The sequence below is a fragment of the Chitinophaga sp. CF418 genome (assembly GCF_900142925.1).
Lineage (GTDB): Bacteria > Bacteroidota > Bacteroidia > Chitinophagales > Chitinophagaceae > Chitinophaga.
Genome location: NZ_FRCN01000001.1, coordinates 865,070 through 980,412 on the forward strand (window position 1 = coordinate 865,070; position 115,343 = coordinate 980,412).

Below are 115,343 nucleotides of genomic sequence, written 5' to 3' on the forward strand. Positions count from 1 at the left end.
ATCTTGTAAAATCTATCAGCCCGCTCTGATAACTAAGTGTAAGGCCATCATAGGCATACCTCGCCGCCTGGGACTGTACAGTACTCTGATGGGCTATCAGAAGGCTCTGACGATAGCTAAACTGAGCGATCTCCTGTTGTTTCTGCAGGTTCAATGTTACCTGTCCTATTTCTGCTGTTGCCACTTTTACCATTGCCTGGTACTGTTTCTTTTGCAGGCTTACCAGTGTAAACTGCAGTATCGGAAAACTCACCTGTATACCGGCGCCATAATTCTTGCGGGTAAGGCTCCAGCCGTTTGCCTTGTCGACCGTTCCATCTGCACCTACACCGGAACCTCTGGCATAAGCATTGGCCCATATATCGAGCCGGGGACGCCATAAGCGTTGTATTTCTCTTAAGGAAGCCTCACTCACGGCTTTCTTTGCCTCGTAGTAACGGAACAAGGGATGATCCGTTATTTTCACGGTATCCGTTTTTACCGCGGGCAACTGCGTTGCCAGCAACGTATCTGATAACCTGATATTGTCGGGAGAACCGGAGATGGCAGCAATACGGGACAGCTCCGTCAGCTCCATATAATACTGACGCTGTGTGTTTAGCAGTTCAGTTTCCGCCTGCGCAAGAGCCGCCTGAAACTGGATAGTATCAATACCGGGACGTAATCCCTCCGCGGCGTATACCAGTGATTGCTCCAACCCGGTGCGGGTACGGGCAATATTGACCTTATAGCTTTCCATCAACTGTTGCAGATACACAGCATTCAGATAGGTGGCAATGGCCATGTATTGTTGGCGGAACAGGGCATCATTATAAAAACTATTCGCCAGCTTATATTCAGCCGCCGCCTTTTCAACAGCCGCCTGTCGCTGGCCGAATGTCAGTGGATTCCACTTTACCATCGCTCCTAAAGCTGTTCCCGGAACAGGATCGTAGACATTGCCGGAGGAAGGAGGGCCACTGATGGGTAATATCAATCCGGGATAACTCATTCCGGTGATGTTATTGTAGGTGGCATAGCCTGCCTGATAACCGGCAGTCACTTCGGGCATTATAGTGTTCTTAGCGATCTTCACATTAAAACCGGCTGCGTTGGCCTGTTCCTTATAGCCAGCCAGTTGTGGTTGCTGCGACTGAACAAGTGATAAGACCTCCCTCACCGAAATAACCTGCTGCTGCCCCATGGCATGCTGCAACACAGTGATGGCCCACAGACTAACAGTTAACGTTATGAACCGGTAATAAGAACAAAAGAGACTTTTCATCATGAACCGCAATACGATTTACGCCGGTGGGAAATAATTAACAACGCATAAAATTAGAGAACGGGCTTACCGATGTATGGTATTTTTTGACGATAGTTTGGTATCTACTTCATTGAACGGAAGGCCTGCGGAGTAGATCCTGCTAAACGTTTGAAATACTTCACGAAATGAGACGGATCATTGAAATTTAACAGAAAGGAAATTTCAGATACCGTTTTATCTGTGTACAACAGTAAGCGCCTGGCCTCTTTTATAATAAAGCCGGCCAGGACCTCGGCTGCCCCCGTACCGGTGGTATTACGGCAGGCAATGTTCAGATGCTGCGGGGTGGTATTCAGCAGCGCTGCATAGTAATTTACGGTATTTCTGACAGGAATACCAGTACTCAGTAATTCCAGGAATGACTGATAAAGATCTCCTCTTCTGGAAGGCCTGACCAGTTCCAGACCCGCCACTTCCTGTATTTTAGTCAGCAGGACCTTCAGCAGGCCCTCCATAATGCGGAAGGTATGCTCGGTTTCAGATTGTCCTTCTTTCACCAGCAGCTCAAACAGCTGGCTGATGGTAGTTGTATCTTCTATCCTTAAACAAGGGATATTCCCTATTTTTGCCAGTAACATCCCCAGCTGGGGATCAAGGCTTTTCTCTACAAATTCTTTCTTCAGGATAACCACATACCCATCGGGGACGTCCCGCAGGTCCCAGTTATGCACCTGATCTTCTTTAATAAAGAACAATATGGGAGGGCTTATTTCATAACACACGTCATCGATCCAGTGGGCGCCGCTACCCTGGGCAAGGTAAATGATCTCAAAATATTGCTTGTGCTTATGCGGCTCCGTTTTCCGGATATCATTCCTGAAAACAGCTGCCTTTATGTGCTTCTCCTGACTGATCTTATTTTTTACCGGAATATGCTGTTTCACTCCGAGGCCTTTTAATAAAGATTTGCATCCAAGGTCATAGTTACAGAACAAATCTAAAGGAATTCTGCCAACCTGTACTTACTTCCATTCCCCCCATCATACCACTTATACCCTCAAAAACCCATCTTATGCCATTTCCCTCCGCCGGGCAGCGTGCAGCGGTTACCTTCACAATATAATTACCGTTTAAAAAGAGAGGCTATGGTAAAGTCTATGCAGACGGCAGCATTGAAATATGCTTATTTCATTCATGCCGCTTACCAGGTCAGTGAGCAGAGCCCATTACAGGAAGAGTATCCGGTTTTTCCGGCGGGCTATACACTGGTGTATAATATTCATATGAAGGATCCTGGTAAGGGAAAAGGAGGATTAACATATTGCGGATTTCTGGCAAAAAGCAATTTCTCGCCGGATACGTCAGTGACATATGTATTGGCGCTGAAAGGTACAAACAACTACCTGGACTGGGTAGATACGCTGGATATCCTGCCCTCACCCGGACCATTTGGGAATAATAGCGGGAATGTTGTGTCCGGCTTCCTGGATATATACAATCATATGACCTTTTCCGATCCGGGGCAGTTTAAGCCCAAAGGATTGCTGAAATATATCAGATACAGCATTCGCTATACCGACATGCAGTCGGATGATGATGTACAACCGATGGTCTGTACAGGTCATGGTCTTGGGGGGGCAATGGCTACATTATTTGCGGCGGGGGATGCTTATACCCTGCACCCCTGCCGCTCCTATACCTATGGTTCTCCCTGTGTGGGCGATCCGGCCTTTGTTTCCTTTTATAATGCCCTGATCACAACCAGCGAGCGTTATTACAATCTGCCGGATCTCGTACCCACCATCCTGGATGCCTTTGGTTACGACCATGTGCACAGCGGTATTCCGCTGGATTCACTGGGAGATCCTGCGCTCAACTGGTTACCCGATTGCACGCATTCGCTCAATACATATATGTACCTGTTAGGAGCCAGTCCTTCGGTGATAAACAGTAATTGCCTTATCTCTGATATAGACGATGATGTAATGATAAAAAAATTGAGTTTTCGTAGACGATATTAGTACACTATGGTTATGTTAATCAGGAAGGAAAGCCGCTTCGTTTATACGAGGGGGCCTATCTTTTTTATAGGGGTCAATAAAACAATCCCGTGTATTATCCGGATTGGAACCATTCCGTCCCCGGGGGTGCACCCCGGGCTACAAATACAAAGACCCCTAAAAGGGGTCTAATGCAGCGAATTAAAACCCGCGTATTATCCAGGGATGACCGCATCCTCTATGAAGATGATGCGGATAGCCACTGTCCTATGTGATTAGCTCCGTAGGAGCTACGTGTTTGTAGCCCGAGGTGCAACTCCGGGACAAGAATATTAAAGCGCCGGAGCAGCCGGGAAATCAACCGGTACATGTGTAATACCGTGCAGGTAGTTAGTGATCATTTTGTCGCCGATCAGTACTACAGTATCCACCAGGTTTTCATTGGTATAACCAACAGCGAAGAACTGGTCTACCGCTGCAGCATCAGGTTTACTTCTGTTTTCAACAGCACTTTTTACGAGACGGGCCAGTGCATCCAGTTTAGGATCGAAAGAGGCGCCACCTTTGCGGATCTCTATGATCTGCTCGTCTGTAAAACCATTCAGTTTAGCGATATATGTATGCGCAGCCAGACAGTAGTCACATGCATTCACCTGACTTACCACCAGATTCACCACTTCTTTTTCTTTTGCTTTCAGAGAGGTTTTACTGCTCTGTAATGCGAGGTAAGCACCCAATGCGTTCTCAGAGTGTGCCATTGTAGCGTAGAGATTCGGAACTTTACCGATACCTTTTTTCAGATTGTCGAACAACACCTGGTTAGCGGGACTTACTTCTTCTCTTGCTGGAACGTTAAATGTTTTCATTTTTATAAGGTTTGATCAGTTTTATTCGTCGTTATTGACGATGTAAAATTGCGACAAACCGAGCCCCTGAAAAATGGCTATACTTCCCAAAGAATTGTATTTTTTTCCCTAAAATGGCCGGGGGGTATTCTGGTAGGTGATGGAACCATATTTCCCATCAAAAAAGTCCCTGTAGGCGTCGGCTATTTCTCCTCTGTTATTCATTACAAAAGGACCTACTGCAATGAAAGGCTCGTTCTGGGAGGCTCCTCCAAACAGCAGGATGTCAGCTATGTGGGTTTCTTCATTACGAAAAGCGATCTCATCTCCCCCGAAATCAAATACGGAAAGGCGGGAAGATCCCTGTTTCTGCCCATTTACTACAGCTTCGCCGGCAGGCACAAATACAGCATATTCATACCGTTTTTCCACAGGCATTGTGTATTTAGCTCCGGGGGTCAGGCGCAGGTGGCAGATAAAGTGATTATTATATACCGGAACCGGAGAGCTATCATTGCCTATATGCCCGATCAGGACTTTCGCTGTTCCGGCATCATCCGGCAGCATAATGTTGGGGAAGTCTGATTGATCCAGGAACATATATACAGGCGTCTCTCCTTTGATGGCGGCTGGTACGTTGATCCACCACTGAATGGCATGTAAGGAGTGCCCCTGGAGTGTATTGCGGGGTATTTCTTCATGCATGATGCCTTTGCCGGACATCAGCCAGTGGGCACCACCCGCTTTGGCGGTGGCACGGTTGCCATAGCTGTCTGCATACTCCATTTCCCCATCCAGGATGTAACTGAAGGTAGCTACTCCCCTGTGGGGATGAGCATGTTTTCCGGCTTCTGAGGGCTTATCACCGGGCACACTACTGGCGGGGCAAATCTGATCTATCAATACAAAAGGGCCTATTGCGTGAACATACCGGTTAGGGACCAGGTGATTGATCAACAGCGCGCCCACTTTTGCATTTCTACCTTCCAGGGTAGCCAACAATGCTTTTTCCATTTACGTTACTTTTTAGCTTCACTCAGGACTCAATATACCCGACAAAAGGGCTGGCTACCAAGGGGCTGCCAACGGATAGTTTTCACAATTCGATTCTGTGGGTCTGGGCTGTTTAAACAAAGATAACCATATACTTATCCATCCTGAATGACATTTGCCGAAAAATAGGATTGACATTTATCAACCGTGACAAGATAAGTTTTCAAAGATTCTTAAAAGAAATTTTATCCTGCGCAAAAAGAGTGCGCATGTGCGTTTCAACTTTGTATCATCAAACAAACAAAAACGGTCATGAGATTCAATTTTATCAAAACTAAGACACCGGTTACCAACCACGAAGGAGCAAAGGCCTACACGCTGACGCCGGAAATGGAACTGTACAGTGCCGTAGTTACAGCTTCTCTGCAGGACCAGTTTTATGAGAAAACCACAGACAAGCTGGAACGTCTCCGCTCCCTGATTGCTAAGAACGATCCGGCGTTTGTAGCCAGACTGGCTGTGTATACCCGTGAAAAGATGTACCTGCGTTCTGTACCATTAGTACTGGCAGTAGAACTGGCGCGGACACATAAAGGTGACAACCTGGTAAGCCGTATGGCGGGCCGTGTTGTACAGCGTGCGGATGAGATCACAGAATTGCTGGCATATTATGCGCTGGCTAACAACAGAAAGGAAGTAAAACAACTGAATAACCTGAGCAAGCAGTTACAGAAAGGACTGGGTATTGCCTTCAATAAATTTGATGAATACCAGTTTGCTAAATATAACCGTAAAGCAGCGGTGACATTGAAAGATGCACTGTTTGTCGTACACCCGAAAGCGAAAGATGAATCGCAGCAAGTGCTATTCAATAAAATAGTCAATGACGAACTGCAAACACCTTATACCTGGGAGACAGAACTGTCTGCAGCAGGACAGGTAGGGTACGACTCAGAAAACAAGAAAGCAAAAGCTTTCAGGAAAGTATGGGAAGATCTGATCGACAGCGGTCAGCTGGGTTATATGGCCACCTTACGTAACCTGCGTAATATGCTGGATTATGATGTGAGCACAGCACACCTGCAAAAAGTGTGTGCTAAATTGTCTGACAAAGAGGCGGTACTGAAATCAAAACAATTACCTTTCCGTTTCCTGTCTGCCTATCGTGAGCTGAAGGACATCGATCATGGTATGATCGTCAGCATTAAGCGTGCACTGGAAAAGGCGCTGCAGATATCTGTACAACACCTGAAAGGGTTCGATGCGAAGACCCGTGTGGTGATAGCTTGCGACGTATCTGGTTCTATGCAGAAGCCGATCTCTCCAAAGAGTAAGGTCATGCTCTATGATATAGGACTGTTGCTTGGAATGCTGTTACAGCATAAATGTGAGTATGTTACTGCCGGTATGTTTGGTGATACCTGGAAAAGAGTGAGTATGTCGCCAGATAACATCCTTGCTAATGTAGACGAGTTCTATCGCCGGGAAGGAGAAGTGGGTTATGCGACGAATGGTTACCTGGTGCTGGACAACCTTATCAAAAGAAAAGGTGTAGTGGAAAAGATCATGCTCTTCACAGACGGACAGCTGTGGGATAGCAATACCAACAATACAGCCACGGGCAACAGAATGTCAGCAAAGTGGATGGAGTATAAAAAGATAGCTCCTGATGCGAAGCTGTACCTCTTTGACCTGGCAGGATATAACGCTGTACCGCTGGATGTACGTCAGAATGATGTATTCCTGATAGCGGGATGGAGTGAAAAAGTATTCGAGATAATGGATGCCATTGAAAAGGGTAGCGATGCTATCACAGAGATTGCCGGCCTTGCTTTATAGCAGTTCATTTTTTGTTACCTCATAAAAACATCCCTCTGAAAGGGAGGGATGTTTAAAGAAAAAGCAGGTGTCGTTGAGTAAGCATTACTTCGTAAGGGTTCCGGGGGTCGGGGGTTCAAGTCCCTCTCTGTCGCAAGACAGGTAGCGCAGTTGGTTAGCGCACCGGGTTAGAATCATATGTTTACCGTTTATTACCCTGCTTTCTTTTACATTCTTCAGAATGGGTGTCGTCAGGAAAGTGTTACTTCGCCACTCCAAATGCCGTTTGATAGTTCAGTGCTGCCGATGCAGTTACGGGACCGTCTTTCACTTCCGCCAGTCACCCCATTCTGTTCTTTGTTTTAAACTTCTTGTAAAACGGGTGTCGTTTGGAAAGCGTTCCTTCGATCCAAAAAGTAGACGGGGGTTCGAGTCCCTCTTCGCTGCAAGCGAATAGTTTAGTTGGAAGAACGACTGAAAGCCGCTTCCAGGTTGTTACCCCGTTTTATTTATCGTCATGAACAAGTGTCGTAAGGAAAGCGTTACTTCGTATTAAGGAAAACAGTCGCTTCCGGTTGTTACCTTGTTCTTTTTAATATCTTCTTAACAGGTGTCGTAGGAAAGCGTTACTTCGAGTTAAACTATGTGTCGGGGGTTCGAGTCCCTCTCTGCCGCAAGGCAGGTAGCTCAGTTGGTAGAGCAATAGTGTAAGCCGCTTCCGGTTTGTTACCCTGTTTATTTTTTAACACCTTCCTGAACAGGTGTCGTAGGAAAGCGTTACTTCGTTCGAATCTGCATACGGGGGTTCGATTCCCTCTCCGCCGCAAGGCGGATGGCTGAGATGGTTGCAGAATGCAATCCTGGCCATTTATGGTAATCCAACACAGTACAATCTTGACCTGGTGTCTCTTTAATTTTAGCGGTAAGATGGAGGTTGTTAACGTTCTATGAACAATAATAACTTCAAGCTCAATCTATATCAAAATAAAACAGAGCTGACCAATACATTTTGGTCAGCTCTGTTTTATTTCTAATATGCTTATTTAAACAGTAATTGTCGTTGTCATTATGCCACGGCTATGCCTGGCCTCCGGGCGAAAAAATGCGCCTGTCATTACCCCATATTCTCACTTTTTTTCTCTATTATCCGGTATTTCATATCCACATTTTTCACTACGCAAGACCAGTGCGTAACGCGTAACTATCTTTGATTTATCAAACGATGATACAGAAAAACCTGTCATTGTTTGTTAAAACAAACCCCAAAAACTCATGATTATACCCCAGACCATTTAACCATTAGTTTGAACCCCAATCCTGCACTACTGCAATTACAGTCATCTATGCTTTAAGATGGTGGTCAATGCGGCCGGGAGTCCTTCCTGTCCTCATTGGCCACGGTGTAGGTTGCTTATCGGAAATCATTCAATAAATCAATTTTTATATACTATGTTAAAATCGAAGATCGACCAACCATTCAGCACTGTTCTTAATCTTGGCACCCCAGGGTATTTGTCAAGAAGCGGCCAGGTGTCGTCTGGAGGGTTTATCACCACAGTTGCCACACTTGACAACAGAGAATTAAAAAAATCAGACGGAATTGTTCACTTGTCAGCATTTGGACAGATCTATGGCGTTGATCCGCAATCATCACTTCCCAACGACCTGGTCATTGTATTTGGAGATGAAAGAGACCTGCATGAGGAATTTGTTTTATTCAACCAACCACTTCCCCCAAGCGATCTTACTTACAAGGTAGATATTCAATTCAGTCTCTGGGGAGATGCATATTATGGCACCTGTTCCGTCAGCTTTGACACAGGTATCTCCTTCATGAAACCATTCTCCATCCCTAACTGCGGTGGAAATAACTTTACTGCGATCCGGCTGAAAACCACAAAGCTCTCAAACAGCGATGTTCAGACCACCCTGGACGGGTTTAATTACCTACTCCTCAATTAGAACACCCCGTCTCAGGACCGGAGCGTAAAAACGGCCTCACTTCTATCAATGCAAGTGGCAGGAAATCTGCTGCGATGCACTGGTAGAAGTGAGGCCGCGTTGTATGTAGCTTTGTCAGTATCTGCGTTTATCAGCGCAAATGTCTTACACGCATCACATGTAACCATCTCAACCAATGAGTGATGCCTCTCTGATGTAACATAAATACCAGGACGATCAGTATTCCCAGCATTCCTTCCACGAACACTACTACTCCCACACCAAAGAAATGCGCCAGGTATCCTATCAGTAAACTACCGATCGGCAACATGCCCTGGTAAGACATGATATAATAACTCAGCGTTCTCGCCCTCATTTCTGAAGAAGCATGTGTTTGCAGGTAAGTATTGATGGCAGAGTTCTGGATCATCAATCCGGCGCCGGTAGCAGCTGTAGCTACCAGGGCCAGGAACATGGAGGAAGAGACGGCCAGCCCGAGCAGGGCTACCGCAAATACAGTGCTGGAAAGAATGGTAAGGCGTATCAGGTCGTGAGCCGGCTTTAATGTGGCCATAAATACCGCTCCAAATAAAGCACCCAATCCCGCTGCGCTCTCAAACCAGCTAAAGGTCGTTGCATCGCCGTGGAAAACATCCTTGGCAAAAACAGGTAATAAGGTAGTATATGGAATAACCAGCAAGCTGGAAGCCGCCAGCAGTAATATCAGGGAAGACAGGTCGGGAGATTCCTTCAGATATTCATATCCCTTACGCAGGTCGCCCCAGATATTCACTTCTGAACGGGAGGCAGGGATCAGTTTCAGTTTCATCATCAGCAAACAGCAGATCACCGCTATAAAGCTTAGGAAATTGATCAGGAAACAGACATCTTCTCCCAGGGAGCTGAGTATGATACCCGCCAGGGCAGGTCCTACCAGCCGGGCCGCGTTAAAGGCGGAAGAGTTCAGGGCAATGGCGTTGGGCAGGTCCTCCTTATCATCTACCAGGTCTACCATCAATGCCTGACGCGCAGTGGTATCAAATGAGTTGATCAGCCCCTGCATCAGGCTCAATGCAGAGATCCAGGCAATACTGTAATAATTCAACCAGACCATGGTCGCCAGGGCGCCTGCCTGTAACATCAGGGCGATCTGGGTGACCATCACCACCTTGAATTTATTATGCCTGTCTATAAAACTGCCGGCAAAAGGAGCCAGCACAAGTGAGGGTATCAGACTGAGGAAAGTGACCAGCCCCAGTAAAAGAGCGGAACCTGTAAGGCGGTATACCAACCAGCTGATGGCTACCCGCTGCATCCAGGTGCCGACGAGTGATATGGCTTGCCCTGTGAAGTGTAGTCTGAAGTTATGGTGTTTAAGTGAACGAAATACTGACATCTTAATAAAGTAAATTAATAAAGCTACTTTACAAAAGTAGTATTTTTTAGGCAAATGAGTGGAAGCAAAGTAAGTATTCGCTGTTAAGGAAATGTAAAGTAACTTTGTAAATTGATTTTATTATATGCCTACTAAAACTTATGAAGTAGCAGCCTCCTTACGTAGTACGGTCACCCGCCTGGTAAGGCAGCTGCGCAAACAAAATATCTCATCCGATTTCTCCAATGCAGAGTTATTAACGATGGGACTGCTTGACCAGCATGGCAGGCTACTGCCTTCTGAACTGGCAGAAATGGAACGGATCTCAGCACAGGCCATTTCCCAGATACTCAACCGGCTGGAGGAAGTGGGTTGTGTGAACAGGGTCATGGACGAAACCGACAAGCGGAAATCTGTCGTGTCTCTGACAGAAAAAGGCATCCAGCACCTGTATGAAAACAGGCGTATCAAAGAAGAATGGCTGGTAAAAGCAATGGAAAAGCTATTTTCGGCGGAAGAGCTTTCGCTGATAGAGGCCTTCCTCCCCCTCCTCCAAAGATTAGCAGAATACAACGGATAACCATTTATATATGAAAGGTACACATCACTATGCAATGACAACCCGCTGGACGGGCAATACCGGCAATGGCACCGCCAGCTATCAGGCCTATGAGCGCAGCCACGTTCTACAGGCAACTGGTAAACCCGAAATTCCCGGCTCCTCAGATCCTTCCTTCAGAGGTGACAAAACCCGCTATAACCCGGAGGAAATGCTGGTAGCGTCCCTATCCTCCTGCCATATGCTCTGGTACCTGCATCTTTGCTCTGCCGCCGGCATCGTGGTGGTAGATTATGTAGACAATGCCACCGGCACTATGACGGAAACCGCAGACGGAGGTGGCTATTTTTCAGAAGTTACCCTGCATCCTGAGGTCACCATCACCGATGCCGCCCACATCGAAAAGGCCAATGAGCTACATCACAAGGCGAATGAGCTATGCTTTATTGCCAATTCTGTAAAATTTCCTGTACATCATCAGCCCCTTTGTAAGGTGCAGGCATAACAGGATGTGAATATCATCCCCGAAGGTCAGGAGTACTAAGTATTGGAACTCATTACGTGCTTTCACCTTTCAGGTGAAAAAAGTCAATTTTTGCGCAAAAAGGGAGAAAAAAGCATGAAAACCGGGATAGAAATGGCCGAAACGGACTATTACCCTCCTACCGCACACGTATTTTAACATTGGCTTAGGGATAAAATTATCTAATTTTATATATGTTATAACGCCCAGCGCTTATACTAAACTAACCATTGTATGAAAAGGGTACTTACTGCCTTACTGGTAATTTTCGTTTTTGGATTGGCGATAGTGCTATCCGCCTTCAAAGATGATAGCCCCCGGCTACGCTCCGGAGACGTCATCTTCCAGACGTCTATGTCTCCCCAGTGCCATGCCGTGAGGCTGGCTACCCACTCCGTGTTCAGCCACTGCGGTATGATATGGAAGAAAGGCGATAAGGACTATGTGCTGGAGGCTGTACAACCCGTGAAAATAACGCCGCTGGACGAGTGGATCTCTCACGGAGATGGAAAGAAATATGTGGTGAGACGCCTGAAAAATGCAGACAACATCCTGACGCCTGCCGTATTGCAAAAGATGGATGCGGAAGGCAGGAAAATGCTGGGGAAATCCTATGATGGTTATTTTGAATGGTCGGACAACCAGATATACTGTTCAGAGCTGGTATGGAAGATCTATAAAAGGGCAGCAGGCATAGAAGTGGGTAAACTACAGAGAATCAAGGACTTTGACCTGAGTAGCGAGCCGGTAAAACAGATTATCCGGGAACGTTATGGCGACAAACTTCCTGAAAATGAAATCGTTATCTCTCCACAGAGTATTTATGAGAGTAGTTTATTTGTAACCGTTATGTCGAAATATGGCAAAAAATAATATTATCTTCAGTAACTTTGCAGTACAGGTCTGGTTTAACCAGTGAGAACAAGGTTCGATTTTTTATATCAGCGGCGTAGTTCCGTTTATTCCAATCCTATGAATATGAAAAGAATTTCTACATCCCTATTGCTATCCGCAGTACTCTCTCTCTCGGCTGCCGGACAAAACTACAAACAGGATTTTGAGAAATTGTGCGTCAGTGGAGACACTGCCAAACAACGTACCCTTTTAGTGAAATGGGAGAAGGCCAAGCCCAATGATGCCGAGTTATACATCGCCTATTTTAACTACTACGTAACAAAGAGTAAAACTGAGGTGGTGACCATCAATCACACCGCCAATGGCTCTAATGCGTTGAAAGCCGGCAAAAACGGTGACCCTGCCGGATATACCAGCGAGGTAGGTTATAAAAAAGAACCGCTGAACAAAGGCTTCAAATATATCAATACCGGTATCTCCAAGTTTCCCAACAGACTGGATATGCGCTTTGGCAAGATCTACATGCTGGGAGAGAACTATAATTATACCTACCTGACCAAAGAGCTGGTAAGCGCCATCAACTATGGTCATACCATTGATAATAAATGGAAATGGGCCGACAACAAAACCCTGGACAAACCGGAACAGTTCATGCTGAACGCTGTACAGGAATATGTGGCACAGATCTATAATGTGGGTAAGAGCCAGGCTGACAATATGAAGCTGATCTCTGAAACGGTATTGAAATACTATCCCAAACATGTAGAAAGCCTCTCTGACCTCGGTCTGGCCTATACACTGAAGGAAGACCTGGACAATGCACTGAAAACTTTACTGAAGGCTAATGCTATCGCTCCTAAAGATTTCATCGTATTGAACAATATCGCGAATATCTATTCAAAGAAAGGAGATGATGAAAACGCGATCAAATACTATGAACAGGCGCAGAAATATGGCGATCAGGAAGCTAAAGACCTGGCCAGCAACGAAATCAAGCGCATAAACGCCAAGAAGCCGGTTCCTAAAGCAACTATGCCTAAAGCTGCTACCGCAAAGGCATCTACGGAAAAAGCAAGCGCTACCAAACCATCCGCTGCGAAAACAACCGCGAAGGCCAAAACAACAGCTGATAAATCAACAACTTCGAAATCGACAACATCCAAGTCAACCGCTGCTAAAAGCACCGGAAAGACTACAAGTAAAAAGCCTTCCAAGAACTAGGCTCAGAAGGCTTTTACCGGCAAAAAGAAGATTGCATTTATTTAATAGACTGCAGCAAATTACAGAACTCCAGTTTTTCATCTGAAGTCAAAAATGAATTGGCAATCGTTTCATTAATTAAGTCGCTGGTCAGGGAAAATTCATCGTAAAGGTCATTTTGTTCCACTCCGTACTTTTTGGCCGTTGAATAGCGCACTGCTACCAGGATTTCTTTAGAGGGGACTTTCTTTTCCACCAGTAAAGGTCTGATAGAATACAGCATTTCATTGTTGGCAATTTCTATCTTTTTCTGATAGTCAGATTTACCATGCCTGGCGAAGTACTGCCTGGTAATCAGGTAAACAATCAGGGAAAGTAGTACACCGAAGATTGCGGTAAAGACAGTGTTTTCAGGTAAGTGTATCATAAATGGTTATGAGAGCTTAAAATGTGTATAATACATTATCAACATACACAATATATGTGATGCAGATTCTAATAAAGCACTGATTTATTGTGTGTTTCAACAAGGTTATATACCGCTCTCCGGTCAAGTGACTGTTAATCAGTATACATTATAAAATATACTCACAGAAACAAAAATGAGTAATACCACTCCATATTGATGGAAAAATATTGGGTATTTAAAACAAATGCCCCTGACACACAAGCAATCAGGAGCATTTGACATTATAAAGTTTGCCGACCTATTTCAGAGAAACAACAACCATCACCGGGAAGTGATCGGAAGGCTCACGGGCCACATATTTGTTGATAGACACTTCTTTCGGGAAATTAGCTGCATTCACTTTTTCTTCACCTTCATCTGATACCACAGGGCCACGGTAAGTATCCGTCAGGATACCATACTTTTCCACACGGAATTGTTTGGTCAGGAAGATATGATCTATTCTGCTATCAGTCTTTCCATTGGGATCAAATGCGTTGAAAGTACCATTCTCTGCGTAACGGATAGCGGTTGTTTCATAGGCGTCTTTCAGCAGTCCGGAAGTATTGATGAGCGTATACGATTCACTATGCTGATCTACGTTAAAGTCGCCGGTCAGGATAGTAGGAATATTACCAGCCATCTTTTTCACCTTGTCCATCACCAGTTTGGCGCTTTCTGCACGGGCCTTTACGCCCACATGATCCATGTGCAGGTTGAAGAGATAAAAGGTTAACCCTGTCTTTATTTCTTTGAATTTACCCCAGGAACAGATCCTTGGCAATACGGCATCCCAACCTTTATTGGGCCTGTCAGTCACTTCAGACATCCAGAAGTCGCCATTTTCCAGCAGTTTGAATTTCCTTGTATTATAAAAGATCGCGGAGTGTTCTCCTGCCTGCTTGCCATCATCCCTGCCTATTCCCACATAAGCGTATCCCGGAAGGCTGTCTTTAAGATTTTCCAGCTGGTGGTGCATACATTCCTGGGTACCAAAGATATCAAAGCCGTGAAAACGTATCATGGAAGCAACTACAGGCAAACGCTGCTTCCAGCCATTACCTTCGGCGGCATCTTCCTTGTTGTTGTCATTACGCATGTTGTAAGTCGCCACCGTGATCGTTTGTGCCATCACGGCATAGGAAAGCACGGTAAAAACTGCTATGAGGAGCATCCTTCTTTTCATCTGCATCTCGATTTTTTATAATAAGCATTAAAATTTCACTAACCATTCCCAACCAGGATTTCCGCCCCAATTTCGTCTAAACTGCAGGTCTGTATATGGGATTGGGTAACAATATCACTGAAGAACATCAGCCTCATGGAGCTCATATTTGTATACCCGCTGTAAGTATAATAAAATACAGGCTGAGCTGCAATGATTTTTCCATTACTGGTCAGGAGCAGGCATTTACGGAAAGATCTTTGAGGAAGAAATACCAGAAAATATAGTGGATGAAAAAAATCGCATTCCTGACATTCCTACTGACATAGGGTTGTCACAAGGCGGTGGTTACTTTGTTTCAGAAACAACAAAAACACACAATCATGGAACTCATTCAATCTCTCCTTAAAGAAATGGAACAGGAAGCACAGACAACCCGTAAGATGCTTTCCATCATCCCCAATGATAAGTTCAACTGGCAGCCCCATCCCAAAAGTATGTCTATTATCAGGTTGGCCACCCATATTGCAGAGCTGCCTACCTGGGTAAGCATGGTACTGACCACAGAAGAGCTGGATTTCGCAGCCAACCCATACACTCCAAAGGTTATCAACAATGTGGATGAACTGCTGGCCTATTTCGAAGAATCACTGGCAGATGGTAAGGCTCATCTTGAAAAAGCTAACCTCTCCCAGTTCGACGAAAAATGGACATTAAGGAACGGTGATGATATTTATGATGTGTCGCTAAAAGGAGAAGTGATCCGTATGGCATACTGCCAGATCGTGCACCACAGAGCACAATTAGGTGTATTCCTGCGCCTGCTGGATATTCCAATTCCAGGCAGTTATGGTCCAAGCGCAGATGAACAGTTTACAGTAGCAGTAGTGGATACTCCGGCCTTATAAACGAACGTTACAACGGAAATCAACAATTATCAATCAGGAACTGAGAGCAGCCGCCATTCGCCTCAGTTCCTGATTCACATAGCTCCACGAGGAGCTATGTGTGTTTGTTACAACCGGCTTGTACCACTTTAATATTTCTTTGGCGATCTTTGTACTGTTGCGGCTATCATGGAAGAGGAAACACATAGAAAACAACGGAAGATCATTCATATAGATATGGATGCATTTTATGCATCCGTTGAGCAACGGGACAATCCTGATTACCGGGGTAAGGCAATTGCCGTGGGAGGCTCTCCCGAAGGCCGTGGCGGTGTAGTGGCTACCGCCAGTTATGAAGCAAGGAAGTTCGGTGTCCGTTCCGCTATGCCTTCCAAAAGAGCCTTGCAGTTATGTCCGGATATTATTTTCGTCAGGCCAAGATTTGATGTATACAAGGAAGTCTCCCGTAAGATACGTGAGATCTTCAGCCGTCATACCGATATTATAGAACCCCTCTCCCTCGATGAAGCCTATCTCGATGTAACGGAAGACAAACAACAGATTGGCTCTGCCATAGAAATTGCGAAACTGATCAAGCTGGCGATCAGAGAAGAACTGCAACTCACAGCTTCAGCAGGTGTATCCGTAAATAAATTCGTAGCCAAGATAGCTTCTGACCTGAACAAACCGGACGGACTTACCTTTATCGGTCCTTCCTCTATTGAGACATTCATGGAAAAACTACCCGTAGAGAAGTTCCATGGCGTAGGCAGGGTCACGGCGGACAAGATGAAAAGAATGGGGCTACATACCGGGGCGGATCTGAAGCGGCTGTCAGAAAACGATCTGAAACAGCATTTTGGTAAACCCGGCGCGTTTTACTACCGCATCGTGCGCGGCATAGACGACCGCGAGGTACAACCTCACCGGGAGACCAAATCCCTGGGCGCAGAAGACACCTTTCCCTTCGATCTTACCAAAACGGAGGAGATGTATGCAGAACTGGAAAAGATCGCTATAACGGTCTATGAACGGCTAAAACGATATGGTCTGAAGGGCCGCACCATTACCCTCAAGATAAAATACAGCGATTTCCGCCAGATCACCCGCAACCAGTCATTCCCATTTCCCGTGGGAGACTTTGATAAAATACTGGAAACAGCTAAACAGCTGTTGTTATCCACAGAACCGGAAGATAAACCAGTCAGACTGCTGGGCATCTCTTTGTCCAATTTCGGAGAGGTGATCCCGGTAACGGGGCGTTCGGGGAACCCGGCGCAGTTGTCCTTGTTTGATGAGGAATAAGCATAAATCACGAATGCCGCCTCACCCCTCAGGACAAGACGGCATTCGCTATCGTTTATGGAACCGCATTGAGATCAATGCGAGCTTAAGTACGTTTAGTTTGGATAACCAGGATTCTGTGCCAGGTTTACATTGTTAGCGCGCTGGTTCTGAGGTATCGCGAATAATGTTCTGAAGCCTTCTGTCGCCTTGTGATCCCACCAGGTAGCAGTAGTGAATTTGTCCCAACGGATCAACACCTGACGGCGATACCCCTCGAAGATGAATTCACGGCCAATTTCTGCCAGCAGTTCGTCCATGGTCAGTGTAGTGGTGGTATATTTGTGTGCGTCCCATACTTTCTTATCAAAAGCACGCTGCCGAACAACATTTATCAGGTCTACAGCTTCCTGAGTAGCTACCCCGCCATTCTTGCGCATCAACGCCTCTGCTTTCGCATAGTATACCCATGATAAGCGATATACTGCCCAATCAGTACTTCTGTAGTGAGGATCTTTCATTGAGCCCAGTTTGTATTTATTAAAACGTACACCACTGTTTTCTTCACCCTCTGTCATATTGGAGACAGTGCTATTTGCTTTATTTCTCTGGATGTTGTCTACAAATACCAGTTGCTCGCCATCGTATTCGTTACCGGTAGTGATAACAGGTATTGTGTCCGCACTGTCATATTCCCATTGCGGACCTTCCAGTATCCATTCCTTTTTGCGTTTATCTGCAGCATCAAATGTGGTGTATACACCAGGAATAACCACTACGCCATCATTACCATTACGATCGTTTCCATTGATCTTACCCTGTACGAAGTGATAGAAATCACCGGTCCATGATGGAGTGAAGTCAGAGATCTGAAAATCGTAGGCAATCGAAAAAATGTTCTCTTTGGCGATATTGCTGTTATCGGGAGCATAGGTATCAATCAGGTTCGTATCAAGTGCCAGTCCACCATTTACCCCACCGGCTCCACCATGAATCAGATTATCGGCTGCAGCAATACAATCATCCCAACGCGCGGTACCTGACCATTTTTCTGCATTCAGGTACAGTTCCACCAGCATCGCATAAGCACCCTCTTTAGACATACGGCCCAATAACGCTTTAGACAAATGAGGCGCTTTATCTATGTTATCTTTGATCTCCTTTTCAACAAATTCGAATACTTCCTTCCGAGTAGCAGTAGCAGGGCTGGTTGGCTCACCTACTTTAGTGATGATAGGTACATTACCCCAGAGGTCCATGATGCGGAGATAATGGAAAGCACGCAATAATCTCAGTTCGGAAGTATATCCGTCCTTTTCTGTCTGTGTTAGTCCCATAGCACTTGCATCACGCTTCTCTAGATTTTCAATTGCGGTGGTACAAAAACCAGTTCCCACCCACACTAACCTCCAACAATCTCTTATTGGACCATCATCAACAGTCCAGGTATGATAGTGCAGGCGGATCCAGTTACCACCATCATAACCATGACGTCCTTTCTGAGGCCAGGCCAGCTGGTCAGCTGACAGTTCACTTAATCTCCACCAACCATTCTGCCCCGAGGGTGTGATCCATGCATTGGCATGCGTGTATGGTCTCAATACGGCAGATATTACTTCATTCTTATTATTATAGAATTCATCTGTCGCGATCTGATCGTATAAATTTTCCGACAGATCTGTACAGCTGTTTGCTAAAACAGGCAGTAAGGCCAGCGCTACATATGTAGCTATTTTTCTAAATTGTTTCATTCCCTAATCTTTTAATTTTTTAGAAGCCTACATTAAGACCAAACATGAATGATCTTGTGCTCATGTAAGGAGTACGGTTATCACTGTTGTTCAAAGCATCGATACCTGGGTTCAGGCCGGTGTCTTTAATGAAGTCAGGATCATTACCGGAATATCCTGTAATAGTAGCCAGGTTACCGCCGGTGAAGTAGATTCTCATGTTGTGGATGTACTTGTTGCCTTTGAAAGGAACATTGTAGCCCAGTGTTACCTCATCCAGTTTCATATAACCGCCATTCTCGATATAGTAGCTGGAATACTGATAACCATCTTTCAGTGCAGCATGTTTGGTAAATGCTGAGTGCAATACGTTGTTGGGCAGCTGTTTTTTAGTACCATAGAACATCTCCATAGTGTTCAGCACCTGATATCCCATGCGGCCACGCATGAACACACGGAAGTCCCAGTTTTTATATTTAAAGCTATTGGTCACTGACAGGTAATACTTAGGAATAGCGTTTCCGATCACAGCGAAATCTGTTTCACTGTTTAGCTGATCAGCAGATGCTTTTGTCCCATCTTTTTTGTAGAACTGCCACAGGCCATCTTGTGTTAAACCAGCGAAACGTTTGCCATAGAAGTTGCCAAGCTTACCACCTTCATAGGTGCGGATAGCGTAACCCAATGCTCCAAATCCACCGATGCCAGCATACTCTTTGAAAGTGGCTTTGTATAGACTGCTGGAAAATTTCTCAAGCTTCGTTGTGGCAGTGCTGAAAGCCACATCGGTACTCCAGCGGAAATCTTTCATGTCAACATTTATGGAATTGATGGTAATCTCAAACCCATTTGATTTTAGCGTACCTACGTTTGCATAAACGTTATCTGTTACAAAGGGAGGCAACTGAGCTGTAAATGATTCAAGCACGTCTGAAGTCTTACGGGTAAAGACATCAACCGAACCAGTTAAACGACCTCTGAGGAAACCATAATCCACACCCACGTTCAACTCAGCCTTTTTCTCCCATTTAAGATCAGGATTAGGGTTCTTGTTAGGACCATATGTCTGGCGCCATACACCATCCGGGTTGATATAGTTACCACCGGTTCCCATTGTCACCAGAGAGCTATAGTTATTAATACCAGAGTTACCTGTCACACCATAACCAGCCCTTAATTTCAACTGATCGATGAATGTTACATCACTCATGAAAGACTCTTCTTTCATATTCCAACCAGCGGAGATTGCCGGGAAGTTACCCCATTTGTTATTGGCACCAAAGCGGGAAGAACCTTCACGACGCAGAATTGCGGACAACATGTATTTTGTGCCGAATGCATAGTTTACTCTTCCGAAGAATGCTACAAGGGTATTATCATTTTTGTAGCTACCCATGCCCGCTTTACCAAGTTTCAACTGGTTACCAGCATTCAGGTTATTTTCCTCGAACCTATCATTCACAAAACCGTAGTTATTAGCATTGAAACCCTGATTTACTTCATAACGATAGCTGTAACCACCAATTGCGGTAATGTTATGCTTGTTATTGAGGCTGATGTTATATTCTATAGTTGGTTCCAAGGCATATTTATTAGACATCTCATTGTTCTGGGAAGCATACCCGGACCCCTGATAGCTTTCTTTAGACAGTTCTGAAGCAAGATCAGCGTATGCACCGTCAGTCCAGCTATCACGTTGCAGGGAACCAAACAGCGACGCTTTTAGACCTTTGATGAGGTCCAGTGTTACTTTAGCATCACCGGAAGTAGTCTGTTGCTGACGCATGTTGGTTTGCTGATACAGACGGGCCAGTTCATTGGTGCTGGTTGTTTCGAAGTACCAGGAACCATCTGCATTATATGGAGAATAAGTAGGCTGGAATGCATAATATCCCGCCAGGTTACCACCATCTGTCAAACGGTTAGCTTTATTAAAGTTAGTGGCTAAGTTGATCTGAGTAGTCAAACGGTCATTCAGTCCCTTTGAGACAATACTCAGACGGCCACCATACTGACGACGTGCATTCTCTTTCAGTATACCTTCCAGATTCTGGTAGTACATACTTGCGCGGTAAGTGGAATTTTCATTACCACCAGACACTGCCAGGTTGTGATATTGGGAAAGATTTGCATGGTCTACCAGCAGATCTACGAAATCGGTTCTGTGTCCTTTATCTTCTGCAACAATTTCACCACTTGCAATTTTAGCAGCAAATTCATCAGCAGTTAGAAAATCAGGCCTGCGTTGTACATATTCCTTACGGAAATAAGTATTGTAATCTACGCGGGCAGGACCTTTTCTACCTCGTTTAGTGGTTACCAGGATTACACCACCATTTGCCTGTGTACCATATATCGCAGCAGCAGAGCCATCTTTCAGTACAGAGATAGATTCGATATCATCCTGTTGCAACAGATCAAGGTTACCATTTGGAATACCATCAATTACGACTAACGGCGACAGAGAACCTGTTAAAGATGTAACGCCACGTAACTGAATAGCCACGCCGGTATTAGGGTTGGTACCACCCAGACGGGAGATCTGCAGACCAGCTACTTTACCCTGTACCAGGTCGAGCGCATTACGTGCACCACTCTGTCTGAAATCTTCAGCAGTAATGGAAGTAACAGCGGAAGTTACTTCTGATTTTTTCTGCGTGCCATATCCTACTACCACTACATCTTTTAGTGCAGTAACATCTGCAGATAAACTAACATTCGTTGTTCCGGAAGCAGTGATAGGCAGTTCCTCTCTTTTGTAACCAACAAATGTAAAAATCAATGTAGTAGCACCTTGTGGCGCTTCCAGCTTATAACTTCCGTCGGGACCTGTTTGTGTTCCCTTAGTGGAACCTTTGACCTGTACTGTAACACCAGGTAAGGGAGTATTTCCCGGAGTCTCTGTGACTTTACCGGTGATAATTCGGGATTGGGAAAATGCAACCAGCGACAGGAGTAGCATCCATAGGCTGTGTAGAGATACCCGAGAAAGAAATGAGAATCCTCTCTTCATATACTTAAATTTTGGTATTAGGCTAACTGTTGCGACAATAACATCCTGTTACGCTCCCTGCCCTTTGCAGCGGAGGTTTAAATGTTATGACAATAAGTTTCCGTTACACTCCCTGCATCTGCAGTGGAGGTTCAAATGTTACGACAATAAAGTCCTGTTACGCTCTCTGCATCTGCAGCGAGGTTTAAATGTTACGGCAATAAAGTCTTGTTACGCTCGCTGCACTGCAGCGAAGGTGTAAATAGAGATCCCAAAACGAAAGCAGGAGGTTGCGCCTGTTTTCGTTCCTGGCGATTCTGGTTTTAGTAAGTAAAAAGGCTTTTGTAAATGAATTAATAAGTTCAATAGTTCTATAACGTCAGCTCTGGACAAACAACGCCCGCATTTAGCGTATCTGTCCCCTTTTTCATTACGTTTAAATTCCTGATTACGTCAGAATAATTCCCTGGATAGCTACATACAGATTAAGTAAAATCGATTTAGCAATCTGAGGTAAAAATAGAGAACTTTTTAACAAAGTGAAATGGAAACAGGGGGTTTTGATTTACGTTAACAATGTTTAATGTTCATTAACAATTAATGCATTATAAGAATCATGCCAGTGAGCAAACATAGATCTGTCAACAATTTTATCTTGTGACCAGGTGCTTTATTTTTTAGTAGTTAAGCTCAATAATTATTGGCCGACAGATGAAAGCTTCCATCAGTTTTTGGCAGTATCTTATGAAGTAACAAACAATAAAAACCAATTACAGACCTTTAAACTTCCTATCAGTTTTGAGAGTATGCTACCTGATGGCCAGAACGATAAAAAGCAGTCAGTGGCCATTAAACTTTATATCAGTTTTTGTGAACATTAATCAGACAACAAACAATAAAAAGTAATTATGGATTAACAAGTGTTTTTGCAGTTACTAACAACTGGCCAGTGTGCCGCATGGTATGTTCCGCTGCATGAAATAACAGCCCCATTACTGTAGAGGGCAATTGCTTTCTGCCTACTCCGCGGAAATCAGTCAGACTATTTTCATCTGTAACTTTTAAAGTGGTAATAGCTGCTGCTATCTGTACATCCAGTGCATTCAACAGGCCGCTGATTGTCACAACCGCTGCCTGCTTACCTTCTTCTGCCAGATAGCCCAGCTGTGCAACCGACAATGGCTGTCCTGCTGCATACGTGAACAACCTATCCAGCACTCCGGTGATATGCTGCAGATGAAATCCTACTGATGCCACTCCTGCAGGTTGCTGCCATAGTAAGGTCTCAGGAAAATTTTCCATCAGCGCATGTATCTCTTCCTGCGCCTGTAACAGTGTGTGTGCCACAGGTTGCAGCAAGGCGGGAATTCCTTCTACCGGTCCACGCATCCATACTTCGGGTTGTTTCATGATGATATCAGGTTTAAAAGATCAATACTCATTTCTTTCCCAGCTTCAACACCACATGTTTAATATTCTCACGATTGTACGTATAAGTAATATGTAACAGTCCGTCTTTAGTCTGGATAACAGCCGGGTAGCTAAACTCCCCTTTGGGCTGTTTCACCAGTTCATACACATCGTTCCAGTGTTCCCCATCTTTTGATACCGCCACCCGCAGTTCATTTCTTCCCAGCCACCAGTCTTTACCGGCTATGGCTGGATTATATACCAGCACCTGAAGGCCCTTCCGCGTGGTCACAGCATCAATACCGGAATTGGGGTTCTTGATACGCTGCCTGGTCAGGGGCGACCAGGTCTGCCCATTATCATCCGACCAGGTCTGGACAATCACATTCTGACGGCTCCTGCATACCATTTGCAGGCGATTTCCGGCATGGAACAGTATCGAGGGCTGTATTACCCCAAATGTATCGCAATCTATCGCTATACGCTTCCAATTATGCCCTGTACTGTCTGAAACCTCCATATGTATAAGCCATTGTTTCTCGTCCAGACTTTCTGTACTGGAAGGATGAAGAATACTGCCATCTGCCAGTTGCACCGGTTTATTTTTGATCGGTCCCAGGATATCGTCCGGCAACCGTTCAGCGGGAGACCAGGTATGGCCGTTGTCAGTGCTGGATTGCATGAGCCCCCACCATTCACGGGGATTAGGCCCTACTTTATAGAACAAAAGTATCCTGCCGGCGTGGGTGGTGAGCAATACCGGGTTCCAGGCGGCATACCGGGTGGAATCATTCACAATGCCGGTGGCGACAATAACCGGTGCAGACCACGTCCCCTTCTGAAAACGGGAAGTATAAATACAAACATCAGGTGCGCTTTCCCTGCTGCCTCCAAACCAGGCTGCCAGGAGTTCCCCTCCCGGCAGTTCCGTAATGGTGGACGCATGGGCCGCCGGTACGGGCGGGTGCTGCATGATAAATTCGTCCGTTACCAGTACCGCTTTCTGCTGCGCTGATGCCCGCAATAATAAGGCGATGACCAGCCCGGCTGTGAGAAGATATCTTTTCATTGTACGCTGCTATAAAATTGACAAGGCCACAAAGATAACAATGTCTGCCATTGTTAGCTTTGTGGCCTTGCCCCCCATCTAAATTATAATTCTTAAAGCCTGTCTGTTATTCTTTCATCCAGAAGATTTTTGCGTCACGTTTATCTTTTGCTCTCACTACATCATCATAGCTGCTGTTATAAGCTACCTCACTTGCAGGATAAAGGAACCTGGTAGGAGGCATTTCATAACCAGCCCGTGGTGCAGGAACTGTATATACCTGCGGATAACCGGTGCGGCGCCATTCAGCCCACGCTTGTCTTGCCTGCAGCACGTTAAAATGCAGCCATTTCTGTGTCCAGATTTTTGCAAGCTTCGTATTGGAATCACCCGAATAAGCAATAGAAGGCTGCGTCAGGAACTGGCTGATTGTGATCGATGATGGCATTGTCAACCCTTCGCGGTTATTAGGGTTCTGGTTATACAGGAAATTTATGAATGCGATCGCCTGACGAATACCCAGTTCATAGCTGGCCTGCGCGGTACCGCCTGTCAGTCCCCAACGTTCGAACGCCTCTGCTTTCAGGAAGTTCACCTCAGAAGCAGACATATAAATACCCGGCAGCTTACCATTGGTCAGGAAAGTAGTGGAGTCATATATTGCAAAATAAGTGAGACTGTCACCCTGGAGAATTGCGGTGTTGTTCATCGCAACGTACTCCTTGTTAGGTTTCCCTTCCTTAGTGGTATTCTTGTCAAACATAAACGGAATACGGGGATCATTTGATGGTTTCATTACCGTATTCAGCATATAATCGGGTGCAATCTGCCCTCTGATCTCTGTGAATGAAGCCATTGGTGTATTCGTATAGTTTGTCAGCTGATACAATAATATATCAGTACTTGCAGGGCTATAGTTCTCACCCACTCCATCTCCGTCCACCAGCGGATAGAGGATCGGATTTGCCAGGATCTCCTGTATTTCTGTTCTTGCTCTTGCTTCATCCACATCGGAAATACGCATCAGATAGCGCAGACGGATCGAATTCACATAACGGCGCCATTTATCGATACTTCCTTTCATCAGGTAATCCTGCGCACTGAAAGACGCAGTTGCAATTGCATTTGGTGTAGTACCGGTAAACCAGTCAGCAACATCCTTCAGACCGATCAGTACTGTATCGTACAGTTCCTTCTGATCCTGAAATTTTGCATTTGAAATGGTATTATTTATATCCAGTGATCCAGCCTCTGTGTAAGGAATATCTCCAAACATATCGATCATCTGTGCGGTCTGGTCCAGCAGCAATGCCTTTCCTGCCATCATGAAGATCTGGAAGTTCGGGCGCTCATCAAGTGGCAGGTTACTGTACAACCGCTGCATGGTACGATACTGAGCCACAACTCCATTACCTGTATTATAGTTCAGGTCAGTACCCTGATTACTTGGAGTGTAATAGTCATTCCACAGATCCTGCACAGGACCGGCAGGCTGAAGATATCTATCCTCCTTGGTGTCCAGTGTAGCTGTCTGGCAAAATGCAGCAATCATTGGAAGAGCAATCGTACGCATTTCCGTATAGTTAGGTCTTGCGCGGTTATTATCCTCTATGGATGAAAATAATTTCTCAATAGTAGGATTAGTTGTCTTGTCAGGATCAACGTAGTAATCATCAAGCTGGCTTTTGCAACCTACCATACCAATGGCAAGGGCGGCGAAATAACCTATGTTTATTAATGTTTTCTTCATAATCATAACTGTTTGTAGCAAGTCACAATAAATTAATTAGAAACTGGCGTTTAAGCTGAAACCATAGCTGCGGGTAGCACCGGAAGAACCTTCATCTATACCTTGTTTTAACCAGCTACCACCCATTGGCGCTTCAGGATCAAGATTCTTCATAGTTCTGTAAACGTACATGAGGTTTCTTCCTATCAGCGACAGACGCAGGCTCTGTAAATGCAATTTAGCTGCGGCTCCTTTTGAAATGGTGTAGGACAGTACCAGCTCACGCAATTTTGCGTAGTTATTCTTTTGTACGGCCGGATCATTCCAGGCTTGAGAATCATCATCAAACATATTCACGTAGTAATATCCTGCCTGAATGAGTTTAGTGTTTGGCTGACCATCATCAGTTACACCTTTCAGTATCATACCGTCATGATAAATCGGTCCATTTGGAGGAACAGTTGTATGGCTTGGCAGCTGAACCATCTGACCGGCTGTATTAATATAATATGGGATACCGCCATGTTCCTCATCACGTCCCTGCAGTGTGCTCTTATACATACCAGCGCCGGTCTGATATTTCAGCGGCGTAGATACGATCTTTCCGCCAAAACGGTAATCGATCATGAAGTCGAGTGACAGGTTATGGTAGTTAATAGTGTTCGCGAAACCACCTACAATTTTAGGAAGCAGGTTACCTACTTTCTCATATTTCGTCTCGTCAATAGCATATACACCCTGAGCGTTGATCACGAAATTACCTTTGCCATCCGTTTTGCGGGGGTACATATAAATGTTACCAATCGGCTGACCTTTCTCGGCTACCACTTTCAGGGCGTTCCTTGCTACGTACAGCATAACGATCTGGTTTACACCTGGTGTCAGCGCTTCAACACTGGATGTATTTGTTGCAAAGTTCAGACGGCTGGTCCATTTGATCTTCCTTGACACAGGAGTGGCAGTCAACGCTACCTCCAGACCTTTACTGTGCAACTCACCTACGTTGGTGATCCTTGTGTTCGCACCATTACTTACAGCAACGTTCAAACGCATCAACAGGTCGGTCACACGGCTGTCATAGTAAGAGATGTCCACACCCAGGCGGTTATTGAGCATTTTTACTTCTGTACCGAGTTCCAGTTCTTTTTTCTTCTCTGACTTCAGTGACTCGTTACCGTAATTGCTCTGCGCTATCAACAGCGGCACAGAACCTTTAACTGAAGAAACCGGTTTCTGCGTATAAGTAACATTCGATTCAAACGGAGGAGGAGCATTACCTACGAGACCGTAAGAAGCACGTACCTTACCATAAGAGAAGATTGTTGGCAGATGGAAAGCTTCAGTAAAGACGAAGCTCGTGTTCATAGACGGATAGAAGTAACTGTTATTGCCGGCAGGAAGTGTTGAGGAATACTCCTGACGGGCAGTACCTTCCAGGAATAAGTAGTTCATATAACTCAGGTTCATGATACCCAGGTAAGCGTATTTAAACGCGCCACTACGCTGTTCTGAAGTATTCTGAATATTGTAGGAGTTATTGATACTGAACCAGTTTGCGGTAACCAGACCACCATTGGTAGATGAATTCTGGTCGCTGTATTGCTCTTTACGTGTCTGCAGACCAGCGCTGACTGAATAACCAAATTTCCTTGATTCCTCATCTCTTGCAAAGGTTAACAACTGGTCACTATAAAAAATAGAATAGCGTCCTTTGGCTACTGCATACTGACCAGTGCTGGATCCTGCATTGAACGCAATAGGATACTCGTTGTATTTCTTGGTTTCAATATTGATGCTTGTGAAGTCATTACCTACCCTGGTACGGAATTTCAGGCCTTTTGCCAGATCAATGTTCAATGTTACGCTGGACAATAAACGGTCCTGCTTTTCAATCTCCTGGTTACGCAGCTGATACCAAAGGAGATTCAGCACTTCTGACGGACGTATGTTATATTTTAACGCCTCATCAGGGTTGTACTGTGGCTTATCATATGGCACCCATTTATATCCTTTGGAAGTCTTAAACTTATCAAAGATGATCCCCATATCTTCCGCACGGGAGAAGAACCCGTTGTAATCGTTGAAGATACGAGCCATCTGCATCGGACGGTTGGTGATCTTTGTATTTACATAACCACCCACAACATCCAGGCTGATTTTGTTATGCAGCTTAATGGTACTGTTCAGGTTAAAGGTGTTACGCTGCTGATCACCGCCTATCTGAATACCTTTGTAGTCATTACGGGTATAAGAAAAACGGTAATTTGCTTTTTCTGTCATGTTCGAAAGGGATACATTCAAATTTGAATTGTATCCCTTCTGAAAGAGTTGTTTATAGTTGTCGGGTTGGGGTGAATAAGGATGCATACTACCATCCCACCAGGGGACCATCTGTCCGTCCATCTTCGGACCAAACTGGCCCCAGGCTCTAAAGTAAGGCCTTACCGTTCCATCAGTTCCTATGGGCACCCAACCTGCAGCGTTTGTATTTGAGCCGGCTGAAGTTCTGTCATACCCCGGGCCATAAACATTTTGATACTGAGGAGCAAACGCGATTCTCTCTGCGGTATGCGAATAGTTCAGATCAACTCCCAAACCTCTTCCTTTCATACCTTTCTTGGTAGTAATTACCACAACACCACTCGCCGCATCAGAACCATACAGAGCGGTAGCACTTGCACCTTTCAATACGGTCAGACTTTCAATGTCTGCAGGGTTGATATCCAGGATACCGTTACCACGGATACGGTTATCAGCCCAGTAGTCAGCATTGTTTGTACCTGCCGCACCTTTTTCGTTGTTGTTCCTGATCTGCACACCATCAACTACATACAGCGGTTGCGTATTGTAGTTGAGGGAGTTCACACCACGTATCTGTAAGTTCACCGCACTGGTAGCACCACCGGGAGCAGTAGTGATCTTCACACCAGCAGCCTTACCATATAAGGCAGAGGCAAAGTTGGTGGCGCCAGCGGCAGTGATCTGTTCAGAAGTGATAGTACTTACTGCGTATCCGAGAGCCTTTTGCTCTCTTTTGATACCCAGTGCAGTTACTACCACTTCATTCATCATTTTTTCATTTGGCTGCAGCGTGATAGTGATAGCGGTTTTACCATTTACAGGAATTTCCTGTGTTTTAAAACCTACATATGACACTAACAATACTGCATCATCCGGAACGCTAATGGTAAATGCACCATTTTCATCCGTTGCTACCCCATCAGAAGTCCCTTTGATCTTTACAGAAGCCCCGATCAAAGCCTCACCAGTCTGGTCCAATACCTTACCGGTAACTTTAATTGCTTTTAGCTGAGCGCCTTTCGGCATAATAACAATCAGATTGTTGGACAGTTCCTGGTAAGTATAACCGGAATTGTTCAATATCAGATCCATTACTGTAGTGATCTGTGCGTCTTTTACGTTAATATCTACTTTGCTGTCACTCGGAATGTTCCTGTTGCTGAACATGAAACGGTAGTCGCTTTGACTTTCAATTACAGTCAGCACCTTCTTAAATTCAACATCACGGAGGTTAAGAGTGATCTTCGTTGCGCGGGAACCCGCCAGTACGTTCAGACTCATGGTAAGCATTAGTCCTAGTACCAAATTCATAAGTAGCATTGGCTTTAAAAGCCCGTAAGGGATCTTTACGCCCCTGGGGCGTAGGATAAACGTCATAACTTAGATGTTAAGGGTGATTAAAGTCTTTCAAATGTCAGGATTCGTTCAAAAAACCATTCATTCAAGGATATAAGTTTCTTTGCCGGGCAGGTACCATTTAAAAACGGTGCCTGCTTTATCTAGTAGTAGTCGATCTCTTTTCCCATAGACAAAATTTTAGGCGTTAATACTTTGTTTCTGGTGAAATGAACGAGCGAATACATACGGTGTAATCATAGACATAGGTATCGGCTTTATAGGGTCCTCATCTCACCTTTCAATGTTTGAAAGGATACTTTAAAATCGTTTTTCTTTTTCCGTACTTTCCTGATTAATATATAACTATCGTCGAATCTTCTATTCTGTAACTGAAGTCTTCCGTCAGGTGCAGTGCGTTAAATGCTTCCACTACTGTTTCACCCTCCAGGATACCGGTAAATCTCAGCTGTTTCATACCACTCCGGTTAAAACGGATGCTGACATTATACCAGCGTTCCATCCGCCTTGCAAGTGATTCAAAATCTTCATCCTGGAAAACCAGTTTGTTCTGCAGCCAGGATGTTTCCATGATCACAGTATCCTTTTGCTGGAAGTAAGTCAGTGTAGTTAAAGCCGGTGCAGCATCTTTCAGGCTTACTGACTTCTTTTTCCTGGGGTCATCATTGTTTACGACCAGTTTCTGAGATGGTTTCAGTACAATCTTCTCAGAAGGATTGTCTGCCACCGTTACTTCTATTGCCCCTTTCAACAGGGTTGCTTCTGTTGACGTTTCGTTAGGATAGGATTTTACGTTGAAAGCTGTACCCAGCACTTTAATATCCATATTATTGGCATGGATGATGAAAGGCTTCTGCGCGTCGCTGTGCACATCAAAGAAAGCTTCCCCTGTCAGGTACACTTCACGGCTTTCCTGCGGGAAATTAGCAGCATATTCCAGCTTACTGTCCGCATTCAGCGTAACCCGCGTGCCATCCTCCATCATAAAGGTGGATTTCTCCCCTTTAGAGGTATACTTGGCTACAAGCGGCTCATGCAGTGAGTTGTAATAGTACACGCCGGCAGAGATCAGGAGCGCTACCGCAGCAGCAACACCAGACATCCATACCAGGCGGCCTTTACCGCGTACTGGAGTCATCAGTGGCTCAATGACCAGCTTACCGGCTTCTTTCTCCAATTCACTGATACGCGTTTGCACATTAGAAAAAAGTCCTCTGCTGTCAATATGATCATGATGATTCTGGGCCCAGTACATGCGGAACAGCTCATACTGTCTGGCGAAGACAGCATCCTCACTCATGATATGTTTCAGTTCCTGGCCTTCTTCTGGTGTTGAATCACCAGCCAGGTCCTTTATAACAATTTCAAAAAAACGTTCACTCATTGTCCGATGGAATAACCCTTTGTATATAAGACAACATTTAGTACCTAATATGCTTACAAGGTTTAAAATTTTTTTTAACATATATATTAAAGGGTTAATTACCCATAAATATTGATATTATCAGCAATGTCGTTATAATACTATCGGTAATATTATCCGAAGCCTGCTTGCCCGCCTTTTTCAGATAAGGCTCCATGGCGACTGTCATCTTTTTCATAGCGCGCAGCATCTGCGTATGCACTGTACGGGGCGATATATTCAGGATCTCTGCTACTTCCTTGTATTTCATCCCGCTTTCCTTCACCAGCCGGAATATAATGCTACACTGGCGGGGAAGGGATGAAATGGCCTGATCCATCCTGAAGAACAACTCTTTCTTTTCTAATTCCATCTCGGGAGATGCTGCATTTATCAACTGCGCACCACCCTCATGATCATCTATATTCACCAGTTGAAGACTGGAAAAACGCTTATTGTAGTTTAATGCATGGTTCTTTACAGCAATAAAAAGGTACGTCTCAGGTTTGAGAACGTCCCTCATTTTCGCTCTGTCCATCCAGCATTTTACAAATACATCGGAAACTATCTCTTCCGCAACTTGTTGATAATGAACGTACATTGTGCAAAACTTCACGAGCCTTGGGTTTAATTCATGGAAAAAAACCTCAAATGATTTTGGATCGCTATCAACAGTGATGCGCTTCCATAGATCATTTATATTAACCTCCTTTTGCATTCTAACTTTTCATTATATTTCAGACAGCAATGTAGTAAAAGTATATGTCAAATAAAAATAATAAAACTTTCTGAATTAATTATTTATAATATATATTATCTGCCATACATTAGAAAAACAGGGGCTACTGCCGGGTAATAAAAAACCCGCTCTGTTTGTGCAGAGCGGGCATATAAATCATTGTAAGTCAGCCTATTGCTGTTCCATTGTCATAATATCACGGTCAAAAAGGTACAAACCACTCTTGTCATCCCCGACCAATTCCAGTTTATCATTACACTCCCTGGCTACCCGTTCCTCTTCAATCTGCTCATTTACATACCATTGCAGAAAATTATGGGTAGCATAGTCCTTTTCCTGCAAGGAGATATCCACCAGCTCATTAATGCTTTCACTCACCTTTACCTCATGGGCAAACAGCTCCTCAAACGCTTTTTTCAGGGAGACAAACGTCAGGACAGGTTGCGCCAATACCGGTATAATCGCAAAACCACCTCTTTCGTTGATATAATGGATCAGCTTCAGCATATGGAAACGCTCCTCGTCGCTGTGCTTGAAGAAAAATTTTGTTACACCTTTCAGACCAGGCTGTATTTCTGCCCAACTACCCATTGCCAGATAAGCCTGGGAAGATTGTGCCTCCATCGCCACCTGCTGGTTCAGGGCTTCCTGTATTCTTTGAGATAACATGTTATTCGCTTTTAGGGTGAAAAATTGAACAGAATAAATGTACTGAATTTCCAGAGGCTGCTGAAATATAACACGCCCTCAGAATTGAAAATCATTACATTACTTAACAAAATCCTCCCTGTGAGGACTAAACACATCTATCAGCACGCCCGGCTCCAGGCACAAGGCGCCATGCACCACATGCGGCGGGATATAATAGACATCACCTGCCTTCAGAACTTTTTTCTCCCCATCAATAGTGATCTCAAACACCCCACTTTCCACATGGGAGATCTGTGAGTGGTAATGCTCATGTAATGCCCCGACGGCTCCTTTCTGAAATTCCACCTTTACCAGCATCAGCTGCTCATTATAGGCCATTACTTTTCTGCGGATGCCCGGGTCAGGCGTTTCCCATTGAATATCTTTGTCTTCTATAAAAAGGTTCATAACCGGTTTATTTTCCGTATTTAAAGCCTCCGGGGGCCTTCCTGCACGAACTATCTGAAAATAAATAGCCCATAGCGTACCGCCCTTGTTGCGGGTTACTTAGCTTACCAATTTAATCATTGATCGGCTAATTACTGCACAACAATTTCGATCTGCTATGGACTATTTTTATAACTACCTGTGGATTATTTCAGTATTTCACTCAGACGTTTATCCAGCTCCTCCCCTCTCAGGTTCTTAGCCACGATCTTTCCCTCAGGGTCCAGCAGGAAATTCTGCGGTACTGATCTTACGCCATACATCTTTGCAACAGCATTATCCCAGTACTTCAGGTCAGATACATGCGTCCAGGTCAGATTATCTTTATGAATGGCTTTCAGCCAGGCGTCATGACCATTAGGTTGATCCAATGATACACTCAGGATGGTGAACGGCTTGTCTTTGTGATTGTTGTACGCTGCCACTACATTCGGATTTTCTGCACGGCATGGACCACACCAGGAAGCCCAGAAATCCACCAGTACATATTTGCCACGGAAGTCCTTCAGATTCACCGGTTTACCCAGTGTATCGTTCTGTGTGAACAGTGGTGCTTCTGCTCCAATGGCAGTACTCTTCCAGCTATTCAGCAGTTTTGCATATTCCTGACCGTTCTTGCTATTTTTCACATTGGCATCCAGGCCGTTGAACATAGATTCTATCTGACCAAGATCATCCGGCATGCCACCTGAATATTGCTGTAAAGCATCCAGGCTGATGATGGATTTAGGATTGTTCTTCACAAAATCCACATAAATAACCTTTTCCTGTTTGCGGATATCCTCTACTTTCTGGTCCAGGTACTGGCGGAACTCCAGGGAGCCGCGTTTTTCATCATCGGCAGCCATGTATTCAGCGTTCAATTGTCCGAAAAGCGCTCCTACCGGCTTCAACGCTTCCTGCAAGCGCTGGTTATCAGCATTTACTGGAGAGCCTGCAAAAGTGACTTTCTGCAATGAGTCAGGACTGCTCAGTGTAATTGTGCCTTTTTCAACATAGAAGATGATCATGTCACGGGCTCTGGGGTCAGCCGGCGGATTGACGTGCTTTAATACCATCATCGCCTGGGAAGGCCCATCCACCGTTCCCTTGAATTGAAATGCTCCGTCTTTTAACACGGCTGAGTCCTTTACGTCAACGCCTCCGTTACGGTAAACAAGTTGTAGTTTGGCAGGTGCGTTCCAACTGCCGATTTTGCCCTTCAATACGAAATCCCCTTTCTGGGCTAACAAAATGCCTGGGGACAACAGTAAAGAGAAGGCTACTAATAATTGCTTCATGCTGGTTTGGTTTGATTTTTTCGAGTATCACTAAAAATAGTAAATAAAAGTGAACCCAAACCGCGCCCACAGGATGACCGGTAAAAAGACTGTATGAAATTCCGGCATAAAAAGCCTTTGATAAGCAGAACCAAGTATTATGAAGACGGATACAAGCCTATTCTATACCCAGCTCTTTCTGGATCTCCTCCAGAGACCGCCCTTTTGTTTCAGGCATCACCTTCCAGATAAACAACAGCTGCAATAGCATCATACCGCAGTAGAACACAAAAGAGTAAAATCCACCCATTTCACTGCCTGCCACAATAATGGGGAAAGTCCAGGAAATAATGGCAGCCATGATCCAATGGGTAAAACTACCCAACGCCCCTCCCTGCGATCTCACTGAATTCGGGAAGATCTCCGAAATGAACACCCAGATTACCGCCCCCTGGGAGAAGGCAAAAAAGGCAATGTATCCTATCAGGTAGATCAACACATTTCCACCCAGATGAGCGGGATCCCTGAATGCATAGGCAGTCAGGCCCAGGAACAGGATCATCCCCAGGGAACCGATCAGCAAAAGCGTTTTGCGACCGAATTTATCAATAACGGTCATGGCTAATAAGGTGAATAACAGGTTGGCAGCGCCGATATATACTGGTTGCAGATAAGCCTCCGCTTTACTGAAACCCGCCAGTTCAAAAATGCGGGGAGCATAGTACAGGATGGCGTTAATGCCCGACAATTGGTTGAACATAGCCAGCAAAACCGCATACAGGATCGGTTTTGCGTACCTCCCCTGGAACAGGTTCTCCTGGTGCGTTTTAACAGAATCCCTGATAGCCCTGATGGCGCCGGGAACATCCGGTTCCTGCAGGCGCTGCATAACGGGCACTGCTTCCTCTTCCCGGTTGTTGAGTATCAGCCAGCGGGGACTTTCGGGGATAGTCCTTAACAATATCGCAAACAGGGCTGCAGGTACCACCATGATACCCAGCATCCAGCGCCAGGAATCATCTCCCATTCCTACAAACAGGAAGTTGGTCAGGTAGGCGATGAAGATCCCACCCACGATATTCAACTGGAAGGAACCCGCCAGCCGGCCACGCAGCTGCGCCGGAGAGATCTCCGAAATATACATGGGTCCAACCACCGAAGATGCGCCCACTGCAACACCCGCCATAAAACGGAACAACACGAATAACAACCAGGCGGAAATAGAGGCACAGCCGATAGCAGAAACAACATACAGTAAAGCGATGGCCAGCAATACCTTCTTACGGCCATAAACGCGGGCGGGTATCCCAACCACCAGCGATCCGAGTACGGTTCCAATCAGACTGGAAGCAACGGTGAAGCCCAGCCAGAAAGGGCTGAGCGACCATAACTCCATGATCGTCTTTTCCGCACCAGATATCACTGCGGTTTCAAAGCCAAACAGGAAACCACCTAATGCGGCGATTAATGCAATTCTAACAGGATAAGAAAACATGAGCGTAGTTTATTGTGATTATTGTGGAGCCGTGGGTGATCATAACGTTTTACTATAAGGGAAAAAAGTAAACATAAAAAATGGTAAATGCAACTCTCAATATTTGAAATTCATATACCGCTTATTTGATATTGCTACGATAGTCACAAAATGCACCCTGCATCTTTGCGCAAGAAATATCATCCGAAATGAAAATGTTAAAGAATTCAATCAGACCCGTAAAATGGCTCAGCGCTACATTGTTTGCTGTACTCATCATGGCATTTCCCCTTGTAATGCGGGCGCAGGAATCAGCTAAAGTAAAGAATATCATCCTGGTACATGGCGCTTTCGCTGATGGTTCAGGATGGGAAAGTGTATACCGCATCCTCGCAGCCAAAGGATATCATGTAACAGCATTACAGTATCCTATGACCTCACTGGAAGATGACGTGGCAGCACTTAACAGGGCAATCGACAAACAAGATGGCCCAACCATCCTGGTAGGTCATTCATATGGTGGTGTTATCATCACTGAAGCTGGCGTTTCATCCAAAGTAACTGCTTTGGTATATGTTGCTGCATTCGAACCCGATGCCGGCGAATCTCTGGTAACACTGGTACAAACTGCTCCTGCGGCTCCTGAGAATGGTATCCTCGCTCCGGATGATAAAGGATTTGTATACTATGACGAAGCAAAGTTCCATGCCGGATTTGCAGGTGATCTGCCTAAAGAAAAGACAGCATTCATGTATGCATCTCAGGGGGCTATCTCCGCAAAGTGTTTTACTACACCGGTAACACATGCTGCCTGGAAGGAAAAACCCAGCTACGCTATTCTGACTACCGACGATAAGAGCATCAATCCCGTGATACAGGAGAACATGGTAAAACGTTCCGGCGCTAAAGTCACCAGGATAAAAGCCAGCCACGTTGTATTCATTTCTCATCCGAAAGAAGTAGCTGCCGTTATTGAAACTGCCGCAAAACATTAAATTATCTATAGCAATAAAGAGGTTGTCCTGTTAGAAGACAACCTCTTTATCTATTAGTTCGAGGCTCCCGGCCCTTCTTCTGAATTCCGCAGGTGTAATCCCTGTATTTTTCTTAAAGAACAAACTGAAATTGGGTTGTTCTGCAAATCCTATACTATAACCAATTTCCTGCAATGTCCAGTTTGTTTGTAGCAGCAGCATCTTCGCCTCTTCCAGTAAACGCTTACGGATATGCGTACTGACGTTCTGCCCGGTATGTTTTTTCAGTAATGTGTTCAGATAATTCGGGTGCATATCCAGGCTGGCGGCAAATTCCTTGGCAGTTTTCCTGGCAATAGGATTGTTGTAATTAACATTTGCTGTCTCCTTTTCCAACAGACTGAAGAACTCATGAACATGTTTATATTCATCGGAGACATGGCGAGGTGCTTTAAAAGCAGAGATGCGGGTGCTTTGTATCATAAGCAGCTGCAGATATGTCTGAATAGCGTCTTCAGTCAGGCGCTCACCCGATCTTTCCTCCTGCTCCATATTGGCGAAAATACCATTCAGTACGCTGATATCGGCAGGCGATAACCGGCGCAACAGACCGATTGTTTTGGCTTCCAGTGTTGTCGTCATATCTGTCTGAGATTTACCATACAAATATGTCCCACATCCCCAAATCTCCCGTTGTACTTATCCTCACAATTGAGGTATTTTTCCCACTTTTTATTTGTCAGCCGGCATAATACACAAAAGGCCGTCCACTCCGTTCAGAACGGAGCGAATCGGCCTATTACACAATCAAGTAATCTTTACTTTGATAATTGTTCGAACTCTTCGTCGGTCAGCTCTATGTCAGCAGCGGCCAGGTTTTCTTCCAGGTGTTTTATGGAACTGGTGCCTGGTATCAGCAGAATATTATCTGCGCGTTTCAGTAACCAGGCCAGCGCGATCTGCGCAGTTGTGGCATTGTATTTAGCCGCAATTCTGCTGATCTTATCTGCCAGTGTTTCCGGACCAGAAGCCAGCGGGAACCATGGAATAAATGCCAGCCCACGTTCAGCTGTATAATCCACAATTTCTTCCCACTGACGGTTACCCAGATTGTAGAGATTTTGCACAGATACGATCGGTAATACTTTTTCAGCTTGTTCGATCTGCTTAATATCTACTTCGGATAAACCCACATACCTGATCTTGCCTGCTGCTACAGCTTCCACCACAGGCGCCAGTGTTTCTTCCACCGGCACGTTAGGATCGAAACGGTGCAGTTGCCAGAGATCAATGGTATCTACCTTTAGACGTTTGAGACTACCTTCAATATTCTCACGGATAAAGGCAGGGTCGCCATTAGGCACCCACTGATTGGGACCAGGACGGTTAAAGCCTCCTTTAGTGGCGATTACCAGGTCATCTTTGTAGGGGTAAAGCGCGTCAGCTATCAATGATTCATTAAACTTAGGCCCATATGCTTCTGCAGTATCGATGAAATTCACACCACCGGCTACAGCAGCCTGCAGTACTTTCTTCGCATTCTCGCGGTCAGCTACCTCTCCAAATACGCCCGTTCCAGTCAATTGCATTGCCCCGTAACCAAGACGGTTGATCTCAAGCTGGCCTCCTAAGCTGAAGGTCAGACTCTTTGTGCTTGTTGCCATTTTCTTATGTTTTAATAATCAATCCTGAAATATGTATGATAAATCTGTTACGTTATTCTTTTCGGTAATCTGCCCGCAATGAGCATCAATAAACGTACCTGCTTATGTTGCTGGCCGCGGCCATGGTGGGCTACTTTAATAAGTATTCATTTATCTGCGACCATTTATTGCAGAGACGTCCTGCTTATTTATTTTGTTCAGTTTACTGATACAAAGATGAATTGTTTGTAAAAAGCGGAGATTAGCAAAAACAAATGTTTTCTTATGAATTTCAAAGATGAAAAAGTGGAGTTAACAATTCTTCGCATCACATCGCCGTAAACACATACACCTTCCCCTTCTCCGTCATCACATCATACAAATTCGTCGCCTCAAACTCCAGGGGCTTCACATCCTTACTATGTATCAACGGCTCTGCCACTGGCGTTACCTGGTAAAAAGGATTATTATTCTCACCGCTTGCCTTTGTTAAGGCCCGCGTTCCTTTCAAGGCCTGATTACTTCTGATACGGCAGTTACCACCCAATGTAGATCTGATCACCAGTTTAGTGATCTTCCCATCCCGCCATACCAGGTCTTCCACCACAAAGCCACCTCTTGCACGCAGGCCTTTTATACTACCCGCCTTCCATTGCTGTGGAAGGGCCGGCAATACATAAATAGCCCCATCATGACTTTGCATCAGCATTTCCGTGATGCCGGATGTACAACCGAAGTTTCCGTCTATCTGAAAAGGCGCATGGGCGTCAAAGAGATTAGTATAAGTACCGCCTCCACGTTTACCTACAGGGCTAAGCTGGTTCGTGATGAGTTTCAGGGCGTGGTCTCCATTGCGTAGCCTGGCCCACCAGTTCACCTTCCATCCCATACTCCACCCTGTCGAAATATCACCGCGTTGTATCAGGGTGGTGTTGGCAGCACTAGCTAGTAGCGGTGTACGCTCAGGAGAGATCTGGGCGGAAGGGAATAAACCGTATAAGTGTGAAATATGGCGGTGTTCATCCTTAGGATTATCAAGGTCATCGATCCACTCCTGCAACTGTCCATACTGACCGATCTGCATCGGCGGCAGACGCTTACGTACAGCCCTGAAAGTATCCACCAGCGCCTTGTCTTTCCCCAGGATGTCAGCAGCATTAATAGCCGCACTCAGTGCATCAAAAACGATCTGGTTATCCATCGTACAACCGGCATCCATATGAACACCAGGCCTCGCAGCCGGTGCATTTTCCGGCGAGTGACCAGGATTCACTACCAGGTATCCGCGTGTTGGATCCGCTACAAGATCATCCACGAAGAACAGCGCTGCTCCTTTAATAGCAGGATATACATCAGCGAGATAACTCTTATCCCCATTATAGAGATACCGCTCCCAAAGGTGCTGCGCCAGCCAGGCGCCACCCATGCTCCAGATACCCCAGTTGATCTTATCCACAGGACCTGTAATACGCCATAGGTCCGTATTGTGATGAGCTACCCATCCCCTCGCCCCGTACATCGTGCGTGCAGTGCCCTGTCCTGTTACAGAAAGTTCTTTTACCATCTGTATCAATGGTTGATGCATTTCCGGCAGATTGTCCTTTTCTGCCGGCCAGTAGTTCATTTCTGTATTGATATTGATGGTGTATTTGCTATCCCATGGCGGTGTCATCTCTGCGTTCCAGATGCCCTGCAAAGTAGCTGGTTGTCCGCCAGGTTGAGAACAGGATATCAGCAGGTAACGGCCAAACTGGAAATAGAGCGACACAAACTGTGGATCAAATGTTTTTGAGAAATTGGCCAGCCTTACGTCAGTAGGCTCTTTTGCTGCATCGGAGGTGCCCAGGTCGATATGTACACGGTTGAAATAACGTTGATAGGCAGCAGTATGCTCTTTCAACAGGGTGGCATAAGGCTTTTTCACAGCAGCATTCAGATAAGCACCCGCACGCTTTACCTCATCAGCACTGAGGTCCTGGTAGTTCACATAATTGGTGGCCATGGAAATAAAGATCAATGCACTGCTGGCATTCTTCACGGTAATGGCAGTATCTCCGGTCGTCACGCTACCGCCTGTAACAATCACTCTTGCGATACCATTGAACTTCACCTTTCCTTCTACAGTTTCATGACTACCTGTCATACCGTTCACCGTGAGATCCTTCCCTGTTGCTTTTACAACAGCATTCTTCTGGGGAGTACTCAGATAAGCAGAGAAACCCAGTGTACCCGGTTTGCTGCTGCTCAGCCGTACGATGATGGTCTGTGCAGGCACAGAAGCAAATACCTCCCGGGTATATTGAACGCCATTCACGGTATAGCTGGTCTTTGCGACTGCTTTTTCAATATCCAGTTCCCGGTAATAATCCTGGTACTGTTCATGGCCTGGAAACGCCAGGTGCAGACTACCTACAGGCTGGAACATCTGTCCGTTGGACGTTTTGGTCTGGACCTTCGCTGCCGCCAGATCCTGGGCTTCCTTCTGTTTACCTTCAAAGATCAGCTGTCTGATCCTGGGCAAGGCAGCCAGGGCCTCCGGGTTTTCATTACGGTTAGGACTACCTGTCCAGACGGTGCCTTCATTCAGTTGAATGATCTCTTCAGCAGGATTCCCGAATACCATTCCTCCCAGACGGCCATTCCCTACAGGAAGCGCAGCTGTCCATATATCGCCGGCAGGTTGGCGGTACCATAATTTTAACGATTGTTGTGCCAGGGAAAAGAGTGGTAAGATGCCTCCTAGTACAAGCAGGGTTATTTTTTTCATAACTGGATAATGTGTTAGACCTATAATAAGATCAACCATGCCTGTGGAAAGTTCATGGCTGGGGAAAGCAAATTACAAATGATGATCTACGAATGCAAACCGTCTGTAATAATAACTGTAGTATTAACACATAAAAATGGGGCGCTGCACATATGTTAGTGGGTTAACACTTTTATCTTATCATGAATAACTCATCAGTAATAAATTAAGCCGTTTCATCAATCAGCATCACATCCCATGGCTGTAAAATTTTACTGATCAGCAATACGCCTGCATTACTGGACAGCACCTGTTCTTCCTTCACTGCCATGGCCATCTGCTGCATTGTTTTCAACTGATCTCCCGCCAGTGAGTCTGGACTACCAGCCTGTTTCAAGGCATACATTGCATTCCCGTTCTCCTTATCCAGTATTTCCACATTAAAGCGGGCATCTTTATTCGTATTCATGAGCTTAAATGTGAAGTTACGCGGCTCTCCCAGTTTAAGTGTGTTATCCACTGCATCAGCGGTGCTGAAAGGCGGGGCTGTTTTCAACACTGCAGGATAATTATATACCAATGTAGTCAGCTTTTGTGTGCTCTTATGGCGTGTCACTACAATGCCGTCTTTATTGTAAAGCAGTTCGTCTCCCAGTGCATGCAACATTCTGTAGGCATGGAAAGAAGGTTTGGCAATGCCCTGGTAGTTCAGCAATCCGAATCCACCGGAAAATCCCTGTCCGCCAACACCTTCCTCTCCACAGTCTGTAAACGACCAATAGGAAAGTGAATCTGCCAGACCAATACTATCAATATTCGCCTTTATGATATAAGCAGCAGGCGGCAATGCATCGTGCATAGCATCCCTGCCAGAAGCGCTGGTACCCCATTCTGTGAGATGGATCTCCGCCTTCGGAAAAGCGCTTTTATCCACCACAGCCCTCAGCCATTGCAGATCTTTCATTGTCGCATCTACACCACGGGTACGGCCTTTGCTATTGTTGTAAGGGAAATCAGTAGGATAAGGATGCGTGGAAATAAAATCGACAGGCGCCTGTTCCCGTTTGCAGTAATCCAGGAAATCCTGTATCCATACGCCTTTCCATTGCAGGCTGTCCAGGTCTTCAGTACTACCTGTCAGTATTTTTGATTTATCTTCCGCTTCCCCGTCAAAACGGCCATCACCCACAAAATTGCTGGTGGCCGGCCCTCCTACTCTCAGCTCCGGCGATACAGCCTTGATAGCCTGTGCAGTAGCCTTGTACATGGCGAAATACTGGCTTTTGCTGCCATCCCACATGCCTTTCTGATTAGGTTCATTCCACACTTCGAAATACCAGGTGCGAACTTCATTCTGACCAAACTTTTCGATACAGTGTTTCGTGAAAGTGGTAACCAGTTGTGCCCATTTCGAAAAATCAGCCGGGGGCGATACATTGGCTTTCCACCAAAAAGCGGTACTTGTTCCACCGGCTATTTCCCTGGGGAAGAAACTCAGTTCCACAAAAGGCTTCATGCCTGTTTTCAGGATGCGGTTGATAAGATCATCGACCCTTAGCCAGTTATACACACCGCCCTGGTATACAGACATATCATCGTGAAAGATCCCATGAAAGCGACAATATTCAAAGCCACAATGTTTCTTCGTGAATTGCAGTTGCTCCAGCCAGGGAGAACCAGGACGGAATACTTCACCAGCCCGGCCGGCGCCTACGCATTTACTCCAGAAATGAGAAAAAGTACGTCCCTGAATTTTGGTGTCAATTAACAACGGTTGTTGTTCTTCCCAGAAGGAACGGCCCGAAGCGAAACCTGGCAACAATGCACTGCCGGCAGCTGTAACAATGGCCTGCTTCAAAAAATTACGTCTTTCCATGAGGTAAGGGTTAGTTAAAAATATGTAGCTGTCCCCTGAACCGGCGGCTGTTTTTCATATCGCGACACTGCTCACTTTAATACAAATTCCGGGGATACAAGCCTTTTTTGATTGATAAATTTTGCTCTACTATCAGACAACTATTGATTTACAATGTACGGTATTTTATGAAATACGCAAACGTTTGCGCAATCCATTGACTACAACACACATATGTACAAATTACTCTATGTTTCCGATAAATGCAAATAAAGGGGGAAGGATATTTTTAGAACGTAACAGGAACAGCATGAATAACTTGGCTTACCTCTGCCTGGATCGCAGGGTCATTGGCCAGTATTGAGCACAATTCTGTGTCTGATGATATTGATAATGAGACAAATAAACCTTCTTCATGTACCAGCTGACCGGTTTGCAGTACTTTTCCCTGCTGTTGCAGCTGATAGTAAAATTCCATTTGCTCCGCCAGATATGCCTTTCTGTCTTCCCGCGACCAGTTTCTTCCCTTATTAAAGAAAAGCAATACACCATGTGGCTGTCCGTAGTTCATAAATAGCTTTATTTTTGCGCAAAGTTCCGCATCAGCCTATTCACCCTGTTAACGCAAACGGGACTTTTATAGCCGCAAACAGTGCCAAACTGCATTTCTTATGAACATCATACCGTCGCAATATCCTCCTCATCAGATAAAAGAAACGAAACGTCACTATACCCGTGAGCAAACCTCCGGCCCGGAGATCCAATTCAGAGAGATCTGCATGGATAATGCCCGCATGCTGTGGTATTCATATATGGCTGACAAAGAATATCATATGCCAATGCAGCTGCAGGGAGAAAGAGTGGAGATGCATTTCAAACTGCGTGGCAGATCGGGCGTGTCGTACGAGGGTGAACGATACGTTATGCACAGCAATGAGCAAAGTCTTTTTTATCAGCATGACCTGGTGGGAGAATACATCCTTTACCCCGGTCAGGAAAACACCTTCTTTGAGGTAGAGTTACCCCGTTCCGTATTTGAATCATTGGTCACTACAGATTGTCCCTTTCTGCAACAGTTCTCCGACCAATTGCAAACACCCCGCAGTCACTTGTGGCCAGGACATAGTATGGCCATCACTCCCCAGATGCATATGATCATTACTGAAATGAGCAATAACGCTTATACCGGACAAATGAAACGCTTGTTCCTGGAAGCTAAACTCATAGAACTGTTCCTGTTACAAGCAAATGGCTTTGATCAGCATACGCCCCATACCGCCAACCTCCGGCCTGCCGACATAGAACGCCTGCACGCAGCCAGGCATTACCTGGAACAGCACTTCATGGACGATTGTTCCATCTTCTCCCTGGCCAGCCAGGTGGGCATCAATCAGAAGAAACTGAAGCAGGGATTTAAAGCATTGTTCGGTTATACCGTTTTCGGACTCCTCAGTCATATACGAATGGAAAAAGCCAGACAGCTGCTGCTCGATGAAAAGAAAACAGTTGGAGAAGTTTCTGAGTTAGTCGGTTATCAACACCCACAACATTTTGCAGCTGCCTTTAAAAGAAAGTACAATATTCTACCAGGCAGCCTTAAAAACTAAGGGGCTTTTTCCATATTACCGGTTGCAGGCCCCCTCTCTGAGGGAAGCAATTCAGACTATGCCGGATTTACCATAGGTCCAACCTAACGTCATATCAAAGGCAGGGTAAAGGCATGGCAAAGGCATGGCAAACGCACGAAAAATCCCCGACAATCGGCTCCGCCAGGTGCCGTGTGTTTGTAGCCCGGGGTGGCAACCCCGGGGAACCGGTTGCCGACGACCAAACACCCTGATATTATTTTAACCCAAAAGCACCATTCGAACAGCATTCGAACAAGCAACGAAGAAGCGACGGATTAGTGTCGAATTAATACCAAGGTCAATCCGGTATAAAAAAATACCAGCGCAATTCAATCCTGATGTTATTTTAACTCAAAAGCCGGGAGAGAACTAGCAGAGAATTAGGGTAGAACTAGCAGAGAAGACGCAGAGAACAAGTGCTCATGTCAATTTTGTGTACATACCATCAGGAAGGAGCCTTTCCCTGGTGACAAACGAGGATCAACGCTTCTTCATGAAGGCTTATCCTTTGTGCTCCTGATCAACCCGATCCCTGCAAAAAAGAAGATAGCTCCCAATATGGAATAAATGATAATTGCCTTAACACTCCGGGTAGCTCCACTGGTGTTCATAAAATTCAAAGCCCCCAGTATCAGACCGGCAATACCCAGGAATGTCAGTATAATGCCAATAATCCGCTTTTCCATAGCAAGTTTTACCATAGGTGATACAAATTGCATGCCTTGCCGGTATTCCTCCTACCTGCCAAATAGACGTTTCGCCCCCCGATGGTGTAATTTTTGTGCTCACCCCGGCATGAAGATCTTCTGGAATTATATGCAGCCCCACCGCTGGATGATTGCCCTGTCCCTTTTACTGGCCGGCATAGGTCAGGTGGCGATGATGGCGGACCCCATGATCTTCGGGAAGATCATAGACAAATACGCACTGCATCCCGGAAACAGAACAGAAAATGAACTGCTGAGAGGCGTAATGTTCTGGTTAGTGCTGGCCATCTCGGTGGCAATGGTGGCCCGGCTGGCTAAATCCCTCCAGGACTTTGTGATGCGGCTCATTATACAGCGCTTCGGCATGCAGGTGTTCAACGACGGACTGAAACAGACCCTCCGCCTTTCATTTCAGGAATTTGAAGAGCAACGTAGCGGGGAAACAGTAGCGTTGTTGCAGAAAGTCCGCAATGATACCGAACGTTTCTTCAATGCATTCATCAACATCCTCTTTTCCTCCCTTGTCGGGATAGGGTTCCTGATATGGTATGCCATCACCAAACACTGGGCGCTTGTGCCTATCTTCTTTATAGGCGTGCTGGTGCTGGGAACGCTTACCGGACTGCTAAGCAGGAAAATAAAGAAGATACAGCGGGCCATCAATAAGGAAACACTGAAAATGTCGGGGTCCATTACGGAATCGCTCCGCAATATCGAACTGGTAAAAAGCCTGGGGCTTACTTTCCCCGAAATCCGGCGCTTGCGCACCTTTACCAGGAACATCTATGAACTGGAGATGAAAAAGGTAAAACAGGTCAGGATGCTGTCATTCGTGCAGGGCACTACCCTGAATCTTTTGCGGCAATCTATACTCTTTATCCTGCTCTGGCTCATCTTCCGTAAAGTGCTTAGTCCGGGGGAACTGATCGCTATGCAGTTCATTGCAACGGCCATTTTCGGCCCATTACAGGAGCTGGGCAGCATCATCCTGGCTTACAGGGAAGCTGAAAGTTCCCTGCTGCTGTTTGACCAGCTGATGCACAAACCTGTGGAAGAGCGCCCCGATAATCCCATAGAACTGGGGCCACTGGAAACCATCCGCTTCTCAGATATTGTATTCCGGCATCAGACAGCCACAATAAATGCATTGGATGGCATCAGCTTCAACGCTGCAAAAGGAGACACCATTGCTTTTGTAGGGCCTTCCGGCTCGGGCAAATCCACACTGGTGAAACTGCTGCTGGGATTGTATCAGCCCGTTTCCGGCGAGATCCTTTTCAACGATATTCCATCAGGTGATATCCGGTATAATCAGATGCGCCGGCAAATAGGGTTCGTATCGCAGGACACCCAGCTCTTTGCCGGCACCTTCAAAGACAACCTCCTGTTCGTAAAACCGGATGCCACTGATGAAGAGATGCTGGCCGCCCTCCATAAAGCATCCTGTACCCAGTTGCTGGTCCGTTCTCCTCAAGGTCTGGACACTAAGCTGGGAGAGGGTGGATTGAAGCTTTCCGGAGGAGAAAAACAGCGTGTCTCCATTGCCCGGGCACTCATACGAGATCCGCGGTTGCTGATCTTTGACGAGGCCACATCTGCACTGGACTCACTGACAGAGGAAGCCATCACAGATACCGTCCGCAATATTTCCGCCAGAAGGGAACAGCTGAATATACTCATCGCACACAGGTTGTCTACCATCATGCACGCCGACACCATTTATGTGCTTGAAAAAGGCAGGATCGTGGAAACAGGGACACACCTGGAACTGCTGGACCAAAAGGGGCTGTATTACGCAATGTGGCGTCAGCAGATAGGCGAACGCCGCAGCACGTCTCCTTCTGCATCTGAAGACATTACCCAGATCGGGACCTCCATATCCGGCACTACTCCCCAGCCCGATATCAAGCCTGTTCCCGAAGTGGAATAAAGCTGGCGCACACTGCCGGGGCATGGTTTTTGGGCCGCCCTGTTGTACATATAAATCATTGTGTTATGGAACAAATGAGGCAGATCACCCTGAATATACCTCCCACTACCAAACCCCGTGTAGTGATCGTGGGCGCCGGCTTTGGCGGATTGAACGCTGCGAAGAGCCTTCCTGACGATAAGTTTCAGGTAGTACTCTTCGACAAACACAACTACCACACCTTCCAGCCACTGCTTTACCAGGTAGCCTCCGCGGCTTTGCAACCCGACGCCATCGCCGGACCATTGCGCAACCTGTTCCATAATACGAAGGATTTTCATTTCAGGATGTTACGGGTGCTATCAGTCGATCCACCCACCAATACCATCAATACCTCTGCCGGACCATTGCAATATGATTACCTGATCATATCCAGTGGCGCCAGAACAAACTATTTCGGTAATGAGAACATGCAACGTTTTGCACTACCGCTAAAGACTATCCCGGATGCGCTGAATATGCGCAGCCACCTGATGCAGATCTTTGAATGGGCCAGCCTTAACGCCAATCCCGAGCTGAAAGAACATATGCTCAATATAGTACTGGTAGGCGCCGGTCCTACCGGTGTTGAAATGGCAGGTGCATTTTCAGAACTCCGGAAGCACGTACTGCCCAAAGATTACCCCATCCTCGATTTCAGCAAGATGAAGATCTACCTGCTGGAAGGCCTGGACCGGGTGCTGCCGCCAATGCATCCCAGGTCGAGCGCCCGCGCCCAGCGCTACCTGGAAAAGATGGGCGTTATCATTAAACTGAACGCGATGGTGCAGGACTATGATGGCGAAACTATCACACTGAAAAGCGGAGAACAGCTCAAATCTTTCTTCGTAGTATGGAGCGCCGGAGTAATGGGAGAAGCATTGGCAGGCATACCCAAAGAATGGACGGAACGGGGCCGTATCCTTACGGACCCTTTTTGCCGCGCCATCGGCAGCACTAACATCTTCGCCATTGGCGACATCGCTTTGATGAAGCTGGAAGACTATCCCAGAGGGCATCCCGGAGTAGCGCAACCTGCCATCCAAATGGGAAAATATGTTGCGAAAAACCTATTTGCACTGCACAGGAATGAAACTGTCAAACCCTTTAAATATTTCGATAAAGGCTCACTGGCTACCGTAGGGAGAGGGAAAGCAGTGGCTGATCTTCCCGGCAATATTCACCTGGGTGGACGCCTGGCATGGTACATCTGGTTGTTCGTACACGTGAACTTCCTGGTGAGTTTCCGCAACAAACTGCTGGTGATGACCAACTGGATCTGGAACCTGTTCACCTTCGATAAAGGTAACCGCCTTATCATCCGGCCTTATATCCGTAAGGGCGATGAAAAGAGTAAAGCCGTCTTCGCCGAAAACCAGGTAGGTAGTTAGTGGCCGCCCCTTTTTATGTACCTTTGTGCCTGCTTTGGATACAAGAAACTACATAACATTATCGCAGCTGGCGGCCAGCATACAAGGCACTATCAGGAATACTTTTTCGGGTCAGAGCTATTGGGTGGTGGCAGATATCACCAGCCACTCCTTCTACCCCGCTAAAGGATACCACTACTTCGACCTCGTTGAAAAAGATGCCCGCAGCCACCAGCTTACCGCAAAGATCTCTGCCAGTGCCTGGGGTAATGGCAGCAATCGCATCAAAGAATTTGAGAGCGTAACCGGCCAGCGCTTCAGCAACGATATGCATGTGCTGATCAGGGTGGCAGTGGAATATCATCCCGTATACGGATTAAAACTTTCCCTGCTGGATATTGATACCAGCTTCACTATCGGATTACTGGAACAGCAAAAACAGGCTACCTTACAACGCCTCCTGACCGAGTGTAGCGACATTGTGCGGAAAACACCGGAAGGATATATGACGCGCAATAAAGCGCTTACGCTCAATTCCGTTATACAACGCATTGCGGTCGTCTCTTCCGCATCGTCTGCTGGTTACCAGGACTTCATGCACACCCTGCAATCCAACGCATACGGTTATATCTTCCACATAGAAAATTACTTCACCGCTGTACAGGGAGAAGCCAATGCGGCACAGGTATGTATGCAGCTGGAAGCAATCATAGACTCCGGAAAACAATTTGATACAGTGGTGATCATCCGTGGTGGCGGCGCACAAACAGACCTGTTGTTATTCGACCAGTTCCCGCTGGGGAAAGCCGTAGCCGGATTCCCAGTGCCGGTCATTACCGGTATCGGGCATCATAAGAATGAGACCATCACGGACATGCTGGCACATACGGCTACCAAAACACCAACACGCGCCGCAGAACTGATCATTGCACATAACCGCAGCTTCGAAGAAGCCCTGCTCACACAGCAACAGTATATCATCATCCGTATGCAACAAATGCTGAAAGATAAACAACAGCAACTATCCTCCCTGCATACGGGTATTATCAACAGATCGCGGGACCTGCTGGCGGACTATAAAGAGGGACTGGCCCGCAAGCGGCAAGGCATCCCGCAAAACGCCCGGCACCTGTTACTGAAACATCGCTCGGCTATGAACCAGCTGTCAGGACAATTGCTGGCAAAACCCGGACAGGTTACCGCCAGCCGCTTACATGAACTATCCCATATCCGCAAGGATATACAGGTATATGCCCGTAAGTTGTTACAACAACAGCAGCAGAAACTGTTGCATCATGAAACGGTCGTCCGGATCATGAGCCCTGCGTCTTTACTACAGAAAGGCTTTGCTATGGTGCAACACAAAGGAATGATCATTACCAGTGCAGCACAGCTATCACCGGGAGACGAGATCACCGTTCAGATGGCAGATGCAGGTGTAAACGCCACAGTCACTTCAAAAACAACAAATGATGGACACGAATCTAACATATGAAGCAGCCTATAAGGAACTGCAACAGATAGCCAGGGAGATAGAAACAGAGTCTGTTTCTGTCGATGTGCTGGCCGCAAGGGTGAAACGCGCTTCTGAATTAATATCCTTCTGTCAGGCCCGTTTAAGGGCAACAGAGGCGGAAGTAGAGAACATTATCCAGCAAATGGAAGACAAACCGCTTTAAGCTTTTTAAGCTGCGGCAGTGTATCATATCACTACACCGCCGCAGCCAATCTCCTTCCCCTCCTTTATTACACCCCATTCGCCCCATTTTAAGCCGCCTTAAAGGTTTTAATATTTTGATTAAAAACGGGTTAAAATCAATGCCAGACGTTTTATCAGCCGCTGCCATTCTTGACCTTTGTCCTGAATTCATTAGCGGACAAACAGTATCTCATGAAACGAGCGATCGTCCTGGCTGTAGCAATGATGGCAATATCCTGTATCAGGAACCTTGCTACTGCCCAAACCAACTACACATTGCCGGCGGCCCTGGATACCGCCAGAAACAACAGCCCTGTGCTGAAAGCCAGGTACATGAACATAGGCGCTGCCCAGGCCGATGTGACCACCGCAAAACTGCGCCCCAATCCTACACTGAATAATCAGACCCTGCAACTGGTGCGTTCAGACCATTTCGCGCCGAATACCAGGTGGTCTTCCAATCAGAACAGACAGGTGTGGTACCAGGTCACAAAGCCGATCCAATGGCCTAATCAGCGCAAATACAAGATCGAGACTGCCGATAAGGACGTCGCGGTGGCCAGCAACACCTACCAGGAAGATGTACGCAACCTCTCCCTCGATGTAGGCAACAGCTGGATCAATTGCTGGGTATTGAAGAAAAGACTGGCCCTGCTCAACGACAGCAAAAAGAATCTGGACACACTGGTGCAGATCAACGAACTGCGCTACAAAAACCAGGTCATCACACAGACAGATCTGATCCGTACTAAAGTGTTGCTCGACCAGTACAACCTGCAGCTGAGTAAATTTTACCAGGACTATCAGAATGAACTGCAAACCCTGCAACTGCTGACAGGCAACACCTCTTCCATGGACATCGATACTTCCGGCGAGATCCTCACCATCAGTCCTTCGGAGACACTGGACAGCCTGATTACACAAACCATGGAGAACCGTTCTGATGTAGTACTCGCTAAAAGCACTATTGATGAACGTAACAGCAACGCAAAGTATCAACAGTCATTAGCGGTACCGCAACCTGAAATAGGGTTTATATACAACCCACAGAACTCGGTGCCTTATATCGGCTTCTATGGTACTATAGACCTGCCTTTCTTTAACAGGAACCAGGGTGAGATCAAAAAGGCGCATATACTTCAGCAACAGGCGCAACAGGAACTAACTGCTACACAAAGACAGATACAGACAGAGGTAGTGACGGCATACAATACCTATCAGCTCCAGAAAAAGAACATGGAGAAATACAGCGGTATACTGCATCAGTCGCAACAGATCCTCGACAACGTAAAGTATGCCTATCTGCGTGGCGGTACTACCATCATCGACTTCCTCGATGCACAACGTAACTGGTATGATACCCGCCTGCTGTATTACGATTCACTGCAGGCATACTATCAGAGTTATATACAATTATTATTCGCTACCGGCCTTATAAACCAATTGTAATTATGCAACGCATTACCGGATATTTCTTAGCCGCCTCCCTCCTCCTGGCAGGATGCAGGCATAAAACACAGGAGCCAGTTGCTACCGGAGATCCATCTCCCGTTATTACCGGCAACGGGCAACAGATCTCTTTTCCAGATACGGCATCCTCCAGTTTCTTTGCGGTGGAGCCTGTGGGCGATTCTACACTCAGCGGCATACTGCATGCACCTGGTAAAGTAGCAGCAACAGTACTACGCTCAGATGTAGGCGGACAAAACATCGTACTGTTCGATGATCCCCAGCTGACCAGCGATTATTCACAACTCATCCAGCATCAGATCAACATCAATCATATCCAGGATGTGAACATCAAACAAAAGAAAGTAGAACTGGACCGCACGCAGGACCTCTTCGATCATGGTGCTGCCAGCGGAAAAGATATCCTGGAAGCAAAGTCGGAACTGTCTATCGAACAGACCAATCTGGCCAACGAAAAGACACAGCTGATAGAACATGAATCAGGACTGAAGGCCGCAGGTTTCAACCCGGAAGCCCTGCACGGCGCCACTCCCGGCACTGCTTATATCATCTGTGATATACCCGAAAATCAGCTGAACAATGTAAAAAAAGGTTCTCCCTGTACCATCGTGCTGTCTTCATTCCCCGACAATACCTACAATGGTAAGGTGGAAGATATTGCTGATGTGATAGACGACGTTACACGCATGATCAAACTGCGTATACGGCTGAACACACCTGACAATGATATCCGCGCAGGTATGTTTGCCGGCGTCACATTCCAGGTACATGGCGACAGCAATGGCATCAACATCAGCAGAGATGCGCTGGTTACTGCCGACGGACAGAATTATGTTTTCGTCAGAACAGCACCCAACACTTTCACGAGAAGAGAGATACGCACAGGTCAGCAGATCGGCGACCGTATTGCTGTGTACAGCGGTTTGAAGAACGGAGAGAATGTAGTAGTAAAAGGCGTGATGCAACTGAAAGGACTGAGCTTCGGATATTAACCACAACTGTTCAACCAATCATTCATACTAACAATATTGCCCCATGTTACAGGCACAGATATTTATAGATAAAGACGAAGTATTCGGTTCAAAGCCGCTGTATGAATTTATCGTACAGTTCTTACTAAAACAGAACATTGCCGGCGCTACTGCTTTTCGTGGTGTGATCGGTTTTGGAGAACATCACCAGTTGAAAAGGCCCGATAGTCTTTTCAGTTTTGACGAACCACCTATGCTGATCATCTTCATCGATGAGGATGAAAAAGTACTGAATACACTGGCTGCTTTGCGCAAACAGGTAAGCAGTGGTTTCATCGTCACCAGCAAGGTAGAAAGGTTTGAGGTATAACATTTCAGGACTTGATTGAAATTCACTTGTAATGATTCGCAATCTTTTAATATTCTCTCTTAAAAACAGATGGGTGATCATCCTGATGGGCCTTGGCCTCATGGGCATTGGCTACTGGTGTTTCACCCAGCTGAAAATAGAAGCATACCCGGATATTGCCGATACCAATGTGATCATTGTAGCGCAATATCCCGGCCGCGCGGCAGAAGAGGTAGAGCAGCAGGTTACTATTCCGATAGAAAGAGCACTGCAGAATACGCCTAATGTACTGGACCGCAGAAGCCGTACCATCTTCGGTCTGAGCGTGGTACAGCTTACTTTTACCGATGGTACGGACGACTATTTCGCCCGGCAGCAGGTCAATGAACGGCTGGCCGGTGCAGAGCTCCCGGATGGCGTATCACCAGAACTGGCGCCACTTACCACGGCCGTAGGAGAGATCCTCCGTTATGTGGTAGAAGCACCGCCTACCTATACGCCTACGGAGATCCGCGACCTCCAGGACTGGGTCATTAAGCCGGCCCTGCTACAGGTACCAGGCATTGCGGATATCACCACCTTCGGCGGCCCACTCAAACAGTTTCACATACTTACAGCGCCCGACAAGCTGCGCAAGTATGACCTTACTTTACAGGATGTTATTGACGCAGTACAAAAGAACAATCAGAATACAGGCGGTAATATCATTAACCGCGGTGAGCAGGGCTTTGCCGTACGCGGGTTAGGAGCAGTGAAAACAGAACAGGACATTCGTAACATCGTGCTGAAAGCGGCCAATGGTATGCCTGTTTACCTGGGAGATGTAGCTACGGTAGAAGTAGCGCCACCACCACCCAGCGGTGTAATGGGTTATACCATCAATGCCACTAAAACGAACGTCAGTAATGGAGTGGAAGGTATTGTGCTGCTCCGCAGATATGAGAATCCCAGTGAGGTGTTAAAACTGCTGAAAGACCGTGTCCAGGACCTGGAGCAGAATGAACTACCTAAGGGCGTACACCTGCATACACTCTATGATCGCAGCTTCCTGATAGATCATTCACTGGAAACGGTCGGCCATACCTTATTGGAAGGCGTCTCTATCGTTGTGATCATCCTGATCTTCTTCCTGGGTAGCCTGCGTAGTGCACTGGTGGTAGCGCTGACCATTCCCTTCTCGCTCCTGTTTGCATTTATACTGATGCGCCTCACCGGCATACCGGCCAACCTGTTGTCGCTCGGGGCCATTGACTTCGGTATCATTGTAGACGGCGCCTGCGTGATGGCAGAACACCTTATACGCACCTACAGAACGGCATCGCCGGAAGAGAAAAAGAAAGGGATCATCGCGCTCACACTGCGTTCCTCACAGGAAGTAGGCCGTGAGATCTTCTTCTCCGTGACCATCATTATCCTGGCGTATATGCCTATCCTGCTCATGACGCGTGTGGAAGGAAAACTGTTCTCTCCTATGGCACTGACACTGGCATTCGCCGTAATCGGCTCCATGCTGGCAGCGCTTACGCTCATACCGGTACTGATCTCTTTTGCCTTTAAGAAGGCATTCAGCAATACTGACAAACCGATGAAGGAGCACAGGAATGTTGTGCTTGACTTCCTGTCAAAACAATACTCCCGCGTACTGGCGCGTGTCATGAAAAGGCCTAAAACTGCCGTTATAGGCGGGTTCTCCATCGTGGTACTGCTGGTACTGCTGGGCGGCAGCCTGGGTTCTGAATTCCTGCCAGAACTGGACGAGGGTTCTATATTCCTCAGGGGCAACTTCCCGGCAGGTATTACCATCCAGGAAAATGCAAGGTATTCTCCGAAGATCAGGGAGGTAATTGCCAAATACCCACAAATCTCATTTGTGATCACACAGGCAGGCCGTAACGACGATGGTACTGACCCATTCCCATCCAACCGTAACGAGATACTGGTAGGGCTAAAAGACTATAAACTGTGGAGTGATACCATCTCTAAAAAGGAACTGGTGACCAACATACGGCACGACCTGGAAAAAGCCATGCCGGCAGTGAAGTTCTCTTCCGGTCAGCCTATTATTGACCAGGTGATGGAGATCGTAACCGGTAGTGCAGCAGACCTGGCTATTTCCATTGTAGGAGACGACCTCACCATGATGCGGGCCAAGGCAGATACTATCGCCAATCTTGTAAAACAGACGAGGGGCTCAGAATCTGTTAATATCGAACAGGAAGGTCCGTCAGAGCAGATCGCCATCAACATCAATCGTGAGAATGCGGCCCGTTTCGGTATCAATGTAGCTGATATCCAGAGTATGATAGAAGCGGCCATAGGCGGTAAGGCTATCTCTACCCTGTATGACGGCACCAAACGTTATGACCTTGTCATCCGTTACCTGCCGGGAGAACGCAGCACTATTGAGTCTGTAAAGAACCTGCAGGTACCTTCCGCCACGGGTGCGCTCATTCCTATGAGCCAGCTGGCAGATATCTCCTACGTACAGGGTCAGACGAATATTTACAGGTATAACAGCAAACGTATGGTGACTGTCCGTACCAACATCCGCGGACGTGACCAGGGAGGTTTTGTGAGTGAGATCAGTCAAAAGATCAACAGGCAGTTACACGTTCCAAAAGGTTACAGCATCATATACGGCGGGCAGTATGAAAACCTGCAGCGGGCAGGCAAACAGCTGTCAATGACCATCCCGCTCACCATTATCATGGTGTTCCTGGTGCTGTTCATCCTGTTCCGCAATATGCCGCAGACATTTGTGACCGTCAGCTGTATCTTCTTTGCGCTGGCAGGAGGTATAGTGGCCCTGTTCATCCGCGGGTACCATTTCAACGTATCCGCAGGTGTAGGTTTTGTGAGCATCTTCGGGATCTCGGTAATGGCGGGGGTGCTGCTTGTATCTGCCTTCAACCGTTTACGCACAAGGCCCGGCCAGACCTTACAACAAAGTGTTTTAACAGGCTCCAGGGAGCAGCTCAGCGCCCTGTTGTCCATCCTCATCGTTGCAATAGCCGGTCTGATACCGGCAGCTACATCTTCCGGTATCGGTTCTGATGTGCAACGTCCCTTAGCGACAGTTATCATAGGCGGATTGACCAGTACGCTGCTCTTCGCCCCTTTATTGATACCTCCCCTGTATTGGTGGATAGAAAGGAACAGGGCTGTTAAACAGGTAGTAAAAGACGAAGACTTAGAATAGGATCTATAACGACAGGGTGATTAAAAAGGGCTGCCGATCTGTTGATCGTGCAGCCCTTCCATTTATCTTTTAAAACGGCTATCTGGTGGTGATAATCTTATTCGGTAATGATCTCACATTTGATCTTTGCGCCGGCTTCTATCTTCTTGGCGATGTCCGCTCCGCCTTCTTTTACCAGGCATACTGAAAAGTTCTCATCTTCTACTTTCGCCACGGCAATCTTACCTAAGGTCTTTTTTCTGTGCATTTTCTTGCCATCTACAGTCAGATCTGTCAGTTCGTATACCCTGAACTCGTCCTGCTCTTTCAGGCCCGCTAGGCTGCCTGCAACAATCAACACCCTGATAGCGTCTCCGTTACTGCTTTTTTCTTCTATCTGGGCAATGGAAACTGCTGTTTTCAGGTTATCGCGAACGAATTTATCAATTTCAGGTCCCAGTCCTTTCAGTGCATCTTCAAAAGCAGCTTTACCCCTGCCAGCGCCAGTGAACCTGCTGGACGCCACTTCCTCTCCGGTGTTCACATCCACAACGGCCAGGTCGAACAACAGTTCAGATACATTGATATTGGTGATCCCTAAAGGGAGATTGGATGGTTTTGTTTCCAAGTTGGCTTTCAATATGTTACCAGTGATGATATATTGTGCGCCTAAAGATTTTGCCTGTGCCAGGGCTCCCGCATCGGGATTAGCCTGTCCTACTCCTGTCTTGATCTGATCCAGCTTATTTTTCTCCATCATAGAAAAACCCCTCAGTCTCAGGGTAGCATCATATACAGCGTCCTGTATGGCCGTTACATATTCAGTCCTACCAGCACTTTTAAAAGGTGCTACACCGATCAGGTTTTTGTTTTGTGCGAAAGCAGATGAGAAAGCAACAATGCCGCATAAAACGGATAATACTCTTTTTGTCATGGCTAGGTATTAATTTGAAATAGCGCTCAAAATTAACGACTATTCCCTTATATATATACTTTTTCTTGATAAATGACGCTAACCCGCTGGCTGATACTGCTTTACAGGCAGGATAAGCGTAAACGTTACTCCTCTTCCCACAGCTGTGATGAGGTAATTATGCCTATCCAACGATCCTGCGGGCAACGGCAAGCCGATACCGGGTTCTTCTTATTAATCTTCCGTATGCAAACGCTGAAAGGGTACAAATATTTTATGCGGATACTTTTCGTCAAAAGCTATCCCGATATACCTGATGGTAATATAGGGTATATGATGGGGTTTACTGCTTTAAGACCCATGCCTTAAACTTCAGGAAGGTGTCGGTCGCAGCATCCAGCATTCTTTGCTGCTGTTCTTCAGTACCATGGTAGCCATGGAGATAATGTGCAAATGTCTCCCAGTAAGACTCCGTATCAGCTCCATAACCATTGAAAAAAGTCATGGCCCCGGGCAACTCCGGCGACTGCACGTTACGCAGCAGCATATGATAGATCAGGTGTCCTTCCAATGTAAGGTATTCCAGTACATACATCACACCCAGCGCCTGTGCATTGTCTGTAATCTCAGGCAGGTCTGTACTGGAGGGAAGTTCATCTGCCGGCTTCCCGCTGATGGCAGCAATATCGTCCAGCAAGTGCGGCGCTTTCCTCCTCCGTCCAAATCCTCCCGGAAAGGAAATATCCATATGTGCAGCAATATGCTGTTCCAGCGGATAATAGTATCCGTAAAACAGTTCTAATAACCTGACATATTCCTCAGGCGTATTCACCTTCTTTATCATGGGGATCAGTACACTTTCCAGCTCCTGATGCTGTTTGTTCGTACGTTCCCTTAACAATTCGATCATTGTACAATGCAGTTATAGTTGTTAAGAGTAATTAAAAGTACGCTGAATAAATGTCAGGGCCGTGTGGAAAGATTTCTACGGTAGTTGTACAACGGTAAACCAGTAGGTATGCAGCATCCGGGTAAATGCCACCAGGTCTGAAAAATTTGAGGGTTTTATCGTATAACTGTTTACGCCAAGCTCATAGCATTTTGAGATATCCTTGGCTTCTGTGGATGTGGTCAGGATAATAATGGGTAACCATTTCAGGTTGGTATGTTCTTTTATCTCCCGTAATGCTTCGCGACCGTCTTTGCGGGGCATGTTCAGATCAAGCAATATAATACTGGGGAAAGGGTATTTTTCTTCATCTGCATATTTCCCCTGCCTGTTCAGATAAAACATCAGTTCTTCTCCATTCTCCACAAAAAGCAATTCCGCGTCAGCACCGCTTTCTTCAAATGCCACCTTAATAAGCTCCCTGTCGTCTGCGTCATCATCTGCCACAAGTATACATTTCCTGTTACGTAGCACCTTTTTGATCATCCAGTTTTCGATTTAACGACTAAAATTACTTAAATAAACTTGCAAAAATATTACAGGGAATGGGAATTGTGCCCTTAAAGATCCTGCCATCGAAGATGACAGGATCTTTAAGGACTTATAAATTTCAAGAAACTTTATTGTTGTGACTAAACGCCGGATTTGGGCTTAACAAACAGCACTTTTAATAGGAAGCTGTTGCAAAGGTACGTCTCAGTGTACCTTTATGACTGATCAAATCGGGAAAAAACATTACGATATAAGGAAATATCAGCGCAGTTTTAATCTCGTTTCAATCATACCGTTAAAAGAAGACGCCGGTCCCATGTGTACTACCGGTTCCGTTGGTTTAACCTTTCCGGCGGGATGGCCTTCTATAAAATTCAGCGCTGACATTACACAGGTCTCTCCCTCAACTCCAAAATCGTTCCTGACATCGTCTGCAGCAGGTATATCTACGTCCATTCCATGGAAATAATCACCATCTCCATTGGCATTCTGCATATAAAAATTGGACATGTACACGGTGTACTTATCGATCTTAATACCAAAGAAGCCTACAGGTTTTCCGTAAGTGGTCGCCCCTACCAGTTTTACCGGCATATAAGGCTTCAGGCTGTTAATAACCAGTTCACTGGCAGATGCGGTATTACCACTCACAATGAATACCACCTGTTTTACTGTGTTAAGCGCACCATCGCTGGTGAACTTAAATGTATTTTGGGCAATGGTGTAATCCAGGTCAGCATAAGTAGCCCAGTGCCCATTCCACATAACAGGTTGCCCTGCACTGTTGTAGTACTGCTGCTGTTTCAGGATGGGCACCTGTCCTTTCTGCATCAGGTCGTTGAAGTACTCGATGTACATCACTTTACCATCCAGTGAACTAGGCGCGATCTGGTTCACCAGGTATTCTGCCGTTTGTGTATAACCGCCTCCGTTATAACGTAAGTCTACTATCAATGAGGTTACTCCTGCTGTTACAAATTTGGAAAACGCCTGATCTATAGCTGCTTTGGTTATTTCATAGTTAGAGAAACGGCCATATGCGATGTATCCTACTTTCTGTGCTCCTGCATTGAGTATTGTTGTTTTCAGAACAGCTGAGGAAGTATACTTGCTCTTCGTCAGGTTGACCACTTCGGGTACTCCGGGTGTCTTTTCAACCGTCATTGTCACGCTGGATTTATCCAGAGCGGCTTCTATAAAGGTGCCGGACGATGAACTAACCGGTGTACCATTTATAGTTGTCACCTTCATTCCCCGGGTCAGACCGGCATTAGCTGCAGGAGATGCCGGATATACGATACGGATGCGGACTTCACTTCCTGAAGCGGAAAGCCCCAGCCCCAGGTCCTCTCCTTTATCATTGAGGTCAATAGTTCCTTTCCTGCCGCCATCAAGGCTTTCTTCTGTTATGAAGGAATATTTCGGATGACCGGGAACGCCTGAATACTCATAGGCTTCGCCGGTAATGGGATTGGTCTTGAATTGTGAAATGGCGTAAAGTTCCCGCTGATAATTGGACAGCACATTGCCGCCGGTGGCATATTGCCTGGGCTTAAAAACGTCCACCGCCGGTATTGCATCATACCACAGGTAAATCTGCTTGGCATAAAGATAGAGTGAATCCGTTGTCAACTGCTCCCGGGTACCTTCAGCAGGCGGGGTAGGTTGGTCTGTCTGCTTATCTTTTTTACAGGCAAACCACAACATGGATAAAAACAAAAGTTGGATTAGGGAATTTTTCTTTTTCACCTGGAAGGTTTTAAGATGACCGTAGAATAGTACAATCCGCTGAAATTACGAAAAAACGCAGACACCATTGACATCCAATGGCTCCGTTATTAGAAATAATAATTAAGCACTGATAATCAACATATAAATCATTACTATATCGGGGAAGACTTACCGGTGGCGCCTTATGCCATTATCCGCTGAAATATGCTCCGCCCTGGTGGGCCACTTGTTTGTAACCCGGCATGTTACCCGGGGCATTTTAAGGATATTTGCGAGTTGGACCGGCATTTGGGGCCTGGATGATCTAAATCAAAAATATTTAAAATATAATAATATCATAGACAAGAAAACATTATCCTGGATCAAACAAATACCTAAAGTATTGTTTACCAAATTCTTAATATCCCCACTTTTGGGGACTTCTAATTCTTGGGCCGGGGATTGACAAAAACAACATTTATAACTTTCTTTGCATTTCGAAATATTTGCCAGCTTTTATATACCACATTAGGGGAAACGGGATACGGGATTGTCATTTACAGTCTCCAATCAACCAATGTCAACAAGTGAACATAAATCCTTAAATATCAACTAAATCAATGGTTAAATTAGAGTACATCTGGCTGGATGGTTATCAGCCAACCCAAAGCCTTAGAAGTAAAACAAAGATAGAGAAAGACTTCAGTGGCAAAGTGGAAGATCTTCCAATGTGGAGCTTCGATGGTTCTTCTACCCGGCAGGCTCCAGGCGGTTCATCTGACTGTCTGTTAAAACCTGTTTTCCTCGTTAAGGATCCGCAGAGAAAAGATGCTTACCTCGTAATGTGTGAAGTACTGGATGCTTCCGGCAAACCACATCCTAGCAATGGACGCGCTACCATTGAAGACGACGATAACGACTTCTGGTTCGGCTTCGAGCAGGAGTATTTCTTATGGAGCCCTTCCAGCAACAAGCCACTGGGCTTCCCTGATGGTGGATATCCTAATCCGCAGGGCCAGTACTACTGCTCTGTTGGTAGCAACAACGCTTTCGGACGTGAGATCGTTGAAGAACACCTGGACGTGTGCCTGGAAGCAGGACTGAACGTAGAAGGTATCAATGCTGAAGTAGCTGCCGGTCAGTGGGAGTTCCAGATCTTCGCTAAAGGTGCGAAAGAAGCTGGTGACCAGATCTGGATCGCCCGTTATTTACTGGAAAGAATTGGTGAGAAATATGGTGTTTCCATCAACTGGCATTGTAAACCATTAGGTACACTGGACTGGAATGGTTCCGGTATGCACGCTAACTTCTCCAACACGTTGCTGAGAACAGCAGGTAACAAAGTTGTATACGATAAAGTGTGTGAAGCATTCCGCCCTGTTGTAAAAGAACATATCGACGTATACGGTGCTGACAACCATCTGCGTCTGACTGGCCTGCACGAAACTGCGTCCATTCATGACTTCAGTTATGGTGTTTCTGACCGTGGCGCATCTATCCGTATACCTGTAGCTACTGTAGAAAGAGGCTGGAAAGGTTATCTGGAAGACAGACGTCCAAATTCTGCAGCAGATCCATATAAAGTGGCTGCGAGAATCATCAAAACAGTAAAATCAGTAGCTGTATAAGCGTAGCTACTATATGCATGTAAATAATGAAAAAAGGGTGCGTCATTTCCATGATGCACCCTTTCCTTTTTGTCAGGCGGCTACCCTGGGAAAAGACTAGTTAAGTCTCTTGTAACGGAATTTTAAGAAGGGATAGTTATTAGCCTGTACAGTACTGTTTGGCGTACCGTTTGAATACAGGTCCTGTAACTGTACCTTGTATTTCACACCTGCATCGGTAGTTACGATCAGGGTTACTTCTACACCCCATTCAGCAATAGGATATACAATGTGATTCACTACATCATAATTATACCATCCCGGATGAGCAGTATTGATAGTTGTATTGCCGGTAGGAGGACCAGTCAGGATACGGTTGTAACCGAATACGGATACAGTAGTACCTACAGTGCTGGCAGTTACATTGGCAAAGGAAGTTGACGCGGTATATTGTAAGGCATAACCGGATGGCACTCTGATATCAGCATTGGCAGTGCCATTGAAGATCAGATCATAACCATCACAGCCGCCATCATTGTCAGCAAGACTGTAGTAATAAGTAGAATGAGCAACATGCGGAGGATTGCCGGTTGTACCCTGTACTCCCTGGAAGAATTCTGCCACATTATACACACCACTGGCATCTAGTGTTACAGTACCATAAGTACTGTCGCAGTTGAAAGAAACTGTCTGGCCGGTGCCGGGATTAGTAGCAGCAATAGCCTGGTCAGCGCCTGGCACTGAAGGTGCCGCCTGTTCACCTTCCTTCTGGCAGGAAGAGAAGATGGCTACTGATACCAGCGCCATCGCAACCAGTGAACGAGAAATATTTTTTGTAGTTTTGACTGCTGATTTGGGGGCAGTGTCTAAGATTTTCATTTTTAGCGTTTTAAAATGTTAAGGATAAGATATTTGTTCCCGGATCTTCCGGGAGCCGGACAGTTCCAGTGTCTGGCTCTCTTCATTTCCAGGACGGCAGCCGCCGTAAACAATGCGCCATTTATTCTGTAATGATCAGCACCGGGTTAATTGTTCCTGCACGCAGGTATACCGTCGCTCCCAGATAGTTCTGGAACGCAGCATGTAAAAGATTATAGTTCCCCAGCGGGAAAGCAGCAGGTATACGATAAGTTACACTGGTCAGATCAAAGGCCACCAGCTCCAGGTTGTAATACGTCTGACCGCCGGCTAGCCTTGCTCTTCCAGCAACCATACCTCTCATATTGGCGCCGCTGAGTGTAAATGTTCCTCCCCTCTTTAATGTGAAAGCCGCTGTTACGCCATCAACACTGGGAAAAGGATAAATGATCTTCACATAGTCCCTCTCACTGGTAAGGGTTTGTGCACCGGAAACTATCCTCAACCTATAACTACCGGTGTCCACCGCAGGTGTAGCTATATTGACCGAATATTCATTGGCGCCCAGTTCCGTAAAACTATTGATCACACATCTGGTTGTAGCTCCTGATGCAGCTACCAGGTAAGCTGCCGTGAAAGTAGTATCCGGTATCACATAAGTAATGCCGCCGATGTCTGTAGTAGCATCCAGCCTTCCCACAACATCCGTTTCATCGTTGATCAATAGGTCTGGCTGATTAACAACCACACGCAGTTTATAAGTGGCCTTAGCCCCTGATTCCGCTGTCACTACATAAGACACGCTGTCTTTTAAAGACACCCGTGCTCCCGATGCAGGCGATACCACTGCATGTTCAGAAATAGAGAGTAATGGTGCAATAGAATCGGGCAGTGGATGATCGAAAGGCCAGTACAATATAATACTGCCATTGCTGATCGCTGCAGGGATGGTGTCTCCCACACCGGCTACTACCTGGAAGGTTTGCAGCTCGTTATAAGGATAAGGCGCCTGCACAGTTTCCTTACTACAGGCGCCTATGGTCAGCCATAGCAGTAAAGCTGCGGCTGTCAGTTGCATGGTAGGTATATTAAAAAGTTTCATGTACACGTGTTGGTTTAGCTGTTAAAGGAGCGCTTAGCGTGATTGTATCTTTACCGGATTCTTCATGGTGGCAGAACGGGTATATGATGTTACCCTGATCCGGTATAAGCCTTCCGGCACCTGCTCTGCAGCAGGCACGGTAGCACCTATCCTGGTCGTGTAATTGTCCCCGTTCACGGCAGTGTATACAACGGCGCCCTCTTCATTCAGATAACTGATGGTAGAGAAAATACCCAGCAACTCCTGCTGCGGAATAAAGTTCTTACCGGTGATATCAAAGAAGTTGAATTCAAAAGTGGCCGGCTTACTGTGATATAATACGGTTGGATTAGCCGGATCGGGCGACAGCTCATCCAGCGTGATCTCCGGCTGCTGGGTAGTAAACAGTAATTTATAGGTTGCTTTACTCCCATCTTTTCCTGTCACTACATATTCAATGTTGGCGCCCTCTGTCAGTTTCTTCGTAATACTGTCTATCAATACGCCGCTGGCAGGGCTTACCGATGCACCTTCAGAAACGGTGATTTCAGGCTGTATAGTGGTCAGATAGTAATAGTATGGAAGAATGACGGTAATTGTCCCTTCCCCGTCATTTACAGCCCCGTAGACCGGCTCTTCCGGCACGTTAGTGATCTTGTAGGAAAGTATCCTGTTGGTGGCCAGGGCCGGTACTTCAATTGTTTCCGTTTTTTTACAGGCAGCTGCCAGCATTATTGCCGGTAACGCCGGCAGTAGCAGGTGTTTGATCTTCATTGCGGGTATATATTGAGAATGATTATTTCAGGTCCAGCTGTTTGCTGCCATCTTTCTGAATAGCGTATTTAAAGCTCACAAAGCCCGGTTTATCGGAGCGTGTAGGTTGTTCCGGCGCTCCTTTGTAAATACTGTAGATCACCATCTTGGCGTAATGCCCCTTCGCTGTTTTTATGATCAGCGTACGCGGCATACTGTAACAGATATGCGCTACACTATCAGGATTGGCGTCAGGGAACTGCAAACCATAAAAATCGTAAAAAGCCCATCCATCTGTGCTGGGACCGAAGTAATCCAGCCCGATGCCATCATTGGTGAGCAACTGATCATCACTGACAGGTACCGTTTTCACATGCGCAAAAGCACTGTCAAACAAACGACGGGCAGGAATAGTCTTCATCGCTTTCTGCGGACCGGTATAATATTCCGCATCAATAGCAGCATCTTTCACCAGGTAGATCCCTCCTGCTCCTGGTCCGCCGTAGCCGGGTGAATACTTTGCCTTACCGTTATTGATAAGAAGAGTACTGTTGTATGTACCGGTGAAGGCAACATCCCAGTTGGCCGTCTGCACCTGCGATGCAGGAATAACCTTCTGGTCTTCCAGGCTATAGTAGAACGCTTTTGCAGCAGCGCCGGAAGTAGCGGCAGTATCAGCAGCAAGATTCAATAAAGTGTATACGCCTGTCTTCACCTCCACAATAGTTGTATCATCGGGAGGATTGACATCCGGTGTATCAGTATCACTTTTAGAGCAGGCGATGGCAAACATGGCCAGGGCCATGCATAAGAGATTGGTTTTTTGCATAGAAGTTAATGTGCTTAATCAGGTAATTACTTTCAGGGAGTTCTCAGGTTACGGCTTCCGTCCTCCTGCACATAATAGCGGAAGGTAAAGTAAGGCGCAGGCCAGTACAGGTCTGTAACTGCCGGTGGATTTCCCTGGTATACATTGATCAGTTCCAGCTTGGCGTATTTACCTTCTGCTGTCATGATGACAAAGGTCCGGTTCTTAATAGGTATCGCCAGATGCGTGGTCAGTGAATAAAAGTACCAACCAGTATTATACACCTGCGGATAACCATCCCATCCCGTGAACTTCAGGTTATTCTCTTTCATTTCCTCTATGGTGGGAGCTGCGGTCACCTTTGCATAAGGAGAATCCACCGCTACGATCAGGCCCTTTCCCGGGCCGCCATATCCGGGGCCGTTGGGATTGCTACCATCATTTACATAAACCAGCGCATTGTACACATCCGTAAAAGCAATGTCCCAGCTGGCGCTTTTCCTGTTGGCAGCAGAGCTGTCCCACGATTGCAGTTTGCCCTTCAGTTTGAAATAAAAAGGCTTGAACGGACGCCGTTCCTTTCCCTCTACCCCATCAGCAACAGAGGCTTCCGTATCGCCGGCCAGATCATAGATCACTGTGCTGACGCCATCTTCATAGTTCGTCTTTGTATCATTATTCTCGTCCTTCTTACAGGATGCAATGGTTAACATCAGTGTTGTTAACAGACAAATATGGATTGTATATCGCATGGTTGTATTTATTTAAACATCCGCCATTTCAGTCCGGCCATGAGTATTCGCCCTGGTTGTCCTGGCATCAGCATATCAGTATAATTCATCAGGTTATCCGCTGTTAACTGCGCGGATAAATGATCTTTGCAAAATTTCTTTTCGATGGATGCATATAGCATTGCATACCCCGCTATGAACGTATCATACCTGTCCAGGAAACGGTTGTTGTTCGCGTCATCATATCCGGCCTTACTCCTGTAGGTAACGCGGAAAGTAGCGTTGATACCCCAGGGCGCATACTCATAGAATATCCGCATATTGGCCATATGCCTGGACCTGTTCTCAAGACCGATGTAGTCACTTACTTTTGATGTAGCTGTTTCACCGGTATTACTGTTCCTCACTTTATTGTAAGGATATCCTCCTGCACGGATGGAATCCATTATCCCCCGGTCCTTTGCATACAGCAGCTGGTATCCGGCAGAAATATCCAGTCCTGTCAGAGGGCTTACAGACACACCCGCTTCTATACCGGCAGTATAAGACCTGTCAAGATTGATATAGGAATAAACAGGCTGATAGTTGGTTCTTGTCGCCACCTGTACAGTATTAATAAAGTTGTGCAGGCTATTGTAGAAGACATTCACATCCAGCTTTACGACACTATGCGGCTGTACACTGATACCGGCATTGTAAGACACAGATGTTTCCGGTTTAAGTGCCGCGTTAATGTTCTTCGCTATAGGTCTTACTTCACTGATCAGTCCTGCCGCCTGCATTTCAGCTAATGTAGTTGCCGCCTCTTCTACTCCCAGTACGGTATAACCTGCCTGTGGATTGGTAAAGACCTGGTAGCGTTTCTTAAAATCAGGTGTTTTATACCCTGTGCCTACGGCTGCTTTTAATATGATCCTGTCAGTAATACTATAGCTGATACCCACACTTGGATTCAATCTCCCGCCATAGTAATTATGATGATCATACCGCACGCCGGCGCGTGTAGTCAGCTTGCTGAATATCTTCCAGTCCCCCTGCAGATAAGCATATCCACTGCGCATATTATTACCACCATGCAACTCTGTATCATCCATTGTTTCCAGGTTGATGCCCGCTCCTCCGGTAAAGGACAATTTATCTGCAGGCGTATATAATACCTGTTCTTCAAAGCGGTGAAAGTATTGTGTAAATTCATTATCCTTTAGCGCCACCTGTTTACCGGTGCTTACATCCTGGCTGGAACTGTAACGGGTAAGATAGTATTGGCTGTTCAGCCGGAATTTGCTGTTAAAAGCTGATTGCAACACAGCGGATGCATTGACATCACTTTCACTCAGCACATCCTTGGTACTGTTTTCCGTCTGACCAGTGCCGTACACTGATTCATTCAGTGAATTACGCAAGGCCCATCTGCCGGAAAGGAACAACTGCTGGCTATTACTGACGCGACAGCGCAGACGTGATTGCATACTATAGCTGTCATAAGGTGGAGCAGTAGCGCCTCTGCGCAGATAGCTATTTACATTATATCCATCTGTATGATAGTAGTTGCCGGACAATGAAAGGGAGGCCTTCTCTTTTGCAAAAGGCATCTCTCCTTCCACTGTGGCATCCTGCGTATTCTGCGAACCGTAGCGCACAATAACCTGTGCCTGCGGTGACGTGATCTTCTGCCGGGTAATGATATTCACCACTCCTCCCAGGGCTTCACTTCCAAATAAACTGGAAGATGCACCCTTTACAATCTCTATCCGTTCAATGTCTGACACGGTGATACGTGACAGGTCAAAGTTCCCCGCATTTCTTCCAATCATAGGCTGTCCATCTATCAGGATCAGGATGTAATCGGAACTGAATCCCTGCATCTGCATCCCGATAGCGCGTGAACCAGCAGCAATATCATTGACGATATTTACACCGGTCTGTTCCCGCATTACCTCATCAAGCCTGCGGCTGCCCATCATGTCCAGTGTTTTCCTGCTGATGACCGTTACCGGCATGGCAGCTTTACTGGTAAGCGTTTCCAGGCGAACAGCTTTTACCTCCACTCCACGCAGCGCTTTCGCCCTGGTGGCAGTATCAGTCTGTGCCATGGCCTTATGAGCGCCAGCACACAATAGTATGATAGTAATGCACAGTTCCTTTCCGGTATACATTGGTCAAAATGCTGGTACGAATAATAGATCTCTTCTAGCTGGCCGATTTCACCAGCTTGTACTCAATAACAGGGTATCCTCTTGTACCACCATCATTCAGACCCATGCTGACGAATTTCAGTTTATAGTAATTGCCATTGGCATCCTTTACGATGTAATAGAAGTTTTTGTAGATACCGTTACCTGTAGTAGCTCTCCAGCTGCTACCGATGGCATCGCGGGTAGTTACAAAGGTTTGTGCAGCGATATTATCTGCTGTGAAATTGTTATAGCTTACTGTATTACTGTCTACTTTCGCAGCGGTCACACCTGCATACTGATTGATCACTACAAAGTCAGAGAAGAAATAAGGAAAAGTAGCGGTATAGTAAGCCGCGTAAGACCAGGCAATATCCCATTGAGTCTTTTTAGGTTCCACATTTACAGTGGCTCCATTGTCCAGCGAGAAGAAGGTAAAGTTGTAGTTATTGTCTTTGCTGATGCTAGCAGTTTTGATAGTCGTTTCTTTCAGCTTTGCATACTGCAGTGTATAACCATCTCCATTGCGTGTAACAAGGATCTTATACCAGGTAGCTGGATCTGCTGCAGAAGCATTCTCCGGTTTCACGAGGTATACATGATTACTTGACGCAGTAGCAGATACTTCAGCGATCACTGTTTTAGTCAGGTCGCCAAATACATCATCGATCATACTCAGTGTACCTGCCCCCTGACCAATAGCCAGGCTCACACCTGCGGTATCGTCAATGTTTACAGTGCTGATGTCTGTTTTACTCAATGCAACAGCACTCATAGAAGTGAAGCTATTAAGTATAACACGGTATGATGAACCGCCATAAAAGCCGAGTGACCAGCTGGCACGTGCTCTTGTAGCAGTAGAGTCTGAACTGAAGTCTACATAAACGGTATTAGGGGAGCCAGTACCACCGCCGCCATTCAGGGTCAGTTGCGAGCCATCTGAAGGAGGTATTACCACGGCGGCATCCTCGTCCTTACTACATGCACTGAATAATCCTGTTCCTATAGCAAGTACGAGAAAAAGTCTGCTTAATTTCATAGCCATCTTTTGTTTTTGCATTGTATTTATTTAATCGATAATTATTTTTTGCTGTTCCAGTTTTAATGACTGCGGAGCATATTGCCCTGTTACCACTACGTCACGCAAACGTACTGAATCAGATATAACGGTAGCCGGTGCGGCGGACTGCGCCCATGCGCCGTTACACAATGCAATAGAAAGTCCCAGCACAATAAGATGTGACCTCATAAAGTATAATAGCATTAACCCCTTAAGAGTTGTTAGAATAAAAGATCCCCTGTCGCCATATTGATATAAGACAATACAGCGGCCGATGCGGATGCATTACCAGTGTTAAATGAAATATGTTATTGTATTACACGAACTACAGCGGAGAATGTAGTTATTGTATAATATTGGCGGAGTAATAATACATGCAAAGAAAGCATGTAGCGGACAAATAAGTTTATCTATTCAGGAAAATCATTTACGCGAAAAGGAAAAACTATCTGATCAATTCATATACCTGTTGGAGTAATATGGCTTCACTCATGGCGTCTTTCATATCCCGCCATTCCGGCTGAGTAAAAGTGAAACTGATATCCCGGCATGGAGAGTGTACCACTACACGTTCTTCTCCGTCCGGAAATATCATAGAGCAATCGTGAAAGTGCTGGTGCTCCAATGTTTCATAGAATAGCTGGAAATCCTGTGGTGTGAAGTTCAGGACCAGGTTATTATGCCAGATATATACCGTCTGGCAATTTGCACAATGGCTGATGTGGGCCTGGTTTTTCCTGCACAATGTTCTGATATCGCACATAATGTTTTAGTTACAAACACGGAACTCCTGGGGGAGTATTGTGTCACATTAAAAATGTTGGGCGTATCTCAGTAAGCGCTGCATGCCTGTACTGCAAAGCGGCAGAGGCAGCTTTCACTGAGCTATTTTCTGAGGATAGTAAATATTTTTTTGGAGCTGACAAACAATGGATGTTCGCAGCATTATTATATATCAATCAATCACTCTTTACGCAATTCAAAAATAGGAAGTAGTGGCAAGGATGGATGCTCAAATGAGGAAAACGATTTGTCTATTAGGGAAAATGTCGGAACAGATATCCAGGAGTAATATGCAAAAAAGCCACGCATTACTGCATGGCTGGCGAATGTATAGATCAAACAGCTAATTTGCCTGTTTACTTCAGATTGCTTGTGAAGAACGTTGCGAGCCTGTCAAAAGGAATTATGTCGGTTTTATCGTACAGGTCAACGTGACGGACATTGGGAATAATCATCAACTCTTTAGGCGCTGCGGCAGCATTGTAAGCATCTTCGCTGAAATAGCGGGAGTGCGCATTTTCACCGGCAATTAATAAAACCGGCCGTGGTGCGATTTCTTTGATGTAAGTCAGCAGCGGCATATTCATGAATGATAGCGCATTGGTTGCCGTCCACGCACCGTTTGAGTTAATTGAACGGGGATGAAAACCACGCCCGGTTTTATAATAATTGAAATAATCAACTACGAACTGGGGTTCATTGCCCTGCAATTTTTCAGGTAGATTGTTTGTGGATGGAGCAGGTGTACCATTTTTTGCATCTTCCCAGCGTTGCTGGCTCATTTGCTCCAGCATTTTTGAGCGTTCATCTGCTGTGAGTTTATCATAGTAACCTTTTGACATCACGCGGGACATATCATACATGCTGGTAGTGGCAACAGCTTTGATGCGTTTGTCCACAGCGGTGGCGTTCAGTGCCATACCAGCCCAACCACATATGCCGATCACGCCGATACGGTTTCTATCTAAAAAACCCTGCAGCCCCAAAAAATCTACAGCCGCACTGAAATCTTCAGTATTGATGTCCGGTGAAGCCACATTACGCGGTTCGCCTCCGCTCTCACCAGTATAAGAAGGATCAAATGCAAGGGCAGCAAAGCCACGCTCTGCCATGTTTTGTGCATACAATCCAGAAGATTGCTCTTTCACTGCACCAAACGGCCCACTGATAGCCAGTGCTGCTATTGGTTCACTGCCACGATTTTTAGGAAGATATAAGTCGCCGGTCAGTACAATACCATACCGGTTTTTAAAACTTACCTTTTCTCTTGTCACTTTATCACTCAGTGTGAAAGTGTAACGCCCTGTTTGCGATGTATTATCCATTTTCTTGTTTTCTACTTGTTTAGTATTTTGTGCGAATAACTTACCTGCAACGATCAGCGAAGTAATCGCGATAAATATTGCCCTTTTCATATTCAGGGGATTTGTTTAATAATTTTGGCTGGAATGCCAGCAACTACGGTATTGTCAGGGATATCCCTGCTAACTACTGCGCCGGCTGCAACAACGGCATTTTCACCTACAGTCACACCGGGCAGAATAGTAGCACCAGCGCCAATCCAGGCGTTGCGTTTAATCAGAATGGGCTTGCATAACATGCCGCGCCGATTGGCAGGATCTAAAGGATGATTTTCGGTGATCAGGTTTACTTTCGGCCCTATCAGTACGTGGTCTTCAAGGGAAATACCGCCCATATCCAGGAAGGAACAGGCATGATTGATGAAAACATGTTTGCCGATATTTATAAATCGCCCAAAGTTGGTGTGAAAAGGAGCAAATATTGTTGTGCTATCGTCTAGCGGCGAACCGATGATCTCACTCAATATACGGCGCACCTCATCTATATCCGTCGCAGCGTTCAATGCGGGAGATAATGCCAGCGTGCGGCTTACTATTGCATCTACTTTGTGAAATTCGGGGTCATGGATATGCACCAGTTCACCCGCCTTTAATCTCTGGAAGATATCTTTCATACCGCAAAGTTCCCCTATCGGGTATTTGCAGGCTAATGAATTTCAATCCAATCATTAAGGATTTCAAATCACAGCTGCCCTGAAAGCCGAGGGACTACTTCCGGTTCGCTTTTTGAAGAAGTTATTGAAATAGGTAGGGTATTCAAATCCCAGTGCATAGGCAATCTCTGCAACATTCCAGTCTGTATGTTGTAGTAACGCTTTTGCTTCACGGGTAATACGCTCAGTAATGTGAGTTGTTGTCGATTTACCGGTCGTTTCTTTTACAGCTTTATTGAGGTAGTTTACATGGATAGCAAATGCTTTCGCATAGTCATTGGCAGTTTTCAGGGTCAATGGACGGTCGGCGGTTTCCACCGGAAACTGGCGCTCCAGCAACTCCAGGAAAAGTGTTGTAATCCGGGTTAGCGCATTCTTATGCTGATCGAAGTGCTCGGAAGGCTGCAGCTTCAGCGCCTCATGGATGATCAGGTTGACGTAGTTACGCATCAGATCATCTTTATAAACATAATCTGCTTGCTGCTCATCTATCATCTTCTGAAAGATACTGTTTAAAAACAGACGCTGTGATTCTGTGATTTTCAAAATAGGAGTGCCGCCGATTTTAAACAAAGGCGACTGTTGCAGGCTTTCCGAGCGCTCCGATTGCTTGAGAAAATCCGCCGAAAAAAGGCAGGTGTAGCCGACATAGGTTGTTGAAAGTGTTTCCCAGGAATAAGGTATATGCGGATTTCCAAAGAACAAAATCGTGCCCTCCTCCTGAAAACTACGATCTGCGTAATGGATGATACTTTTTCCCGTAGTCAGGCAGATTTTGTAAAAATCTTTCCTGCTATATATTTTAGTCGCATTGCTGTCACTTTCAATCTGCCAGACGTTGAAGCCTTTTAGTTTCAACTCATTATTAAACTCTGATATGGAACGTTCAATTTTACTCCCCATATCGCAAAGTTAAGAAATTCAATACAAACGCATGTTCAGTCGGTAATACCGGTGTCTATGCCGTGAGCTCATGAATTTCCAGGCGCTTACGAACTTCTAATTCATTACCATCCCGCGGGGTTGCACCGGGGCTACAAACACGACATTCCTCCAGAGCGTTATGTGACACTGATCGATGCCCGGCGCTGTTACAGCCCCGCTGCCAGTGCACGCCATTCTCCCAGTTCAGGACTACCCGGCTTACGTTTACCAAAAAATTGTGCGATCATCTCTCCTGCTGCATCAAACACTTCTACAGACGTTATAACACCATCAACGGAAGGCTTTTCCACTACCCAGCATTGTTCAATCGCATCTGTCCTCAGATGTAGATTAAAATCTTCATCCATTACATTGATCCAGTTAGGAATGCCCACGATCTTCTGTACAGGACCTGTATGGATCTCTATATTGCCTGGATTACCTACGAATACCATGATCTCCAATCCGCTCGCAGCAGCGGTTTCCAACAGTGTTTTTACACAATCATTATTACTGCGGCGGGCAAATTTACCTGCTGCAAGTTCCAGCGCACGTACTCTTGAGAGTTTGTGTTTCATAAGCAGAGGGAAGAAATCATGGGTATCCTGTAATGCAGCCCAGCCCTGAAGAAAAGCATCTTTGTCTGCATCTTTGTCATTGTATACAGGAGCAGGAGGTGGCGGGGCCACCGTAATGACAAGAGGTTGTTCTGCCGCAGTGAAGTCTGCAACCAATGAATCCCAGGCGGAGAGGTTGGTTTGTTCTACAGCGTAGACCTTCATAATGGCCATACCTTGCGCATCAAATATCTGTAGGGACTTTTTGAAACCAATACTATCGTCAGTATCTACAGCAAAGCCATACTTCCAGCGGGAGAAGAACATGCGCAGGTCTATATCTTTTCCCAATACAGTACCTACATGTTTATTTTCAGTGTTCACTATTTCAAAAACACCTTTGCGTTCTATTACACAGTTTTCATTGCGGGTCAATACCATCACCTTTCCCAGGGCAGGCATGGCCTGCATAAGAGCAGGGAATTCAGTTTTCAGATGTTTTACAGTATCACCGGTGCAGGCAGCCACCAGCTCTCCTTCACTGACCTGTAACTGGCTGGCCGCATCACGGATCCTTGTTTTCGGATGTTGTTCACGAAAAGCCAGCCATTGTTCTTTTAATGTAGTCAGAGTTGTGTTCATATTTTATAATACTTTTAATGCCTTTACGGCAGGTGATTGAAATAAGCCACCGGCAGCGGCGGTAACCACCAGCGGATAATGACAGTGAGGATGTTCCAGTACGGCTACATCCACACCGAAACAATTTTTGATATGAGCGGATGTGAAGATCTCCTCCACGGTTCCCTGTGCATATACGCGGCCATCCTTCAACATCAGCAGCTTTCCGGCATAGGCAGCAGCCAGCTGAAAGTCATGCAATACTGCGACTACCAGTACACCACTGGCGGCCAGTGTAGAGGCCAGTTGTAATGACAATTGCTGATGAAGGATATCCATTCCCGTTACCGGTTCATCCAGCAATAACATTTTCCTGCCGGTATAGTCTGTTGCCTCTAAGTCGGGGGCTTCCAGCAGTTGTGCCAGTACACGCGCCATCTGTACGCGTTGTTTCTGTCCTCCTGATAATGTCGGGTATGTTCTGTCACGCAGGTTGTACACCTGCATCACTTTTAAAGCATAGCTAATGATCTCTTTGTCTGCAGCAGAAAGGTGGGTGTTATAAACATAACGGCCCATACTTACAACCTCTGCCACAGTGAATGGCTGGTTTAATGTCAGTTGCTGGGACAACACTGCTCTTGTACGGGCCTGTGTTGCTACCGGCAACGCTTTTAGTTCCTTCCCTCCTATCGTTACACTACCCTGGTATTGCATGTACTCGCCTGCTATTACTTTCAGCAGCGTGGATTTCCCTGCACCATTGGCGCCCATGATCACACACAGTTTCCCGGCTCCTGCTTCCAGGCTGATACCTTCCAGGATCTTCATTTTACCGAGTGACAGCGAAATATCTTTTACGCACAACATCATGCAGGTATGGTCCTTTTTTCTTTGATAATAAGCCAGAGGAAAAATGGTGCGCCTATTACGGCTGTAATAATTCCCACAGGCAATTCCGCAGGCGCTACGATGGTACGGCACAAAAGGTCTGCAATAGTCAGCAGGACCGCTCCTGACAGTGCGGCGCCCGGTATCAGTATCCTGTAATCCGGCCCGGTGAACTGACGTACGATATGTGGTACAATCAGACCTATAAAACCGATGATACCTGCTACCGCCACGCCTGCTGCTACGGCCATCGTTGCAAAGATGACCAGCAGCGACTTCAACCTTGGTACTCTCACGCCACTGTGCATAGCTTCCCGTTCGCCCAGGGCCAGCAGATTCAGTGCAGGCGCCAGACGGGGTAGCATGATCAGTGGAATGATAACAAAGGGCGCTACACCCGATACTGTCTGCCAGCTGGCGCCTCCCAAACTACCGAGCGACCAGAAAGTAATACTGCGTAACTGCTCATTGTTGGCCAGGTAAGTCATCAGACCTGTAACAGATTCACACAACGCTCTTACAGCAATACCGGCCAGCAACATGGTAGAAATGGCTGCTTGTCCGCCGGTACGGGCAATGCGAAATATGAACAAGGTAGCGATGACCGCTCCAGCAAATGCAGCCAGGTTTAACGCATAAAAGTTCAATACCGGCGCCTGTTGAAAGACAGGTAATGCACTTTGTACAATAATCATCACCACTGCCGCCATAGAAGCACCGGAACTGATCCCAATCAGCCCCGGATCTGCCAGCGGATTGCGGAACAGTCCCTGTAGTGATGCTCCTGCCACACCAAGCCCAGCGCCTATTAGTGCTCCCAATATCACTCTCGGCAGGCGGATCATCCACAATACGCCTGGCATATTCTCCTCATAGGCAACATGCAGGTGAAAGCCTGCTTTATTCAGCAGGATAGCAAGTACCTGCATCGGAGATATATGCATGGCGCCTGTGCCGGTTGCCAGCAATATCACGATGATGAGTAGTACACTGAGTATGGTGATACTACTGACGCGTTTTATGTTTGCTATATTCATTGCTATTTATCATTCATCGTCGCAATGTTAATTCAACTTCCCCGCCAGCTCCTGCACAGCCTGTATTACACGCGGTCCAAACCCTGTCAGCAATTGGCCATCCATTACAATCACCTTCTTTTGTTTACCTGCTGTTGTCTGTTCAATGCCCTGCACTTTCAGCAGGCCATCCACACCACCCATGCTTTTTAATCCATCATCAAACATAAGGATCACATCAGGATTGGCAGTTACCAATGCTTCCGGTGTTAGTGGTTTGAAATCATTGAATCCGGTAGCAGCATTCTGCGCACCGGCAAGTGCAATGATCTTATCGAGAGGAGTCTCTTTACCTGCTACCATCATAGTACCTGCTCCGCGGGCATAGATGAACAATACTTTTTTAGGTTGTGGTTTTATATGTAATGCCTGCTGCTCTTTATCCAGTTGTTTTACTAATGCAGCGCCTTTTTCCGGCACTTTCAAGGCAGCAGCTACTTCTGTAATCAGTTTTTTAGTTCCTGCTACGGAGAACTCCTGTTTTATCAACACCGTCTTTACACCCACATTTTTAAACTGTTCAATCACTGCCGGTTGTATAAAGTTATCAGTAGCCAGGATCAGGTCTGGCTGCAAGGCCAGGACCGGCTCCGCAGAAATATTTCTGTTGTGTCCCACTTTCGCTACCTGCTTCATGCTGGCAGGATATGTACTCGTTACATCTACACCCACCAGGGCACTCTCAAATCCCAGTGCACATACAATCTCGGTAACAGCACCGTTCAGGGACACGATACGTTTAAAATTCTGTTGCGCACTAACATTCATCGCTGCCAACAGGCAGACAGCCAATGACACGATCAATGATCGTATCCTTATATGATTCATCATAATCTGATTAAAGTAAGAATGACAATAAATAGTGTTGAAAACGAAGAAATGAATGGTTGACCCTACCCGGGGTTTGGGCCAACCATCGCTTACCATAAGCATTTTACTCCGCCATGCTCAGGCAAGAACTTTGAATAAGTTATCGCATACAGGATACCGGGGTTCAGGTATTGACACAAAACGGCCACTACGGAACTTCACAGTTATCCGGTACAGTTTTACCAGTAATTAAAATTTAAAAAGTGTAGCTATCAGCCGAGAATGATATATAGGGATATATCAGAAATGGACTGACAGGTGCGGCGGAGTAATTGAGTGATGCAAATCTATGTCATAGAAATGTAACAAACTAATCGGATCGGGAAAATTTTATGACAATCTTTACGCAAAAGGAAATATTTACGCTTTTCAATATTTCATGTGGGAAGTTGGTGAAGGGGTTAAACTAAATGCTTTCTGCTATTGTTAAATATACATTACCTATCACCGGAAAAAATTTAAACCCATGGATTGGGATGAAATACTAAATCCACTATCGCCATACTATCAGAGTGCGATGCAGGAACAACAGCAACTTGTGAATCTGCAGGATGGACTAATATCAGCAGCAAGAGAACTGATGTCATCCGTTTATCCGCAGATATATCACCTTGAATCGGCCGGATACACAGAACTTGAAAACACCATTATTTCAGAATGTGTGAAACTGTCGTGTAAACTGAACGATATTATACTGAAGTACCAGATAGAAAAATAGCCGCTGTACTACTGTACTGAGAATGAAAGCCTTCTGGCGTTCACCCCTCCCAAGATGCCATATCCGTTCTCCACATTGGAATAGACGTTCACCGGATCCACTGAAAAATCCAACCGTTCCTCCAATCGTTGCGAATATGTCCCATCAAGGTATTTGTAGGCTCCTCTGGTCAACCCGCTGACTTCCACAATCATGTGAGAAGCTGTTATTTCTTTGCTTGTCTGCAACACAAAGAGAACATCTTTTCCATTGATACGCTCATCGGTCAGCAGTACCTCACTATAATACGCATTACCGATAATGTCAATGAAGTTATTGTTGAACGATGGATCCAGGCGGAACTTCACCGTATCCTGCTTCAGCGCCACGATCTCTCCATTTACAATATCTGCATTATATATGCGGATCCTGTAATAATTCTTTTCTGCGATATTATCTTTCAGGGAAAACTTTACCCTGTTGGATGCCTTTTGTGCAGATGCATCTTTGATGTCTGGCGCTCCGGGTGTGCTATCTGTTGCTTCAACACTGGCCAGGCCTGTATAACTCACGCTTACGGTATACTGTTTTCCAGCACCGGCAACACCCTGCGATACATAATATCCCTTTCCATTGATCACCCGCCACTCAGGTGTAGGCAAGGTCCTCCCATCTTCCTGTATGACCACAGCTGCTCCCGGCACCTCCGGGAATCTCAGGTTGCCATATTCCTTCACCGGCTTGCTTTTGGTAACGCGTATATATATGAGACTGTCCGGTTGTATCAGGCTGTTCAGGACCAGCTTATCCCCATCATAAGGGATGGGGATCCGTGATTCTTTCTCACAGGCTGTCATCACGATGGCCAACAATATTGCATAAAAAGAAAATGGACGCATACGTTTCATTTAAAATTTAATTGCATAAGTCACACTTGGCAGGATAGGCAAAATGCTGATCTCTGCCAGGTAACGCTCTTGTTTCTTCGTATCAGTGACCATATAATAGGAATATGGATTCCGCTGATTATAAGCATTGTACAAACTGAATGTCCAGCTCTTTGTCCACAGCTTTTTCTTTTTACTGTAGGTAGCGCTGATATCCAGCCGGTGCATGGATGAAGTACGATATTGATTCCTGTCGCCAATATGATCCAGTATAGGATCTTTCCCTGGCGGATCATATGGAGATGCATCTCCTGTTCCTTCATAGCTCGCTGTTGGCAAAGTCAATGGTAATCCTGTTGTATATTCCCATGTGGCAGACAATTCCCAGCGTTTGCCCAGGCGTTGTGTCAGCACCACTTCAAGATCATGCCTGCGGTCATATTTATAAGGGAAAGACCTGCCTCCGTTTACAGTAGGAAATGTTCTGTCAGACCAGGCCAATGTGTAACCGATCCATCCCCGGGTAGTACCTTTTTTCTTTTCCAGCATTATCTCTCCTCCGTAACTCCGACCCTTACCGACAGCAACCTGTTCATCCCAGTCCTTGCCTGCGCCATTGAATGGAGATACCGGCTCGTTGTATTCAATCACATGATCCATCGTTTTATAATATAATTCCAGGGACATGGTATACATGTGATGTCTGCTGCTCTTTGCTACCCCCACAGATCCCTGCCGGGAAAACATCGGCGCCACCCTTCCTGTAGATGGCACCCAGAGATCCGTAGGTGAGTTGATAGTGCTGTTAGTCAACAGATGCAGATACTGGGTCATATGCGTATACGATGCTTTAACAACCCACTTGCGGGGTAGCTGGTAACGGGCGCCCAATCTCGGCTGTACAGAATGATAAAAACGCCCCTCCACCAGGAAGCCGGAAGCATGTACACCTGCATTGATCCAGAGCACCTGCGATGCCTTCCATTCATCTTCTGCATACAGCAGTATCTCCTGTCCGGTAGAAGCGCCATCATTGTAAGTGGTATCCAGTGATGGCTGTCCACCTCCTACGTCTTCAAACAATGATACTCCCGGATTAAAGATGTGGGTAATAGTCCCTGCTCCAAACTTGATAGTATGATTGGGTTGTGGCCTGTATTCAAAATCTGCCTTTTCAACAATATCTTGTATGCTGGAATAATATTTTCCGTAGGATATGCTTGTATCTGTTGTATTTAACGGCTTATAATCATAATTATATTCAGTAGAAAAATAGTATTGTGAATAATTGCTTGTGATATTGGCAAATAGTTTCGGACTGAATACATGGTTCCAGCGCAGGGTACCGGTGTAATTGCCCCAAAGGAATCTGGAACGGCTGTTGGCAGAATAAGTAGCTGTTCCGGTGGTATCTGCTTCCCGGCCTTCCCGGTATGTTATTTTCAGTCTGTCCTGCCCCACGTAACCACTTAGGTACAAACGGTCCTTTTCTGAAAAAATATGGTTCACCTTCAGATTAGCGTCATAAAAATACACGTATGCCTTATTATCCGGCTCCTCATTCGAACCGTTCAGCTTCAGGTCATTCATCAGCGCATCAAGATGTGAACGGCGGCCAGACACGACAAAGGAGGTCTTGCCTTTTTTAATCGGGCCTTCTACCATCGCCTTCGCAGCAATCAGCCCGATAGCAGCTTCTCCATGATACTGCTGCATATCGCCGTCTTTCAGAGAGATGTCTACAATAGACGACAAACGGCCTCCGTAACGGGCAGGAAATGCCCCTTTATAGAAATCAGCACTCTTAACAATATCGGGATTGAACACGGAGAAGATCCCGAATAAATGTGATACACTGAAGATCGGCGTGCCATCCAGCAGTACCAGGTTCTGATCCGGGCTTCCACCTCTTACATTCAGTCCGCCACCGCCCTCTATACCACCAGATACACCCGGCAACGCGCTGATTGCACGCATCATATCCGCCTCGCCCAGCAGGCGTGGCATTGACTTCATATCTGCCGGCGACAGATTTAATTTACTCAGGGGAGCCTGCTCCTGCTGCTGACGGAGCGTGTCTGTCACCACCACCACTTCAGGCAGGCTGTTTTGTGATTGCAATGGTACGATCACTGGTTCCGTTTGAGATTTCCTTACCGGCAATCTGCCTGGTTTATAACCAATGTAGCTGACCTGTAAACTAATCGTATCGCGGGGTAATGTGAGACTAAAAAAGCCAAACTGATTAGTTGTGGTGCCGACATGTTGTACAGGGGAATAAACGGTCGCCCCGATCAGTTTTTCGCCGGTGGTGTTATCCTGCACATATCCACTGATCGTCTGCGTGGGATGCTTTTTAAATGTGAGCACAATCTGATCGCCGATACGGGCGAAATGAATATCGAAAGGCGCAAAAATATCTTCCAGGGCTTTTTTCAGGGGCTTGTTATGTATATTCACCGTTACCAGTGGGGAAAGGTCAACAACGTTTTTGCTGTAAGAGAAATGGATACCATATTGTTCCTCCAGTATAATACATATTGTTTCAAGCGGCTGGTCCTTCACTGCCACACTGATCCTGGTACGCCAATCCCACCCGGAGGATGCATGTACAGGAATACAGATCAGCAATGTTCCTAATAACATCCTACCAAACAGCGACATGATTCTTTTTAAGGTTGTAAAAATTATTCTTCATGCTTCTTTAATATTACGACGGTGTCTTTTTTCTCTATATCTGCATTGGTCATGAAAGCGATAGACGCCAGTACATTCTCTGCCGTTTCTCCTGTAAAAGTAGCTGTTACCGGCAATTGCAGCAAGTCAGCATCTGCGGTAACCTTTACATGATAAATAACTTCAATGGTCTGCAATACTTCCGATAAAGGAGTATCAGTAAACACCAGCTGCCGACCGGTGGCATCTGCCACATGTGCTGCAATCCTGAAGGGGACCTGTTCCCCCTGTTGTTCCAGCAGCATACCGGCCGATAGTACCACGCTATCCTTGCTGCGCCCGTCTGTTACCATGATCTCCCCCGTATCTACATGTATACGCAGGGCGCCCCTTTTACCCGCTGCCACATCCACCATAAAACGGGTGCCTAATACTTTTATGGTCCGTTCTCCCAGTTTTATTATAAACGGTCGAGCAGCATCCTTCGTTACATTGAATATGGCTTTTCCTTCCAGGGATACTTCCCGCTGCTTACGGCCAAATCCGGCCAATACCAGCAGCTGCGCCTTATCTTCCAGCTGAACGGTAGTACCGTCTTTCAATTGCGCCACCACAGGCCCTGTAAATCTTTGCGTACGGCTATTGCGGGCAGTCAGCCACAGCAAACCCGTTCCCGCGGCTATCAGCATGACAGCGGCTGCCATCCACCATTTACGCCATCTGACCACCCTTCCTCCCATCCTGGCGCTCAGGGACTGCCAGGCACGTTCAGTGTCGGCAGGCGTCACTATTATATGTGGCTGTTCCTGCAGCAACTTCTCGAGTGCTGACAGCAGCCCGGGGTGATCAGGATCACTTTTCAGCCAGTCGTCCACCCACTGGCGCTCAGCCACATCGGCCTCACCCAGCAAATATTTACATAGCAAGGCGTATAACGCCTCATCAGCATACAGTTTAGTCATCGAACAGTTTGTAGTGTTTATAACAGATGAAAGCAGGCAAAAGCACAATGAGGCTTTTTCATGGTAACAGACGCAGGGTATAGCAGGTTTCCCCTATCGGAGATGCAAATATTCGTAAAAATTATAAAAGATAATTACATTAACCACAGAGCAAAGCCATTGACCCAATCACTCAATTCCAGAGAGAGGCATAACTACTGCTTATTTGGAGCCCCCCGGAACATAACGGAATCACTATAACAGGATCATTCGCGGTGATCGCCTCTGTTAGGAGTCCCAGTGTTTGTAGCGCGGTGCGCAACCCCGGGACAGCAATAAACCGGGAAACAAAACGCCGATGGACTCCGCCAGGAGTCCTTGTGTTTGTACCGCGGGGTTTCAACCCCGGACAGCAATAAACCGGGAAACAAAACGCCGATGGACTCCGCCAGGAGTCCCAGTGTTTGTAGCGCGGGGTGCAACCCCGGGTGGGACGATTAGCACCAGCCCACATAAAACCAGGCGCCAACGGGGGTACTACGGCTCAGATCTTCCCCGAAGGGTAAAACCATTCTTCACAGATCAAAACAACAGCACGTGCAGGTATTCTTTCAGCTCTTTATGCATGATTTTCAAGGCCTTCCCCATCTGATTCTCCACTGTTTTCACAGAAATGTTCATTACCTCCGCTATTTCGGCGTATTTTAATTGTTGCTGCCTGCTGAGTATAAATACTTCACGGCAACGGTCGGGCAGCACTTCCAGGGCCCGCTGATACATCCGTTCCAGCTCCCAGGCAGGGGATTGGACCTGCCCGCCAGCGGCATGCAGATCGCCAGCTACCTGCTCTTTCTCCTGCCTTACGGTTTCCTTCCGCCAGTTACTGATGGCAGTATTCCGGATGGCGGCAAACAGGTAAGACCTCATAGCGCCCACAATATCAATGGTTTCCCGTTTCTCCCACAACCGCAGGAACACTTGCTGCACCACCTCCTCAGCCTCATGGAGGTCGCCGGTGTAATGCACCGCAAATGCCAGACATGCGGCATGATGGTCTCTAAAGATATCTTCAAATGTACGACGGTCCAGCATTGGTATTTAAGCCCTGTAAAGATATAATATATACCCGGTTTTGTTGTGTTATCAGCTGACTATCATTCTTTCCGTGTATTCGAACAGGAAAGAATGACTATTGTTGAACTTATTTATCTTTGTGCCCGCATGTATAATCTTATCAAAAAAATACTCTTCCGCTTCCCGCCGGAAAGCATTCACTACCAGGTCATGAAAGGCCTGCAGGTGATGCATGGAATCCCCCTGGGGAAAAATATTCTACGTTCTTTTTGTTTGCCGAAACGCAAAGGCCTGGAAAGACAACTATGGGGACTGACCTTTAAAAATCCCGTAGGACTGGCAGCCGGCTTCGATAAAGATGCCCGCTATACAGACGAACTGGCCAGCCTCGGATTCGGATTTGTGGAGATCGGTACCGTAACACCTGTAGCACAACCCGGTAATGATCAGCCCCGTCTGTTCCGCCTTCCTGCCGACCAGGCCCTCATCAACCGTATGGGCTTCAACAACGGAGGTGCGACAGCTGCTGCCAAACGCCTGCAGAAAAGGAAATCAGATATTATCATTGGTGGTAATATCGGTAAGAACAAGATTACACCGAATGAACAGGCCATCAACGATTATGAGAAATGCTTCCATGCACTGTTTGATGTGGTGGATTATTTCGTTGTGAACGTCAGCTCTCCCAATACACCTAATCTCCGTGCATTACAGGAGAAAGAGCCATTAAAACAACTGCTGCATCACTTGCAGATACTGAATACACAAAAGCCGCAACAAAAACCTATTCTGCTGAAAATAGCGCCAGACCTGACCACCAGTCAGCTGGACGATATTATCGAGATCGTACAGGAAACCAAACTGGCGGGTATTGTTGCTACCAATACAACCATCGACAGGGATAACTTACAGACTCCTGCAGAAGAAGTAGCCGCTATCGGCTCAGGAGGTCTGAGTGGCCTGCCTGTGAAACAGAAGGCCACAGAAGTGATCCGCTATATTCATAAACACACCAATGGTGCTGTGCCGATCATTGCCGTAGGAGGTATCTTTACCGCTGCGGATGCACAGGAGAAACTGGATGCAGGAGCATCACTGGTACAGGTGTATACAGGATTCGTGTATGAAGGGCCGACAATTGTGAAGAAGATCTGCGAAGGATTAAAATAATTATATTCTTAACACTACAGGGGCCATGTGTAACAACTGTTACACGTGACCCCTGTGATGTTAAAAGTTGGAGCTACACAAGCGTATAGCTCTCATGGAGCTTCAGATGGATTACTTGGCCAATATTTCCACGTCCACTATTTTTTCAGGGAACCACACATTCATTTCTCCTTCTCCCCTGTTTGCCCATGCATAATACGGAATCAGTGTTACCTGTTTAGGTACTGTACTCACCTGCTGTTGCTGTTCATTTACGTTGATACTTTTACCTTCGCCTTTCAGTACCACGACACCATTCAGCATATCCTTCCTTACTTCAGGCTGAAACACATCAGGCAATAACAAGTTGCTGGTACGGCCATCATTATCCTTCCATTCGGCACAATACATCAGTGGTCCACGCTGAATAGCAATTTTGCCATTGTCATCTTTCACCTGCTGGTCGGCCAATACTTCATGTGTTTCCATAGGCAGCTGTACTTCCACCACATCCTTTTTGTTCCACTTCTTTCTGATCACGGCATATCCCTGTTCCAGCTGATATGTTACCGGTTGGCCATTTACTTTGATCAGCACACTATCTGCCTTGCCGGCCTTGAAATAATAGACCCCTCCGGGAATAGCTTCCTGCCTGGCCCATCCAGGTATACGGACTTTCAGTGTGAATTCCGTTGCAATAGCAGGTTCGATATTAAACCGCAGATCTCCCTCCCATGGGTAGTTGTTGGACTGCACAATCTTTACTTTTTGTTTTTCCACTTCCAATGATGCAGTGCTGTTCATAAACAGGTTCACATATACCTCACGTCCTTTCTGCGCATAGATATAGCCAGGCAGGGAAGGCAGGAAGCGCGCCATATTTGTCGGACAGCAGGAGCATTCAAACCATCCCGAACGCCCTTCCTCCAGGCTGTGATAATGCATGCCTCTGCGCACCTGCATGGCATTGGTGTAGAAAAAAGACTTGCCATCCAGTCCTACACCTGATATCAACCCATTGTACAGTATCTTCTCCAGCATATCCACATACTTAGCATCGCCATGCAACTGGAACATACGCTGATTCCAATAGGCATTACCGATAGCGGCGCAGGTCTCATTATAAGCAGTAGCATTGGGCAAATCATAGTTCTCTCCAAAACGCTCGCCATCAGGTATTGCCCCGATGCCTCCCTGCACATAGATCTTTTTGGTAGCCATATTATCCCAGATCCTGTCAATGGCATGCAGGTAAGCGGTATCGTCTTCCAGCGCTGCTATATCAGCCATTGCCGCGTACAGGTACATAGCTCTTACAGCATGTCCTACCGCTTCGGATTGCTGTGTTACCGGCTCCTGGTCCTGCCAGTATTTACCATTCTCCCATGGATTGCGGCTTTTGGAATTATACTGCCGTTTACCTCTTTCATCGATGAAGAATTTTGCCAGCTGCAGGTATTCTTTCTTTCCGGTAACGCGGTATAAACGTACCAGTCCCATCTCCACTATTTCATGCCCCGGCGCCACACCTCGTTTGCCGGGACCAAAAGTCTGCACCAGCAGATCTGCATTCTTCAGCGCGATGTCCAGGAAATTACGTTTGCCGGTAGCCAGGTAATGTGCACTGGCAGCCTCAAACATATGTCCGGAGTTATATAGTTCATGGCTCAGCTCATGCTCTTTTACCCATCGTTCCGATCCTGACCAGTCATGCGGATGCAATGGATCGATTGTCCTTGCTGTATACAGGTAGCCATCGGGTTCCTGCGCTTTGGCAACAATAGCGATCAGCGAATCCACATAAGCGTCCATTTTCTTATCGGGCGTAACAGCCATGGAATAAGAAGCCCCTTCGATGGTCTTATAAATATCAGTATCATCGAACGGGAACTTTGTACAGAACTTCCCTTCCTTCGCTGCGGCCATCTCAAAGTTCTTCACGCGGCCTGTACTTTCACAACGTGCAAAGGACGCAGGAATCGTCACATTGTGATTCGTACGTACACGCGGCAGCCAGAAACTGTCCGTCAGCTGTACGGCGGTGAACTTCACCGCCCTCACAGGATAGTCCGCCTGCTGTGCACAGAGAGGAATAGCATACAGCAATGCGAGCGATAACAATTGTTTTTTCATAACCCTTTATAAATTAATAACCATCATTTTGTTTAAGGTTGCCGTTCTTATTGATCTCAGTGCGGGGAATAGGAAATAGTTCCCGGTAGTCTCCGTTCGGTGTATGCGAGAACCATGACTTCTTTGTAAACACTTTAAAGCGGATCAGGTCCTGTCTGCGACGATCTTCCTGTGTAAACTCCCAGCCCAGTTCATCCAGGAAGCGGCCATACTGTATATCAGCCCCTCCTTGTTCTGTATGATTCAAATGATCGCGCAAACCGTAATCATAAACACTTCCCTTTAACAGGTCAGCACCTGTAACTAATGCTTTATCCGGATGTTCCGTGAAATTCCGTTGTCTTACCTGTGTTACCAGCGTAGCTGCCGCATCGGCCTTACCATTTCTTAACAGGCTTTCCGCTTTCATCATGAGAATGTCTGCATAGCGGAACAAAGGCCAGTCATTACTCAGCTGTACATTGGCTTTCTGCTTGATCTCAAATTTACCCAAACGGAAACCATGTATCTCTTCTGACTGATCAATGCCCGGCACTTCATTAATAAAGGCCAGCGGTTTGCCTGTGTAAGCGCCCATAGTACAATTCAATTCAGCCCCGGCAGCACTGTATTGTTGTCCCTTTATCCAGTTGTCGCGGTAGCGCGCATCATCCAGATCAAATGTATTGATGAACTGAGGAATAGCGCAGATACCGCCCCATGGAGTAGATTTGAGATTATAGGTAGCCTGGCAGGCAGGCTGTAATGTCTGCATATGAATGTCAAAGGCATTCCAGTTCGTTACATATGTTTCATCAAATGGCAGTGCGAAAATGATCTCTTTAGAGTTCTCATTGTCTGTTACAAATACACTACGTTGTACAGGCTCCAGTATGAAGCCCTTTCCTGCATTGATGATAGCATCGCATGCAGTAATACATTCATCCCATGCAGAAGTGCCGGTGTATACCTCCGCATTCAGGTACATCTTTGCCAGTAAAGCATAGGCCGCCCACTGATTGAACTTGCCATAAGTGGTCTTATCGTTCTTATCGCTCAGCAATGGGAGATTGTCTTTTATCTCCTTTACGATGAAATCATATACTTCCTTACGGGTACTCTGTTTCGGCAGGAATCCTTCAGGCACGTCAAACTGTGTTACGATAGGCACATTACCATATACATCACACAGCACATAATAATACGATGCACGTAATACCTTCAGCTCTGCCAGTGTTTCTTCCTTGCCATTGCTGACAGGAATACCACCCGATTCCAGCTGATAGATCACGCGATTACAATTGGTGATACCGGCATAAGTACGGTTCCAGGTGTTGATGGTAACATCATCATCGGCCGTCCACTTATGCTCATGCAAACGGCGATAGATACCGCCATCCACCCAGCCATTAGGGCGCGCGGGGATCACCGCTTCATCAGAAGTAGCTTCCTGTATACGCGCAAAACCATTCCAGTCATTCAACACAAGACGCCAGTTCACATAAGCAGCGCCCACCAGCGAAGCCAGGTCTTCTGCCGAAGGATCAAATTGTCCGGCGATGATCTCGTTATAACTTGTATCTTTTAATTTGGTGCAGGCAGACACCAGTAACAGCGTTGCCAGTAATATTGTCTTGATAGATTGTTTCATAAACAGCAGAATTTAACGGATCAGAAATTCATGTTAACACCAACAGTAAATGTCCTTACAGAAGGATACTTATCCCTGTCATCATTGCCAGGCGCCAGTCCCAGCCTGTTCACTTCGGGATCAATACCCTTATAGCCAGTGATCACAAAAGTGTTCAGCGTAGAAACGTACACACGTGCAGAATGCATGTATTTTAATTTCAGGTTCCGGAAATTGTATCCCAGTGTGATATTATCCACTTTCCAGTAATCGCCGTTCTCTACGTAGTAGCTGTTAAACTCCAGCGGCATATCTTTACTCAGTACGGCTTTGCCGAACACCTTATCGTAGGCCGATTTCAGACGGTTGTACTGCTGCAGGCCTGTGTTCTCATAATACATGCGCTGAAAATTCAGGATCTGATAATCGAAAGCACCGCGCATAGTAATATTCAAATCAAACTGTTTATAGCGGAAGGTGTTGTTCCATCCGGCGTAATACTTCGGAAGACCATTCCCCAGTACACGCTTGTCTTCAAAAGCATGCTGGTAGCTGTCGTAAGGAACAGGCTTTCCATCGCGGCCTTCATAGATCCATTTACCATCATCAGAAATGTCTACTACTTTGAAGCCATAGAAATCGCCGATATTATCACCGATGTTCACAATATGTGTAAAGGTCTGGATCGGTTCTCCTGTACCACCTGTAGTAAAGTAGTTGTTGGTAGTCTTGTAGAGGTTATTAGACAGGCTGACCAGTTTATTGGTGTTGGTAGAGAAATTCACGCTGCTGCTCCATTCGAAGTTCCTTGTCTTTACCGGGATAAAGTTCACCAATACTTCCAGCCCTTTATTTTCCATCTTGCCTACATTCGCACGTGTGGACGGATACAGGTTAGGAGGACTGGGTACCTGGTAGTCGTACAACAACCCATTGATGCGGCGGATGTAGTAATCCACGCTACCGCTGATCCTTCCACTATACATAGAAAAGTCAAGACCTGCATTTGTCTCATGTTTTTCTTCCCAGCGCAGGTCAGCATTGGGGTTCTGTGAAGGACCCAGTGTCTGTATCCACACGCCATTTACATATACATAACTGCTGTAGTTCAGGATAGCCACACCGAGGAAAAGGTCAGTCGGCTGTGTACCTGTAACGCCATAACCTACACGTAATTTCAGATCATCGAACAATGTCTGTCTTTTCATAAACGCCTCATTGCTGATACGCCATCCGGCAGAAACAGCCGGGAAAGTTCCCCAGGGTTGTTTGGTGCCATATAGTTGACTGGCGGCTTCATGCCGTAAGCTGGCGAGCAACAGGTAACGATCATCATAACTATAGGTAGCCCTGCCAAAAAAACCAATGAGGTTTGTTTCCAGTTTATCACTGTATTCCGGTGCCAGTCCTTCTTTCAGTGCCTGTCCTATACCGATGTTGTTATAAGTGAAGCGGTCTGTCGGGAAGTCCCAGTTCTGCATCCAGTGACTGTTATATTCCCGCTCCTGGTAGCTATAACCAGCCAGTGCTGTGAATTTATGTCTTCTGACATCAGCAGTGTATTGAGCTGTCAGTTCCATCAGCCTGTCCATGCTTTGTTTGGAGCCTACCGATGCATATCCGTTCCTGCTGTCTCTGAGATTGGAGATATGCTTTTTGGTTTCTGAGTAGCCCCTGTCTTCATTGTATTTGGTGTAGGAGAATAAGGCAGACAGTTTCAATCCTTCTACAGGCAACAGCGTCAATGAACCATTCAGACGCGTGTTCTGGGAAGTATTCCGTCCATCACTTTCCATGAGCCTTGACACCGGGTTCTCATAATTAAACAGGCCGGTCTGCTCATACCAGTTCCCCAGTGAATCACGGACAGGAGATGTGGGATTACGGATGAGGGCCTGCCTGTAGGTATAGCCATTAAAACTGATACCATCGCCGGTAGTGGTGTACCTGTTGTTGGCACTTAGCATGCCCAGATTCACCCGCAGTTTATCATCCAGCATGCTGTGGTTGATATCGATGCGGCCAGTGAAGGTCCTGTTATCTGATTTCTTCATGATACCTTCCAGGGAGCGGTAGTTCGCGTTCGCGAGATAATTCGTCTTGGCATTACCACCTCTCATTGTAAGGTTATGTACATGTGTGAATGGCGTCTGTGATATTTCCTTCAGCCAGTCGGTATTGGCGCCCTGGTCCCAGGAAGCGTCCCTGGTGCCTTCCGCGATCTGCTTCCGGTAATCTGCTGCTGTCAGCATTTCCGGTTTGCGGGCGATGGTCTGTGTGCTGACATACCCGCTATATTCCACTGAATTGTTGTAGGCACCGCTGGCCCTGCGGGTGGTGATGATGATCACTCCATTAGTACCGCGGGTACCATAGATAGCAGCGGCGGAACCGTCTTTTAACACATCCATGGATTCAATGTCCTCGGGCGCTACCGTCTTCAGATCGCCGGGAATACCGTCTATCAGCACCAGAGGATCAGCATTAGCCCCCAGCAGAGTAGTATTACCACGTAACAGGATCTGTGAGGTGCTGGTAGGATCGCCACTGGGCGTAGCGATGGAAAGTCCGGCTACTTTACCCTGCAACAGCTGGCCGGCATCCAGCACATTGCCTTTTACGAAGCTCTCTGATTTTACAGTAGCAACAGCACTGGTAAGGTCGCCCTTCCGCAGACTACCGTAGCCTATTACAACAACGTCAGCCAGGGAGTTGTCGCTCAATACCATCTGGATATTCAGCTGACTCCGGCCTTTTACGGCCACTTCCTGGGTGCGGTAACCTATATAGCTGATCAGCAGTGTATCGGCTTCATTCCTGGCTTCAAGAGAGAAAACACCTTTCTCATTGGTGATAGTACCAGCCCTGGAAGATTTCACCACAATACTCACCCCGGGCAGTGGCTGCCCTTTTTCGTCAGTCACCATCCCCGTGATGACCTTGGCCACACCCTCAGGTACGGGCAGGCCTTGCGCAGCGGCCTGCATAGCGGCAGACATGGGCATCCTTTTGATGATAATATATTTCCCTTCCTGTACATAGAACAGGTCGTGTGGCAGCAGCAATGCGTCCAGTACCTCTTTTAATGAGCGCTCTTTGTTTTCCAGTGCGGGCACGGGCGTATTGCCGGCCAGCGCACCATCTACAACAAAGAGAAAAGGCGCCTGCGTTTCTATGCGTTTCAATACTTTATCAAGTTTTCCTTCCCTGATATTCAGCTGCAACATCACGGTGTTCAGGTCCTGCCCGCTGGTATTACGGGCGATGAGCAACAACGTTGTCGTACACAGCACTATCATTATCATGATCACTGTTCGCATTAGCTTAAGCAAAAGGTCTGGTAAATAATGGTGGGTAATGCCCATAGGCTTCCCTGTCAAAATACCGTAGTATTTCATATCTTTAATTGCATTTTGTATGATGTAATAGAATACAAAGCCGTAGCGCCTGTTTGCATGTATGGTTTGCAGACTCTTATGCAGACAGCGCTATGTTATCCTTTCCTTCCAGGAAAGGATTTTTTTATGTGGTATTACCGGGAAATGCTGTTGTTTGTTTCATAACGGGATTGCTTGATTTTTTGTGAAAATATTATTGGCACCCTTCGCCGCTGATATATATTTCTTTTTTGTCCTGACTGATGCGGTACGTGGAATTGTTGATCTTACACAGTAGTTCCAATATTCTCTCCATAGGTGTGTGTTCATCAAAGCTGGCAATGAATGTACACTTCTTCAGTGCATCGTTTTCAAAATGGAAAGCCACGTCGTACTTCCTGCTTAGCATGTTTGCAATAGATTCAAATGTTTCATTGTTCACTTCAAACCCGCCATTTATCCAGGCGTGGTAGACTGTTGCGTTGACTGTTCTTTCGGCGGAGCTGTCCGTTTGTTTTTCCAGCGTGATCTGTTTATTAGCTGTCAGTACAGTAATATGTTTCTTTTCATCTTCTACCCTTATCTTTCCTGAAGCGACGGTAATTAATGTTGGCTCGCCACTGTAGGCTTTAATATTGAAGCTGGTGCCCAATACAGTGGTAATACTATTTCCGGCCTTTACGACAAAGGGGCGGGCGCCTTTTTTCACATCGAAAAACGCTTCACCGCTGAGCATAACTTCCCTGCGCTGTGCCCCGTCATTGTATTGCAATTTGCTATCAGCATTCAACCATACGACGGAACTGTCGGGCAGTACGATCCTGTTCTGTTGTTCCCTGGGTACATATACGACAAGTTTCTTTTCATCCCGCTTCGGATATAAAGCCCAGATCCCTGCGGCTATCACAACTGCGGCTGCCATCCACCATACTGTGGACAGATGCCGTTTCCGGGGACTGTCTTCATTCCCGATTGCATCCATTTCTTCCTTTCCATACCATTGCATCAGGATGTTGATCTCTTCCTCTGTGGCGGTGCCTGCCAGCCATTTGCGGGCAAGTTCGTGGATGTAATCGTCAGGCATTATTTCCGAGTTATACTAATTAAGAGTGTATAACTGACAATTTACCCTTGCTTTTGAAAAAGATTTTTTTTCAGAGGAGGAAAGTGTGTAGTGCGCTTAGTTTCAGGCGTAATATTTTCAGGGCTTTGGTGAGGTGACCTTCGGCAGTTTTTTGGGATATATTGAAGGTTTCGGCCGCCTGGCTGATGGAGTAGTCGAGCAGTTTATTATAGTAGAATACCTGCCGGCTTTTTTCAGGCAGGTCATTGGCAACAGTTTCTATTAATTGGAGCAGCAGCCTGTCATTTACCAGCGCTTCCACGTCAGCGCCATTGTTGCCGGCAGCTTCCGATAAATGAGACAAGATCTTCATCCTGGAGGCAATAGTCTGTTTGCTGGCCAGGTAATGAAATACAGCGTAACGGGTGATGGCAAAGAGGTAAGGTTTCAGGGCTGAGATCTCTATATCATGTCTTTTCTCCCATAAGATGATGAAGGAGTCCTGTACGATCTCTTCTGCGATCTCTTTGACCTGCAGGCGCTTCATGGTGACATGGAATAACAGGTCCCAATACCGGTTGTACACTTCGTTAAAAGCGTCTACGGAATCGACCCTGATCATATCCCACAGGTATTTATCCGTGCAAGTGGAATCCGGATGAATGTGCGCGTTCTTCACGTGAAAAGTATAAAGCCCTTATAAGTGTGTAAGCTACAATTATTTCTTCATTTTTCCAATATGGGAGTAGTTATCAGGAAACGCCTGTTGTGATATTTTTTCTTTATGTGTTATGGAATTATAAGGTAGTGGCATTGACTGCATTCATCATGGTGCAACCTACTATTCCGGCAGTTTCGGTACGCAGGCGGGTGTCTCCCAGGGAAACGGGCTGGAATCCTTTTTCCAGTGCCAGTTTGATTTCTTCCGGGGTGAAGTCGCCTTCAGGTCCTATGAGCAGTAAGCTGTCCTTACCCGGCTGCATGGCTTGCCAGAGGTGCTGTTTCTGTTCCGGCAGGCAATGAGCAATAAATAGCTGATTTGCGGGAGGCTGCTGCACCAATGCGTCAAAAGTAGCTGGCGCTGTGAGCTCCGGCAGGTAAAATTGCTGCGATTGCAGCATGGCGGAAACGAGGATGTTCTCAAAACGGTCGGCACGGAACTTTTCCTTTTCAGTACGCTGACTCACCAGTGGGATGATGGTCTGCATTCCGATCTCAGTAGCTTTTTCCAGGAACCATTCTATGCGGGAGGTATTTTTGGTAAAGGAGATGGCAATACGGACAGGCGCTTTTACTGGTGGCATCAGTTCATAGTTTTTTATCTGTACGACACACTTCTTACGGTTGTCGTCCGTGATAGCGGCGGTATATCTGCCACCACGACCGTCAGCCAGCAGCACTTCATCGCCGGCCTCATGGCGGAGCACCTGGATGCAGTATTTAGAGGTAGGTTCGTCCATTGTGTAATGCCCGGCGCCGGGAGTGATGTCTTTCGCGTAAAACATGATTGCCTGTTGAAATTTTTGCAAATATCGGTTACCTGGGTGAGAAAGGGGCCATATGAGGATCATACAACCAGCATATGACCAGCATTATCCTTCGTTAATCTTTCGTTCCGAACGAAGGATTAACGAAGGATAATGCTGGTCATATGCAAGTTGTATACTGGATATATGCAGGAAACACCTGGACCTGACCAAGGATTTTGACAGTTTCCCGGCACGCAAAGCAACACAATGCTACACCTCCGCCACTACTGCCCTCGTCTTATGCTGAAACCTGAAAAACAACAATATCGACGCTGTCAGTAACCCTATCAGCAGGCCCCACCAAATACCCTGTACTCCAAATTCCAGGTAAATTCCCAGGAAGTAACCCACAGGCAATCCCAGCACCCAATACGCCAGCAATGTAATGATAGTCGGTATTCGTACATCTCCCAATCCACGGAGAATACCGAGTCCTACCACCTGTGTTCCATCAAACAACTGGAAGAAGGCAGCAATGATGAGCAGATCAGCGGCGATGTCAATAACAGCAGGATCATTGATATACATAAGCGGTAACAGCCTGCAGCCCAGCATGAAGATCAGGGCTGTTGTTCCCATCATCACCAGTACCATGTGATAACTCGCGATCGCGGAAGACCGCAGTTCCCGCCATTGTCCTGCACCAAAGTGATTCCCGCTTTTAATACCTGCGGCAGCAGAGATACCGCTCGCCATCATATAGGTAATGGACGCCAGGTTGATGGCTATCTGATGGGCAGCTTGTTCTCTCGCCCCAATCCAGCCAGCCATCACGATAGCGCTACTGAAGGCGCTCACTTCAAAGATATACTGCAGGGCAACAGGCGTACCGATACCCAGAATTTGTTTGATAGCGGCAAGAGACAAATAGCGTTGCCGGAAGTGTACCAGGTAGGCCTTGAAACGGGGAGAGGACAGCACATACCAGGTCATAGCAACCGCCATCAGGACCCTGTCTGTGAGCGTACCGATACCAACGCCGACAACCCCAAGCCTGGGCGCTCCAAACAGCCCGTACACCAGGGTAATCCCTACTGCTATATTCAGCACATTCCCGATTATACTGATGTTCATGGCCTGCCGGGTAAATCCCAACCCTTCTGCAAACTGTTTAAACGTCAGGAAGATCATCAGTGGGAAGTAGGAAATACCCAGTAACTGTAAAAATGGTCTGGTCAACACACGTACATCCTCTTCCTGTCCCAACAGGTGCAGGTAATTGCTGCCGGTTATGATGGCTGTAGATAATAATAATCCAAGGACGATGTTAATGACCAGGCTATGGCGCAAGAGGAAGCCGCATTGGGCAAGGTTCTTACGGCCATGCTCCTGGGCTATCAGCGGGGTGAGGCCATAAGACATGCCAATCCCTACCACCATAAATACAGAAAATATACTGCTGCCCAGCGCAACTGCCGCCAGGGGCACTTTACCCGTATGACCGATAATAATTGTGTCAGAAAAGGCAACCATTACGTGCCCGAGCTGGGAAATAACTACAGGGTATGCTAACCGGAAATTGTCTTTATAGTACAGACGATATTTAGTCCACATAATTCTTATAAGGGGAAAATTAAAAAGGCGCCCCGTGCAGAAGGAGCGCCTTTCAGTATTATTACTAATTCTGTTTACTTAAAAAGGAGCATCTTCAAATCCTTCATCGAAGTTCATGTCATTCATTTTGGAACCCTTCTGGATATACAGTTTCGCTTCATCATTTCCACCAGGGTCATTATTGCGCATACCCGCAAATGAATTACTGCTGCCACCTCCAGGGTTTTCCAGGCTACCATCGTCCTCAAAACGCTGGAATTCCAGTACCGCGCGCAGCTTGATGGTATCCAGCTGACCGTTACGGTGTTTGGCTATACGCACGTGGGTTTCACCTTTGTTGGACTCGCCCATCTCGTTGGTATTGATCTCATAGTATTCAGGACGGTACAGGAACATTACCATGTCAGCATCCTGCTCGATCGCTCCGGATTCACGGAGGTCACTCAACTGTGGCATCTTGTTACCATCTTTACGCTTTTCCACATCACGGCTCAACTGGGAGAGGGCCAGGATCGGCACGTGCAACTCTTTCGCCAGACCTTTCAGGTCCCTGGAGATCTTACTGATCTCCTGCTCACGGTTGGTGCCCTTTCCATCGGCGCTACCACTCATCAGCTGCAGGTAGTCGATGATGATCACCCCTACTCCATGGTTATGTACCAGCCTTCTGGCCTTGGCGCGCAACTCGAAGATGTTCAGTGCCGGGGTATCGTCTATGAAGATAGGCGCTTTTGCCAGGCGTTCAATACCATGGGTCATCAGCTTCTTCATTTCATACTCTTCCAACTTACCCCTGGTGATCTTTTCCAGTTTTATTTCAGACTCCGCGGACAGGATACGTTGTACGATCTGTCCGGAGGACATTTCCAAAGAGAACACCGCTGCACCTTTCGGGAATCTCGGGTGAAGGGCGGCATTTCTGGCCAGGTTCAGTGCGAAAGCCGTCTTACCCACCGCAGGACGTGCCGCGATGATGATAAGATCCGTCGACTGCCAGCCATAGGTCACCTTGTCCAGAGATGGGAAACCGGAAGGTACCCCTGTAATATCATCCCCACGGTTACGCAGGTCTTCAATACGTTTCATGGTGTTCACCAACACACGGTCGATACTGTCGTAGTTCTTACGTAAGTGGTTGTTGGTCACCTCGAAGAGTTTACTTTCCGCGGAATCCAGCAGGTCGAATACGTCTGCCGTGTCCTCGTAAGACTCACTCAGTATCTCTCCGGATATGCGGATCAGTTCCCGCTGGATGAATTTCTGGAGGATGATACGCGCATGCGCCTCGATATTGGCGGAAGAAACCACCGTGTTTGTCAGTCTGGTAATATAATATGGGCCGCCTACTATTTCCAGTTCGCCCATTGAACGCAGTTCTTCCACAACGGTCAGGATGTCCACCGGCATGGATTTACCTGCCAGCCGTGTCATAGCCGTAAATATCTTCTGATGTGCTTCTACATAAAAACATTCACCTTTCAATATCTCTACCACTGTGTCAAATGCTCCTTTCTCCAGCATAATGGCTCCCAATACAGCCTCCTCCATCTCTTTTGCCTGTGGAGGAATCTTGCCGTACATCATGGTAGATACGTCAACGGACGACTTACGGCGTACATTGCGGTCTTTCTTTAGATTGAGATCCATCTATATGTTCGTTGATTAGTCTGTTAATCAAAAAGTTAATATGTCGTGGCTTCCTTAGTTATCATTACAATTTATTGTACCAGTTGTGCCATTCCCGTTTTATGAAATTGTAAACTTTTTAGGGCCGTACTGACTAAGGTAACCGCATTTTTCGATTTTCTAAAGTTTGCCTGGGTATATAATTTATAAGGTGACATGCACAGGTTATGCACCCGCAAAATGACAGTTATACACTGACTATCGATTCATTATCCACCAAACTCACACAATATCCCCATACAAAGGTCTGGATATTCACAAACAATGTGTAAAAAAGTTTCACACATAAGCCTTGTTGATTTGCACATTTCTTCCCGACGAGGTTTCTTCCACTTTCGTATTCCGGTGACCGGTATAATTTGGTGTAATTGTTGGAAAGGCGCGCGGGGGCGTGATGTAGTGCCTGTTCACCATTGTTCCATACCGATTCGTAGGCCCCTTTTCGGGATCGGCAGAAACTGAATTGGGCAGATCATGCCGCTTGCCCCTTTGTTACGCTATCGCATACATAAAGCACTCCTTGTCCTGGGGAATGCTCAGAAGCGAGGTCGGATAGGTGATGTTATTCACATTTTTGAGGGGTTGTCGGCAACCAGCAGGAGTTCCAGCCGCTATTCCTTCCCTCTATATAGGGACTATTCACGATTTACACTAACTTTACGGACTTATATAAATTTACAAATGACTATTTCGTACAATTGGCTGTGTGACTATTTGCCGGTTAAACCCGCACCGGAGGAACTATCTGTTATTTTGACGCGTATAGGCCTGGAGGTGGAAAGCCTGGAACAATTCGAGTCTGTAAAGGGCAGTCTTGAAGGACTTGTGATAGGCGAGGTATTGACTGTAGCGCCCCATCCCAATGCCGATAAACTGAGATTAACAACAGTAAATACAGGTAGCGGGGAACCGCTGCACATTGTTTGCGGCGCTCCTAATGTAGCTGTCGGACAAAAAGTAGTAATAGCACCTATAGGAGCCACTATCTACCCTGCCAGCGGAGAACCGCTGACCATGAAAAAAGCGAAGATCCGCGGAGAAGAAAGCCATGGAATGATCTGTGCGGAAGATGAAATCGGTATCGGCGAAAGCCACGCCGGTATTATGGTGCTCGACCCGTCCCTGCAACCCGGTACCCCTGCCAGGGATGTATTTAAACCTGTTCAGGACTGGATCTATGAAATCGGCCTGACCCCCAACAGAATGGACGCCATGAGTCACCTGGGTGTGGCCAAAGATGTGTGTGCCTACCTGAACAACAGCGAGAACACACTGAAATACAAGGCATTAACACCTGAATTATCTACCCTGCCCAAAGCAGCCGCTCCTTACCAGATCGGCGTTACGATAGAAAATACGGAAGCCTGTCCACGGTACAGCGGTATTTCCATTACCGGCGTGAAGATCGCTGCTTCCCCCGACTGGCTGAAGAATAGACTGCTGGCCATCGGTGTAAGGCCTATTAATAATATAGTAGACATCACCAACTTCATCCTGCATGAAACCGGCCAGCCGCTGCATGCTTTTGATGCCGACGCCGTAGACGGCCGTCAAGTCATTGTGAAGAACCTGCCGCAGAACACTGTTTTTGTAACGCTTGATGAAAAAGAGCGCAAACTGGATGCCGCAGACCTGATGATCTGCGATGGCAAGGGTGAGCCCATGTGTATTGCAGGTGTTTTCGGCGGACTGCATTCCGGTGTGAAGGATACGACTACGAACATCTTCCTGGAGAGCGCCTGCTTCAGCCCTGCCAGCATCCGTCCTACTTCCTTCCGTCATGGACTCCGTACTGATGCGGCAGCCCGTTTCGAAAAAGGAACTGATATTTCCGCAACGGCTTATGTATTACAGCGCGCCGCAGCCCTGATCTGCGAACTGGCAGGTGGTCAGGCAGCATCAGAAGTAGTGGATGTATATCCTCATCCGAAGGCACAGACAGAAGTAGAAACAAGCTGGAACTATATCCGCAAGCTGAGTGGAAAGGCTTATCCTGAAGATAAGATTGTGAATATCCTGAGTAGCCTGGGCTTCGGCATTCTTAAAAAAGATGCTGAAAGACTGCGTGTGAGTGTGCCTTACAGTAAACCCGATATCAGCATCCCGGCAGATATCGTGGAGGAAGTAATGCGTATTGACGGTCTGGATAACATAGAGATCCCTTCCCAGGTGCTGATCACCCCTTCCGCCAATCCGAAAACGGACAGGGAGAAAGTACGTGAAAAAGCAGCTAATTACCTGGCATCCAACGGGTTTAACGAGATTTTTACCAACTCTATCACAAATAGTAAGTATTTTACACCTGAAGTACTGCAATATACTGTGAAGATGATCAACAGCCTCAGCGCTGATCTGGATGTGATGCGCCCTTCCATGCTGGAAACCGGCCTGGAAAGTGTAGCACACAACCTGAATCGCCGTAATGACAACCTGTTGTTCTTCGAATTCGGTAACACATATGCTGTCAGCGAACAGGGCAAATATGATGAAACTGCTCACCTGAGCCTCTACCTGACCGGTCAGAAAAGAACGGAAAGCTGGATGCACAAAGCTGAGCCGGTTGACTTCTACTTCCTGAAGGGCTTTGTACAGAACCTCTTCAGGCAATTGGGCCTCAATGGTCTGCAATGGGCGGAAGCCGAAAACAACGCACTCCAGAATGGCTGGCAGATTAGTGTTAAGAACAAGCCGCTAGTAGTGCTCGGCGCTGTTAACGCACAGAAACTGAAACAGTTCGATATTAAGCAGCCAGTGTGGTTTGCCGACTTCAACTGGAAGATTGTATTGGGATTACTGCAAAAAAGCGATAACTTTTACAAGGAAATACCGAAGTTCCCGGCTGTTCGCCGTGACCTTGCGCTGGTACTGGACAAGCAGGTAAAATTTGCTGCTGTGGAAGCTGCCGCCAAAACGGTTAAGTCTTCCCTGCTACAGGAACTGAACCTCTTCGACGTTTTTGAGAGTGAGAAACTGGGCGCTAATAAAAAGTCATATGCCGTTAGCTTCACCTTCCAGGATGCACAGAAGACCCTTACCGATAAAGAGATTGATGCGGTAATGGATAAGCTGGTGAAAGCATTCGAAGGACAGTTACAGGCAGAAATCAGGAAATAATCGGATTAGGAATTAAGAAGTGGGTATAATGACCTCGCTTCTTAATTCTTAGTAATGAATTGAACTTTATGGCTTTAGAGCAGTACATACAAAGGATAGACGATAAGCTTCATTTGTTGTTGAAAAAGCTACAGCAGGTGCAGGCTGAAAATGTATTGCTGAAAGAGCAATTGCAGGAACAGGAAGAAACACTGGCAGCCCGGGATGAAACGATCGCCACCCTGGAAAATAAGCTACACCTGGCCAAAATGGCCGTGGCCACCCAGGGATCGCCGTCCAGCCGGGAAGACGATGAAGAATTCAGAAAGGAAATGCGAAACAAGATCAATGATTATATAAAAGAGATCGATCGCTGTATCGCACTGTTAAACAGCTAGTTAAAACCAAATTTACCGACATGGAACCGCTGATTCCCATTAACATTGTGGTGGCCGACAGGTCTTACCGCATAAAGATAAAGCCGGAAGAGGAAGAGGAAGTACGCCGTACCATGAAGGAAGTGAACGAAAAGATCATTGAATTCAAGACAGCGTACGCTGGTAAAGACCTGCAGGATTATATTGCCATGGTCCTTATCATGTACGCCACCCATCCGGTGACAAGCGGAGGGAAGATACAGGCTGGCCTTGCGCCATTCCTGGAAGAGAAGTTACAGCACCTCGAAGCGCTGCTGGACAGCTCGCTGAAGTAACGAACCAGGATTGAAATATCAGGACCGGGAAGAGATTAAAAAAATTTCGCTCCGGGCATTATTCCTGATCCTTCATTCCTGATTAACACAGATCTGTGACGCACTAAATATTTTGAAAAAGTAGATTAGCAGCTAGTAACGTATTGCAATAAAATTACAACATACTACTAAGATAATCAACGCTTTATCCACTTATCAAGTACAGGGTTTTCCTGTAAGCTCCCACACATCTGCATATCAGCTCATTATCCCGGCGTTTCGCACGTTCTTTTTTGTATTTTCGCGAATCAAGTTCTAAACCCTCTACCTTTCCACGGAATGGGATATGGCCAGGAATGCAACATAAATCAAGTATTAAAATTTTTGTATGGAAGTTACTTTAATGTCGACAATAGCTGCAGTGGTGGCATTGATCATAGGTATTTTGTTAGGTAAGGTGATTTTTGCCAAGAACACTCAACATAAAATACAGGAGGCCGAATTACAGGCGCAGAAAATAGTATCCGAAGCACAGCTTACCGCAGAAAACCTCAAGAAGGACCGGCTGCTCGAAGCAAAAGAGAAATTCCTCCAGCTGAAAAGTGAGCACGAAAAAGAAGTTTTACAACGTAACCAGAAAATAGCAGATTCAGAGAACCGCATCAAACAGAAAGAACAGACACTGAACCAGAAGACCGAGAGTCTTCAGAAACAGATGCAGGAGAATGAGGCGATCAAGGAAAACCTCAACCGTCAGATGGAACTGGTTGCAATAAAACGTACTGAGCTCGAAAAACACCAGGAAGAACACATCCGTCGCCTCGAGAAAGTAGCGGCCCTGACTGCAGAAGAAGCCCGCCACCAACTCATCGAAAGCCTGAAAGAAGAAGCCCGCTCACAGGCGCTGGCACACATCCAGGAGATTATCGAGGATGCCAAACTGAAGGCAAACAAAGAAGCTAAAAAGATCATCATTCAGTCCATCCAGCGTACTGCCGCCGAGCAGACCATCGAGAACGCTATCACTGTGTTCAACCTGGAAAGTGACGAGATCAAAGGTCAGATCATTGGTCGTGAGGGCCGTAATATCCGCGCTATTGAGGCCGCTACCGGTGTAGACCTGATCGTGGATGATACCCCTGAGGCTATCGTACTGTCTTCCTTCGACCCATTACGCCGTGAGATCGCCCGTTTGTCCCTGCAACGCCTGGTACAGGACGGACGTATCCACCCTGCGCGTATCGAAGAAGTGGTAGAAAAAACCAAGAAACAACTGGAAGAGCAGGTAATGGATATCGGAGAAAGAACCGTGATCGAGCTGGGTATCCATGGCTTACATAAAGAACTGGTACGTCTGGTAGGTAAAATGCGTTTCCGTTCTTCTTACGGTCAGAACCTGCTGATGCACTCCAAAGAAACAGCTAACCTTTGCGCTGTGATGGCTGCAGAACTGGGTCTGAACCCTAAACTGGCAAAACGCGCCGGTCTGCTGCATGACATCGGTAAAGTACCTGATGAAGAAACTGAACTGAGCCACGCCCTGCTGGGTGCCAAACTGGCTGAGAAATACGGTGAACATGCTGCGGTAGTAAATGCTATCGGCGCTCACCACGATGAAATGGAAATGCAATACGTGATCTCCCCTATCATACAGGCTTGTGACGCTATCAGCGGCGCCCGTCCTGGTGCCCGTCGTGAGATCATGCAGAGCTACCTGCAACGTATCAAAGACCTGGAAAACCTGGCCCTCGCCCATGATGGTGTGGAAAAGGCTTACGCTATCCAGGCCGGCCGCGAACTGCGCGTGATCGTTGAAAGTGATAAAGTAACCGATAATGACGCTGACCGTCTGTCTTTCGAGATCGCTAACAAGATCCAGACTGAAATGCAGTACCCAGGTCAGATCAAAGTAACCGTGATCCGAGAAAAACGTGCTGTAAACGTAGCACGCTAAACCGGCAACTGTATAACCTATTTTAGAAGGCGTCCTGAAAACAGGGCGCCTTTTTTATTTTTAGTTTCTTACATTTAAGTTCCACGTATTCATTTAGCTTATAAAACCGTTCTGAAAAATGAAAAAACTCCTCTTGCTGGCTGCCGTCCTGTTCATGGGCAGTCCTCTCATCTTCGCACAGAAACAGTCCCTCTTCAATGGCAAAAACCTTGAAGGCTGGAAGATCTACGGCACCGAAAAATGGTACGTGGAAGACGGTACCCTGGTTTGTGAAAGCGGACCCGATAAGGAATATGGTTACCTGGCCACCAACCAGTCGTTCAAGGACTTTGAACTGACCCTGCAATTCAAACAGGAAGCTGACGGTAACAGTGGAGTGTTCTTCCACTCTTCTATTGAAGGCACAAAGATCACCGGCTGGCAGGCGGAGGTAGCGCCAAAAGGCAAACATACCGGGGGTATATACGAATCTTACGGTCGCGGATGGCTGATCCAGCCGGCTGCCGATAAAGAACAGTACTTAAAAGAGGGTGAATGGAACACCATGAAAGTGATCGTCAAAGGCAATAATGTCACCACCTTCCTGAATGGCCAGGAAATGATAACACTCACTGACGACAAGATCGGTGGCGCCAATGGACAGATCGCGCTTCAGATCCATTCCGGTGGAGGGATCAAAGTGAGATGGAAGAATATTTCAGTTACCAGTCTTGACTAAACAATAACAGACTGACTGCGATGAAGCACTCTTTAGGACTGTTTCATCGCAGTTTTTATTTACTGCGGATGCTTGTAAACAGTCCCAGGCTTCCACCAGTAGTCATGCCCCTTCTCTACTATTTGACGAATGTCAATCCTCAATCAAGAATTAGCTATTACCTTCGCTGCTGTCTAATCGTAATTGATAATTCGTAACTGATAAAACCATGCTTCAACAGCAAATAAAAGACGCAGCAGCCTTTCTGAAAGACCTCCAGCCTGCCCGTGTAGGCATCGTACTGGGCACAGGACTTGGTCAACTGGTCAATCATATTAAAATCCAGAAAAGCATCCCTTATCACCAGATTCCCCATTTCCCGGAATCTACCGTAGAATCACACAAGGGGCAACTGATCTATGGTCATATCGGAGACACGCCTGTCATTGCCATGCAGGGCAGGTTTCATTACTACGAAGGCTATACCATGCAGCAGATTACCTTCCCCGTGCGCGTTATGAAAGCCCTGGGTATTCAGTACCTCCTGCTCAGTAATGCTGCCGGTGGTATCAATAAAGCTTATTCTAAAGGCGATATGGTGCTCCTGGACGATCATATCAATCTTCAGACTGATAATCCCCTCCGTGGACTCAACTCACCTGATTTCGGCCCCCGTTTCCCTGATATGAGCCGTCCTTACGATCAGGCGCTGGGTGAAGCATTATTAACCGCAGCATCCTCCCTGGGACATAAAATGCATACCAATGGGGTATACGCCGCCGTTACAGGCCCTAATCTTGAAACGAGGGCAGAATACCGCTACCTGCGTACTATTGGTGCTGACATTGTTGGAATGAGTACTGTGCCGGAAGTGATCGTAGCTAACCAATTGCAATTGCCCTGTGCAACAGTTTCTGTAATCACAGATGAATGCGATCCTGACAACCTGCACCCGGTGTCTATAGAAGAGATCATCGCCGTAGCGGGTACTGCGGATAAAAAGCTGAGTGAGATCTTTGCAGCGGTTATAAGCAAGTTATAAGCGTTGTTGTTGTAGATAGTAACGAGCCCCTCACAGTTGTTCAAACTATGAGGGGCTTTGTTTATCCCATATAATTATGTTGTTATTAGTGCCGCTATCGATAACTATACTGACTTACTTCAAACGACCACCCCGGTGAGGACACCATAAGCGGAATGACTTCTCAGGACATGTAATAAAAAAAGCCGGTCATTGCGTAATAGCAATGACCGGCTTTAAATATCTGCAGATTTACTTTTTGTCGTCGTCGTCATCCTCGTCGTCATCACCCTCGTCTTCGAAGTCTTCTTCTTTATAAAAGCCCTCATCATCTACATCTTCTTCTTTACCATCAGCATCTTCGTCATCATCTAAATCAGGATCCTCTTCCTCATCTTCCTCATCTTCCTCATCGAAGTCGTCGTCTTCCTCATCTTCATCACTGTCATTCTCATCGTCATCATCTTCGCCCTCTCCATCCTCGTCATCATCATCGAGATCTTCATCCTCATCCAGTTCATCTTCATCGCCGTCCTCATCGTCCTCATCATCCTCGTCTTCTTCATCCTCGTCTTCTTCATCTTCCTCATCGTCATCCTTAGGCCCCAGGTCTGCAGCTGCTTCCAGGAAAGCGGCTATATCATCGTCTGTCGCCACTACATTATCGCCATCAGCAACAGGGACATCTTCTTCATCAGTAGTATTATTCAAAGAGGCATCATCAGTATCCCCGTCTTCCACAGCCTCCGGAGTCTCCTCATCCACTACAGGAATATCTTCAACTACCGCAGGTAGGATTCCTTTGGCAGATAGGTCTTCCTCCTCAGCATCTTCCAGATCTTTCACCGGAATATCTTCATCCACTACCGGAATTTCCTCAGTCAAATCTGCATGGTGCCCATTGAGTCCGGCGTTAGCGTCGTCATTGTGTATAAGGTCACGTTCAACAAGTTCTCCAGTTTCAGATACCACCATATTCAGGCCATCGTCATCCGGAGATTCGGTATTACCATCCAGGCCCACAAGAGTAGGCTGAATACCTTCATCTTCAAATACTTCTTTCAGTTTCGGCAGGTCTTTAGGAGAGTTCAGACCGAAATAGTCCATGAAGGCCTTGGAGGTAGAATATAAAAGTGGTTTACCGGGCAGGGTTTCACTACGACCGGAGATCACAATCAATTCTTTTTCAAGGAGTTTCTGGATAGAGTAATCAGTACTTACGCCACGGATATGTTCTATTTCACCTTTGGAGATCGGCTGTTTGTAAGCAACGATCGCCAGGGTTTCCAGTGCCGCCGTAGAGAGGCGTTTCAGGAACTTCTCCCCATTCAGTTGTGCAACGGTCTGGTAATATTCTTTCTTCGTCAGGAACTGGTAGCCCCCACCGCTTTCCCTTACCTCGAAAGGATAGAATTCAGAGCTGTATTTCTCCTTGATGGCATCCAGTGCCGTCTCCACCTGTTCCAGTGAGGCACGGTCTTCCAGGAAAGCCAGCGCATTGTTCAACAGATCGAGTATTTCCAGCAGCGGCAAAGGCCTGTCTGCGGCAAATATCAATGATTCTATGTGCGGTATGATTTGTGAAAGTTCCATTATCCGGTTTTTCAGTATTCAGGTGCGGAAAGGCGAAAGCCACGACCACATCTGTAAAAGAAAAAAGTCAAAGGCCGAAAATACAGCCTTTGACCCTTATGAAGAAATCAAAATATCCTGATGTTAATTCGATGTGTATAAGTTGCTATGATCAACCTTCCAGCGCTGCTGCACCACTCACGATCTCAGTCAGTTCGGTTGTAATGGCTGCCTGACGTGCACGGTTGTAAGAGATCTTATAACTACGCAGCAGTTCGTTCGCATTTTCAGTCGCCTTATCCATCGCAGTCATACGGGCGCCATGTTCAGAAGCATTGGCATCCAGCATTGCCTTGTACAGCTGGGTATTCAGGATCTTCGGCATCAGTTCGGCGATCAGGGCTTTCTTCTCTGGTTCGAAGATGAAATCAGCACGACCGGCGCTCTGATCTGTATTTTCTACACGGGCTACTGGCAGGAACTGCTCAGATACGTAGCGCTGGGTAGCTGCATTCTTGAATTCACTATAGATGATCTCTACGGCATCATAATTACCTGCAACAAAGCCTTCCATTGCGAAAGCAGCCGCCTGTTTTACGTGTTCGAAATCCAGGTGAGCGAACAGGTGCCAGAAAGTATCGTTCAGTTTATAACCATTCTTTACAAAGTGCTCGTAACCCTTTTTACCGATAGGCAGTATTTCTACATGACCTTTGGCAAACTGCTCCTCGTATTTCTCACGGATCACCTGCTTGGTCAGCTTGATAAGGTTAGAGTTATAAGCTCCACATAATCCCCTGTCAGAAGTGATCACTATCAGCAGCACCTTTTCTACCTGGCGTTGAGCCGCCAGTGCCAGATCAATGCTTCCTTCACTGTTGGAAACAATGTTCTTCAACATTTCCTGCAGTTTCAGCGCATAGGGACGCATCAGCAAGATAGCATCCTGTGCACGACGCAGCTTGGCAGCACTTACCATTTTCATGGCTTTGGTGATCTGCAGGTTAGACTGTGTTGACTTTATACGGTTGCGAACTTCTTTAAGCTGACCGGACATAATGTTTTATGTATTACTTTATTTTGAATGATAATAAGGCCCCTGGGGGCTTTTCAATTTGGCTGCAAAGGTAATAAAAAACATGTCTAATTGAGCATGTGTTAGAAAACATATCGGGGCGGCGGATTTAACCGGACAAACGGTGGGACGCAACGGGGGCCACATTTAACCGCCCCGGGGTTGTCCCCCCGGGCTACAAAGCAATAGGGCTCCTAAACGGAGCCCTGGTGCTTTGTGTTGAATATGTTGACCTCCTGGGGCCTGTCTGCAATTTATTTATTCTGAGCGCCTTCCGCCGGTTCCTTAGGCAGCGCGGCCGCTGTTTCAGGCCAGGATTCATTACCATCCTTATCCACATAACCAATACGGCCGTTCAGCCGGATCAACCCCCGGCCTTTGGAATAAGTGTACGCCTTATCGTATTTCTGAGGTATCACCACCTGGTTAGCCTTATTAATGAAGCCGTATTTCCCGCCGGTGGCTACAGCTACCAGGCCTTCATTGAAATTGCCTACCCAATCGTACGCCAGTGGGATCACCAACTCTCCCTTTATGTTGATAAAGCCGAATTTTTTCTCCTGCCTTACCCAGGCCATTCCGTCCCGGAAAGGACCTACCTTCTCGTAGGGAGTCATTACTACCTTACCTTTTACCAGGTCAGCACGGCCACATTTTCCATCGATATATACCAGCATACTGCCATTTGTCACAAAACCAAGATGCTCATATTCAGGCTTTAAAACCATTTTCCCATTGGAATTGACCACGCCGTATTTACCGTCTACAAACACGGATACATAGCCATCCCTCAGTCCGGCCACATCATCATATTTGGGAGATATCAGCTCCTTTCCCTTACTATCCAGCATACCGGTTTTACCGTTGAGCTTTACCATTGGGTAATGCCCCTCTTTCATCCAGGCAGAGTCATATTTCAGGGAAGAAGTTTTGCCATCGGCCAGCAGGAAACCGTATTTTTTATTCTTTTTCACAGCTGCCAACCCGTTATGGAAAGGCGCTATCGCATCATATACCGGTGCAATAACCACCTTACCCGCCGTATCGGTAAATCCGTATTTGCCAGCTTTTTCAATCTTTACCAGGAGAAGGGAATCTCCCGCTGTTTTACCGGGGGAAGTTAACGACTGGGAATAGCCCATAATAGCTGGAAACAGCAGGGACAGGAGAATAGGACTCTTTTTCATAGGTAGCAGGATTATGCTACCAAAAATAGTAAAAAAAGAGGCATTTGAATATAATAAATATGTAAACTACTCACTGGCACCAGACAAACAGATCAATAATAAGATCGCTATAACTGGATATTTGTGCCCAGCACCTTCAGAAAAGCCGCAACCCACTGCGGATGAGCAGGCCATGCAGGGGCAGTCACCAGGTTGCCGTCTGTGACCGCTTCATCAATGTTCACGGATGCATAATTTCCGCCAGCCAGTGTAACCTCAGGCGCCACAGCAGGGTAGGCGGTCAATGTTTTGCCTCTCACTACATCTGCTGCTGTCAGAATTTGTATGCCGTGGCAGATGGCAGCAATAGGCTTGCCTGCAGCTACAAATTGTTTTACCATGTCAATCACCTTTGTATTCAGGCGCAGGTATTCCGGGGCCCTTCCTCCGGCTATCATCAATGCATCGTAGGAGGATACCTGTACATCTGCAAAAGATGCGTTCAGCACAAAATAATGTCCCCGCTTCTCACTATAAGTCTGATCTCCCTCAAAATCGTGGATGGCGGTAATGATCTTATCCCCCGCCGACTTATCCGGACAAACGGCATGGATAGTATGCCCGATCATCTGCATCATCTGAAAGGGTACCATTGTTTCATAATCTTCTGCGTAATCGCCTGTAAGAAAGAGGATCTTTTGTTGTGACATGAACTGGGGATTTTTGGGTGTCTCTAAAGTTAATGAAAAAAAGGAGGAAGTATCAAAAGTAATGTAAAGAGGCTGTATCGCATTAACGATACAGCCTCCACTGGATTTTCATGAGGGAAATATTGTTCGTGTACGTCCTCTCTCCTGACTACTTAAACCAGGAATTCAGATAACTGTATACGATGAAAGAGCCTTCTTCCAGCCCGATCAATAGTCAGGGTTTTGCGGGAACTCGTTGCTTGTTCTGTCTATCTGATCCTGCGGAATGGGACGCAGCATATGTTTTTGTTCAATATTGGGTCCTCCCTGTGGATTGTGGAGGCGTACACGCTCCAGCAATTTGTTGGTACGTACCAGGTCAAACCATTGCAGCTGCTCTCCTACCAGTTCGCGACCACGTTCATCCAGGATGAAGTCTATATTCAACTGGCCTTCTGTGATCTTCATAGCATCGCGATGTGCGCTGGTTTCAGCTTCTGTAGGACCTACACGTGCTGCACGCATACGCAGTGTGTTCAGATAACCCACTGCACCGGTTTTATCTCCTTTATACATCAATGCTTCCGCAGCAATCAGATAATCTTCCGCCAGGCGGTAAGCAATGAAAGGACGCACACCTGAGGCCTGATTGTCCGGACGCAAAGCATCTGCAAATTTGTTCAGTGAAGGATACAAACGTTCTGTATAATTACGCGGAGGCACCAGCTGATAATTCTTGCTGGCGATCTGCTCATCCGTCACATTATATCCCGGCATATAAACAGAAGTATCTCCTACCTTCAGCTTGGTACTACCGGCATTGGCAAACCATACAGTAGTGAAGAATTTCCCATAACGGGTATCATGCACGCGGTCGGCAAACAATGTATCCAGCAGGAACTTTGTAGGACGGAAACGCTTCCATGGAGTACCATTCGCCAGATCACGTTTCATACCACCCAGTACATCATACTGCATCAGGAAGAAACGGCAGGCGTTATTGTCCGTAGCATTATACAATGCATCCGTAGTGAATTGTACAGCAAAAACAGTCTCAGCATTATTCTCTTTACCCTGTGCCCACACCTGACCAACATCCGGTAGCAGCTGCATGCCGTATTGAGAGATTACACGGGTGGCATACGTAGCAGCACTATCGTAGTCGGTAGCCCCTTTGGCTGCTGAAGTAGCCCTGGTCAGGTATACTCTTGCCATCAGATGTTCAGCTGCCGGTTTGGTAGCCCTGCCCCATTCCGTTTGTGTAACAGGCAATGTCTGTGCAGCATATTGCAGGTCGGCCAGGATAGCGTTATAAATATCAGGAACCGGATCACGATGAGCCTCGGTAAGGATCTCCTTATTCTCTGTTAATCTCAGCGGAACTGCACCAAACATCTGCACAAGTATGAAATAATAGTTCGCACGGCAGAAGCGTGCCTGAGCTACACCTGAGCGCTTTACAGCACTATCCAGATCGGGTATCTGATCAGCTCTTCCGATCACGACATTACAGGTATTGATAGCCTGATAAAAGGCATTCCATATTTCACGCAGGTGAGCATAACGGGGGTCCAGCTGCGATGTATACTGATTCGCAAATTTGAAATCACCATCAGAACCATTCGTATAAGTATCTGTACCGAATACACTCGTTGTCATACCCCGCTCTGTGCTGTAAAAGCTGCGCAGACCGGTGTAGCTGCCGTTTACCGCAGTCTGGAAACCGGCAGTGTTATTGTAAAAATCATCAGTTACAGAAGATACCACATCTTCATCCAGCATTTTATTACACCCTGTTACAATGCACACGCATAAGAACAGGTACCAGCATATATTTCTCATAAAGATTTTTTTTGTTGCATTAAAAAGTAGCATTGACACCAAACTGCAGCATCCAGGTAGCAGGTGCATCCACACCGATAATATTCACGTCTTCAGGATCGATACCTTTGTACTTCTGCCTGTAAGGCGCGAGGATCATTGGTTGTTTTACATCTACAGAGAACCGCAATGACTCCATCTGCCAGCGTTTCATTATGCTGGAAGGCAGAGAGTATCCAAGCGTGATGTTGCGGATCTTGATGAAATCTCCATCAAAGTAACTGAGTGTATTGTAGTTGTTTGGACGCTCCTGGTTGGCATTTGGACGGGGGAAAGCATTGGTATGATTTGTTGGCGTCCAGTAGTCTACATCCAGGTTATTGTAACGTCCGAAGAGTGTATTGAACGTAGAATAAAAATCACTCTTTACCATACTACCCATACGGGCAAACGCAACAACGGACAGGTCAATTCCTTTGTAAGAGAAACGCTGTGTCATACCACCAGACCATTTAGGCTGTGGTGCCCCCAGAATGGTACGGTCCTTATCGTCCAGCTTTTTATCACCGTTAAGGTCTGCCAGCTGTATTTCGCCCTGGTGTTGTTTGTAAACCTGTGCAGATGCTTCGTCCTGCCAGATGCCTACTTTTTTGTAATCATAATACACATAGGTAGGCTTTCCTACAAACCAGCCATTACCTACATCCTGTGTTTTACCTTCACCCAGTGCAAGGATCTTCTCACGGTTCATAAACCAGTTCACATCCATAGACCAGTTGAAGCCACCTTTTGTATTAAGAATGATGGCAGACAAACCTAGTTCCACACCCGTGTTTTGTGTAACACCTGTATTTTCCAGTACATAGTTTACACCATTGCTGTAAGGCAGGAATCTTTGTAACAGCAGGTCGGTTGTTTTCTGTTTGTACTGATCAATAGTACCGGTAAGTCTTCCTTTAAAGAAACTAAAGTCAATGCCATAGTTGAAAGAAGCTGTAGTTTCCCAGGTAAGGTTAGGATTACGCAGCAGGGTCGGAGAAAAGCCGGTCACACCTTTATTACCGAAGGAATAAGGCATACGTCCCAGCAGGCCCTGCGTAGCATATGGAGGGATACCGGTGTTACCGATACGGCCGTAGCTGGCACGCAGTTTCAGGTTTTCAATCCAGGATACGTTCTTCATAAAATCTTCGCTGGTCATATTCCATCCTACCGCTACTGAAGGGAAATAACCCCATTTATGTCCTGGCGCAAAACGGGAAGAACCGTCCGCACGTAAGGTCAATGTCAATAAATACCGGTCGTCATAACCGTAGTTCAAACGTCCCATATAAGACAGAATCGTCCATGTCCCAAGCTGACTTCCGATGGCGGTTACGTTAGCTGCCTGTCCGAGGTTATAATATTCCTGCCACTCTACCGGAATACCTCTTACAGAAGCAGAGGAGGAGTCTTCACGCTGACGTTGCACACTGTATAATGCAGTCAGGTTCAGGGAGTGTTTTTTGATGGTCTTGTTGTAAGTCAGCAGGTTCTCTACGGTATATGCCCACACAAGTTGTCCCTGTTTGGTAGCAGTAGCATCGCCACCGCCTATGAGCAGGTCTGTATTCTTTTTACCCTGGAAGAGGCCGTAGTTGTTCTGGAAAACGTCGGTACCAACATTGAGGCGGTACTTTAATCCATCAAGGATGGTCACTTCACCATATAAGCTGTTAAAGAAACGAATATGGCTTAGTCTTTCCACGCGGTTGCCATCCTGATAATCCAGCAATGCATTTGGCTGCTGGTTATCTGCTGTAGGATAGGTGATCAGTTTACCAGAAGCATCGTATGGATCTGCAATAGGCAGCATTTTAAGCGAGGCGCTCATACCATTGTAGGTGCTGCCTTTACGCATGCTGTAGGTAGTTAGTGAAGAGGCGCCAATCTGTATACGTTTGCCTATCATCTGATCAACGGCAATGTGCAGGTTATAGCGTTCATAACTTTGTAATTTCAGTACGCCCTGGTCTTTGAAGTAACCTCCCGTCACTGCGTATTTGGTGGATTCATTACCACCGCTTACACCCAGTGAATGGCGGGTTTGCCAGCCCTGGTCTATCAAAAGGGATTGCCAGTCGGTGTTCACACCTTTTTTAATATTAGCCAGCTCCACAGCGGTAAATATCTTCGCATCTGAAGCATCAGGATTACTATCATCATAGAGTCCTGCCGCACGGTTTGCTTCCCTTTTCATGGCGAGATACTGCTGACTATTCATCATATCAGTTCTGCCAAGTGAGTTAACAATACCATACATACCACTATAATTCACCTGTGGTTTACCGATCTTTCCCTTGCGGGTACTCACCAGTACAACCCCGTTTGCACCACGTGAACCATAGATAGCGGTAGCGGAAGCATCTTTCAATACGTCCATGGAAGCAATGTCCTGTGGGTTGATGTCATTGAGATTACCGGCAAATGGAATTCCGTCTACAACATAGAGCGGGTCATTGCCTGCTGATAAAGAACGTGTTCCCCTAACCCTTACCTGAGGCTCATCGCCTGGTTTGTTACTGTTATTTAATACATCAATCCCCGGTGTTCTGCCCTGGAGCGCCTGTTGTGCATTGGTTACAGGAACTTCCATAATTGCTTTACTGCTGATGGAGGATATGGCTCCGGTCACATCCTTTTTCTTTTGCTGACCATAACCGACTACGACAACTTCGTCGAGTTTTTTCTGGTCTTCCGCGAGTTTTACTTCAATGTCTGAGCGGCCGTTCACAGGCACTTCCTGTGGAAGGAAGCCAATAAAGGAGAAAGTCAGCACAGCATCTTTCGGTGCCTGAAGTTTGTAGGAGCCGGCAACATCGGTCACTGTTCCCGTCTTTTGTCCCTTGACGGATACGGAAGCACCGATAATAGGATTACCGTCCGGTCCGGTAACTTTCCCCCTGATAGGGATGGATTGGGCGCTGATAAATGTGCCATACAATAACAGGCATAGTAAGATGGCGCCCGCCTTCGATAACGTGTTCTTCATACGTAGAATTTTAATTTGTAACAGAATACACCTCCCTGAAAAACAATCATCTATAAGTTCGATCAGGTTTTTCTAAAACATTTTTCAGAGAATGGGGTAGTACAAGTTAAGTAGATTAGTTATAAATTGCAAACGATTGCATAAAATCAACCTGAAATAATACCGCTTATCATAAAATTTGTGCAATCGGTTGAATAAGTAGTTATCATTATTTACTTTTAAGAGTACTTTAGGTTATGGTTATGAAAAACACGTTATTGGTATGCAGCGCCATACTTATAAGCAGCTTCTCTGTCGCCCAGCAAAAGAAAGCAGACTGGAAAAACCTGTTCGATGGTAAGACACTGAATGGCTGGAAAGAAGTAAACGGGACAGCAATTTATGATGCTAAAGATGGGATGATAAACGGCACTTCCGTGGCCGGCAGCCCAAATTCCTTCCTTGCAACGGAAAAAGAATACGGTGATTTCATACTTGAACTGGAACTGAAGCTGGATGCTCCTATGAACTATGGCATACAGTTCCGCAGTGAAAGTACACCGGAATACAACAATGGCCGTGTACATGGGTATCAGATGGAAGTTGATCCCAGCGACCGTGCCTGGAGCGGCGGTATATATGATGAGGCCCGCCGTGGATGGTTGTATCCGCTGGAACTGAATCCCGCGGCTAAATCTGCATTTAAAAAAGAAGGCTGGAACAAGTACCGTATAGAGTGCCGTGGCACGGAAATACGTACCTGGGTAAATGGTGTTCCTACTGCTCACCTGATCGATGATATGACCCTGAAAGGGTTCATCGCATTACAGGTGCACCAGATCTACAAAGAAGACGATAAAGGTAAACAGATCCACTGGCGCAATATCCGCATCCTGGAAAATCCGGCTGCGTCCCAATATTCGCCATATGATAATATATATGTAGTCAATGATGTTCCCAACAACGTTTCCGGCCAGGAGAAGAAAAATGGGTATCAGTTACTATGGGATGGTAAAACCGGCAATGGTTGGCGCAGGGTGAATCAGGATAAGT

At 46.4% G+C, this 115,343-nt stretch carries 92 protein-coding genes (2 of these 92 running past the window's edge); 29 read left to right on the forward strand and 63 right to left on the reverse strand.

Annotated elements, in window-relative coordinates:
• Positions 1-1,267, reverse strand: partial view of a TolC family protein gene (locus tag F3I09_RS03580; RefSeq protein ID WP_149693657.1) — the 5' portion only. Its footprint begins 134 nt before the window's first position; only the first 1,267 of its 1,401 coding nucleotides appear in the window; its start codon is at positions 1,265-1,267; its stop codon lies off the left edge, out of view.
• A 101-nt stretch (positions 1,268-1,368) separates the two neighbouring features.
• Complete coding sequence (locus F3I09_RS03585) at positions 1,369-2,190, reverse strand: AraC family transcriptional regulator (protein ID WP_149693658.1); 822 nt, start codon at positions 2,188-2,190, stop codon at positions 1,369-1,371.
• A gap of 201 nt (positions 2,191-2,391) precedes the next feature.
• Between F3I09_RS03585 and F3I09_RS03590 the strand changes: the two genes are divergently transcribed.
• Entirely contained in the window at positions 2,392-3,267 is an 876-nt protein-coding gene (locus F3I09_RS03590; protein WP_149693659.1) for a lipase family protein, read from the forward strand.
• A 311-nt stretch (positions 3,268-3,578) separates the two neighbouring features.
• Here the strand turns inward: F3I09_RS03590 and F3I09_RS03595 are convergent, their stop codons facing one another.
• Positions 3,579-4,112 (reverse strand): carboxymuconolactone decarboxylase family protein, encoded by a 534-nt coding sequence (locus F3I09_RS03595; RefSeq protein WP_149693660.1) that lies wholly within the window; start codon positions 4,110-4,112, stop codon positions 3,579-3,581.
• A gap of 108 nt (positions 4,113-4,220) precedes the next feature.
• Entirely contained in the window at positions 4,221-5,105 is an 885-nt protein-coding gene (locus F3I09_RS03600) for a pirin family protein (protein WP_149693661.1), read from the reverse strand.
• A 291-nt stretch (positions 5,106-5,396) separates the two neighbouring features.
• Here F3I09_RS03600 and F3I09_RS03605 point away from each other — a divergent pair, with 291 nt between their 5' ends.
• The gene (locus F3I09_RS03605; protein ID WP_149693662.1) at positions 5,397-6,923 is read left to right on the forward strand and encodes a TROVE domain-containing protein; all 1,527 of its coding nucleotides are present in this window, start codon (positions 5,397-5,399) and stop codon (positions 6,921-6,923) included.
• 1,428 nt (positions 6,924-8,351) lie between these two features.
• The gene (locus tag F3I09_RS03610) at positions 8,352-8,864 is read left to right on the forward strand and encodes a hypothetical protein (RefSeq protein WP_149693663.1); all 513 of its coding nucleotides are present in this window, start codon (positions 8,352-8,354) and stop codon (positions 8,862-8,864) included.
• A gap of 130 nt (positions 8,865-8,994) precedes the next feature.
• Here F3I09_RS03610 and F3I09_RS03615 read toward each other — a convergent pair whose 3' ends face one another.
• Positions 8,995-10,239: an MFS transporter gene (locus F3I09_RS03615; protein ID WP_149693664.1), complete on the reverse strand. Its 1,245-nt coding sequence runs from the start codon at positions 10,237-10,239 to the stop codon at positions 8,995-8,997.
• Positions 10,240-10,363: 124 nt separating this feature from the next.
• On the opposite strand from F3I09_RS03615, the gene F3I09_RS03620 reads away from it, so the two are divergent.
• From F3I09_RS03620 to F3I09_RS03635, 4 genes are all read left to right on the forward strand, one after another.
• On the forward strand, positions 10,364-10,798 hold the full coding sequence (locus F3I09_RS03620) for a MarR family winged helix-turn-helix transcriptional regulator (RefSeq protein ID WP_149693665.1): 435 nt from the start codon (positions 10,364-10,366) through the stop codon (positions 10,796-10,798).
• A gap of 10 nt (positions 10,799-10,808) precedes the next feature.
• Entirely contained in the window at positions 10,809-11,282 is a 474-nt protein-coding gene (locus tag F3I09_RS03625; RefSeq protein WP_149693666.1) for an OsmC family protein, read from the forward strand.
• 252 nt (positions 11,283-11,534) lie between these two features.
• Entirely contained in the window at positions 11,535-12,173 is a 639-nt protein-coding gene (locus tag F3I09_RS03630; protein WP_149693667.1) for a YiiX family permuted papain-like enzyme, read from the forward strand.
• 105 nt (positions 12,174-12,278) lie between these two features.
• The gene (locus F3I09_RS03635; RefSeq protein ID WP_188133668.1) at positions 12,279-13,376 is read left to right on the forward strand and encodes a tetratricopeptide repeat protein; all 1,098 of its coding nucleotides are present in this window, start codon (positions 12,279-12,281) and stop codon (positions 13,374-13,376) included.
• A gap of 37 nt (positions 13,377-13,413) precedes the next feature.
• Here F3I09_RS03635 and F3I09_RS03640 read toward each other — a convergent pair whose 3' ends face one another.
• Both F3I09_RS03640 and F3I09_RS03645 read right to left on the reverse strand, forming a co-directional pair.
• Complete coding sequence (locus F3I09_RS03640; RefSeq protein ID WP_149693669.1) at positions 13,414-13,782, reverse strand: hypothetical protein; 369 nt, start codon at positions 13,780-13,782, stop codon at positions 13,414-13,416.
• Between the two features lie 280 nt (positions 13,783-14,062).
• A complete protein-coding gene (locus F3I09_RS03645; RefSeq protein ID WP_149693670.1) occupies positions 14,063-14,989 on the reverse strand; it encodes an endonuclease/exonuclease/phosphatase family protein in 927 nt (308 codons plus the stop codon).
• A 362-nt stretch (positions 14,990-15,351) separates the two neighbouring features.
• Between F3I09_RS03645 and F3I09_RS03650 the strand changes: the two genes are divergently transcribed.
• Complete coding sequence (locus F3I09_RS03650; protein WP_149693671.1) at positions 15,352-15,876, forward strand: DinB family protein; 525 nt, start codon at positions 15,352-15,354, stop codon at positions 15,874-15,876.
• A gap of 168 nt (positions 15,877-16,044) precedes the next feature.
• Positions 16,045-17,160: a DNA polymerase IV gene (gene dinB, locus F3I09_RS03655; protein WP_149693672.1), complete on the forward strand. Its 1,116-nt coding sequence runs from the start codon at positions 16,045-16,047 to the stop codon at positions 17,158-17,160.
• A 95-nt stretch (positions 17,161-17,255) separates the two neighbouring features.
• On the opposite strand, the gene F3I09_RS03660 is transcribed toward dinB, so the two are convergent.
• The 12 genes from F3I09_RS03660 to F3I09_RS03715 form a co-directional block, all read right to left on the reverse strand.
• Entirely contained in the window at positions 17,256-18,890 is a 1,635-nt protein-coding gene (locus F3I09_RS03660) for a RagB/SusD family nutrient uptake outer membrane protein (RefSeq protein ID WP_149693673.1), read from the reverse strand.
• A gap of 19 nt (positions 18,891-18,909) precedes the next feature.
• Positions 18,910-21,882, reverse strand: a complete 2,973-nt coding sequence (locus F3I09_RS03665; RefSeq protein WP_223233120.1) for a SusC/RagA family TonB-linked outer membrane protein — start codon at positions 21,880-21,882, stop codon at positions 18,910-18,912.
• An 885-nt stretch (positions 21,883-22,767) separates the two neighbouring features.
• Positions 22,768-23,271: a DinB family protein gene (locus F3I09_RS03670; RefSeq protein WP_149693674.1), complete on the reverse strand. Its 504-nt coding sequence runs from the start codon at positions 23,269-23,271 to the stop codon at positions 22,768-22,770.
• A gap of 28 nt (positions 23,272-23,299) precedes the next feature.
• Positions 23,300-24,340 carry an exo-alpha-sialidase gene (locus F3I09_RS03675; protein ID WP_149693675.1) on the reverse strand — a complete coding sequence of 347 codons (1,041 nt, stop codon included), beginning with the start codon at positions 24,338-24,340 and terminating at the stop codon, positions 23,300-23,302.
• Between the two features lie 106 nt (positions 24,341-24,446).
• On the reverse strand, positions 24,447-26,069 hold the full coding sequence (locus F3I09_RS03680; protein ID WP_188133669.1) for a SusD/RagB family nutrient-binding outer membrane lipoprotein: 1,623 nt from the start codon (positions 26,067-26,069) through the stop codon (positions 24,447-24,449).
• A gap of 36 nt (positions 26,070-26,105) precedes the next feature.
• A complete protein-coding gene (locus F3I09_RS03685) occupies positions 26,106-29,660 on the reverse strand; it encodes a SusC/RagA family TonB-linked outer membrane protein (protein ID WP_149693677.1) in 3,555 nt (1,184 codons plus the stop codon).
• Positions 29,661-30,039: 379 nt separating this feature from the next.
• Positions 30,040-31,089 (reverse strand): FecR family protein, encoded by a 1,050-nt coding sequence (locus F3I09_RS03690; RefSeq protein WP_188133670.1) that lies wholly within the window; start codon positions 31,087-31,089, stop codon positions 30,040-30,042.
• Between the two features lie 94 nt (positions 31,090-31,183).
• Complete coding sequence (locus F3I09_RS03695) at positions 31,184-31,825, reverse strand: RNA polymerase sigma-70 factor (protein WP_149693679.1); 642 nt, start codon at positions 31,823-31,825, stop codon at positions 31,184-31,186.
• 192 nt (positions 31,826-32,017) lie between these two features.
• Positions 32,018-32,515 carry a ferritin gene (locus F3I09_RS03700; protein ID WP_149693680.1) on the reverse strand — a complete coding sequence of 166 codons (498 nt, stop codon included), beginning with the start codon at positions 32,513-32,515 and terminating at the stop codon, positions 32,018-32,020.
• A gap of 99 nt (positions 32,516-32,614) precedes the next feature.
• Entirely contained in the window at positions 32,615-32,944 is a 330-nt protein-coding gene (locus F3I09_RS03705) for a cupin domain-containing protein (RefSeq protein WP_149693681.1), read from the reverse strand.
• Between the two features lie 185 nt (positions 32,945-33,129).
• Positions 33,130-34,263, reverse strand: coding sequence for a TlpA disulfide reductase family protein (locus F3I09_RS03710; protein WP_149693682.1), 1,134 nt, complete (start codon positions 34,261-34,263; stop codon positions 33,130-33,132).
• Positions 34,264-34,420: 157 nt separating this feature from the next.
• On the reverse strand, positions 34,421-35,737 hold the full coding sequence (locus F3I09_RS03715) for a sugar porter family MFS transporter (protein WP_149693683.1): 1,317 nt from the start codon (positions 35,735-35,737) through the stop codon (positions 34,421-34,423).
• 194 nt (positions 35,738-35,931) lie between these two features.
• Here F3I09_RS03715 and F3I09_RS03720 point away from each other — a divergent pair, with 194 nt between their 5' ends.
• Positions 35,932-36,711 (forward strand): alpha/beta hydrolase, encoded by a 780-nt coding sequence (locus F3I09_RS03720; protein WP_223233121.1) that lies wholly within the window; start codon positions 35,932-35,934, stop codon positions 36,709-36,711.
• 30 nt (positions 36,712-36,741) lie between these two features.
• Here F3I09_RS03720 and F3I09_RS03725 read toward each other — a convergent pair whose 3' ends face one another.
• From F3I09_RS03725 to F3I09_RS03745, 5 genes are all read right to left on the reverse strand, one after another.
• Positions 36,742-37,332, reverse strand: coding sequence for an AraC family transcriptional regulator (locus F3I09_RS03725; protein ID WP_149693685.1), 591 nt, complete (start codon positions 37,330-37,332; stop codon positions 36,742-36,744).
• 176 nt (positions 37,333-37,508) lie between these two features.
• Positions 37,509-38,354, reverse strand: a complete 846-nt coding sequence (locus F3I09_RS03730; protein ID WP_149693686.1) for an aldo/keto reductase — start codon at positions 38,352-38,354, stop codon at positions 37,509-37,511.
• Positions 38,355-38,661: 307 nt separating this feature from the next.
• Positions 38,662-41,100 carry a glycoside hydrolase N-terminal domain-containing protein gene (locus F3I09_RS03735; protein WP_149693687.1) on the reverse strand — a complete coding sequence of 813 codons (2,439 nt, stop codon included), beginning with the start codon at positions 41,098-41,100 and terminating at the stop codon, positions 38,662-38,664.
• A gap of 205 nt (positions 41,101-41,305) precedes the next feature.
• Positions 41,306-42,955, reverse strand: a complete 1,650-nt coding sequence (locus F3I09_RS03740) for a cellulase family glycosylhydrolase (protein WP_149693688.1) — start codon at positions 42,953-42,955, stop codon at positions 41,306-41,308.
• Between the two features lie 268 nt (positions 42,956-43,223).
• Entirely contained in the window at positions 43,224-43,505 is a 282-nt protein-coding gene (locus tag F3I09_RS03745; RefSeq protein ID WP_149693689.1) for a hypothetical protein, read from the reverse strand.
• A 100-nt stretch (positions 43,506-43,605) separates the two neighbouring features.
• Between F3I09_RS03745 and F3I09_RS03750 the strand changes: the two genes are divergently transcribed.
• Positions 43,606-44,541, forward strand: a complete 936-nt coding sequence (locus tag F3I09_RS03750) for an AraC family transcriptional regulator (RefSeq protein WP_149693690.1) — start codon at positions 43,606-43,608, stop codon at positions 44,539-44,541.
• 512 nt (positions 44,542-45,053) lie between these two features.
• Here F3I09_RS03750 and F3I09_RS03755 read toward each other — a convergent pair.
• Entirely contained in the window at positions 45,054-45,248 is a 195-nt protein-coding gene (locus tag F3I09_RS03755; protein ID WP_149693691.1) for a hypothetical protein, read from the reverse strand.
• Between the two features lie 109 nt (positions 45,249-45,357).
• Between F3I09_RS03755 and F3I09_RS03760 the strand changes: the two genes are divergently transcribed.
• From F3I09_RS03760 to F3I09_RS03795, 8 genes are all read left to right on the forward strand, one after another.
• Positions 45,358-47,199 carry an ABC transporter ATP-binding protein gene (locus tag F3I09_RS03760; protein WP_149693692.1) on the forward strand — a complete coding sequence of 614 codons (1,842 nt, stop codon included), beginning with the start codon at positions 45,358-45,360 and terminating at the stop codon, positions 47,197-47,199.
• A 65-nt stretch (positions 47,200-47,264) separates the two neighbouring features.
• The gene (locus F3I09_RS03765; RefSeq protein WP_149693693.1) at positions 47,265-48,608 is read left to right on the forward strand and encodes an NAD(P)/FAD-dependent oxidoreductase; all 1,344 of its coding nucleotides are present in this window, start codon (positions 47,265-47,267) and stop codon (positions 48,606-48,608) included.
• 34 nt (positions 48,609-48,642) lie between these two features.
• Entirely contained in the window at positions 48,643-50,082 is a 1,440-nt protein-coding gene (gene xseA / locus F3I09_RS03770; protein WP_149693694.1) for an exodeoxyribonuclease VII large subunit, read from the forward strand.
• The gene (gene xseB, locus F3I09_RS03775) at positions 50,060-50,266 is read left to right on the forward strand and encodes an exodeoxyribonuclease VII small subunit (protein WP_149693695.1); all 207 of its coding nucleotides are present in this window, start codon (positions 50,060-50,062) and stop codon (positions 50,264-50,266) included. Before xseA ends, xseB begins: the two co-directional genes overlap by 23 nt.
• 212 nt (positions 50,267-50,478) lie before the next feature.
• Positions 50,479-51,735, forward strand: coding sequence for a TolC family protein (locus F3I09_RS03780; protein WP_149693696.1), 1,257 nt, complete (start codon positions 50,479-50,481; stop codon positions 51,733-51,735).
• A gap of 2 nt (positions 51,736-51,737) precedes the next feature.
• On the forward strand, positions 51,738-52,748 hold the full coding sequence (locus F3I09_RS03785; protein WP_149693697.1) for an efflux RND transporter periplasmic adaptor subunit: 1,011 nt from the start codon (positions 51,738-51,740) through the stop codon (positions 52,746-52,748).
• Positions 52,749-52,791: 43 nt separating this feature from the next.
• On the forward strand, positions 52,792-53,097 hold the full coding sequence (locus F3I09_RS03790) for a DUF190 domain-containing protein (RefSeq protein WP_149693698.1): 306 nt from the start codon (positions 52,792-52,794) through the stop codon (positions 53,095-53,097).
• Positions 53,098-53,128: 31 nt separating this feature from the next.
• A complete protein-coding gene (locus F3I09_RS03795; RefSeq protein WP_149693699.1) occupies positions 53,129-56,275 on the forward strand; it encodes an efflux RND transporter permease subunit in 3,147 nt (1,048 codons plus the stop codon).
• 97 nt (positions 56,276-56,372) lie between these two features.
• Here the strand turns inward: F3I09_RS03795 and F3I09_RS03800 are convergent, their stop codons facing one another.
• The 4 genes from F3I09_RS03800 to F3I09_RS03815 all read right to left on the reverse strand — a co-directional run bounded on the left by F3I09_RS03800 (position 56,373) and on the right by F3I09_RS03815 (position 60,357).
• A complete protein-coding gene (locus F3I09_RS03800; protein WP_149693700.1) occupies positions 56,373-57,188 on the reverse strand; it encodes a hypothetical protein in 816 nt (271 codons plus the stop codon).
• A gap of 322 nt (positions 57,189-57,510) precedes the next feature.
• The gene (locus F3I09_RS03805; protein ID WP_149693701.1) at positions 57,511-58,077 is read right to left on the reverse strand and encodes a biliverdin-producing heme oxygenase; all 567 of its coding nucleotides are present in this window, start codon (positions 58,075-58,077) and stop codon (positions 57,511-57,513) included.
• Between the two features lie 75 nt (positions 58,078-58,152).
• Entirely contained in the window at positions 58,153-58,602 is a 450-nt protein-coding gene (locus tag F3I09_RS03810) for a response regulator (RefSeq protein ID WP_149693702.1), read from the reverse strand.
• Positions 58,603-58,869: 267 nt separating this feature from the next.
• On the reverse strand, positions 58,870-60,357 hold the full coding sequence (locus tag F3I09_RS03815) for a S41 family peptidase (RefSeq protein WP_149693703.1): 1,488 nt from the start codon (positions 60,355-60,357) through the stop codon (positions 58,870-58,872).
• Positions 60,358-60,938: 581 nt separating this feature from the next.
• On the opposite strand from F3I09_RS03815, the gene F3I09_RS03820 reads away from it, so the two are divergent.
• Positions 60,939-61,946 carry a glutamine synthetase beta-grasp domain-containing protein gene (locus tag F3I09_RS03820; protein ID WP_149693704.1) on the forward strand — a complete coding sequence of 336 codons (1,008 nt, stop codon included), beginning with the start codon at positions 60,939-60,941 and terminating at the stop codon, positions 61,944-61,946.
• Positions 61,947-62,042: 96 nt separating this feature from the next.
• On the opposite strand, the gene F3I09_RS03825 is transcribed toward F3I09_RS03820, so the two are convergent.
• The 16 genes from F3I09_RS03825 to F3I09_RS03900 form a co-directional block, all read right to left on the reverse strand.
• Positions 62,043-62,804, reverse strand: coding sequence for a hypothetical protein (locus tag F3I09_RS03825; RefSeq protein WP_149693705.1), 762 nt, complete (start codon positions 62,802-62,804; stop codon positions 62,043-62,045).
• Between the two features lie 121 nt (positions 62,805-62,925).
• Positions 62,926-63,885: a hypothetical protein gene (locus tag F3I09_RS03830; protein WP_149693706.1), complete on the reverse strand. Its 960-nt coding sequence runs from the start codon at positions 63,883-63,885 to the stop codon at positions 62,926-62,928.
• A gap of 33 nt (positions 63,886-63,918) precedes the next feature.
• A complete protein-coding gene (locus F3I09_RS03835; protein WP_149693707.1) occupies positions 63,919-64,638 on the reverse strand; it encodes a hypothetical protein in 720 nt (239 codons plus the stop codon).
• Positions 64,639-64,660: 22 nt separating this feature from the next.
• A complete protein-coding gene (locus tag F3I09_RS03840) occupies positions 64,661-65,446 on the reverse strand; it encodes an HmuY family protein (protein ID WP_149693708.1) in 786 nt (261 codons plus the stop codon).
• 32 nt (positions 65,447-65,478) lie between these two features.
• On the reverse strand, positions 65,479-66,177 hold the full coding sequence (locus F3I09_RS03845) for an HmuY family protein (RefSeq protein WP_223233122.1): 699 nt from the start codon (positions 66,175-66,177) through the stop codon (positions 65,479-65,481).
• A gap of 8 nt (positions 66,178-66,185) precedes the next feature.
• Positions 66,186-68,312, reverse strand: coding sequence for a TonB-dependent siderophore receptor (locus F3I09_RS03850; protein ID WP_149693709.1), 2,127 nt, complete (start codon positions 68,310-68,312; stop codon positions 66,186-66,188).
• Between the two features lie 34 nt (positions 68,313-68,346).
• On the reverse strand, positions 68,347-69,369 hold the full coding sequence (locus F3I09_RS03855) for an HmuY family protein (protein ID WP_188133671.1): 1,023 nt from the start codon (positions 69,367-69,369) through the stop codon (positions 68,347-68,349).
• A gap of 30 nt (positions 69,370-69,399) precedes the next feature.
• Positions 69,400-69,579 carry a hypothetical protein gene (locus F3I09_RS03860; protein ID WP_188133672.1) on the reverse strand — a complete coding sequence of 60 codons (180 nt, stop codon included), beginning with the start codon at positions 69,577-69,579 and terminating at the stop codon, positions 69,400-69,402.
• 256 nt (positions 69,580-69,835) lie between these two features.
• Positions 69,836-70,153 carry a DUF6686 family protein gene (locus F3I09_RS03865; protein ID WP_223233123.1) on the reverse strand — a complete coding sequence of 106 codons (318 nt, stop codon included), beginning with the start codon at positions 70,151-70,153 and terminating at the stop codon, positions 69,836-69,838.
• A 376-nt stretch (positions 70,154-70,529) separates the two neighbouring features.
• Complete coding sequence (locus F3I09_RS03870) at positions 70,530-71,588, reverse strand: alpha/beta hydrolase (protein ID WP_149693712.1); 1,059 nt, start codon at positions 71,586-71,588, stop codon at positions 70,530-70,532.
• A gap of 2 nt (positions 71,589-71,590) precedes the next feature.
• A complete protein-coding gene (locus F3I09_RS03875) occupies positions 71,591-72,148 on the reverse strand; it encodes a DapH/DapD/GlmU-related protein (protein WP_149693713.1) in 558 nt (185 codons plus the stop codon).
• Positions 72,149-72,211: 63 nt separating this feature from the next.
• On the reverse strand, positions 72,212-73,090 hold the full coding sequence (locus F3I09_RS03880; RefSeq protein WP_149693714.1) for an AraC family transcriptional regulator: 879 nt from the start codon (positions 73,088-73,090) through the stop codon (positions 72,212-72,214).
• 188 nt (positions 73,091-73,278) lie between these two features.
• Complete coding sequence (locus F3I09_RS03885) at positions 73,279-74,310, reverse strand: hemin-degrading factor (RefSeq protein ID WP_149693715.1); 1,032 nt, start codon at positions 74,308-74,310, stop codon at positions 73,279-73,281.
• Positions 74,311-74,313: 3 nt separating this feature from the next.
• Positions 74,314-75,162 (reverse strand): heme ABC transporter ATP-binding protein, encoded by an 849-nt coding sequence (locus F3I09_RS03890; protein ID WP_149693716.1) that lies wholly within the window; start codon positions 75,160-75,162, stop codon positions 74,314-74,316.
• Positions 75,159-76,217: an iron ABC transporter permease gene (locus F3I09_RS03895; RefSeq protein ID WP_149693717.1), complete on the reverse strand. Its 1,059-nt coding sequence runs from the start codon at positions 76,215-76,217 to the stop codon at positions 75,159-75,161. The genes F3I09_RS03890 and F3I09_RS03895 overlap by 4 nt, the downstream gene beginning before the upstream one ends.
• 27 nt (positions 76,218-76,244) lie before the next feature.
• Positions 76,245-77,087, reverse strand: a complete 843-nt coding sequence (locus tag F3I09_RS03900) for a hemin ABC transporter substrate-binding protein (protein ID WP_223233124.1) — start codon at positions 77,085-77,087, stop codon at positions 76,245-76,247.
• Between the two features lie 505 nt (positions 77,088-77,592).
• On the opposite strand from F3I09_RS03900, the gene F3I09_RS03905 reads away from it, so the two are divergent.
• Positions 77,593-77,844 carry a hypothetical protein gene (locus F3I09_RS03905; RefSeq protein WP_089828543.1) on the forward strand — a complete coding sequence of 84 codons (252 nt, stop codon included), beginning with the start codon at positions 77,593-77,595 and terminating at the stop codon, positions 77,842-77,844.
• 8 nt (positions 77,845-77,852) lie between these two features.
• On the opposite strand, the gene F3I09_RS03910 is transcribed toward F3I09_RS03905, so the two are convergent.
• The 4 genes from F3I09_RS03910 to F3I09_RS03925 form a co-directional block, all read right to left on the reverse strand.
• On the reverse strand, positions 77,853-78,722 hold the full coding sequence (locus F3I09_RS03910) for a DUF4249 domain-containing protein (RefSeq protein WP_188133673.1): 870 nt from the start codon (positions 78,720-78,722) through the stop codon (positions 77,853-77,855).
• A gap of 9 nt (positions 78,723-78,731) precedes the next feature.
• Positions 78,732-81,374 (reverse strand): TonB-dependent receptor, encoded by a 2,643-nt coding sequence (locus F3I09_RS03915; RefSeq protein ID WP_149693719.1) that lies wholly within the window; start codon positions 81,372-81,374, stop codon positions 78,732-78,734.
• Positions 81,375-81,397: 23 nt separating this feature from the next.
• Positions 81,398-82,348: a FecR domain-containing protein gene (locus F3I09_RS03920; RefSeq protein ID WP_149693720.1), complete on the reverse strand. Its 951-nt coding sequence runs from the start codon at positions 82,346-82,348 to the stop codon at positions 81,398-81,400.
• 561 nt (positions 82,349-82,909) lie between these two features.
• Positions 82,910-83,419, reverse strand: a complete 510-nt coding sequence (locus F3I09_RS03925) for an RNA polymerase sigma-70 factor (protein WP_149693721.1) — start codon at positions 83,417-83,419, stop codon at positions 82,910-82,912.
• A gap of 129 nt (positions 83,420-83,548) precedes the next feature.
• On the opposite strand from F3I09_RS03925, the gene F3I09_RS03930 reads away from it, so the two are divergent.
• Complete coding sequence (locus tag F3I09_RS03930) at positions 83,549-84,571, forward strand: quinone-dependent dihydroorotate dehydrogenase (RefSeq protein ID WP_149693722.1); 1,023 nt, start codon at positions 83,549-83,551, stop codon at positions 84,569-84,571.
• Positions 84,572-84,682: 111 nt separating this feature from the next.
• Here F3I09_RS03930 and F3I09_RS03935 read toward each other — a convergent pair whose 3' ends face one another.
• From F3I09_RS03935 to dnaB, 8 genes are all read right to left on the reverse strand, one after another.
• Positions 84,683-86,683 (reverse strand): glycoside hydrolase family 127 protein, encoded by a 2,001-nt coding sequence (locus F3I09_RS03935; RefSeq protein ID WP_149693723.1) that lies wholly within the window; start codon positions 86,681-86,683, stop codon positions 84,683-84,685.
• Positions 86,684-86,696: 13 nt separating this feature from the next.
• Positions 86,697-88,313, reverse strand: coding sequence for a RagB/SusD family nutrient uptake outer membrane protein (locus tag F3I09_RS03940; RefSeq protein WP_149693724.1), 1,617 nt, complete (start codon positions 88,311-88,313; stop codon positions 86,697-86,699).
• A 20-nt stretch (positions 88,314-88,333) separates the two neighbouring features.
• Entirely contained in the window at positions 88,334-91,597 is a 3,264-nt protein-coding gene (locus F3I09_RS03945) for a SusC/RagA family TonB-linked outer membrane protein (protein WP_223233125.1), read from the reverse strand.
• A gap of 286 nt (positions 91,598-91,883) precedes the next feature.
• Positions 91,884-92,753 carry a FecR family protein gene (locus tag F3I09_RS03950; protein WP_149693725.1) on the reverse strand — a complete coding sequence of 290 codons (870 nt, stop codon included), beginning with the start codon at positions 92,751-92,753 and terminating at the stop codon, positions 91,884-91,886.
• 70 nt (positions 92,754-92,823) lie between these two features.
• Positions 92,824-93,411 (reverse strand): sigma-70 family RNA polymerase sigma factor, encoded by a 588-nt coding sequence (locus F3I09_RS03955; RefSeq protein ID WP_149693726.1) that lies wholly within the window; start codon positions 93,409-93,411, stop codon positions 92,824-92,826.
• A gap of 118 nt (positions 93,412-93,529) precedes the next feature.
• Positions 93,530-94,237: a 16S rRNA (uracil(1498)-N(3))-methyltransferase gene (locus tag F3I09_RS03960; protein WP_149693727.1), complete on the reverse strand. Its 708-nt coding sequence runs from the start codon at positions 94,235-94,237 to the stop codon at positions 93,530-93,532.
• A gap of 234 nt (positions 94,238-94,471) precedes the next feature.
• Positions 94,472-95,815, reverse strand: a complete 1,344-nt coding sequence (locus tag F3I09_RS03965; RefSeq protein ID WP_149693728.1) for an MATE family efflux transporter — start codon at positions 95,813-95,815, stop codon at positions 94,472-94,474.
• A 78-nt stretch (positions 95,816-95,893) separates the two neighbouring features.
• Positions 95,894-97,462 (reverse strand): replicative DNA helicase, encoded by a 1,569-nt coding sequence (gene dnaB / locus F3I09_RS03970; RefSeq protein ID WP_149693729.1) that lies wholly within the window; start codon positions 97,460-97,462, stop codon positions 95,894-95,896.
• A gap of 720 nt (positions 97,463-98,182) precedes the next feature.
• On the opposite strand from dnaB, the gene pheT reads away from it, so the two are divergent.
• From pheT to F3I09_RS04000, 6 genes are all read left to right on the forward strand, one after another.
• Positions 98,183-100,615: a phenylalanine--tRNA ligase subunit beta gene (pheT, locus tag F3I09_RS03975; RefSeq protein WP_149693730.1), complete on the forward strand. Its 2,433-nt coding sequence runs from the start codon at positions 98,183-98,185 to the stop codon at positions 100,613-100,615.
• A 68-nt stretch (positions 100,616-100,683) separates the two neighbouring features.
• Entirely contained in the window at positions 100,684-100,992 is a 309-nt protein-coding gene (locus tag F3I09_RS03980) for a hypothetical protein (protein ID WP_149693731.1), read from the forward strand.
• A 20-nt stretch (positions 100,993-101,012) separates the two neighbouring features.
• Positions 101,013-101,306: a cell division protein ZapA gene (locus F3I09_RS03985; RefSeq protein ID WP_149693732.1), complete on the forward strand. Its 294-nt coding sequence runs from the start codon at positions 101,013-101,015 to the stop codon at positions 101,304-101,306.
• A gap of 367 nt (positions 101,307-101,673) precedes the next feature.
• Positions 101,674-103,239 carry a ribonuclease Y gene (gene rny, locus F3I09_RS03990; protein ID WP_188133674.1) on the forward strand — a complete coding sequence of 522 codons (1,566 nt, stop codon included), beginning with the start codon at positions 101,674-101,676 and terminating at the stop codon, positions 103,237-103,239.
• A gap of 118 nt (positions 103,240-103,357) precedes the next feature.
• Entirely contained in the window at positions 103,358-103,957 is a 600-nt protein-coding gene (locus tag F3I09_RS03995) for a DUF1080 domain-containing protein (protein ID WP_149693733.1), read from the forward strand.
• Positions 103,958-104,165: 208 nt separating this feature from the next.
• Complete coding sequence (locus F3I09_RS04000) at positions 104,166-104,978, forward strand: purine-nucleoside phosphorylase (RefSeq protein WP_149693734.1); 813 nt, start codon at positions 104,166-104,168, stop codon at positions 104,976-104,978.
• A 231-nt stretch (positions 104,979-105,209) separates the two neighbouring features.
• Here F3I09_RS04000 and scpB read toward each other — a convergent pair whose 3' ends face one another.
• The 6 genes from scpB to F3I09_RS04030 all read right to left on the reverse strand — a co-directional run bounded on the left by scpB (position 105,210) and on the right by F3I09_RS04030 (position 114,311).
• Positions 105,210-106,550, reverse strand: a complete 1,341-nt coding sequence (gene scpB / locus F3I09_RS04005) for an SMC-Scp complex subunit ScpB (protein ID WP_149693735.1) — start codon at positions 106,548-106,550, stop codon at positions 105,210-105,212.
• 151 nt (positions 106,551-106,701) lie between these two features.
• A complete protein-coding gene (atpG, locus tag F3I09_RS04010; RefSeq protein ID WP_149693736.1) occupies positions 106,702-107,586 on the reverse strand; it encodes an ATP synthase F1 subunit gamma in 885 nt (294 codons plus the stop codon).
• A gap of 272 nt (positions 107,587-107,858) precedes the next feature.
• Entirely contained in the window at positions 107,859-108,791 is a 933-nt protein-coding gene (locus F3I09_RS04015) for a WG repeat-containing protein (protein ID WP_149693737.1), read from the reverse strand.
• Between the two features lie 107 nt (positions 108,792-108,898).
• Complete coding sequence (locus tag F3I09_RS04020) at positions 108,899-109,480, reverse strand: DJ-1/PfpI family protein (RefSeq protein WP_149693738.1); 582 nt, start codon at positions 109,478-109,480, stop codon at positions 108,899-108,901.
• A 207-nt stretch (positions 109,481-109,687) separates the two neighbouring features.
• Complete coding sequence (locus tag F3I09_RS04025) at positions 109,688-111,301, reverse strand: RagB/SusD family nutrient uptake outer membrane protein (protein ID WP_149693739.1); 1,614 nt, start codon at positions 111,299-111,301, stop codon at positions 109,688-109,690.
• 19 nt (positions 111,302-111,320) lie between these two features.
• A complete protein-coding gene (locus F3I09_RS04030; protein ID WP_149693740.1) occupies positions 111,321-114,311 on the reverse strand; it encodes a TonB-dependent receptor in 2,991 nt (996 codons plus the stop codon).
• A 242-nt stretch (positions 114,312-114,553) separates the two neighbouring features.
• On the opposite strand from F3I09_RS04030, the gene F3I09_RS04035 reads away from it, so the two are divergent.
• On the forward strand, positions 114,554-115,343 hold the 5' portion of the coding sequence (locus F3I09_RS04035) for a DUF1080 domain-containing protein (protein WP_149693741.1). The gene runs 587 nt beyond the window's last position; only the first 790 of its 1,377 coding nucleotides appear in the window; it begins with the start codon at positions 114,554-114,556; its stop codon lies beyond the right edge, outside the window.

Excerpts from the sequence above, each read along its gene's own strand:
- F3I09_RS03590 (WP_149693659.1), top strand. The coding sequence starts at position 2,392 with ATGGTAAAGTCTATGCAGACGGCAGCATTGAAATATGCTTATTTCATT.
- F3I09_RS03595 (WP_149693660.1), bottom strand. The coding sequence starts at position 4,112 with ATGAAAACATTTAACGTTCCAGCAAGAGAAGAAGTAAGTCCCGCTAAC.
- F3I09_RS03600 (WP_149693661.1), bottom strand. The coding sequence starts at position 5,105 with ATGGAAAAAGCATTGTTGGCTACCCTGGAAGGTAGAAATGCAAAAGTG.
- F3I09_RS03605 (WP_149693662.1), top strand. The coding sequence starts at position 5,397 with ATGAGATTCAATTTTATCAAAACTAAGACACCGGTTACCAACCACGAA.
- F3I09_RS03610 (WP_149693663.1), top strand. The coding sequence starts at position 8,352 with ATGTTAAAATCGAAGATCGACCAACCATTCAGCACTGTTCTTAATCTT.
- F3I09_RS03615 (WP_149693664.1), bottom strand. The coding sequence starts at position 10,239 with ATGTCAGTATTTCGTTCACTTAAACACCATAACTTCAGACTACACTTC.
- F3I09_RS03620 (WP_149693665.1), top strand. The coding sequence starts at position 10,364 with ATGCCTACTAAAACTTATGAAGTAGCAGCCTCCTTACGTAGTACGGTC.
- F3I09_RS03625 (WP_149693666.1), top strand. The coding sequence starts at position 10,809 with ATGAAAGGTACACATCACTATGCAATGACAACCCGCTGGACGGGCAAT.
- F3I09_RS03630 (WP_149693667.1), top strand. The coding sequence starts at position 11,535 with ATGAAAAGGGTACTTACTGCCTTACTGGTAATTTTCGTTTTTGGATTG.
- F3I09_RS03635 (WP_188133668.1), top strand. The coding sequence starts at position 12,279 with ATGAAAAGAATTTCTACATCCCTATTGCTATCCGCAGTACTCTCTCTC.
- F3I09_RS03640 (WP_149693669.1), bottom strand. The coding sequence starts at position 13,782 with ATGATACACTTACCTGAAAACACTGTCTTTACCGCAATCTTCGGTGTA.
- F3I09_RS03645 (WP_149693670.1), bottom strand. The coding sequence starts at position 14,989 with ATGAAAAGAAGGATGCTCCTCATAGCAGTTTTTACCGTGCTTTCCTAT.
- F3I09_RS03650 (WP_149693671.1), top strand. The coding sequence starts at position 15,352 with ATGGAACTCATTCAATCTCTCCTTAAAGAAATGGAACAGGAAGCACAG.
- dinB (WP_149693672.1), top strand. The coding sequence starts at position 16,045 with ATGGAAGAGGAAACACATAGAAAACAACGGAAGATCATTCATATAGAT.
- F3I09_RS03660 (WP_149693673.1), bottom strand. The coding sequence starts at position 18,890 with ATGAAACAATTTAGAAAAATAGCTACATATGTAGCGCTGGCCTTACTG.
- F3I09_RS03665 (WP_223233120.1), bottom strand. The coding sequence starts at position 21,882 with ATGAAGAGAGGATTCTCATTTCTTTCTCGGGTATCTCTACACAGCCTA.
- F3I09_RS03670 (WP_149693674.1), bottom strand. The coding sequence starts at position 23,271 with ATGAAACAACCCGAAGTATGGATGCGTGGACCGGTAGAAGGAATTCCC.
- F3I09_RS03675 (WP_149693675.1), bottom strand. The coding sequence starts at position 24,340 with ATGAAAAGATATCTTCTCACAGCCGGGCTGGTCATCGCCTTATTATTG.
- F3I09_RS03680 (WP_188133669.1), bottom strand. The coding sequence starts at position 26,069 with ATGAAGAAAACATTAATAAACATAGGTTATTTCGCCGCCCTTGCCATT.
- F3I09_RS03685 (WP_149693677.1), bottom strand. The coding sequence starts at position 29,660 with ATGAATTTGGTACTAGGACTAATGCTTACCATGAGTCTGAACGTACTG.
- F3I09_RS03690 (WP_188133670.1), bottom strand. The coding sequence starts at position 31,089 with ATGAGTGAACGTTTTTTTGAAATTGTTATAAAGGACCTGGCTGGTGAT.
- F3I09_RS03695 (WP_149693679.1), bottom strand. The coding sequence starts at position 31,825 with ATGCAAAAGGAGGTTAATATAAATGATCTATGGAAGCGCATCACTGTT.
- F3I09_RS03700 (WP_149693680.1), bottom strand. The coding sequence starts at position 32,515 with ATGTTATCTCAAAGAATACAGGAAGCCCTGAACCAGCAGGTGGCGATG.
- F3I09_RS03705 (WP_149693681.1), bottom strand. The coding sequence starts at position 32,944 with ATGAACCTTTTTATAGAAGACAAAGATATTCAATGGGAAACGCCTGAC.
- F3I09_RS03710 (WP_149693682.1), bottom strand. The coding sequence starts at position 34,263 with ATGAAGCAATTATTAGTAGCCTTCTCTTTACTGTTGTCCCCAGGCATT.
- F3I09_RS03715 (WP_149693683.1), bottom strand. The coding sequence starts at position 35,737 with ATGTTTTCTTATCCTGTTAGAATTGCATTAATCGCCGCATTAGGTGGT.
- F3I09_RS03720 (WP_223233121.1), top strand. The coding sequence starts at position 35,932 with ATGTTAAAGAATTCAATCAGACCCGTAAAATGGCTCAGCGCTACATTG.
- F3I09_RS03725 (WP_149693685.1), bottom strand. The coding sequence starts at position 37,332 with ATGACGACAACACTGGAAGCCAAAACAATCGGTCTGTTGCGCCGGTTA.
- F3I09_RS03730 (WP_149693686.1), bottom strand. The coding sequence starts at position 38,354 with ATGGCAACAAGCACAAAGAGTCTGACCTTCAGCTTAGGAGGCCAGCTT.
- F3I09_RS03735 (WP_149693687.1), bottom strand. The coding sequence starts at position 41,100 with ATGAAAAAAATAACCCTGCTTGTACTAGGAGGCATCTTACCACTCTTT.
- F3I09_RS03740 (WP_149693688.1), bottom strand. The coding sequence starts at position 42,955 with ATGGAAAGACGTAATTTTTTGAAGCAGGCCATTGTTACAGCTGCCGGC.
- F3I09_RS03745 (WP_149693689.1), bottom strand. The coding sequence starts at position 43,505 with ATGAACTACGGACAGCCACATGGTGTATTGCTTTTCTTTAATAAGGGA.
- F3I09_RS03750 (WP_149693690.1), top strand. The coding sequence starts at position 43,606 with ATGAACATCATACCGTCGCAATATCCTCCTCATCAGATAAAAGAAACG.
- F3I09_RS03755 (WP_149693691.1), bottom strand. The coding sequence starts at position 45,248 with ATGGAAAAGCGGATTATTGGCATTATACTGACATTCCTGGGTATTGCC.
- F3I09_RS03760 (WP_149693692.1), top strand. The coding sequence starts at position 45,358 with ATGAAGATCTTCTGGAATTATATGCAGCCCCACCGCTGGATGATTGCC.
- F3I09_RS03765 (WP_149693693.1), top strand. The coding sequence starts at position 47,265 with ATGGAACAAATGAGGCAGATCACCCTGAATATACCTCCCACTACCAAA.
- xseB (WP_149693695.1), top strand. The coding sequence starts at position 50,060 with ATGGACACGAATCTAACATATGAAGCAGCCTATAAGGAACTGCAACAG.
- F3I09_RS03780 (WP_149693696.1), top strand. The coding sequence starts at position 50,479 with ATGAAACGAGCGATCGTCCTGGCTGTAGCAATGATGGCAATATCCTGT.
- F3I09_RS03785 (WP_149693697.1), top strand. The coding sequence starts at position 51,738 with ATGCAACGCATTACCGGATATTTCTTAGCCGCCTCCCTCCTCCTGGCA.
- F3I09_RS03790 (WP_149693698.1), top strand. The coding sequence starts at position 52,792 with ATGTTACAGGCACAGATATTTATAGATAAAGACGAAGTATTCGGTTCA.
- F3I09_RS03795 (WP_149693699.1), top strand. The coding sequence starts at position 53,129 with ATGATTCGCAATCTTTTAATATTCTCTCTTAAAAACAGATGGGTGATC.
- F3I09_RS03800 (WP_149693700.1), bottom strand. The coding sequence starts at position 57,188 with ATGACAAAAAGAGTATTATCCGTTTTATGCGGCATTGTTGCTTTCTCA.
- F3I09_RS03805 (WP_149693701.1), bottom strand. The coding sequence starts at position 58,077 with ATGATCGAATTGTTAAGGGAACGTACGAACAAACAGCATCAGGAGCTG.
- F3I09_RS03810 (WP_149693702.1), bottom strand. The coding sequence starts at position 58,602 with ATGATCAAAAAGGTGCTACGTAACAGGAAATGTATACTTGTGGCAGAT.
- F3I09_RS03820 (WP_149693704.1), top strand. The coding sequence starts at position 60,939 with ATGGTTAAATTAGAGTACATCTGGCTGGATGGTTATCAGCCAACCCAA.
- F3I09_RS03825 (WP_149693705.1), bottom strand. The coding sequence starts at position 62,804 with ATGAAAATCTTAGACACTGCCCCCAAATCAGCAGTCAAAACTACAAAA.
- F3I09_RS03830 (WP_149693706.1), bottom strand. The coding sequence starts at position 63,885 with ATGAAACTTTTTAATATACCTACCATGCAACTGACAGCCGCAGCTTTA.
- F3I09_RS03835 (WP_149693707.1), bottom strand. The coding sequence starts at position 64,638 with ATGAAGATCAAACACCTGCTACTGCCGGCGTTACCGGCAATAATGCTG.
- F3I09_RS03840 (WP_149693708.1), bottom strand. The coding sequence starts at position 65,446 with ATGCAAAAAACCAATCTCTTATGCATGGCCCTGGCCATGTTTGCCATC.
- F3I09_RS03845 (WP_223233122.1), bottom strand. The coding sequence starts at position 66,177 with ATGCGATATACAATCCATATTTGTCTGTTAACAACACTGATGTTAACC.
- F3I09_RS03850 (WP_149693709.1), bottom strand. The coding sequence starts at position 68,312 with ATGTATACCGGAAAGGAACTGTGCATTACTATCATACTATTGTGTGCT.
- F3I09_RS03855 (WP_188133671.1), bottom strand. The coding sequence starts at position 69,369 with ATGAAATTAAGCAGACTTTTTCTCGTACTTGCTATAGGAACAGGATTA.
- F3I09_RS03860 (WP_188133672.1), bottom strand. The coding sequence starts at position 69,579 with ATGAGGTCACATCTTATTGTGCTGGGACTTTCTATTGCATTGTGTAAC.
- F3I09_RS03865 (WP_223233123.1), bottom strand. The coding sequence starts at position 70,153 with ATGTGCGATATCAGAACATTGTGCAGGAAAAACCAGGCCCACATCAGC.
- F3I09_RS03870 (WP_149693712.1), bottom strand. The coding sequence starts at position 71,588 with ATGAAAAGGGCAATATTTATCGCGATTACTTCGCTGATCGTTGCAGGT.
- F3I09_RS03875 (WP_149693713.1), bottom strand. The coding sequence starts at position 72,148 with ATGAAAGATATCTTCCAGAGATTAAAGGCGGGTGAACTGGTGCATATC.
- F3I09_RS03880 (WP_149693714.1), bottom strand. The coding sequence starts at position 73,090 with ATGGGGAGTAAAATTGAACGTTCCATATCAGAGTTTAATAATGAGTTG.
- F3I09_RS03885 (WP_149693715.1), bottom strand. The coding sequence starts at position 74,310 with ATGAACACAACTCTGACTACATTAAAAGAACAATGGCTGGCTTTTCGT.
- F3I09_RS03890 (WP_149693716.1), bottom strand. The coding sequence starts at position 75,162 with ATGATGTTGTGCGTAAAAGATATTTCGCTGTCACTCGGTAAAATGAAG.
- F3I09_RS03895 (WP_149693717.1), bottom strand. The coding sequence starts at position 76,217 with ATGAATATAGCAAACATAAAACGCGTCAGTAGTATCACCATACTCAGT.
- F3I09_RS03900 (WP_223233124.1), bottom strand. The coding sequence starts at position 77,087 with ATGATGAATCATATAAGGATACGATCATTGATCGTGTCATTGGCTGTC.
- F3I09_RS03905 (WP_089828543.1), top strand. The coding sequence starts at position 77,593 with ATGGATTGGGATGAAATACTAAATCCACTATCGCCATACTATCAGAGT.
- F3I09_RS03910 (WP_188133673.1), bottom strand. The coding sequence starts at position 78,722 with ATGCGTCCATTTTCTTTTTATGCAATATTGTTGGCCATCGTGATGACA.
- F3I09_RS03915 (WP_149693719.1), bottom strand. The coding sequence starts at position 81,374 with ATGTCGCTGTTTGGTAGGATGTTATTAGGAACATTGCTGATCTGTATT.
- F3I09_RS03920 (WP_149693720.1), bottom strand. The coding sequence starts at position 82,348 with ATGACTAAACTGTATGCTGATGAGGCGTTATACGCCTTGCTATGTAAA.
- F3I09_RS03925 (WP_149693721.1), bottom strand. The coding sequence starts at position 83,419 with ATGCTGGACCGTCGTACATTTGAAGATATCTTTAGAGACCATCATGCC.
- F3I09_RS03930 (WP_149693722.1), top strand. The coding sequence starts at position 83,549 with ATGTATAATCTTATCAAAAAAATACTCTTCCGCTTCCCGCCGGAAAGC.
- F3I09_RS03935 (WP_149693723.1), bottom strand. The coding sequence starts at position 86,683 with ATGAAAAAACAATTGTTATCGCTCGCATTGCTGTATGCTATTCCTCTC.
- F3I09_RS03940 (WP_149693724.1), bottom strand. The coding sequence starts at position 88,313 with ATGAAACAATCTATCAAGACAATATTACTGGCAACGCTGTTACTGGTG.
- F3I09_RS03945 (WP_223233125.1), bottom strand. The coding sequence starts at position 91,597 with ATGATAATGATAGTGCTGTGTACGACAACGTTGTTGCTCATCGCCCGT.
- F3I09_RS03950 (WP_149693725.1), bottom strand. The coding sequence starts at position 92,753 with ATGCCTGACGATTACATCCACGAACTTGCCCGCAAATGGCTGGCAGGC.
- F3I09_RS03960 (WP_149693727.1), bottom strand. The coding sequence starts at position 94,237 with ATGTTTTACGCGAAAGACATCACTCCCGGCGCCGGGCATTACACAATG.
- F3I09_RS03965 (WP_149693728.1), bottom strand. The coding sequence starts at position 95,815 with ATGTGGACTAAATATCGTCTGTACTATAAAGACAATTTCCGGTTAGCA.
- dnaB (WP_149693729.1), bottom strand. The coding sequence starts at position 97,462 with ATGGATCTCAATCTAAAGAAAGACCGCAATGTACGCCGTAAGTCGTCC.
- pheT (WP_149693730.1), top strand. The coding sequence starts at position 98,183 with ATGACTATTTCGTACAATTGGCTGTGTGACTATTTGCCGGTTAAACCC.
- F3I09_RS03980 (WP_149693731.1), top strand. The coding sequence starts at position 100,684 with ATGGCTTTAGAGCAGTACATACAAAGGATAGACGATAAGCTTCATTTG.
- F3I09_RS03985 (WP_149693732.1), top strand. The coding sequence starts at position 101,013 with ATGGAACCGCTGATTCCCATTAACATTGTGGTGGCCGACAGGTCTTAC.
- rny (WP_188133674.1), top strand. The coding sequence starts at position 101,674 with ATGGAAGTTACTTTAATGTCGACAATAGCTGCAGTGGTGGCATTGATC.
- F3I09_RS03995 (WP_149693733.1), top strand. The coding sequence starts at position 103,358 with ATGAAAAAACTCCTCTTGCTGGCTGCCGTCCTGTTCATGGGCAGTCCT.
- F3I09_RS04000 (WP_149693734.1), top strand. The coding sequence starts at position 104,166 with ATGCTTCAACAGCAAATAAAAGACGCAGCAGCCTTTCTGAAAGACCTC.
- scpB (WP_149693735.1), bottom strand. The coding sequence starts at position 106,550 with ATGGAACTTTCACAAATCATACCGCACATAGAATCATTGATATTTGCC.
- atpG (WP_149693736.1), bottom strand. The coding sequence starts at position 107,586 with ATGTCCGGTCAGCTTAAAGAAGTTCGCAACCGTATAAAGTCAACACAG.
- F3I09_RS04015 (WP_149693737.1), bottom strand. The coding sequence starts at position 108,791 with ATGAAAAAGAGTCCTATTCTCCTGTCCCTGCTGTTTCCAGCTATTATG.
- F3I09_RS04020 (WP_149693738.1), bottom strand. The coding sequence starts at position 109,480 with ATGTCACAACAAAAGATCCTCTTTCTTACAGGCGATTACGCAGAAGAT.
- F3I09_RS04025 (WP_149693739.1), bottom strand. The coding sequence starts at position 111,301 with ATGAGAAATATATGCTGGTACCTGTTCTTATGCGTGTGCATTGTAACA.
- F3I09_RS04030 (WP_149693740.1), bottom strand. The coding sequence starts at position 114,311 with ATGAAGAACACGTTATCGAAGGCGGGCGCCATCTTACTATGCCTGTTA.